The sequence below is a fragment of the Aequorivita sublithincola DSM 14238 genome, from assembly GCF_000265385.1.
Taxonomy (GTDB): domain Bacteria; phylum Bacteroidota; class Bacteroidia; order Flavobacteriales; family Flavobacteriaceae; genus Aequorivita; species Aequorivita sublithincola.
In genome coordinates, this window is sequence record NC_018013.1 from 2,005,147 (window position 1) to 2,120,489 (window position 115,343).

The window sequence follows — 115,343 nt, forward strand, 5'->3', positions numbered from 1 at the left end:
GCAGCGCTGACCAACAATGCGATTAACGATAAAACTCCTTATTTGCTAACTGCAAATCATTGTTTGGATAATAGTAATCCTGCACTTTGGTCGGTAAGGTTCAATTGGGTTAGCCCAACGCCAGTTTGCGCTACGGGTGGCGATAGTGGCAATTTGCAGACAAACTTTACAGTTAGTGGTGCAAAGCTAAGGGCAAATAGTAGTGTGAGTGATTTCGCGCTAGTTGAACTTTTAAACCCAATTCCCAACTCTTGGGATGTGGCTTTCGCAGGTTGGGATAATACAGATACCGATCCGCAGTATGAAGTGGGAATACACCACCCAAATGGCGATATAATGAAAATATGCCGCGATGATTCTGGCGCACAAAAGGTTGATGCTAACGGAACTCAAGTGTGGCTAATTGGCGGTGGAACTCACGGACCTGGCGAAGGTTGGGAAATTGGTACCACCGAAAGCGGTTCTTCAGGATCGCCTCTTTTTGATCAAAACGGAAGGCTTATTGGCCAATTATATGCCGGACAATCTGCTTGCACTGGTATAGAAAACAATGGCGATTACGATATTTACGGAAGGTTTGGCGTTTCTTGGGATGGTGAAAACACCCCAGAAACAAGTTTAAAAGAATGGTTGGATCCAACAGGCACGGGACATACTACTGTTGAAACAATTCAAAACTTATTGAATACACAGGAATTTGAATTTATAGGCGATCTTAAAATTTATCCTAATCCTGCAAGTACAATGATAACTGTTATGAACAACCGTTATCCACATTTATCGTATGTGTTTTCCAACGTAATGGGTCAACGGATTCGTTCGGGATCTTTGTCCAACACAATGAATACGATTGCTGTGGACAATCTTTCGGATGGGGTTTACCTGCTTTATCTTATGGATGAAGACAGCAAGGATTCTATTACGAAAAAGATAATTATTAAAAGATAAACCATAATTCTATATTATGTGTTAAGCCTCTATTCTGAAAAGAAAGGGGCTTTTTGCTTTAAATAGAGTAATTTTGCAAAATGGTTTCAGAAAAAAAGGACATACGCGCGCTTTCAAAAGAAGAACTTAGAAGTTTTTTTGTTAGCATTGGCGACAAAGCTTTCCGCGGAACGCAAGTTTATGAATGGTTATGGAGCAAAGGCAGTCATAGTTTTGATGAAATGACCAACCTTTCAAAAGAAACCCGTGAGCATCTAAATGAAAACTTCGTAATCAACCATATTAAGGTAGATCAAATTCAAAAAAGTAATGACGGTACTATTAAAAATGCTGTAAAACTGTTTGACGGTTTAATTGTTGAATCGGTTTTAATTCCTACTAAAAAGAGGACCACGGCTTGCGTTTCCTCACAAGTTGGTTGTAGTCTGGATTGTTCTTTCTGTGCAACTGCTCGCTTAAAAAGAATGCGAAACTTAAATCCAGATGAAATTTATGACCAAGTAGTAACCATAGATAAAGAAAGCCGTTTGTATCACGATAAACCCCTTTCAAACATTGTATTTATGGGAATGGGCGAACCATTAATGAACTACAAAAACGTGCTGGAATCCATCGAGAAAATAACGTCTGATGAAGGTTTGGGAATGTCTCCAAAACGTATTGTAGTTTCAACTTCTGGTGTTCCAAAGATGATAAAAAAGTTGGCTGATGATGAAGTAAAATTCAATCTTGCCGTTTCATTACATTCCGCCATTCAAGAAACGCGTGAGCAGATTATGCCATTCGCCAAAAATTTTACATTACCAGATTTACGTGAGTCGTTGGAGTATTGGTATGAAAAAACCAATCGAAAAATAACCTATGAATATATTGTTTGGAAAGACATAAATGATAAGTGGGAAGACATTGAAGCGCTCGTTACTTTCTGTAAATATGTGCCTTGCAAAGTAAATATTATTGAATACAATCCAATAGACGAGGGCCATTTTCAGCAAGCATCTTCAGAAATAATTGATGATTACATTGAAGCCTTAGAACACTACAGAATTCCAGTAACCGTGCGCCGAAGCAGAGGTAAAGACATTGATGCCGCCTGCGGACAGTTGGCAAATAAACAATAAAAAGAGCGGCCAAAAGCCGCTCTTTTCAATTCAATATAAAACGTAAATTAGTTCTTTACAATTTTAAAAGATTTGCTTGCTCCATTAATAGAAACTGTAGCAATGTAAACTCCAGATTGCAATCCAGAAAGATTTACAGTTTCGTTATCGCTAGATAGTTTTTGTGAAACTACTTGCTGACCTAACATATTGTAGATAGCAACTTTTTCAATTGAAGTGTTAGCAGAAAGACTTAATTGGTTGTTTGCAACAGAGTATTTGAAGCCTTTAAATTCGTTTGTTCCAACAGCTAAAACACCAGTAACCATTACATCATCAATAGAAAGGAAATCTTTATCTGTAACATCATGGTGTCTGAAAGCTAAATAAACAGTCTCTCCAGCCAAGCTTGAAAGATCTAATGAACGCTCATATTGAGTTCCTTCATCATTTGGATCATCATAAACTTCAGTAAAAGTAACAGTTGCAGATTCTAAATCAGCAAGATCGCTGCTTGTCGCAACGTATACACTATAATTTTCATTGTCCCATTCAGCCGCTGCAGCCTGAACTTTCCAAGTTAATTGAACGTCTCCATTAGCAGTTGTCAAATCAATTGCTGGAGAAACAATCCAGTTATCTGGAGTTAGTGGAAAAGATTGCCAAGATCTAGAAATTAAAGAAACTGGTGTAACTGGATTTCCATCTGTGTCAGTAACTTCAAATATGTCAGCCCAAGAGTTTCCATCACCATCTTCATCATAAAGGGTCCAATCTGAAACATCTTCATCATTGAAATCGTCTGAAAAGAAGGTTGTCTGTGCAGTCATAGCAAAGCCAGCAAATAATGCGGCCATTAATGTAATTTTTTTCATTGTAAATATTTATTAGGGGGTTAAAATAATTTTTTCAAAAATATAGGTTGCCTCAACGTTTACAGCCCTTTTGAAAGGTTTTAACATCTTTTAAAGCATTCTGATATTATTGCTCAAATAATGAATTTTCTCTATTTATATTAACAGTCTTTCTATGCAATTCAATTATTCTAAGCTCGTTTTTTAGCTTTGTTATATTCGGCGTAATTATTGGTTTTAATAAAATTTTGTTAAATCAATTTTCTTAACCTAAAGAACAATCTATTCTACGGCTTATGTGGAGTAAAACCGTCATCCATTTTAACTATCTTTGATCCTTTATGAAGATAGTTTCACGCATCAAACTTCCCATTGAAACCGAAATGGAGCTTTTTGAAAAAAAGTTCACTGCTTCCATGTCTTCAAAAGTGTCCCTCCTAAACCGAATCACCCATTATGTAGTAAACCGAAAAGGAAAGCAGATGCGGCCTATGTTCGTTTTTCTAATTGCGAAAATGACCGGAAATGGAGAGGTGAACGAACGTACTTATCGCGGAGCTTCCGTAATCGAACTTATACATACCGCAACTTTAGTGCACGACGATGTGGTGGACGATAGCAACCGTCGTCGTGGTTTCTTCTCCATAAATGCACTTTGGAAAAATAAGATCGCCGTTCTTGTTGGCGATTATTTACTTTCAAAAGGATTGCTACTTTCCATTGACAACGACGATTTTGATTTGCTAAAAATAATTTCCGTCGCCGTTCGCGAAATGAGCGAGGGTGAATTACTTCAAATTGAAAAAGCCCGAAAACTAGATATAACTGAAGAAGTTTATTTCGAAATAATCCGTCAAAAAACCGCAACTTTAATAGCTGCTTGTTGCGCAATGGGCGCCCGCTCCATAATGGCACCAGATGAAGAAGTAGAAAAAATGCGCAAGTTTGGTGAACTTATAGGTACAGCTTTTCAAATTAAAGATGATCTTTTCGATTACGGTAACGAACATATCGGTAAACCCACAGGTATAGATATTAAGGAGCAAAAAATGACGCTACCTTTAATATATGCCTTAAATAATGCTACTTCCGAAGAAAAAAAATGGCTTATCAATTCGGTTAAGAACCACAATAGGGACAAAAAACGCGTCAAGGAAGTCATTACTTTCGTAAAAGAAAACGGCGGTCTAGATTATGCCGTTGCAAAAATGAAGGAATTTCAACAAGAAGCCCTTCAACTTCTAGGAACCTATCCAGCTTCGCCCTACAAAGAATCGCTGGAGTTGATGGTTAATTATGTTATTGATAGAAAAAAGTAAATTCGTTAATTCGGGATTCGTTGATTTGGAGGTCGTTGCTTTAAAATTTTGACCTACAACTAAAAACCTGAAACAAGAAACAAGAAACTTTTTTCAAACCTCAGACAACTATTTTTAATAAACCTGCGTCTATTAAAATAGAAGCTTTTAACAGCGAAGCTTATTTTGAAAATTATACTCTTACATAAAAACTATTCTAAGTTGATTGCGAAAGCGTCCAAAGACGACCGTCGTGCGCAGCATCAATTATTCGAAATGTTTTCACCAAAAATGCTTGGTGTTTGTAGGCAGTATTTAAAGAATAATGATTTAGCTGAAGAAGTAATGCTTTCCGGTTTCCTAAAAATGTTTACGCATTTAAAAGACTTCAAAAATGAAGGCAGTTTTGAAGGTTGGATTCGCAGAATTATGGTGAATGAAAGTATTTCACAACTTCGGAAAGACAAAAAACTAAATTTTGTTTCAGAAAAAGAAATTGAAAATACAACGCAACATTCCACCTACATTGAAACCGAACTTGAAACAGCTGAAATTCAAAAAATGATAGACAGTCTGCCCGACGGTTACAAAACGGTTTTTGTGCTTTATGCGGTGGAAGGTTACAAACACAGCGAAATTGCAGAACTCTTGCAAATAAGTGAAAGCACTTCAAAAACACAACTTTTTAAAGCACGAAAAATGCTTCAAAATATGGTTAAACAACAAAACAATTTAAGTTATGGCACCTTATAAATTAGAAGATAACATTCGCGAAAAGCTGGAAGCGAGGGAGCTAAAACCTTCATCAGACGCTTGGGAAAAACTAGAAGCAAAATTGGACGCAGCAAAGCCAAAAAAGAAACCTGTGTTGTGGTATTATATGGCCGCAAGCTTTGTAGGCTTTTTAATTCTGGCCTCCATTTTCTTCAATAGAAATACTTCTGAAGTGAGCAATCAAATAGTAAATGAAACTGTTGAACAGCAAAATTCTGAAAAGCAACTTGAAGTAATTCCGAATAATTCTAAAGACGAAGAAATTGTTTCCCAAGAGAGCATTTCAGAAAAAGTTGAAACTATAAAACCTAAAGAAAAGGATAAGCTAAAGACAAATTCAAATACACTAAAACCACTTCCGCAGAAAAAATCTGAAGTAGATAAAAAGATTCAAAAATCTGAAATGGTTGCTAATGTTTCAGAAAATGAAAAGGAAAATGAAATTGAGAAAGAGAAATTAATTCTTTCAGAAGAAGAAAAACACTTCAATACAAAAGTGGAAGAAGTTGTGGCTTCCGTAAAAAAAATTCAGGAAAACAACACAGAAGTCACCACTGCCGAAGTAGAAGCCTTATTAAACAACGCTCGCCTCGACATGCAAACCCAACGAATCCTGAGCAGCACAAAAGTAGATGCCACAGCACTGCTTCAAGACGTAGAATGGGAGCTGGAAAAAAGTTTTAGAGACAAAGTCTTCGACGCTTTGGGCGAAGGTTTTATTAAAATCAGAACTGCTGTTATTGAAAGGAACGATTAGAAATATTCAATGTTCAGAATTCAAAGTTCCGAGTTCAGAGTTTAGAGTTTAAAACAATTTATTATTAGTACAAACATTCATCATCAATAATCAAAAATCGAACAATTATGAAATCATTAATTACACTATCCGCAGCCTTCACTATTTGGCTTTTAGTTACCAATTACAGCTATTCACAGGAACGCTATGATTGGACAAAAGCAGAAATTGAACAACTCAATTCATCAAAACAAAAATTAATTCAGGAGGAAAAAGATGCTTTAAAAGTAGAAGTTGAAAGCATAAACACTCGCCTCCAAAACAAAACAATCACGGAAACCGAAGCCGAAACACTAAAAAAAGCAGCAGCAGAAAAACACGCCAAAAACATCGAGAATAGAATTGCTATTGTGGATAATCAATTGGCTTTAATAAATAGGAATGGAATAGATTCTACCAAAATTAGGGGAACAAGCATTAGTCTCGGTATAGGCAATGAAGATGCCGATAATAATCGAATCTTTGGAATCCAGGTGAACCGTGGTTCCGAAAAGGAAGATATAAAGTATGACCGCAGAACTACCACGGGTTTTGTCTTTGCCTTCGGTCTAAATAATGCAATTACAGAGGGAGAATCTTTGCAGGACTCAGATTTCAAAGTTGCAGGCAGTCGCTTCGCAGAATTAGGTTGGACGTGGAAAACTAGAGTTTTTAAAAACACAAATTGGTTACGAGTTAAGTATGGTGTTTCTTTTCAGTTTAATGGATTGAAGCCCACTGACAATCGTTTTTATACAGATACAGGCGAACAAACCGAGCTTCAAACCTATCCACTAAAATTAGACAAATCAAAATTTAGAATGGACAATCTTGTTGTGCCAATTCAATTTGAAATCGGACCTTCACGAAAAACAGAGAAAGATGAGTCTATAAGATATTCCAACGACGATCATTTCAAATTAGGTCTAGGTGGATATGCAGGTATTAATCTCAGTACCCGTCAAAAACTGCGATTTAAAGAAAATGGCGAAACTCAAAATCAAAAAATAAAAGCAGACTACAATACCAACAATTTTATTTATGGACTAAGTGGTTATGTGGGTTGGGGAGCGACCTCACTCTATGTAAAATATGACCTAAATACCATTTTTAAAAACAACCCAGTGGATCAACAAAACATTTCATTGGGTCTAAGACTTGATTTGGAATAGCCAAAACGAATTCATGATTCGATTGTTTATTTAACCTGCACGGATTATTAAAATTAGTGCAGGTTTCTTTTTATATATTGCTATTTTTACCGCCAAGCTACGCCCAATTAATTTTAACATTTTTCAATTAACTTGATTTCCAGAATAACCATAGACAAAATTTTTGAAACCGCCAGAGTAGAGGAGGTTATCGGCGATTTTGTACAACTAAAAAAATCTGGAACCAACTACAAAGGCCTCAGCCCTTTTACTGACGAGCGTTCGCCAAGCTTTATGGTTAGTCCTGTGAAACAAATTTGGAAGGATTTCAGTAGTGGAAAAGGCGGGACCGTGGTTTCATTTTTAATGGAACACGAACATTTTACCTATCCCGAAGCCATTAAATTTCTAGCGAAAAAGTACGGAATTGAAATTGAAGAAACTGAACAGACTTCCGAAGATAAAGAACAAGCCAACGAACGTGAAAGCTTGTATTTGGTCAGCGAATTCGCAAAGGAATATTTTCATACCACATTATTAAAAACGGAAGAAGGCAAAGCCATCGGGCTATCCTACTTCAAAGAAAGGGGTTTTACAGATGAAACCATCAAAAAATTTGACCTTGGTTATTCGCCCGATTCTTGGGATGCTTTTACAAGTCACGCTATAAAAAAAGGCTATAAACTTGAATTCCTTGAGAAAACGGGTCTTTCAATTGTAAAAGAAGAAAAACAATTCGACCGTTTTAAGGGAAGAGTTATGTTCCCAATAGTAAGTATGAGCGGTCGCACGCTTGGTTTTGGAGGAAGAATTTTGACTTCAGATAAAAAAGCTGCGAAATATCTCAACTCTCCTGAAAGCGATATTTACCATAAAAGCAAAGTGCTTTACGGAATCTTTCACGCCAAACAAAGCATCGCCAAGGAAGATAATTGCTACTTGGTTGAAGGTTATACAGACGTTATTCAGTTTCATCAAACAGGAATACACAACGTCGTTTCTTCATCGGGAACGGCTTTAACTTCAGAACAGATTCGTCTTGTAAATAGGCTGACAAAAAACATAACCGTTCTTTTTGACGGTGATACAGCTGGTTTGCGAGCATCACTTCGCGGTATCGACCTGATTTTGGAACAGGGAATGAACGTAAAAATCTGCACTTTTCCCGAAGGAGAAGATCCAGACAGTTTTTCCCGTAAAAATTCGTTGGAAGAACTCACGCTTTATTTAGAAGAAAACGCCAAGGATTTCATCACTTTTAAAGCTTCGTTACTCGCTAAGGATGCAAAAAATGACCCGATAAAAAAGAGCGAGACCATTCACGATATGGTTAACAGCATCGCGAAGATTCCTGATGTTATAAAGCGCGAAGTATATATAAAGGAGTGTTCTCGAATTATGGATATTTCGGAACAAGTGCTTTTCAATACCCTTGCACAGGTTCTTCGGAAGGAGCAAAAAGACGCTTCAAAAAGAGCTGAAGTTCCGCAGGAAGCTTTTGAAGTTATTTCTTCAGAAAAAAAGATTGAAAAGGTTGATGTTCAGTTTCAGTTAGAACAAAAAATAATTCAGTTGTTGCTGCTTTATGGCGATGTTGAAGAAGATTTTGAGGAATTAATTATGGAAACGGACGAAAAAGGAGAAATCATTTTAAAGCCAGAAATACATAAATCGCGTGTTTTTGAAAAAATTTATCTCGATTTGCAGGAAGATGAAATTGAATTTATGAATCCCGAATTCAAAGATTTATATTTTGAAGTAGTTAACCGTTTCAACCAAAATCCAGAAGCAAAAGCAGAGACTTTCGTTACTGAATTGAATCCTGAAATGGCTTCTGCCGTTACCAATTTTTTGATGGAGGAAGAACGATATTCACTCAGTGATTGGGAGCGTAAGGAAATTTATGTGAAGAAAAAAGAACTAACCATTGCTCAAATGGTTAGCGAAACCATACTAAATCTGCGCCGTCACCTGGTTTCCCAAAAAATATCTGAACTTTCCGAAGTTATGAAGCAAGAAGATAATCCTGAAAAAGAGTCTGGATTACAGGAAATTGTGGATTACATTAGTCTTAAAAAGGTGCTTTCCAATAAATTGAATAGGGTGCTTTAAATTAATTAAACTGAAAAATCCGAGCTTGGTGAATCATTTCTGCCAAATTTGTAACATTCAATTTTTTCAACAGCCGTGTTTTATAAGTACTCACAGTTTTTTCGTTTATTTCTAAAAGTGTGGCTATGTCTTTGTTGCGCTTTCCGGTGGAAAGTAGGTTGAGTACTTCAATCTCCCTAGTTGATAGTTTTTTATATCGCTCTTGAATGCTGTTTTTGTTAACAGATTTATTTTTAAGTGTAGCCTCAATTTCTTTTGTTAAAAACACTTTTCCTAAAGCAATACATTTTATAGCTTCAAGAAAAACAGTTTCTGAAGCGGTTTTTGGAATATACCCAGACGCACCAGATTTTATGGAGCGAAGTGCGTAAATTTGTTCTGAGTGTGATGAAAAAATAACAATTTTTGTAAATGGAAATTCTTCACGCATATTACGAAGAGCCTGAAAGCCATTAATTTCAGGAATCTTAAGCTCCAAAATCAAAATGTCTGGGCGTTCTTTTCTTAAACATTTTGACAATTCTGAACCATGTGATACTCTTCCAACTATGGAATATTCATTTACACTATTCAGCAAAACTTCAGCTCCTTTTCTGATAATGGGATGATAATCTGCTATTACAATTTTTGTCATCTTTTTGAAATTATATATTCTTTTCAATTAAAAAATCACAGATTTTCGAAGGCTGTGCTTTTTAAACCAAGTAATATTAATACTACATTTTGAAAATATAAAATCTTAAAGAAAAGAATAATGAACCTTTCGTTGAATGGTTAAATTATTCGGCAACTAACAGGTTTACAGGATTTCATTAGGAATCTCACAAACTGGAATAGGGTTCATTTTGTGTTGATTGGCCTTATTTAACCGATTGAAAAGATTGAAAACCACTTGTTGTCTTCCGGAAAAGTCGGCGCTACTTTTATCATCCTCGACCATTTTCATAGCCCATTCCAGTTCGTCATAGCTTGCGCCAAGTTGGTCCTCGTCAGAACGATCATCCCCGAACAAGCCGTCCGTTGGTGCAGCCTTCATAATTGAAGCTGGAATGTTCAGTGCTTCGCCAATTTTGTAAACTTCACTTTTCATTAAATCTGCAATGGGGCTTAAATCTACACCGCCGTCACCATATTTTGTGTAAAAACCCACGCCAAAATCCTCAATTTTGTTACCCGTTCCCGCTACCAAATAACGATGTAGGCCTGCAAAATAGTAAATCGTCGTCATCCGCAATCTGGCGCGTGTGTTGGCCAGGGAAAGATCAAGGTTGGTGTCATTACTGGTTTGCGGTACTTCGGTTTTAAATTGTTCAAAGACCGAAGTTAGATTTACTTCTGTATTGCTTACGTTTGCAAATTTTTCCTTTAAAAACTGAATGTGCTCGCGTCCACGAGTCACTTGGTTAGGCGCTTGATGAATGGGCATTTCTACACAAAGTGTCCGCATTCCTGTTTTTGCACAAAGTGCAGAAGTTACTGCGGAATCGATTCCGCCGCTAATTCCTACCACAAAACCGTCCATTTTTGCGTTTACTGCGTAATTTTTCAACCAATTTACTATGTGATCTATAACTTTTTCGGTTTGCATGATTCTTCTATTTTTTTGTGACTTATTAGTTTAAATCCCAGCCTTAAAGAGAGCCTTTTGTTCTCACCTTTAGGAGATGGTGGTAAAAACTTTTAACTTTTAAACTCCTAAACTTTTAAACTCTTTCTACAATCAAGTACCTTTGCCGCGCAAAAGTTGTTAAAGATAAAATTAATAAAAAGGAATGGCGTTAACCAACTATAACATTTTTTCTACTATGAAGTATTGGGTATTGGTTATTTTGAGTGTTTTTCTTTTTTCTTGCAACAACGAAAGCAAAGTTGAGAAGGAGATTGAAAAAATTCCTATGGATGTTGAAATTATTCGTTTCGATAAAGAATTTGCACACGCTACGCTATCAGATCTTCCGAAGTTGAAAGCAGAATTTCCAGCATTCTTTCCAAAGCAGTACAACGACAGTATCTGGGTTGAAAAGTTGACGGATACGCTTCAAGATCAGCTTGAAGAAGAAGTGTTAAAACTATATTCAAAAGATGAAGTGTTGAATGAAGTGATCGTGCCGCTTTTTCAACATATAAAATATTATTTTCCAAATTTTGAGACTCCGCTTGTAATCGCGACAACTTCAGACGTAGATTATCGCAACAAAGTGATCTTGGCAGATAATATGCTAATTATTGGTTTGGACAACTATTTAGGAGCTGATCATCATTTTTATGAAGGGATAGATAAATATGTTTCCAAGGAAATGAAGGCGTCTCAAATAAGCCCAGACATTGCGGAAACCTATGCGCGACAATACATAAAGCCACCGACGAAAGCTTCGTTTTTGGGTCAAATTGTTTACTTCGGAAAGGAGCTTTATTTGAAAGATTTATGGCTTCCAAACATTTCTGATGCAGAAAAAATAGGTTATACGGAAGAAGAATATCAATGGGCCGAAGAAAATGAAGAATATATGTGGCGGTATTTTGTGGAGAAGGAATTGCTTTATAGTACAGACCCAAAACTTGGTGCCCGATTTATAAGTCCTGCGCCATTTTCAAAATTCTATCTTGAAATAGACAACGACTCTCCAGGAATGTTGGGGCGTTATTTAGGTTGGAAAATTGTGCGCGCCTATATGGAAAACAATGACACAGACGTTCAGCAATTGATGGTTGCTGATGCAGAAGAAATATTTAAAAATTCAAAATACAAACCAAAGAAATAATGGCAGTAAAACATACTTCACAAATAAACCTAACAGTTGCAATCGACGAAAATAAAATTCCAGAAAAAATTCACTGGACAGCTGAAGATGGAGGCGTTACAAACGAAGAATCCAAAGCAGTAATGCTTTCAGTTTGGGACAGCAAGAAAAAAGAATCACTAAGAATAGATCTTTGGACAAAAGATATGCCGGTTGACGAGATGAAAATTTTCTTTCACCAAACCTTAAGCGCAATGGCAGACACGTTTCAGCGTGCTACAAATGATGACAAAATGAGCGACACCATGAGGGATTTTTGTGAGTATTTTGCTGAAAAGTTAGAGTTGAAGCGGGATAAATAAAACTAGAATTCGGAAGCTTGAATTGAACTATTAAGTTTATTAATATATTTTAAAACTTCATCCCGTCCTGTAGATTCGCTAGCGGAAGTAACAAAGTATTGGGGCATTTCTTCCCAAGTCTCTAGCATTTTTTTGGTGTAGACTTCAATGTTTCTTTCCAAAGCTTTGGGTTTCTCCTTATCCGCTTTTGTGAAAATTATATTGAAGGGAATTCCACTTTCGCCCATCCATTCCATAAACTCTAAGTCGATTGGTTGAGGTTCGTGGCGGCAATCTACCAAAACAAAGGCGAGTACCATTTGCTCTCTTTTTTCAAAATAATTGGTGATAAATTTCTGAAAAACCTTTTTGCTGCTTTTTGAAACGCGAGCATAACCATACCCAGGTAAATCTACTAAATACCAGCTTTTATTGATAATGAAGTGATTGATAAGTTGTGTTTTTCCAGGTCTTCCTGAAGTTTTTGCCAAGCTTTTACGCAGCATCAACATATTGATGAGGGAAGATTTCCCCACGTTGCTTCGGCCAATGAATGCGTATTCCGGTAAACGGTCTTTTGGACATTTGGTAACATCACTGTTACTCATCAAAAATTCCGAGGATTTAATGTGCATTTTTTTAGTTATAAGTTATATCGAAGAATACCTTTTGACAAGTCCACCAATGCTTTTTATTGTCGGGAAAACTTTAAATTAAAATTTTCTCTTTTCCAACCAAGAATTAAGCAGTTTATTAAATTCATTTGGATGCTCCATCATTGCGGCGTGGCCACATTTGTCAATCCAAAAAAGTTCAGAATCTGGTAAGAGTTCATCAAACTCTACGGCAACTTCGGGAGGTGTAACATTGTCGTTTTTACCCCAGATTATACAGGTTGGCGTGTGCATTTTAGGAAGATCCTTCGCCATATTGTGCCTAATTGCGCTTTTGGCAATAGCAAGGGTTCGGATTAATTTGTTTCGGTCGTTTACGGTTTCATAAACATCATCCACAATTTCTTTTGTAGCAACAGCAGGATCGTAAAAAACGTTCTCAGCTTTTTGTTTAATGTATTCGTAATCACCACGTTTTGGATAGCTTTCGCCCATTGCACTTTCGTAAAGGCCTGAACTTCCTGTGATGATTAAAGCTTTCACTTTTTCAGGATACATTTTTGTGCAAAGTAAACCAATGTGTCCGCCCAATGAATTACCCAGTAAAATAACTTCGTCGTAACCCAAATGATCGATGAATTGCGAAACGTATTTTGCAAAATTCTTCACGTTCGTGCGTAGTAAGGTCATTTTATAAATTGGCAATTCAGGAATTAGAATTTTGTAGCCTATCGGCGGAAAGAAATTTGCAACTCCGTCAAAATTGCTCAATCCACCCATCAGTCCATGTAGGATTACGATTGGGGTGCCTTCACCTATTTCTAAATATGAAAACTTTCCTTCTTTCTTTAAGTTATGGGACATGCGTTGATTGGTGCAATTTAGAAAGACAAAAGTAAACAAAATTATTTCATACAGTCTATTTAAAATCAGGCTTTGTTTTTTCAATTTCAATTGTGGGTTATCTACAAAGTGGTAGAACTTATCAACAAAGTGGTAGAATGTGGTAAAAAGTGGTAAAAGTTATATATATTTGAATCAACAAAATTCAAACTGGAAATTTCCACAATGCTCAATCTAATAGGCACATACGAATGTAAAGCAGACGTAAAAGGACGCGTCATGGTGCCTGCGCCTTTAAAAAAGCAATTGGCTTCGGCGGCACCAGATGGATTTGTGATTAAGCGTGCGGTGTTTCAGCCATGTCTGGAAATGTACCCAATGAAGGAGTGGAATGACCTAATGCAGAAAATGGGCGAGCTGAATCGTTTCGACAGAAAGAACAATGATTTTATAAGAAGGTTTACGGCAGGTGTCAAAACCGTGGAGCTAGACGCTACAGGGCGTTTACTGATCCCGAAAGATCTGCTTTCTTTCGCAGGAATAAACAAGGAATTGGTAATTTCTTCAGCAATAAATATTGTTGAAATCTGGGATAAGGATAAATACGAACAAGCGATTGACGATGCTGCAAATGATTTTGCAGATTTGGCTGAAGAAGTAATGGGAAACAAGGGTAATGATGGAAACTGAATATCATAATCCAGTTTTGCTGAAGGAAACAGTTCAAGGACTAAACATAAAGCCAGATGGTGTTTATGTGGATGTAACTTTTGGCGGTGGCGGCCATTCCCGAGAAATATTGAAGCACTTAGGTCCAACCGGAAAACTAATTGCTTTTGACCAAGATACGGATGCGCTGGAAAACGCTATTGATGATGAGCGATTTCTACTAATCAATCAGAATTTCAGGCTTCTCAAAAAGTTTTTACGCTTTCATGGCTATAAAACGGTTGATGGCATTTTGGGTGATTTTGGAGTTTCATCGCATCAGTTTGATGTTGCAGAAAGAGGTTTCTCAACCCGTTTTGAGGCTGATTTAGATATGCGAATGAATCGTGATAGTAATTTTTCAGCATACACGGTTGTCAATAAATATGATGAAGTGCAATTGCGAGATGTTCTTTCAAATTATGGTGAATTGCGAAATGCAGCCGCAATGGCTCGCATCATTGTTGAAGCGCGTCAAGATGGTAAAATTAAAACCAGCGAACAACTTAAAAAAGTGCTTGGCAGGTTTCTTCCACCGCACAAGGAAAATAAAATTCTTGCACAGATTTATCAAGCAATCAGGATTGAAGTGAATCAGGAATTGGAAGCTTTAAAAGAATTTTTGCTTCAAACAAACGAAGTTTTGCAACCAGGCGGACGCATCTGTTTGATAAGCTATCACTCGTTAGAAGACCGATTGGTGAAAAGATACATAAGAAGTGGAATGTTTCAAGGCGAACCCGAAAAAGATGTTTTTGGAAGATTTGAAGTTCCATTTAAAGCAGTGGGAAAATTCATAATTCCTTCAAAAGGCGAAATAAAACAAAATAACCGCGCCCGAAGCGCCAAGCTTCGAATTGCGGAAAAATTATAAAATTCGGGATTCGGGATTCGGGATATGGGATTCGACAAACCGAAAATCATAAGCCAAAATCGAATCACGAGTAAACAAATCACGAATTAACGAATCAACGAATCACAAATTTTGAAAGAAGGTTTTTACAACATAATAAAAGGTAAATTTTTAGTAAGTGACGACGCGCTAAAAAACTGGCGCTTCATCATTTTTCTTTCTGTTTTGGCTTTGATAATGATTGGTAGTTCGCATACCGCCGATAAAAAGGTACATAAAATTTCAAAATTGAATGCACAGGTAAAAGAGTTAAAAAGTGAATATGTAGATGTGAGGATGCTGTTAATGCAGGCAAGGATGGAAAGCAAAATTATAGCCGCAATGGAAAGTCGTGGCTTGCAACCATCAGGCACACCGCCGAAACGGATAATGATTATTGATAAGAAAGAGTAAAGAAAAAAGAGCAAAAAAATAAGACCAACAACTGAACATTGAATACTGAAAAAATGGCTTTTGAAGAGAAAAACATACTAAACCGTTTGTACATAGTCGCCGGATTTATGTTCCTCTTCGCGCTTGCAATAAGCATAAAGTTGATGAATATTCAATTTGTGGATGGTGATATGTACCGCGAACTTGCAAAGGAAAACACTACTAAAAACTTCACAATTCCAGCCAATAGAGGTAACGTTTATGCTGACGACGGCAGTCTTTTGGCAACATCGGTTCCAAAATACGACATCCGTTTTGACGCGGTTACCGTAACTTCTGAAGATTTCAAAGAAAACTTAAAACCACTTTCAGAAGGTTTGAGCAAAATGTTTGGCAAGCCTGTTTCCTATTATCAAAATATGTTTAGAAAGGCGCGCGCTGATAAAAATCGGTATTTGTTTATCGTTAAGAATCTGGGCTATTCAGATTATATTAAGGTTAAAAATTTGCCGCTTTTTAGAAAAGGGCCTTACAAAGGAGGCATTATCGTAGAGCAACGTACCGTTCGCGAACATCCAATTGGGCAAATCGCGCAACGAACCGTTGGTGATGAGGCTTTTGACCGCCCTGGTTATTACGCGGTTGGTCTTGAAGGCGCTTTCAACGATTTATTGACTGGAAAGGAAGGTCATCGTCTAAAACAAAAAATTGCAAAAGGTCAATGGAAGCCGGTTTATGATGAAAATGAAGTAGAACCTCAAGATGGTTTCGATATCGTTTCAACCATAAACGTAAATATCCAAGACATTGCACACCACGCTTTGCTAAAACAACTAGAATATTACGAAGCCGAACACGGAAGCGTAATAGTGATGGAGGTTGCTACCGGCGAAATAAAAGCAGTTTCAAATCTTGGAAGAACTTCAGATGGAAAATACTACGAAAAACTAAATTACGCCATTGGCGAATCTCACGAACCTGGCTCTACCTTTAAGGTTATGGCTTTTATGGCTGCTTTGGAAGATAAGGTGATAGACACGAGTTCTGTAATTGAAACTGGGAATGGAAGAAAAATGTTTTACGGAAGACCTATTAATGATTCCCATCGCGGAGGTTTTGGAAAAATTTCAGCAGCCCGCGCTTTGGAAGTTTCTTCAAATATTGGTCTTGCAACTATCATTGATAATGGTTATTCTAAAAACCCAGATAAATTCATCAATCGTTTAAAAAGCTGGCATCTTAACGAAAAAACAGGCGTTGCCATTAAGGGTGAAGGAACACCGATGATTCCACAGCCAGGAGACAAAAAGTGGAGTAAAAACGCTCTTCCGTCCATGGCTTATGGTTACAATTTACGATTAACGCCTTTGCAAACGCTTACATTCTATAACGCTATAGCGAACAACGGTGTAATGGTTAAGCCTCGCTTTATAAAGGAAGTTCGGGCTTGGAACGAGAAAGTAACTACTTATGACACCAAAATTATCAATCCTAAAATTTGTTCTGATGAAACCTTGCGTGAAGTAAAGGAAATAATGAAAAACACCGTAAAACGTGGTACCGCCAAATCACTCTATTCTCCAGATTTTTCAATGGCGGGAAAAACAGGAACTGCGCAAACTGAATATTGGATGCCAGGTTGGAAGAATGATCGCCGTTATGTTTCATCCTTCGCGGGCTTCTTTCCTGCGGATAACCCAAAGTATTCTTGCATCGTGATTATTCACAAACCAAGTACAAAAAAAGGATTTTATGGAGTAGATGTTTCTGGGCCAGTTTTCAAAAGAGTTGCTCAAAAAATATTTACAGACTCTCAAGTTATAGACTCTGTGGAAGGTGTCGAAAAAACCGACCCAGCAATCCAAAAGGATTTTGAACAGTATTATACAAAGTTGCAACAATCTTCCAAAACCATTCCCAACGTAACTGGAATGGCAGGTATGGATGCTGTTTCAATATTGGAAAATCTTGGACTAAAAGTGCAAGTAGTGGGCAACGGGACAGTTTCAAACCAATCCATAAAATCTGGTGAAGCTCTTAAAAAAGGACAATTAATAACCTTGAATTTATCGTGATAGTTTTAAAGGACATATTGTATAAAGTTACCATCGAAAGCGTCGTTGGAAACACTTCTGTAGCTATTAGCAACCTAGAATTTGATTCAAGAAAGGTTTCTTTGAACGATGTTTTTATTGCAATAAAAGGAACACTTTCAGATGGACATCAATTCATCAAAAAAGCTGCGAATCAAGGTGCTTTAGCAATTATCTGCGAAACTTTGCCAGAAAATATTGTGAATGGAATCACCTACGTTCAAGTAGCCGATTCGCACAAAGCATTGGCAATTATGGCGGCCAATTATTACGATAATCCTTCCGAAGAATTAAAACTTGTTGGAGTTACCGGCACCAACGGAAAAACAACGGTTACTTCGTTATTATACCAACTTTTCAAAAAAGCTGGTTTAGCAGCTGGATTGCTTTCCACTGTGAAAATAATGGTCGGAGATATTGAATATAAAGCAACGCACACAACGCCAGATTCGTTGACCATCAACAAATATTTACGTGAAATGGTAGATGCTGGTGTGGAATACTGTTTTATGGAAGTGAGTTCCCACGGAATTCATCAAAAGCGTACTGAAGCTCTGAAGTTTTGCGGCGGCGTTTTCACCAACCTTTCGCACGATCATTTGGATTATCACAAAGACTTCGCTGAATATCGTGACGTGAAAAAATCTTTTTTTGACGAACTGCCGAAAACCGCTTTCGCATTGGTAAATGTAGATGACAAAAACGGCGTGGTGATGCTCCAAAATACAAAAGCCAACAAACAAACCTACGCTCTAAAAACTTACGCAGATTACAGAGCGCAGATTTTGGAAAGTCAATTTACAGGACAACTTCTTAAGATAAACAATCAGGAATTATGGGTGAGATTGATTGGTGGTTTTAATGCCTATAATTTATTAGCAATCTTCGGAACAGCGCAGCTTTTAGGATTAGAAGAACTTGAAATCCTCCAAATTATGAGCACTTTGGAAAGTGTGGACGGACGCTTTCAATATCTAATTTCAAAAAAGAAAATCACGGCAATTGTGGATTATGCCCACACACCAGATGCTTTAAAAAATGTTTTGGAAACCATAAACAGCATCCGTACTGGAAATGAAGAAGTGATTACCGTTGTTGGCTGTGGCGGCGATCGCGATGCGCAAAAACGTCCGGTAATGGGAAGTATTGCTGCTGCGTTAAGCACAAAAGTGGTTTTTACAAGTGATAATCCGCGCAGTGAAAATCCAGAGAAAATTATAGAACAGATTGAAGCAGGTGTTCCTGCCGAACATTATAAAAAAACAATTTCAATAACAAATAGAAAGGAAGCCATAAAAGCCGCTTGCCAAATGGCGAATGAAAACGACATTATTTTAATCGCGGGTAAAGGTCACGAAACCTATCAAGAAATAAACGGAGAGCGCTTCGATTTTGATGATTTTAAAACCGTAAACCAACTTTTAACAACCCTAAACAAATAGCCAATGCTTTATTACTTTTTTGAATATTTGGATAAAACGTATGATGTGCCGGGCGCAGGTTTGTTCAATTTCATTACGTTCCGAGCTATTTTGGCGGTTATACTTTCACTTTTTATTGCTTCAGTTTACGGTAAAAAAATAATTAATTACTTAAGAAGAAAACAAGTTGGTGAGTCTATTCGTGATCTTGGTTTAGAGGGTCAAAACGAAAAAGCTGGAACTCCAACAATGGGTGGAATTATCATTATTTTGGCAACGCTGATTCCTGTTTTGCTCTTTGCGAAACTGGAAAATATTTATGTAATTCTTTTAATAGTTACAACCCTGTGGATGGGAACTATCGGTTTTATTGACGATTACATCAAAAAATTTAAAAATGACAAGCAAGGTTTGCCGGGAAAGTTCAAAGTAATTGGACAAATAGGTTTGGGGCTCTTCGTTGGCGCAACCATGTATTTCCATCCAGATATTGTGGTTCAGCACAGCACAACCAGTCCAGGAATTGAAACTGAAATAATAGCTAAAGGCTCAGAAAATAAATTTTATGTGAAGGATAAAGCGATGCTTACCACCATCCCTTTCGTAAAAGAAAACGAATTTAATTATTCCGAATTGATAAGCTGGGCGGGTGAAAACTATAAAAGTTATGTCTGGTTAATTTTTATTCCAATCGTAATTATCATTATAACGGCAGTTTCAAATGGAGCAAATCTCACCGATGGAATTGATGGGCTCGCCGCAGGAACATCGGCTATAATCGGGCTCACACTCGCATTGTTCGCTTGGGTTTCGGGCAATGTCGTCTTTGCGGATTATCTCAACATAATGTACATCCCAAATACGGGCGAAATGACCATTTTCATAACTGCATTCGTGGGTGCCCTTATCGGATTTTTATGGTACAATACCTATCCGGCGCAAGTTTTTATGGGCGATACCGGTAGTTTAACTATTGGCGGAATTATCGCCGTAATCGCCATCGCGGTTCGTAAAGAATTATTAATTCCTATTCTCTGCGGAATTTTTTTAATGGAAAATCTTTCAGTGATTTTGCAGGTTGGATGGTTCAAATACACAAAGAAAAAGTTTGGTGAAGGAAGACGCATTTTCAGAATGGCACCACTTCATCATCACTATCAAATAAAAGGATTTCACGAAAGTAAGATTGTAACACGGTTTTGGATTGTGGGAATTTTTTTAGCAATTATTACAATCGTCACATTAAAAATACGGTAACACCGTAGAGACACAAAATTTTGTGTCTCCACCTTGAATTATAAATAGAATGAAAGAAAGATTGGTGATTTTAGGAGGAGGCGAAAGCGGAGTAGGAACAGCCATTTTAGCAAAAAAGAAAGGTTTTGAAGTATTCGTTTCAGACTTCGGAAAAATTAAAGAGAAGTACAAACAAGTTCTTATAAATAATGAAATTGAATGGGAAGATGAGGGTCATTCTGAAGAGAAAATCCTTTTCGCTGATGTAGTAATGAAAAGTCCAGGAATTCCTGATAAAGCGCCAATCGTTAAGAAATTACACGAAAAAGGAGTGAAGGTAATTTCTGAAATTGAGTTTGCTGCAAAATTCACAAAGGCAACAATTGTTGGAATTACCGGAAGCAACGGAAAAACCACAACTGCAAGTTTGACTTATGAATTGCTGAAGTACGGTGGCCTAAACGTGGCTTTGGGCGGAAACATCGGAAAGAGTTTCGCTGAACAAGTTTCAGAAGAGAAGTATGAAAATTTCGTACTCGAACTCAGTAGTTTTCAACTTGATGGAATTGAAACTTTTTCGCCACACATAGCAGTTTTGACCAATTTGAGCCCAGACCATTTGGATAGATATGATTATAAATATGAAAATTATATCGCTTCAAAATTTAGGATAACGATGAATCAAACGTCTCAGGACTATTTTATATATGACGCAGACGATGTAGAAATAATTAAATGGCTATCGCAAAACCCCATAAAAGCACAGCCGCTTCCTTTTTCAGTTAAAAAAGAATTGAATCAGGGAGCATTCAAAAGAAACAACGAAATAATAATAAAAATAAATAATAAAGAATTCAATATGCCAATCGCAACAATAGGAATACAAGGAGAACACAACGTAAAAAACGCCATGGCTGCTTCAACCATAGCAACATTATTAAGAATCCGAAAGCAGACAATTCGTGAGAGTTTGGAAGGTTTTCAGGGTGTTGAGCACAGACTTGAAAAGGTTTTGAAAATTCATAATGTGATGTACATCAATGACTCCAAAGCCACGAATGTGAATGCTACCTATTTCGCACTGGACAGTATGGAAAATCCAACAGTTTGGATTGTTGGCGGTGTAGATAAAGGAAATGATTACAGTGAATTATTGCCATTGGTAAACGAAAAAGTAAAAGCAATAATCTGCCTTGGCGTTGATAATCAAAAAATCATCAATGCCTTCGGAAACGTTGTTGAGACAATAATTGAAACAGATTCTATGGCAATGGCGGTGCAAGTTGCATACAAATTGGTTGAAAATAATAACACCGTTCTCCTTTCCCCAGCCTGCGCAAGTTTTGATTTATTTGAAAATTACGAAGACCGAGGAAGACAATTTAAAGAAGCAGTAAGAAACCTGTAGAGACGCACGGACGTGCGTCTGAGTGAATAAAGAAGATAGAGAAAAGAATAAAGAAACCAGAAACCAGAAACCAGAAACCAGAAATTTTTCAAGTGAAAAACATTTTTCATTACATACAAGGAGATAGAGCGATTTGGGGAGTAGTATTCCTTTTGGCGTTATTTTCGTTTATGCCGGTTTATAGCGCGAGCAGTAACCTTGCCTATTTGTATGGCGATGGAAGCACGCTGCCTTACTTATTTAGACATTTTGCGCATTTAGTTTTGGGTTTTGCCATTTTGTATGGCGTTCATAAAATACCGTATAATTATTTTAGAGGGCTTTCTATTATTGCGATTCCAGTAGTTATTTTGCTTTTGGTCATAACAATGGCCGAAGGAACAACCATTGAAGGCGCCAATGCCAGCCGTTGGATTCGTGTGCCTTTTGTAGGGGTTACGTTTCAAACTTCAACTTTGGCGGGTGTGGCTTTAATGACTTATGTAGCACGGTATTTATCACGAATAAAAGACAAAGCAGTTACTTTCAAAGAAACCTTGTTACCGCTTTGGGTTCCAGTGTTTATAGTGCTTGCATTAATTCTTCCAGCCAACTTTTCAACAACGGCTATCTTTTTTTTAATGATTGTTTTGTTGGTATTTATAGGTGGTTATCCGTTGCGATATTTAGGAATTATACTAGGAGCAGGATTGATTTTCCTAACCCTTTTTGTGATTTCAGCCAAAGCATTTCCAGGAGTTTTTCCGAACCGTGTGGATACTTGGATGAGTAGGGTTGAAAATTTTAGTGATGATAAAGATACCGAAGCAGACTATCAAATTGAAAAAGCAAAAATAGCCATTGCTTCTGGTGGTATCACAGGTGTTGGACCTGGAAAAAGCGTTCAGAAAAACTTTTTGCCGCAATCGTCTTCAGATTTTATTTACGCAATCATCGTTGAAGAATTTGGTCTTTTAGGCGGATTGTTTTTAATGGTTTTATATCTATTTCTGCTTTTCAGAATTGTGGTAGTTGCACACAAAGCCACTTCCGTTTTTGGGAAATTACTGGTCATAGGTGTGGGTCTTCCAATTGTGTTTAGAGCGATGATTAACATGGCGGTTGCGGTGGAATTATTCCCTGTAACAGGACAAAATTTACCATTAATAAGTAGTGGAGGAACCTCCATTTGGATGACGTGTTTGGCGTTGGGAATGGTTTTAAGCGTAAGCGCAAAAAGAGAAGTAATAGCAAAAGAAGAAACCGAAGAAAATCCATTGGACATATTAAGTGAAACCATATAACCGTAGAGACGCACTGACGTGCGTCTAACAGAACAAAGAACAAAGAACAAAAAGAAAAAATTGAAACCAAAATTCATCATATCAGGCGGCGGAACCGGGGGTCATATTTACCCGGCAGTAGCCATTGCAAACGAGTTAAAAACCCGTTTTCCTGATGCTGAATTTTTGTTCGTCGGTGCCAAGGATAGAATGGAGATGGAAAAGGTGCCACAAGCAGGTTACAAAATTATAGGACTATGGATTTCAGGTTTGCAAAGAAGTTTATCACTTCAAAACCTGGCTTTTCTGTTGAAATTAGTTTCTAGTTTACGGAAATCTCATAAAATTCTAAAAGAATTCAAACCAGACGTTGCAATTGGAACCGGAGGATATGCAAGTGCACCATTATTAAGAATGGCAGCGTTAAGAACTATTCCGTGTTTAATTCAAGAACAAAACAGTCACGCAGGCATCACCAACAAATGGTTAAGCAGCAAAGTTCAAAAAATTTGTGTGGCTTATGAGGGAATGCAACAATTTTTTCCTTTAGAAAAAATAAGGCTTACTGGAAACCCTGTTAGGCAGGATTTGCTAGATATTTCTTCAAAAAGAGAAGAAGCGATTTCTTTTTTCAATTTGAAAAAAGATAAAAAAACCTTACTGGTTCTAGGCGGAAGTCTCGGAGCAAGAAGAATTAACGAATTGATTGAAAAATCATTACCATTTTTTGAAAAGAACAACGTACAAGTTATTTGGCAATGCGGAAAATATTACGAAGAAACCTATAAAAACAAAGGGAGTGAAACAGTTCAAGTCCACACATTTTTAAATCGAATGGATTTGGCCTATGCAGCAGCAGATTTCATCATTTCACGAGCTGGCGCACTGTCGGTTTCGGAATTGTGTTTAGTAGGGAAACCAGTTGTTTTCATTCCATCGCCCAATGTTGCTGAAGACCATCAAACGAAAAACGCAAGATCCATTTCTGATAAAAATGCTGCATTGCTGATTAAAGAAAGTGAATTGGATTCAAATTTTGAAAGCGAATTTTCAGAATTAATTACTTCCGAAGAAAAACAAAAAGCACTTTCGAAAAATATAAAAAAACTGGCAAAACCAAATGCCACAAAAGATATAGTTGAAGAGATTGAAAAATTATTGAACAAAAGTTGAAGAGTTTATGAGTTTAAAAGTTTAAGTGCTATTTCGAAGCACTCGGCTTTTAAACTTTTAAACACCTTAGCATTTAAACTTAAAAATGAATAACCTAAATAACATACAAACTTACTATTTCGTCGGCATCGGCGGCATTGGGATGAGTGCGCTTGCACGGTATTTCAAAATGCAAGGGAAAGCTGTTTTTGGGTACGACAAAACTTCAACAGATTTAACCGAGGAACTGGTTGCTGAAGGAATCCCCGTGACTTTTACAGATGAAATTTCTGAAATTCAAAAGGAAGTGCGTTCCAAAGAAAACGTTTTAGTGGTTTACACGCCAGCTGTTCCGAAGGGCAACAAAATATTAAATCATTTCTTTTCCGAAGATTTTCACGTCGTAAAACGAGCCGAACTTCTAGGCGAAGTTTCAAAAAACACACTTTGTCTTGCCGTGGCTGGAACGCACGGAAAAACCACAACTTCAGCGATTTTAGGACATTTATTAGCAGAATGCAATATGCCTGTAACCGCGTTTTTAGGTGGAATTGCAGAGAATTACAATTCAAATTTTATTTACAAAGGCAGCGAGATAACTGTTGTTGAAGCAGATGAATTTGACCGTTCTTTTCTTCAACTTCGTCCAGACATTGCTTGTGTAACCTCAATGGATGCAGACCATTTGGACATTTATGGAGATGTTGCCGAAATAGAAAACGCGTTTAGAACCTTTGCGCAATTAGTCAAAAAAGAAGAAAATATATTCATCAAAAGGGATCTTCCTTTAGACGGAAAGACTGTTGCGATTGAAGAAACTGCCGATTATGAAGCACAAAACGTAAAAATTCAAGACAGTGCTTATGTTTTCGATTTAAAAACTCCAAGCCTAATTTTGGAGAACCTAACTTTTAATCTTCCAGGAAGACACAACCTTACAAATGCTATCATGGCTTTGGGCATGGCAATTACCGCAGGATCCCCAATAGATTGCTTGCCTAAAGCATTAGCATCTTTTAAGGGTGTGAAACGTCGCTTTTCATATAAAATTAAAACTGAAAACATGGTTTTAATAGATGATTACGCACATCATCCCACAGAAATTGACGCCCTTTTTCAAGCCGTTGATGAAATGTACCCAAACGATCATAAACAGATTGTTTTTCAGCCGCACCTTTTCAGTAGAACTAGAGATTTTGCTGAAGGTTTTGCAAAAAGCCTTTCGCAATTTGATGAAGTTATTTTGCTAGATATTTATCCAGCACGCGAAGAACCCATTGAAGGAATTACTTCAGAATGGCTTTTAAGTCAAGTAGAAGCCCTTCACAAAAGAGTGGTATTCAAATCTGCATTACCAGAAGTTTTGTTGAAGTCCAAATGTAGAGTAAAACTGTTGGTAGGCGCCGGAGACATTGGTGCCGAAGTAAATAAAATCACTCAAAAACTAAAAGATGAAGCGTAGTCTGGCAATTTTAAAATTTATAGTTCTTTTTGGGTTGATTGCGTTCCTTTTCAGCTTTACCAAAAAGCGCAATGACGCCAGAAAAATTAGCAAATTAGACGTTGAATTTGTAGATGAAAACAGCCCTTTTATCACCTACAATTCAGTTAATAAATTGTTGATACAAAATTATGGTAAGGTTGCGGACATAGGCAAAGAAACTTTAGTTTTGAAGAACATGGAGCAAAGACTGCGTGAAAACCCTATGGTTCGTGACGCTCAGGTGTATGTGTCCATAGATGGGGCGTTGGGTGCGAAAATTGAACAGCGCAAACCAATAGGAAGAGTGTCTGCTACGCCAGATTACTACCTGGACGCAGACGGAAAAAAGATGCCACTGTCTGATGTGTACTCCGCAAGAGTGCCCATAATTACGGGAACTTCAAAAAATAATTTTGATGAAGTTACGGACTTATTACTGAAAATAAATGATGATGAATTCATGAAGAGTAGCGTAGTAGGCTTAAACCGAAAGGCAGATGGAGATATTGAAATGGAACTTAGAAAAGTGAATTTTAAAGTGCTTTTTGGAAAGCCGTTAGACATTGAAAAAAAGTTTCAAAACTTTAAAGCATTTTATAAAAAAACAAAACAGGACAGTACGCTGTACGGTTACAATTTGGTGAATCTGAAATTTGAAAGTCAGGTAATTGCCACAAAAAAGTAAGGCATGGAAAACGATAATATTGCTGTAGGATTAGATATTGGAACAACCAAAATAGTTGCTATGATTGGTCGTAAAAACGATTATGGTAAAATGGAGGTTTTGGGAATCGGGAAAGCCAAAAGTCTTGGTGTGCACCGCGGTGTTGTTAACAATATTACCCAAACCATTCAGTCCATTCAGCAGGCTGTTCAGGATGCTGAAACTTCTTCAGGTTTGAAGATTAAAGAAGTGGTTGTAGGTATTGCCGGTCAGCATATACGTAGTCTTCAGCATAGCGATTACATTACTCGGCCTAATGGCGAAGATGTTATTAAAGAAGAAGATATAGACCGTCTTTGCAACCAAGTTCACAAATTGGTAATGCTTCCTGGCGAAGAAATACTGCACGTTTTACCACAAGATTTTAAAGTTGATGGCCAAGCCGAAGTAAAAGAACCCATCGGAATGTACGGCGCGCGTTTGGAAGCAAATTTCCACGTGGTTGTTGGACAGGTTTCCTCTATCAGAAACGTGGGAAGATGTATTAAAAGTGCTGGATTGGAACTTTCAGCAATCACTTTAGAGCCATTGGCTTCCGCAAAAGCAGTTTTGAGCCAAGAGGAAAAAGAAGCTGGAGTGGCCTTGATTGACATAGGAGGTGGAACGACTGATTTAGCAATTTTTAAAGACGGAATCATTCGCCATACAGCGGTAATTCCTTTCGGCGGAAATGTAATTACTGAGGACATAAAAGAAGGTTGCTCCATCATTGAAAAGCAGGCAGAATTGCTGAAAATTAAATTCGGCTCCGCTTGGCCAGGGGAAAATAAGGATAATGAAATAGTTTCAATTCCGGGTCTTCGAGGTAGAGAACCAAAGGAAATAAGTCTTAAAAACCTTTCAAAAATAATTCACGCTCGCGTTATCGAAATCATCGAGCAAGCGTATATGGAAATTAAAAATTACGGTCACGAAGATCAAAAAAAGAAACTAATTGCAGGAATTGTGCTTACCGGTGGTGGTGCACAACTTCAACACATTAAGCAATTGGTTGAATATATTACTGGAATGGATACGCGTATCGGTTATCCAAACGAGCATTTGGCTGGCGATAGCGATGCCGAAACCACGAGCCCAATGTACGCCACCGCCGTAGGTTTGGTATTGAACAGCTTAGAAAGCAAAGAAAAATCTTCTCTAATGAAGCGTTTCTCCCACGAAGAATCTTCATCTGAAAAAGTGAAGACATCAGAAACAGTTGAAAATGATACAGAAACAGATTCTGAAACTATAAAAGAATCAAAATCTGATAAAAAAGATAAAAAAGAAAAAGAATCAAAATCCTCAAAAAAGTTTTTTGATAAATGGGCGGAGAAATTCAAGGAATTCCTTGACAACGCCGAGTAAAAAAGTTTACAGTATTCAGTAGCAGTGTTCAGTAAAAAAATAAGAAAAATTGCAATAAAAAATAAAACTATGAGCAGCAAAAAAACAGAATTTGACAACATTTCCTTCGATCTGCCAAAGAACCAATCCAATGTGATTAAGGTGATAGGTGTAGGCGGCGGCGGAAGTAACGCCATTAACCATATGTTCAGTCAGGGCATAAAAGGAGTAGATTTTGTAATCTGCAACACAGATTCACAAGCTTTGGAAAACAGTCCGGTACCAAACAAAATTCAATTGGGAGTTTCCTTGACCGAAGGTTTGGGCGCTGGTGCAAATCCAAAAGTTGGCGAGCAATCTGCAGTGGAAAGTATGGAGGAAATTCGCAGTATGCTAACTACCAATACCAAAATGATTTTCATCACAGCCGGAATGGGCGGTGGTACGGGTACAGGTGCAGCGCCGATTATTGCAAAAATGGCAAAGGATATGGATATTCTAACTGTAGGGATTGTAACCATTCCATTTCAATTTGAAGGCAAGACCAGAAACGAACAAGCGCATATTGGGGTTGAAAAACTACGCCAAAATGTAGATTCGTTGGTGGTTATCAATAACAACAAATTACGTGAAGTTTATGGAAACCTTGGTTTTAAAGCAGGCTTTTCAAAAGCTGATGAAGTTTTGGCAACCGCTGCTCGTGGAATCGCTGAAGTAATTACACATCACTATACTCAAAACATTGACCTTCGCGATGCCAAAACGGTACTTGCCAATAGCGGAACTGCCATTATGGGAAGCTCCACGGCTTCTGGTGCCAACAGAGCGAAGGAAGCAATTGGAAGAGCCTTGGATTCCCCATTGCTAAACGATAACAAAATAAAAGGAGCCAAAAACGTATTGCTGCTAATCGTTTCAGGTTCTGATGAAATCACTATTGATGAAATAGGCGAAATCAGCGATCACATTCAAAATGAAGCTGGTCACAGCGCAAACATCATTATGGGTGTAGGTGAAGAAGAAAGTTTAGAAGGTTCTATTTCCATCACAGTAATTGCAACAGGTTTTAACTTTGAACAACAAAATGAAATAGTAAATACCGAAACAAAAAAGATAATCCACACGCTGGAAGATGAGCAAAAATCGGAACACAACCTAACGCCAAAATCAACAGGCACTTCCGTAAATCTTCCGCAAAAATCAATGCCAAGTCAGACACAGACAGAAGCCCCTGTGGTAAAACACACACTTTTTGATAATGAGGAAATTGAAGAAAAATTACCGTTTGAAGGATATATCAAAACTTCAGAATTGTTAAAAAACTTAGGTGTTTCTTTTGAAGAATTTGAAATTGAGGATATTGAAACCTATAATCAAGTTGAAGTAAATAAAATAAACGTTAACGAGTTTGTTATCATTGAAACGCCTAAAAAGCAAGATGAGGAAAAGAAAACAAGTATTGAAACTGCTTCCGAAGAAATGGAGGATCAGATACTAATGTTCGATATGCCTATAAATGTTTCACCTAAAAGAACGCTAGAGCAGGACAAGAAAGATGAAAGAGTCTATCTTGATTTAGAGGAAATAGAAGTTAAAGATCACGTGGAGATTATTCCTATAACAGAGGTTACAGGTGGAGGAATAAAGCGTTATAGTTTGGACGATTATCAAGAAGTTGAAGATCGTTTAAACAGTGCAAAACCTTCAAAAGCTGTAAACATGGATGATGAAGACGAAGAAATAATATTTGAGAAACGAACCGTTTCTGAACCAGATTCAAAAGAAGAAGACTCAAAAGATGAAGATCCGCTAAATTCCCCAATTGCTAAAATATTGAGCGATCGCACTGAGGAACGCAAACGGAAGATGAAGGAGTTCAATTATAAATTCAAAAACAGTCCGTCCCGCATAGACGAAATTGAAAAGCAGCCAGCTTACAAGCGTATGGGTATTGATTTGAACGAAACCAAAAACGAACCAAACATTTCAAGAACCTCTATAAATACGGAGGACGATGAGATTGAATTGCGCAAAAACAATTCATTTCTACACGATAATGTGGACTAAGTGATTTATCTATTCACTTAAAGCAGGGGCCTAAATTTCTTAATTGAGTTTAGGCCTTTTTCTTTAAATAGACGGTTCCTCAATAAATGTGTTTTCCAAGTTTCGCATTTCGGCTTAAATAAGTATCTTCGTGCACTATTAAAAAACAAAGAAATGAGCTTACAAGAAAAGGTAATGGAGGCGATGAAAGCCGCAATGAAAGCGAAAGACACGCAATCTTTAGAGGCTTTGCGTTCCATAAAATCTGCCATGCTTTTGGCACAAACCGAAACAGGTTCTAAGATGGATTTGTCTGAAGAAGATGAACTGAAATTACTTCAAAAACAAGTAAAACAACGAAAGGACAGTGCTGCAATTTACACAGATCAAAACCGTCCAGACCTTGCGGAACCAGAATTGCTTCAAGCAAAGGTTATAGAGCAGTTTTTGCCACAACAATTAAGTGAAGAAGAAGTAAGTAGGATTGTAGATCAAGTTATCTCTGAAACAGGAGCCTCATCAATGGCAGATATGGGAAAAGTAATGGGACTGGTAAGTGCTAAACTTGCTGGTAAAGCAGATGGAAAAACCATTTCTACAGCAGTAAAGACTAGGCTTTCGTAAATTTCAGTTATCAGTTATCAGTTATGGGTTAGTAGATAATTAGGTTGAATTGAACTACTAAAAATTATTTTTGAATATTGAATATTGAACATTGAATACTAAATACGGCCGCGTGGCGCAACTGAATAGCGCATCAGATTTCGGCTCTGAGGGTTGGGGGTTTGAATCCCTTCGCGGTCACTACTTAAAAGGTCTCGATTTTCGAGATCTTTTTTATTTTGTAATATGTATTACGTATACGTTTTAAAGAGCTTAAAAGATGGTCGACTTTATAAAGGAATGACTTTGAATTTAGATGAACGTATTATTCAACATAATTCAGGTAAAAATAAATCCACGAAAGGATTTATTCCTTGGTTCTTAATTTATTTTGAAGAATTTGAATTCAGGAAAGATGCTAGAGTTCGTGAAAAATATTTTAAGTCGGGTGTTGGTAGAGAGTATTTACATAGAAAGTTGAGAAGTTAGCTTTTGTCGCGTGGCGCAACTGAATAGCGCATCAGACCTGCCTGCCGGCAGGCAGGTTTCGGCTCTGAGGGTTGGGGGTTTGAATCCCTTCGCGGTCACTATTAAATGAAAAGGTGGAAAAAAGTTTTTCGAGCTTGCTCAAAAATTTTTTTCCGCCTTTTTTTCTGTCTTTTCGTAAGAAAGCACATTAAACAATCCCACCATTAAAAATGTGTTAATTAATACACCTTTAAGAGCCATCCCGCCCAACAATTTTTAATTTTAATAATTAAAATAAGTTAAACTAAATACATATATCATGTTCACTGTTGTTAACGGACTTCCTGAAGATATTTTAGGAATACTGATTTCCGGAAAAACCACAAAAGAAGATTATGATCAACTAAATCCACTATTGGAAAAGCACAAAATGGAACACGGAACCATTAAGTTTTATGTTGAAATTGACGAACTACAATATACGGCAAAAGCCATGTGGGAAGATTTTAAGGATGGTCTGCATTATTGGCGCGATATAAAATTCGTAGCCCTTGTTACAGATAAAGGTTGGTTAGAAAAAACAATGGAGGTATTTGGAGCTATAATTCCTGGAATGAAGGTAAAAGGCTTTGATCTGAACGAACGCCAAGAAGCCTTAAACTGGTTGAAAACCCAAAAGGAGTAACATTTATATATTATTTTTCAAACCCCAAACTGCCTAAAATGATGGTCCAAATGCTTATACTGCATCTGTCCCCATTGCTGTTTTGTGAAGTAACCAAACCCAGGATGTGCTTTCCATTCTTCACGATTTCTTTGACTCTCAAACTCATCTAATAATTCGTTTAGCTTCTGCTTTTCAGTATTAAAATCTCTTGGATCAGCTTCTTTCAAAAACTTTGCAGTTGGTAAATTTTTACGATAAGGAGTGTCGTTATAAAACATTTTTTTGAAGAATAACTTAGCTAGAAAGTTCGGTTTAAGTCCATAATCAACTTTTTCCAACATAATATTAAAAGGACCTTGGCAGTGGTGTAGCATTTGTCCAGCAGTCATTTTGCCCCATTGTTTTTCGGAGCTTTCGGAAAGGTTGTTCAATCTATTACGGGTATCAGATAAAGCTTCAGTGTCAAAAAGTGATTTCATCTTTAAAAGATTTGTGATTGAAGTCATAAATTTATTCAATATAATTTGAAATACAACCTACCAAAAGATTGTTTTCTAAAAGGTGTTGTAGATTGAACATTCATTATTACCTTTAAGGAAACAGAAATAACCTTGGAAGAAAACAATTCCTTTTCCATAAAAAACTGGAACGCAGACGACCGTCCGCGCGAAAAAATGTTGCTAAAAGGGCGAATTGCCCTTAGCGATGCAGAACTAATTGCCATACTAATTGGTTCTGGCAGCCGCAACGAAAGCGCCGTTTCGTTAAGTCAACGTATTTTGGCTGTCGCAAATAATAATTTGAGCGAACTTGGAAAACTATCCATTCCTGAATTAATGGAATTCAAAGGTATAGGTGAAGCAAAAGCAATAAGTATAGCCGCTGCGATGGAATTGGGTAGAAGAAGACGAACAGGCGAAGCTTTAGAACGAAAAAAAATTACCTCCAGCAACTCTGTTTTTGAATATGTGCAACCCATTATCGGCGAACTTCCACACGAAGAGTTTTGGATTCTTTATCTCAACAACTCAAACAAAATTATTAAAAGCGCCCAACTCAGTAAAGGAGGAATAACAGGAACTGTGGTAGATGTTCGACTTGCGTTTAAGGAAGCCTTACAACTTGGAGCCGTGGGAATTATTTTGGCGCACAACCACCCTTCAGGCACCTTGAAACCGAGCCAAGCAGACATTCAACTGACCAAAAAACTGAAAATCGCTGGCGACAGTTTAGACATAAAAGTGTTGGATCACCTTATAATTACTGAAAAAGCGTACTTTAGCTTTGCCGATGAAAATATGCTGTAACCCACTATGCTGTTAATCTACACCCAAAAACTTACTCCTCGAATTTCATACATTTTTAAGCATATTTGCCTGCGTGTATTAAGCATAGAAATTGAGTTCACTTCTGTTATAGAAGAATTTATAGCGCATGCCGGTCCAAAAATATCTTATGGCAAAAAGCCTTTAGGAAATGAACTTTTCTTCCAAAGTTATGGGCTTTTAGAACAACAAGGTTTTGAGTCTGTTGAAATAGCTGTAAAAAAATGGGGCAATACGTTTGGCTTTTTTTCCGTCTCCAATTTAAGCACTTTACCGTTTGATATTTTTTCGTCAAGTTTTTATATGATTTCGCGCTACGAAGAATATCTTCCGCACGTAAAAGATGAAATGGGGCGCTTTATGGCTTCAGAAAGTTTGGCATTTAAAGAAGGATTTATTCATCAACCCATTGTAGATATTTGGGTCTATTTATTCAAAGACAAGCTTTCGCAGACCTTTCCAGAGATAGAATTTCCGCAGAAAAAAATCACAATCCATCCCGTTATTGAAGCTGCGCAACCTTATGCCTACAAGCAAAAAGGTTTGTTCCGTTCGTCTGTAGGTTATGTGGATAGCGTTTTTCACGGAAAATTTCGAAATATAATTTCTCGAATTCAAGTAAATCTTGGGCTTAAACGCGATCCTTTAGATACTTTTAAATGGCTTGTTAACATAGCAAATCGGAGCAATTTCAAGCTTACTGTTTTCTTTCTTTTGGGCAATGCGCTGTCGTTTACTGAAAGTATGAACACACATAGGCAGAAGTTTAAAATGCTTATCAAGTTTGTTTCAGATTATAAAGATGTTGGGCTCATTTTTTCATATAATTCCTTAAACGATTATGAAATGTTGAAAAGCGAAAAGCGCAGAATGCAGGAAATTACCAATCGTTCGCTCGCAAGTTCTATGAATTCAGAGTTTCTGGTAAATCTGCCTGATATTTACCGCCATTTGGTAGAATTAGAAGTGAAGCGCGATTTTACAATGGTGTTTCGCAATACTGTAGGTTTCCGCGCTGGAACTTGCACGCCTTTTCTTTTTTACGATTTGGATTATGAAATAAAAACGCCGTTACTTATTCATCCTTCGGCTATGACTACATTGGCGTTTCAGAAAAAGTATGCTTCAGATATTGAAAAAACGGTAAATAATATTATAAAAGCGATTGCAGAAGTAAATGGTACTTTTACCATGATTTTCTCCAACAAAGATTTTTCTTCAGAAGAAAGCAACAAAGTCTGGCGTACTATTTTTTCAGAAAAACTACAGGAATATGCAGAATAATGAAATCACTGATATTTTTTTCGACCTAGATCATACGCTTTGGGATTTTGACAAAAATTCTGGTTTGGCATTTCAAAGGGTTTTTGAGAAATATAGTATAACATTACCACTAACCGATTTTTTAAGAGAATACGAGCCAATAAATTTAGTTTATTGGAAGAAATATAGAGAAGAACGCGTTTCTAAAGAAGAGCTTCGCAGAGGCAGACTGACCGAAACTTTTGATGTTTTCAAACTTAAATATCCCATTGAAACCATTGACGCACTTGCTGTTTGCTATATTGAAGAACTTCCCGTGGATAACCATCTTTTTGAGAATACTTTTGAAATTCTGGAATACCTTTCTAAAAAATATGCGCTTCATATAATAACCAATGGTTTTGAGGAAGTGCAACATCTAAAATTGAATAATAGCGGTATTAAAAAATATTTCAGCACAATAACTACCTCTGAAGAAGTTGGGCTTAAAAAACCACATCCTTCGGTTTTCCAGACCGCTATGAAGAAGGCTTCCGCAACGCCTCAAAAAAGCATAATGATTGGCGATAGTTTTGAAGCAGACATCGTTGGGGCAAAAAACGCAGGTATGCACACCTTGTTTTTTAATTATAGAAAGGAAGAAGTAGCACCATCTAATTTTTCGATAAACGAACTTTCTGAGATTAAAAATTACTTGTAGTAATATTCTGATTTAAAATGCGTTAATTACAGGTAAACTATCCCCATATATGAATAAATCCCTGGTCCTATCCATTTTCATGGTTTGTGCTTGCCTGTTTTTTACGGCATGTATAAAAGATACCGATTTTGACCAAGCCGAAGATATTGCACTAACGCCAGTGATTGAGTTGGATTTGATATACTTCAATTTACAGGCTAACCGTTTTTTCGACACAATAAATTCTGTTCCAATATTTACTGTTCGCGATACAACTTTAATAAAATTTTTAGACGATAGCACTTTACAAGAAAGCCTAAAACGGGCAGAATTTTTCTTCAAATTCACTAATAGCATACCACGAGATTTTCAAGTTAACTTTCAATTTTTAAGTGAATTGAATGATACAACCTATGTTGCAGGAACCTCTGTGGCGTCAGGAACAAAAGCCGCTCCCGTTATTACGGAGTTTACAGAAAACGTTGAGGGCGAAGCTATCTTGAGCCTTACGCAAGCACAGAAAGTTGTGGTTTCGGTAACCATTCCTTCTTCCAATGAAAACCTAGAAGGTATTCTGAATTTGAAATCCAAAACTACTTACTATTTGGAATACTAAGACAATGCAACATTTTTTAACAATCATAATCTTTCTTTTGGGAGTATTTGCTTTCGCTCAAAATAAGCAGATACTCTACGGATTTGATGACATTCCCCAATCATTAATGTTAAATCCTGGTAACAATGTGCTTCAGAAAAAGCATTATGGAATTCCGTTATTGTCACAAATACATTTTAATGGAGGCTCTTCGGGCGTATCGGTTTATGATATCTTCAAAGATGGAAATGATAACATTAATGACCGTATTACAAAAAAGATTTTTGAAATGAAGAATACCGATTTTTTCACGGCCACCCAGCAATTGGAGCTTATCAATTTTGGTTGGCGGGCTAAGAATGAAATTTATTTTTCAGCCGGGATTTATCAAGAATTCGATTTCATAACCTATTTCCCAAGAGATTTGGCAATCTTAACTTGGGAAGGAAACGGCGATTACTTAGACTACCAATTTGATTTAGGCGAAATAAGTACTACTGGCGATTTTATGACAGTTTATCACGTTGGTTTGAATAAAAAAATCAGTGAAAAACTTACGGTTGGCGTACGATTAAAATTTTACTCAAGCATGTTCAGTTTCCGAAGCGTGAACAATGCTGGTACCTTCGTGACCAGGTTAGGAGATGAAAATTCAGGAAATATATATGAGCATACCCTTGAAAATGCCGATGTTACTGTAGAAACCTCAGGTTATGCCTCCTTGCGGGATTTGGATGGAGCAGGACAAGTAACTAGTGAAATATTAGGACGTGCTTTTTTTGGAGGAAACCTTGGGGTAGGTGTGGACCTCGGTTTTACTTATAATATTAATGAAGTATGGAAACTATCTGCCAGCGCTTTAGATGTTGGTGCCATTTTTCATACAAAAGATGTGGAAAGTTATCGGGCTCATGGAAACTATACTTTAGACGGAATTAACCTGATTTTTCCAGCCATAGGAGATGGGGAATCAACCTTTCCATACTATGACGATCTTGAAGATGAACTGGAGCGCGAAATTCCGATAGATACAATTTATAACAGTTATACCCAGTTTCGGCCAGTAAAACTAAATATGGGATTAAGTTATGGTTTTGGTAGGTTTAATGCCTCTGGTGCCTGTGATTGTTTAAATATGGGAGGCGATAAACTTCATAAACAGAGCGTAGGTTTGCAGTTCTATTCCATAAAAAGACCAAAAAGGTGGCAAGCAGCGGGAACGCTTTTTTATCATAGAAGAATTACAGATTTCCTTTCAGCAAAAGCAACCTATACCGTGGATTCCTATTCTTATTCAAATGTTGGCTTAGGAATTTCGGCAGATTATGGCAAACTAAATTTTTACATTGCGGCGGATAACCTTATTAAATATAGCAATTTGGCCAAAGCAAAAAGTGTATCTTTACAGCTAGGATTTAACATCATAATTGACGAATAATGACACGATATTTACTACTTTCTTTAACGCTATTGCTTGCTACCACCGCTATTTCACAAAATACAAACTTAAGTGATTACAGCTATGTTGTAGTTCCTGAACAATTTGATTTTTTAAAAAGTAAAGACCAATTTCAAATGAATTCTATGACCCAATTCTATCTTGAAAAAAATGGGTTCAATGCTTATTTAGCAGAATCAGTGCCTAATGCCAACCGCTGCGATGGTCTGTTTGCAAATGTAGAAGAGATAAAAACGCTTTTTGGAACTAAACTTCAGGTTGTGTTGAAAGATTGCAATGATAAAGAAGTTTACAGAGGTGAAGAGGGGAAAAGTAAGTATAAAGAATATGATAAATCTTACCAAGACGCATTACGAAAGTCTTTCATGAGCTTTTCAGCTTTACGCGTAAAACAAAAGGATGTGAATATTTTAGTAGAAAGAACAGACAATACAATGTCTTCTTCTAAAACAAAACAAAATACGGCAACTGATGAACTTTCAAAACCAAAAGTTTCAAGAGTTTCTGGCATTTTATTGCCAGATGCAAAATTTTCAAACTATTCAAATTCGGGTAAAACCTTTCTACTTCGCAACACGGCTGAAGGTTATTCTTTATATGAAGAATCTGCAAGCGCGGCAGACGGACTTCTTTTGAAAGGAAAAATCATCGTGATGGATAACCTTGTTAAATATATGGATACTTCTGGAAATGTAGCTGATGCGGCTTTTGATCCTTCTGGAAATCTTGTTATTAAAGAAGGAAATGTTAAGACAGTTTACTTATCTGAAGATTAATACCTGTTATCTTCTATAAATACACCATCCTTTCGGGATGGCTTTTTTATTTATACGAAAGTCGATAGTAAACAAGATTTAATAATACTTCAAAAATCATATTTATCTTTCCAAAGCTGCGTTAGATAATTTTTCAACGAATTTTCCTTTGGGTTGTTTCCTGGTCTATAAAAAGTAGTTCCTTTTATTTCTTCGGGCAAAAATTCGTGCGGCACAAAGTTGCCTTCGTAGTTGTGAGCATATTCGTATTCCTTTCCGTATCCCAATTGCTTCATAAGCTTCGTTGGCGCGTTTCTTATGGACAAAGGAACCGACAAGTCGCCAGTTTGCCGAACAAGTTGTTGCGCTTCGCCAATGGCTTTATAAGAAGCGTTGCTTTTTGGTGAAGTAGCCAAATAAATAGCACATTGGCTCAAAATAATTCTGGCTTCCGGATATCCGATTGTATTGACAGCCTGAAAGGTGCTATTTGCGAGTAAAAGCGCATTAGGATTTGCCATTCCAATATCTTCCGAAGCGAGGATAACCATTCTTCTGGCAATGAATTTTATATCCTCGCCACCTTCAATCATGCGTGCCAACCAGTAAACAGCTGCGTTTGGATCACTACCACGCATGGACTTTATAAATGCTGAAATAATATCGTAATGTTGCTCGCCAGTTTTGTCATAAAGCACCGTATTTTTCTGGGCTTTTTGCATTACAAGTTCGTTGGTAATAGTAACCTTTTCACTTTTTTCTGAAAGGACTACTAGTTCCAAAATATTCAAAAGCCTTCGTGCATCACCGCCAGAAAGTCTTATTATTGCTTCGGTTTCATTTAAAGTTACCTTCTTCTTTGCTAAAATTTCGTCTTCTTTTAAAGCTCTTTTTAGCAATGCTTCCATATCCTCACGGCTGAAAGATTCTAGAACATACACCTGACAGCGAGACAATAAAGCGGGAATTACTTCAAAACTTGGATTTTCAGTTGTAGCGCCAATGAGCGTGATCCAGCCTTTTTCCACAGCACCCAAAAGCGAATCCTGTTGCGATTTGCTGAAACGGTGTATTTCATCAATAAATAGAATAGGGTTTTTGGTTGAAAACAGGTTGTCGCTTTTCTTTGCTTTTTCTATCACTTCCCTAACTGCAGCAACTCCGCTATCCACAGCACTTAAAATATAGAATGGTCTGCCGCTTTCATTCGCAATAATATTTGCAAGCGTTGTTTTACCCGTTCCCGGCGGTCCCCAAAAAATCATGGAAGGAATCATTCCTGTGCTTAACTGGGAGGTTAAGGAACCTTTTGGACCAACCAAATGTTGTTGGCTTAAATATCCTTCAAGAGTGTTTGGCCGGATTCGTTCTGCAAGAGGTGCGTTCATAGTCTTCAAAATTACAATTTTAATAAATCGGTTTCACTGACAATTTATCATAAATTTGATTTGGGATTGCTTTTTGTAATTAGTGAAATATGTCTAATCCAAACCAATTAAAATTTACACCTGATGTTTTTGGCTATCCATTGCTATTTGTGATGGTGCTTTGGATTGTGTTTTGGGTTGAAACCCGTTTTGGTTTCAATTTCAACTCGTATGGAGTTTATCCCAGAGAATTGAAAGGTTTACGCGGAATTTTATTTAGTCCTTTCATTCACGGAAGTTTGGAGCATCTTTTCAATAATTCAGTGCCATTATTTGTACTTTCTTCTGGCTTATTTTACTTCTACAGAAACATTCGCTGGAAGGTTTTAATCTTTGGTCTGTTATTGACAGGAATAGCAACTTGGTGCATTGGCAGATCATCCCTTCATATCGGAGCTAGTGGCGTGGTTTATATGTTGGCTGCTTTTTTATTTTTTAAGGGAATTTTTTCGAAACAGTTTCAGCTAACAGCTTTAGCATTAGTTGTTGCCTTTCTTTACGGTGGAATGCTTTGGTATGTATTTCCCGGAATCCCTGAAATATCTTGGGAAGGCCATCTTTCAGGATTTTTTGTTGGATTAATTTTCGCCTTTTTCTATAAAGAAAACCCTATTCAGAATAAGAAGTTTGATTGGGAACGCGAAGATTTCATCCCTGAAAACGATCCTTTTATAAAGCAATTTGACGAAGACGGAAATTTTATTGAGTTACCAAAAGTTTTACTAGAAGAAATTTCTGAAGAATCTTCAACAGAACAAATAGTTACGAATACTTCACAAAGAGTAAGGATTGTATATAGTTTTAAAAATGAGTCAGAAGAGAAACCTGAATAAGAACTATTTATTATCTGCGTTGACGCACTACTTCATAAAGAAAAGCGCCACAAGCCACAGAAACATTTAATGAATTAATTTCTCCAAGCAAGGGTAGGGAAGCACGCTCGTCCACCAATCCAAGTACGGATTTTGATATACCTTTTCCTTCTGAGCCCATGATCAAGGCCAACGGAGTTTTTAAATCTAAAGAATATATTTCTGAATTTGTTTTTTCGGTAGCTGCAACGGTTGTAATTCCAGAACCTTGCAAATAGAAGATTGCATCTTTAATATGTTCCACCTTACAAATTGGAATTTTGAAAATTGCTCCAGCAGAAGTTTTCACGGTGTCTCCAGAAACAGGAGCTCCACCAGTTTTTTGAATAATTACCGCATCTACGCCAGTACATTCAGCAGTTCTAAGAATTGCTCCAAAATTACGGACATCCGTTATTTGATCTAAAATTAGGAATAGAGGCGTTTTATCACCTTCGAGTGCTTTTTCAACAACACTTTCCAAACTATGAAATGCCACAGGCGAGGTTACCGCCACAATACCTTGATGGTTCCCACGGGTTAATCTATTGAGCTTTTCAAAAGGAACAATACTTACTGGAATATTTGCTCTTTCAAGGTCTTTAATTAGGCCTTCAATTTTGTCGCTATCTATTCCTTTCTGAACAAAGACTTTGTCAAAAACAACTTGTGATGATAAGGCTTCTTTGACAGGGTAAATTCCGAAAATGGTATTTGTTTTATCGCTCATTGTTATAGATAATATGTGATGTGGTTTATTATTGCGTTCAAAGATAAATAGATTTAACTTGGGTTCTGTTATAAAAAACAGAGATATAAAAAAACACCTCCTAAAAAGATAAGAGGTGTTTGATTTGTATTTAACGTGTTGTTAAATTAATCTAGTTAACTTTTAAGTCTAACTCTCACTGTAAATCTTCCTCCAGAAACAACGTTTCCTCCGCCTTCAATTGCAAGAGAGAAATATTCGCCTCTTGGATCTACAATAGATTTACCAAAACCAGTAACTGTGATTGATCCTAGTTGCTCGTTTGCAGGGATTGTCACAGTAGCATCAAAGCTAAAGTTTTCTGGATTAGTTGATACATATGGTGGATCTGCTACTTCTAAAATAGTAGGGATGACCACAACCTTAAATTCTCTATCTACATCAGCAATATCTGAAACAAACAAAACATTATTAAAGGTTCTCTCTCTCTCACCGCCAACAACAATATTATTAACGTTATTGTCAACAGGACTTGTGAATCCAACCACAGTTTTGCGTTCTGCGTTGAAGTCATCGTAAGTTTCGCAAGAAACCGCGAACAAAGCTAATGCTACGAACGTAATTATTATATTTATTTTTTTCATTTTGATAAAATTTTAGAATTATTAATACCCAGGGTTTTGTTGCAAATTTGGATTTAAATCTGTCGCAGTTTGAGGAATTGGCAATTGGAATTTTGGATTTCCTACTGGTAAATTCTGTGCATCAGATGGAGTTCCACTTCCGTCTTTTAAATCACCAAAGCTACCACGTTCCACTGGAAGGCTCCATCGTTTCAAATCAAAGAAACGTTGAGATTCGAAAGCAAATTCTAATCTTCTTTCAAGACGGATTGCATCACGAAGTGCATCGCCAGTTTCTCCACTTGGAGGAGTAGTATATCTTTTTGTTCTTATAGCATCTAAAGCAATGCGAGCAGGTCCTTCGTTTCCAAGGTTGTATTCTGCTTCAGCAATATTCATTTTTGCTTCTGCAGCGCGAAGAATTTTTATATCAACACGCCCTGGATTTTCTCCATCTTCTCTTGCAAACAATTTTTTGATTGCGTTAAACTGAAGTGCACCATTTCTAGCTTGTAAAGTGTAGGCATCTTTTCTGATGTCATCATCAGCGAAAAGCTGAAAAAACGGATAAGAAACCACGTATTCTGGTACTAAAGTTAGTGTGCCGAATTGACTCCATGTTACTCAAGGAGTGATGTCTAATCCAGGAGGATCTACATCAATCCAGAAAATTACTCCATCTTTGGATACATCTTCCCAAACACCTACAACAGTGTTTCTGGGAGCGATTGATGTAGTAACTTCGTTTGCAGCATCAATTGAATTTTGCCATTGACCCATATACAAGTAAGCACGTGATAAAAGAGTATTTACTGCGTCTTTATTAAAGCGACCTGCTGGAGCTGAAGCTGGAATGTCTACTAATGCTTCTTTAAGATCTGTTACAATCATATCGTAACTTTCAGCAACGGTTAATCTTGCAGGCTCAATAGTATAGTCTGCTTTAGTTACATAGGCAATACCTAGGCTACCATTTGCATCTGCAGATTGAGTTGGCATTTTAGCAAAAAATGAGGCGATATCCATGTGGCCTAAGGCTCTTAGCGCTTTTGCTTCTGCTACGACTTTAGCTTTGTTGCTTCCGTCAAAATCCGCACTTTTTTCTATCAAGGTATTTGCGCGAAAAATCATTCTATAAGCACTTTGATAAAGTCCGCTCAAAGGTTCGCTAGATGCAGAATATTGCCAGTTGTGCAATGTTCTTCTAGATCCTCTACCTTTTTGGGCAAAAGTAACGTTGTCTGCCAATACATCTGGGGCGTCAAGCATCCCACCTGCATCACTTCCACCGTATAGTGAACCGGTGAATAGTGTTGAATAGATACCTCTCGTCGCGTTTTCAAAATCGGAAACTGTAATATAAGCTTGATCTGTTGCAAGCTCATCGAAAGGTATTTGTTCCAGTTCACCCTCACAAGAAGTTAAACCTCCAATGATCAGTGTTAAGACTGCTATTTTATAAATTATTTTTTTCATTTTATAGGTTTTTTTTAGAATTAGAAACTTACATCCAAACCAAATTGGAATGACTTAACATTTGGATAACTGTAAAGAGTTGCTTCCCCAGGAGCTACTGCATCAGCAAATGAAATAGTCTCTCCAGAAGAAAGTCCTACTTCTGGATCTCCCCAAAATTTGGTAAACGTTAATAGGTTCTGCCCTTGTACATATAGTCTTAGGCTCTGTATTGGAGTTTTATCCAAAAATTCGCTAGGGAAATTGTATGAAAGAGTAACATTACGCATACGTACGTAATCTCCTTTTTCCAAGAATCTGTCTGAGTTTACAGCTTGATCTACTGAAGCGTAAATTGGACTTGGCATTACACCAGTATCGCCAGGTTGTTGCCAGTAATTGAATGCGGTAACAGCTTGATTATCATCAACTGCTTGCCCATCAGACTCAGCATTAGATCTAACGAAGTTGTTTATCCAGTTTCCTGTTTTGAAAACGAAATCAGCTCTCAAACCAAAGCCTTTATAGCTAAAGTTAGTAAAGAAACCTCCTTCTTTATCAGCGATGGTTGACTTTCCTTGAAATACTCGGTTCTCACCTTCTGGAAGATCTTCAGCAAAATAAGTGTTACCATCTGCACCTAAAAATAAAGATTTTCCAGTTGCAGCATCAACTCCAGCATAACGAACTAAATAGTGCTCATTAATTTTTCTACCTTCACTAAAGCGAATGTTATATGTGTTATCAGACGGAGTGAAATCTTCGTGATCTGGTAGTTCAATTACTTCAGTATCTAAGAAGATTATGTTTCCTCCAAGAGTCCAAGTAAAATCATTAGTACGAACTATATCACCTTGTAAGGATATTTCAAGACCTTTATTTTGGATTTCACCAATGTTTCCAGCAACACTTCCAGTTCCAGATTCATAAGCAGTAGGAACATTAAATAATAAGTCAGAAGTATTTCTAATGAAATAATCGGTAACACCTCTAAGACGTTTGTTGAAGAGGTTGAATTCTAAACCAACGTTAGCAGTAGTGGTAGTTTCCCACTTTAAGTTTGGACTTGCAATGTTTGAAGGAACTGAACTTGAACCACCTGGATAGAATCCGAATTCATTTGTTGCCTGAGGTGCATAACGACCAATTCCATTTCTGTTACCTACAGAACCGTAAGCTGCTCTAATTTTAAGATCATTTACAGCATCTACACCGAAAAAGTCCTCTTTAGCAACGTTCCATCCAATACTTCCACTATAGAAAGTACCGTATTGGAAATCAGCTCCAAAGTTAGAAGAACCATCACGACGTATAGATGCAGAAAGAAGATATTTTTCTTTATAATCATAATCTGCAAAAAGACCATAAGACACTAATGTCAATCTATTTCTGTTAGTGAATCCATCATTTAAATCTGCAGCACTAGTCTGTGTGCTCAACAAAGGAGAAGGGAAACCTGTGCTACGTACAAAAGTACGATAGAACTCATTAAGGTTGTATTCATATAGACCCAAAACATTCAGGTTATGATTGTTTGAGTTTAATGTATAGTTTAAACGGTTACTGATGGTAAGGTCTAATCTATCTTGTTGGTCATCAAACTTGTTACCAACGGGTGCGTTGTTCAAAATAATATCCAAAACACCTCCTGGCTTAGAATAACTTTCTCTCCTACGTAGTAAGTGGTTAACAGAAGTATTGAAACCATAGCTCCAGTTTTTCGATAATTTTACCAATGCATCTACACTAGCAAGTGTAACATTGTTAATGTCTGTAGATTTTTCAGTCTCAAGAGCTTTTCTTGTAGCGAAATCTCTGTGAGTTGGGTTGTAAGTAGGTTCTCCGTTGTTATCCAACAGTATTTCGCCGTCATCATCGTATAAAAACTCGTTTTCATACTCGTTGGTAACGTAAATAGGTTGAAACGGGTTTTGAGTGTTGTTTCTATCTCTTGGTTCATCACTTGTAGAACGTGAATACCCAACATTTACACCCATAGTCAACCATTCTTTAGCGTCAAAATTAACGTTCAAACGGGTTCCTAATCTTTCAAAACCATTGATTTTATCAATAATACCTGTGTTTTTATCGTGAGTTACAGAAAAGTAGTAATCTACTTTTTCACTACCTCCAGAAACAGAGACATTGTTGTTCTGAATTACACCTTCTTTAAGTATAAGGTCTGCCCAATCAGTTGTGCGAGCAAGTAATTTAGCGCGTTCTGGTGACCCAGGAGCTGTTTGTACCCCTGGTAATGAACCGGCTGCACCAACACCCAAAGCATACATTTCTGCTTCGTATTGCAATTTCTGCTCCGCGTTCATCAATGTAAAGTTTGGTTCTATTCTGGTTGTTGTTCCATAACGAGAGCTGTAACGGATTACAGCATCTTTGTTTCTGTTACCGTTTTTTGTTGTGATTACTACAACCCCGTTTGCTCCACGAGAACCGTATCTAGCGGTTGTTGGGGCATCTTTTAGGATTGTAATGTTTTCAATATCCTCGTTAGGAATACTTGCAAGATCTTGCTCTCTAATAGGAGCGCCATCCACAATGTATAATGGTGAAGATGCACCTGCAACAAGAGATCCAGTTCCACGAATACGAACAAAAGCTCCTTGTCCCGGCTTACCGTTTGCAGAAGTTACCTGTACACCAGCTGCCTTACCTTGAAGCATATTATCTATACTTGTAGTTGGCGCCATTTGTGACAGTTCCGAAGCGGAAATAGATACAACGGCAGATGTTTGCACCGTTTGGTTTCGTGTAGAATACCCAGTTACTACAACTTCTTCAAGTGCCGCAGCATCTGGTTGTAAAGTAACATTAATTGAATTTTGAGCTCCTACTTTTACTTCCTTGGTAACAAAACCTACATAACTAAAAGCAATTGCCTGACCCACATTTGCAGATATGGAATAATTTCCATCAAAATCTGTCTGTGTTCCAGAACTCGTGCCCTTGATTATTACGTTTGCACCAGGCAATGGCAGACCTGTATCGTCCGTCACTGTACCTGTAATAGTTTTTTGCTGCGCGAAGGTAAGCTGCACAACTAACGCTAATATAAGCGTTAAAATTCCACTAAACTTTGTTCTCATTTTTATAAATTATTTGAATTAGCCAACGGCAAAAATCATAATAAAAAGTTAATTACACAAGTATTTGCTCCCAATTTTTAAGTTTTATTTAGGATTCTTAAAGGGTTTGGACGTAATATTTTAAAATTTTGAGGAAACACTGATGTGTATCTTGGTATTTGAGAAACTGAAGTTTTGGTTTTCTGTGTTTCCATTAGCCACATTAAATTTGAATAATCCCGCTTTGGTATTGAGTCCAATGCCCACCCCGAAGCTATAGAGGTTTTGTTTTAGTTTAAGTGTTTCGTTTTCAAAATAGGCGAAGTCAATTATACTGTGTAGATAAACCCCTTCATTAAATTGGTATCTGTACTCGGTGTTAACTACGGAAAAAAACGAAGCATCAATGCTGTTCTCGTTAAAACCACGAATACTGTTTATGCCTCCAAATCGAAAAAGTTCATTCACCAAATAACTATCACTCACTAATATACTTGTGCTATTTTGCACGAATATTGAATTTTTAAAGTTCAAATTAAATATATTGCTTAATAAGCCTTCCAAGCGAACTTGGTTTTCCGTTATGGAATCATTCTTACGGGAGCCAACTCCGCCGTCCAATGATAAAATGGTTTTAATTGGAAAAAGTTTTTTGTTTTGTGTTTTAAGGTAAGTGCCGCCAGCGATTAAAAAGTTAGACTTGAAATCTTCAACAGGAGATCCAGCCACTGCGTTATCTAAGAGGTTGCTAGAATCGTAACCTTTATAGCCAAGATAAATTGTAGACTTTGGGTTTATTTGGTATGTTGCTCTTAGTTGTTGTTCTGTAGTGATAAAGGTACTGTCTCTCTTAAAAATTTTTAGCTCACCGCTTAAACCAATAGGGCTTTTAAACAAATATGGTAAAGTTGCTTTTACTCTAAAGTTTACTTGCTCTTTACCGTCAGATTTATAGTTCAGCAATAATTGCTCGCCAAAATTAAGGTTATTATTGAGTTCTAGATTTAGATAACCATTGAAAGTGAGTTTCTGTGTTTCTTCATCTGTTGCAAAACCGATTATTCCGTCAAATAGATTGTTGTTCTGTTTTTCTAGATAGAAATAGACGGTTGTTGAGTCTTTTCTGAAAAGTGCTTCTGGTGGTTTTATGGCTGAAACAAAACCTAAGCTATTTAGATTTTCATTTTGCTCCACTAATTTCTTTTGATTGAATACCTCACCTTTTTTTATACCGGCGTAATATTTAAGAAAAGATCTCGGGAATTTTTCATAACCTTTCACGGCTATGGAATCTACATTTCTAAAGTTTCCATTATCAACTAAAAGTGTTGCCGATAAATTATTGTTTTCGTCTTTTTCAAATTCACTTAGCCTTAAACGAGCAAATGCATTTCCTTTTTGGTTGCGAAGCGTTGTAAGTTTCCTTAGTGAATTTGGAATAGCTTCAAAAGGAAGAGTAAAGTAGGTGTCGGTAATTTCGGAAGCAACGCGTTGCAATTCTTTTTTGCTGAAATCTTCTTCTGAATAGAAAATGCTTATTTCATTGTATTTTTTTCCGAGGAAGAAATCTGCTATGTAGCTACTATCATTTTCTTTTTGCAGCTGAAGCAGTTCACTTTCAATAAAACCCATCCGTTGCATTTTTAAATAAAGCGTATCGGTTTCCTTTTTAAGTGAAAGGAGATCTTTGAAAGAAGTGTTCATTTGCAACGAGTCTTTCATCGCTTGCGAAACCGGTCTTTCTGCTTTGACGGAAAGGGTGAGTTCCTGCGCATTCATTCCAAAGAAAAAACAGGTATATATATTAAGGTATAGAGAAGTGTATAGATATTTTTTCAAAAAAGGAGTGTTATTAGCGTTGTAAATCTAACGTTTCATCTTGGTGTTTTATGTTCAAAGTAAAAAAATATTAAAAGTATGCTGAAAATTAATTCAGTATGGTTTGATTAATAGAAAAAAAATTCTACATTTGCATCCCCTAAAAATAGGGGTGTTTTATTTTTAAACAGTAATAATACATATTTTATATGCCAACAATTTCACAATTAGTACGTAAAGGAAGGACCAAAATAACCAAGAAGAGTAAATCGGTTGCTTTGGATTCGTGCCCACAACGTCGTGGTGTTTGTACGCGTGTATATACTACTACACCTAAGAAGCCTAACTCTGCAATGCGAAAAGTTGCAAGGGTAAGACTTACAAACGGTAAGGAAGTAAACGCATACATCCCAGGCGAAGGTCACAATCTCCAAGAGCACTCGATAGTATTGGTTAGAGGTGGAAGGGTAAAAGATTTGCCAGGAGTTAGGTATCACATTGTTCGTGGAGCGTTAGACACCGCAGGTGTTGCCGGCCGCACGCAACGTAGATCTAAGTACGGAGCAAAACGCCCTAAAAAGTAGAAACGCAATGCTTGCGTTTTAAGAAAAATGAAAACGGGTTAATCATTAATTGTACGCACAATTAATATTTAACCATTAACAAAACAACAAATGAGAAAAAGACAGGCCAAGAAAAGACCCCTTTTGCCAGATCCAAGGTTTAACGACCAGTTGGTTACACGTTTCGTAAACAACATGATGTGGGATGGAAAAAAGAGTGTGGCTTTCAAAGTTTTCTATGATGCTATTGACATTGTGGATGAAAAGAAACAAGACGACGAAAAAACTGCGTTGGAGCTTTGGAAAGAAGCACTTTCCAATGTTATGCCTCACGTAGAGGTTCGTAGCCGTAGAGTTGGTGGGGCAACCTTCCAAATACCTATGCAAATTCGTCCAGACCGTAAAATTGCAACCGCAATGAAATGGTTAATTAACTATTCAAGAAAAAGAAACGAGAAGTCCATGGCCGCAAAACTTGCAGGTGAGATTCTTGCTGCTGCCAAAGAAGAAGGCGCTGCTGTTAAGAAACGTATGGATACTCACAAAATGGCAGAAGCTAACAAAGCATTCTCACATTTCAGATTCTAAAAAATGGCACAAAGAGATTTAAAATACACAAGAAATATCGGGATTGCTGCGCATATTGATGCTGGTAAAACCACAACTACAGAGCGTATCCTTTTTTATACAGGGGTAAGCCATAAACTTGGAGAGGTTCACGATGGAGCCGCAACTATGGACTGGATGGAGCAAGAACAGGAGCGTGGTATTACCATTACTTCAGCGGCTACTACTTGTATATGGAAGTTTCCAATGGAAAATGCTGAGCCTACTCCAGAAACAAAAGATTATAACTTTAATATTATTGACACTCCTGGTCACGTGGATTTTACCGTTGAGGTAAATCGCTCACTTAGGATTCTTGATGGATTAGTGTTCTTGTTTAGTGCGGTAGATGGTGTAGAGCCACAGTCTGAAACTAACTGGAGACTTGCGGATAATTATAAAGTACCTCGTATTGGTTTCGTTAACAAAATGGACCGTTCAGGAGCTAACTTTTTAGCTGTTTGTCAACAAGTAAAAGATATGTTAGGTTCCAACGCGGTGCCAATCGTATTGAATATTGGTGATGAAGCAGACTTCAGAGGAATAGTAGATTTGGTGAAAAACCGAGCCATTATTTTTCACGATGAATCATTCGGTGCTACTTTTGATGTTGTGCCAATTCCTGAAGATTTGAAAGCTGAGGTTAAAGAATTGCGTGGCAAATTAATTGAAGAGGTTGCTGCTTACGATGAAAATCTGCTTGAAAAATATATGGAGGATGAAGATTCCATAACTGAAGATGAAATCCACGCTGCACTTCGTGCTGCCGTTATGGATATGTCTATAATTCCAATGGTATGTGGTTCTTCATTTAAAAATAAAGGTGTTCAGTTTCTTTTAGATGCTGTATGTCGTTACTTACCAGCTCCAACCGACAAAGAAGGTATTATAGGTATTAACCCTGATACTGATAAAGAAGAAATACGTAGACCAGATGTTAAGGAGCCTTTCGCGGCACTAGCATTTAAGATTGCAACAGATCCTTTTGTAGGTCGCTTGGCTTTCTTCCGCGTTTACTCTGGTCATTTGGATGCAGGTTCTTACATTTTGAACAACCGTTCAGGAAAAAAAGAACGAATTTCTCGTATCTACCAAATGCACGCTAACAAACAAAATGCTATCGATTTTATTGAAGCAGGAGATATTGGAGCAGCAGTTGGATTTAAGGATATTAAGACGGGTGACACCATGACTGATGAAAAACATCCTATTGTTTTGGAGAGTATGGACTTCCCAGATCCAGTTATTGGTATTGCTGTGGAGCCTAAAACAAAAGTTGATGTTGATAAATTAGGTATGGCTCTGTCAAAATTGGCAGAAGAAGACCCAACATTCCAAGTGCGTACAGACGAAGCTTCTGGGCAAACTATTATTTCAGGAATGGGAGAGCTTCACTTAGATGTTCTTATAGATCGTTTACGTCGTGAATTCAAAGTTGAAGTAAATCAAGGTCAGCCTCAGGTTGAATATAAAGAAGCAGTAACAAAAACTGCAGATCATAGAGAAGTTTACAAAAAGCAATCTGGTGGTCGTGGTAAATTTGCTGATATTGTATTTACTTTGGGTCCAGTAGATGAAGAAGATGCTAAAGAAGGTCTTGTATTTGTTAACGCTGTAAAAGGTGGTAACGTGCCAAAAGAATTTATTCCTTCAGTTGAAAAAGGTTTCAAACAAGCAATGATCAATGGTCCACTTGCAGGTTTTGAAGTTGATAGTATGAAGGTTACTTTAAAAGATGGATCTTTCCACCCTGTGGATTCTGATGCATTATCTTTTGAGCTGGCTGCAAAAATTGGTTTCAAAGAAGTTGCCAAAAAAGCAGGAGCTGTAATTATGGAGCCTATTATGAAAATAGAGGTAATTACTCCAGAAGAAAACATGGGTGATATTGTTGGTGACCTTAACCGTCGTCGTGGTACCATCACTAACATGGGTGACCGTGCAGGAGCAAAAGTAATAAAAGGTGAAGTGCCTCTTTCTGAAATGTTCGGTTATGTAACCACTTTAAGAACATTATCATCAGGCCGTGCAACTTCAACTATGGAATTTTCACACTACGCTCAAACACCTTCAAATATTTCTGAAGATGTAATAGCAAAAGCAAGAGGAACCGCTAACGAATAATAATTTCAGCAATGAGTCAAAAAATAAGAATTAAACTAAAATCTTACGATCACAATTTGGTGGATAAATCTGCTGAAAAAATCGTTAAGACCGTAAAGAGTACTGGAGCTGTAGTAACAGGACCAATTCCTTTACCAACACATAAAAAAATATTTACAGTATTACGTTCTCCACACGTGAACAAGAAAAGTAGAGAACAATTCCAATTAAGTTCATACAAAAGACTTTTGGATATCTACAGTTCTTCTTCAAAAACAATTGACGCTCTAATGAAATTGGAGTTGCCAAGTGGTGTAGAAGTAGAGATTAAAGTATAAATTCCCGCGAAGGCGGGAATCTCATCGAGCCATTGACTGGCCATCGAAGAGACCCCTGCCTTTGCAGGGGTGGAAATGTCCTCAACGATGGTTGTGGAAAAACGGAAAACAAAATAACATTCAGGGTTGAATTTATTTTGACCCTGTTTGTTTTTCAGTAGGTGCGCAATTTATCGCGTTCAATTAAGGAAGATTGTGATTTATCACATTTCAAATAAATAATATTAATAATCAATAAATAATTAAATATGTCTGGGTTAATTGGAAGAAAGATAGGGATGACCAGCATCTTTGACGAGAACGGAAAGAACATTCCGTGTACCGTTATAGAAGCAGGACCCTGTGTTGTCACCCAAGTCAGAACCATAGAGGTTGACGGGTACAATGCTCTTCAACTTGGTTTCGATGACAAGAAGACTGTAACTAAAGCTGCCGAAGGGCACGCCAAAAAAGCAGGAACCGTTGCAAAACGCAAAGTTGTTGAATTCAAGGGATTTGAAGAAAAATACAAATTAGGTGACACAATTACTGTGGAGCATTTTATCGAGGGAGAATTCGTGGATATCGCGGGTACTTCTAAAGGTAAAGGTTTCCAAGGGGTTGTTAAACGTCACGGTTTTGCTGGTGTTGGTCAAGCGACTCACGGTCAGCACAACCGTTTGCGTGCACCAGGTTCTATTGGAGCTGCATCATATCCTGCGAGAGTTTTCAAAGGAATGAGAATGGCGGGCCAAATGGGGAACGAAAGAGTAAAAGTTGAAAATTTAAAAGTTTTGAAAGTAGTTCCTGAAAAGAATCTACTTGTGGTAAAAGGAGCAGTTCCTGGCCATAAAAACGCTTATGTAATGATCGAGAAATAATGAAGGTAGCTGTATTAGACATAAACGGAAAAGACACAGGTCGGAAAGTTGAACTTTCTGCAGATGTGTTCGGAATAGAGCCTAACACTCACGCGGTTTATCTTGATGTGAAGCAATATCTTGCCAATCAAAGACAAGGAACTCACAAAGCTAAAGAACGTGCTGAGATCTCTGGTTCTACCAGAAAGATAAAGAAACAAAAAGGAACTGGTACTGCTCGTGCGGGTAGCATCAAGTCTGGTGTATTTAAAGGTGGTGGTAGAATGTTTGGACCTCGTCCACGTAGCTACTCTTTTAAATTGAACAAAAACCTAAAGCGTTTGGCACGTAAATCTGCCCTATCGATGAAGGCGAATGATAAAGCAATTTTTGTATTAGAAGACCTAAGTTTTGATGCTCCAAAAACCAAAAGTTTTACGGCAGTTTTAAACAGTTTAGGACTAAATGACAAAAAATCTTTATTTGTGTTGGGAGACTTAAATAATAATGTATATTTGTCCTCTCGCAATTTGAAAGGTACTGAAGTTATAACTAACTCACAATTAAGTACTTATAAAATTATGAATGCAAACAGTTTAGTGCTGTTTGAAGGTTCTTTGGAAGGAATTGAAACAAACTTAAGTAAATAGAAACAAGATGAACATCTTAATTAAACCTATAATTACGGAAAAAGCTACTAAAGATGCTGAAGACAAGAATGTTTTTGGCTTTGTAGTAAACCCAAAGGCGAATAAGGTAGAAATCAAGAAAGCGGTGGAAGCTGCTTACGGAGTTTCTGTTGAAAAAGTTCGCACAATGAATGTCCGCCCCAATAGGAAGACCCGTTTTACAAAAACAGGTGTCCAAACTGGTAAAACGAATGCTTACAAAAAAGCAATCGTACAGGTGGCGGAAGGTGATACAATAGATTTTTACAGTAACATCTAAGATAACTTAGATTTAATTAGACACAAATGTCAGTAAGAAAATTAAAACCAATCACCCCAGGTCAGCGTTTTAGAGTTGTAAATGGTTTCGACGCCATTACAACTGATAAGCCGGAAAAGTCTTTACTTGTTCCGAACAAACGATCTGGTGGTCGAAATAGTACAGGTAAGATGACCATGCGCTACATAGGTGGTGGTCACAAGAAAAAATATCGAATTATCGATTTTAAACGCGACAAAGCGGGAATTCCTGCAACTGTTGCTAGTATTCAATACGATCCAAACCGTACTGCATTTATTGCACTTTTAAACTATCAAGATGGTGAAAAGCGATATGTAATTGCACAAAACGGACTACAAGTTGGTCAAAACATCCTTTCTGGTGAGGCAGTAGCTCCCGAAATTGGAAATGCAATGGCTCTTTCAGCTATTCCATTAGGTACAATTATTTCTTGCATCGAACTTCGTCCAGGACAAGGTGCTATTATGGCTAGAAGTGCTGGTGCTTTCGCACAACTTATGGCTCGTGATGGAAAATTTGCTACCGTTAAACTTCCTTCAGGTGAAACCCGATTAATTTTGGTAAACTGTATGGCTACCATTGGTGCCGTTTCAAACAGTGACCACCAATTATTAGTATCTGGTAAAGCTGGTAGAAGCAGATGGTTAGGAAGAAGACCACGTACAAGACCAGTAGTGATGAACCCAGTAGATCACCCAATGGGTGGTGGTGAAGGTAAATCTTCAGGAGGTCACCCACGTTCTAGAAAAGGTATCCCTGCAAAAGGTTACAGAACCCGTACTAAAACGAAAGCAAGTAATAAATATATCTTAGAACGAAGAAAGAAATAAGTTATGGCAAGATCGTTAAAAAAAGGACCATTCGTTCATTATAAACTAGACAAGAAAGTTCAACAAAATGTTGATGATAACAAGAAGACCGTAATCAAAACTTGGTCACGTGCTTCTATGATTACACCAGATTTCGTTGGCCAAACCATCGCTGTTCACAACGGACGTCAATTCGTCCCTGTATATGTAACAGAAAACATGGTTGGGCATAAACTAGGAGAATTTTCACCTACAAGATCATTCCGTGGTCATTCAGGTGCTAAAAATAAAGGTAAAAAATAATAGGCCATGGGAGTTCGTAAAAGAGAAAGAGCAGAAGCAATCAAAGAAGCAAAGAAGACACAATACTTTGCCAAATTGAACAATTGCCCCACTTCACCAAGAAAAATGCGTTTAATGGCAGACTTGGTACGTGGTGAGAAAATAGACAAAGCACTTAATATTTTGAAGTTTAGTTCAAAAGAATCTTCACGCAAATTGGAGAAACTACTTTTGTCTGCCATCAATAACTGGCAACAAAAAAACGAAGACGCTTCAGTAGAAGATGCAGATCTTTTTGTTAAGGAAATCCGAGTGGATGGTGGAACAATGTTGAAAAGACTTCGTCCAGCACCGCAAGGCCGCGCACACAGAATTAGAAAGCGCTCCAACCACGTAACACTGGTATTGGCAGCTAACGATAACACACAAAGCAATTAATTAAATGGGACAGAAGACAAATCCAATCGGAAATCGCCTGGGTATCATTAGAGGTTGGGAATCCAACTGGTACGGAGGCAACGACTACGGCGATAAACTTGCCGAAGACGACAAGATCAGGAAATACATCCACGCTCGTTTAAGTAAAGCTAGTGTGAGTAGAGTAATTATTGAGCGTACGCTTAAGCTTGTAACCGTTACTATAACCACGGCCCGTCCCGGTATCATTATCGGAAAAGGTGGTCAGGAAGTAGACAAGCTAAAAGAAGAGCTTAAAAAAATTACAGATAAAGAGGTACAGATCAACATTCACGAGATTAAAAGACCTGAGCTTGATGCATTTTTGGTAGCTGCAAGTATTGCACGCCAAATTGAAAGTCGTATTTCATACCGTCGTGCTATTAAAATGGCAATCGCGGCAACAATGCGAATGAATGCTGAAGGTATTAAGGTGCAAATCTCAGGACGTTTGAATGGCGCTGAAATGGCACGTTCAGAATCTTACAAAGAAGGTCGTATCCCGTTATCAACTTTTAGAGCCGATATTGACTACGCTTTAGTTGAGGCACACACTACTTATGGTAGATTGGGTGTTAAAGTATGGATTATGAAAGGCGAAGTATATGGAAAGAGAGAACTTTCCCCACTTGTTGGTCTATCGACTGGCAAAAAGAGTGGTGGTAAAGGAGCTCCAGCAGGACGCGGTGGCAACAAAGCACGTCGCAGAAAGTAATTTTTTAAATAGAAGAAAATGTTACAACCTAAAAGAACAAAGTACCGTAAGCAAATGAAAGGTCGTATGAAAGGCGATGCCGGACGTGGCAACCAGCTAGCATACGGAACCTTCGGTATAAAATCGTTGGAATCAGAATTTCTTACAGCAAGACAAATAGAAGCTGCACGTATTGCCGCTACTCGTTTTATGAAGAGAGAAGGTTCTATCTGGATTATGATTTTTCCAGATAAGCCAATTACCAAAAAACCTCTTGAAGTACGTATGGGTAAAGGTAAAGGTGCTGTAGAATATTACGCAGCTGTAGTAAAACCAGGAAGAATGCTTTTCGAAGTATCTGGTGTTACCCTTGAAACAGCAAAAGAAGCTTTGCGTCTTGCAGCACAAAAGCTTCCAGTTAAAACCAAATTTGTAATGTCTAGGGATTTCCAAGCATAATTTTTTTGACAAATGAAACAATCAGAAATAAAAAAAGCATCAACGGCTGAACTTAATGAAGCGTTCGCTGAATCAAGAAAGGCTTATTCAGACCTTAAAATGGCTCACACCATTTCACCGTTGGAAAATCCAATTCAACTAAGATCCCACAGAAGGGTGATAGCAAGAATAGCGACGGAACTAACTAATAGAGAAGTGCAATAATTGTACAGCTGAAAGATGGAAGAAATTAAAAGAAACTTAAGAAAAGAACGTATAGGTGTAGTAACCAGCAACAAAATGGACAAGTCTATTGTAGTTGCAGAAGTGAAAAAAGTAAAACACCCTATGTACGGAAAGTTCGTGTTGAAAACGAAGAAATACGTAGCACACGACGAGACAAACAACTGCAACGAAGGCGATACAGTAAAGATCATGGAAACAAGACCTTTGAGTAAAACCAAATGTTGGAGATTAGTAGAAATAATTGAAAGAGCGAAGTAATTATGTTACAACAAGAATCAAGACTCAGAGTCGCAGATAATACCGGTGCTAAAGAAGTTCTTTGCATCCGTGTATTAGGCGGAACCAAAAGAAGATATGCTTCTATTGGAGACAAGATTGTAGTTTCTGTAAAAGAAGCAACGCCAAACGGAAACATTAAGAAAGGTGCTGTTTCTACAGCAGTCGTTGTACGTACTGCTAAGGAAATAAGAAGACCAGATGGTTCTTACATCCGTTTTGACGATAACGCTTGTGTACTTTTGAACCCACAGGGTGAAATGAGAGGAACACGTGTTTTCGGACCAGTAGCAAGAGAGCTTCGCGACAAGCAATTTATGAAAATAGTATCATTAGCACCAGAAGTGCTTTAATATGAAAACTAAGATGACAAAGCTTAAAATAAAATCAGGCGATACAGTAGTAGTTACTGCCGGAGACCACAAAGGTTCTGAAGGTAAAGTGATGAAAATACTCCTTGACAAAAACAAAGCAATCGTAGAAGGAGTAAATATGGTTTCTAAACATGAGAAGCCAAGTGCAAAAAACCCTCAAGGTGGAATTGCAAAAAAAGAAGCTCCTATCCATATTTCAAACCTTTCATTGGTTGATCCAAAATCTGGAAAAGCAACACGTGTAGGTTACAAAACTGAAAATGGTAAAAAAGTGCGATTTTCAAAACAATCGAATCAAGCAATATAGTTATGGCATATACACCAAGACTTAAAGAAGAGTACAAAAGCAGAGTGGTAAATTCACTTACTGACGAATTTGGTTACAAAAACGTTATGCAGGTACCAAAATTGGAGCGTATTGTTGTTTCCCGCGGTGTGGGTGCAGCAGTAGCAGACAAGAAACTTATAGACTATTCAGTTGATGAATTTTCTAAGATAACCGGGCAAAAAGCAATTTCAACAAACTCTAAAAAAGACGTTGCAAACTTCAAACTTCGTAAAGGCATGCCAATTGGTGTGAAAGTTACGTTGCGTGGAGAACGTATGTACGAATTTTTAGACAGATTAGTTACTTCAGCTTTGCCAAGGGTACGTGACTTTAACGGAATTAAAGCAACAGGTTTTGACGGAAGAGGAAATTACTCTTTAGGAATTACCGAACAAATTATCTTCCCAGAAATCGATATCGATAAAGTGAAGAAAATTGAAGGTATGAATATTACGTTCATCACTTCTGCTGCTACCGATAAAGAAGCGAAATCATTATTACAAGAATTGGGATTACCCTTTAAAAAGAACTAAGAGATGGCTAAAGAATCAATGAAAGCCCGCGAGGTTAAGAGACAAGCAACGGTATTGAAGTATGCTGCCAAACGTAAAGCTTTGAAAGAAGCTGGCGATTGGGAAGGTTTACAAAAACTACCAAAAAATGCCTCACCTGTACGTTTGCACAACCGTTGCAAATTAACAGGAAGACCTAGAGGATATATGAGAACTTTTGGTATTTCACGTGTAACTTTCCGTGAAATGGCAAATTCTGGGTTAATTCCTGGAGTGCGTAAAGCATCTTGGTAAGATAAATTAGGAACGCGATGCGTGGTTTACATTTGTAGGCGCGCGATTAATCGCGGGCCTAGCGAAAAAAGTATAAACTGGTTGTAGGTTTGGGATAATCCAAAAACCACTTCCGCAATTTTAAATAAATGAATACAGATCCAATTTCAGATTATCTAACGCGAGTTAGAAATGCTGCGAAAGCCGGACATCGCGTAGTAGAGATTCCAGCTTCAAACCTAAAAAAGGAGATTACAAAAATCCTTTTTGATCAAGGTTACATTTTAAGCTACAAATTTGATGACGAAAGTACCCCACAAGGTATCATCAAAATAGCTTTAAAATATGACAAGGTTTCTAAAGAATCCGTGATCAAGAAAATTCAAAGAATCAGTAAACCCGGTTTACGTAAATACGCAGGTTCAACAGAACTTCCTCGCGTGCTTAACGGTCTTGGTATTGCTATTGTTTCTACTTCTTCTGGAGTAATGACTGGCAAACAAGCTAAAGCACAAAATGTAGGTGGTGAAGTATTGTGTTACGTTTACTAAAAAATAGACAAAGAAATGTCAAGAATAGGTAAAAACCCGGTAGCAATCCCACAAGGAGTTACAGTTGATGTAAAAGACAACGTAATTACCGTAAAAGGAAAATTAGGCGAGTTATCTCAGGAGTTTGATTCTGATTTAACCGTGAAAGTAGAAGATGGCCAAGTATTGGTAGAACGTCCTTCAGATTCTAAAGACCATACTGCAAAGCACGGTCTTTATAGATCTTTAATCAATAATATGATTGAAGGCGTAAGCAACGGATGGACCAAATCTTTAGAATTGGTAGGTGTGGGTTACCGCGCTAGCAACCAAGGACAAAAATTAGATTTGGCTTTAGGATTTTCACACAACATCGTTTTGGAAATTGCTCCAGAAGTAAATGTGGAAACTATATCTGATAAAGGTAAAAACCCAATCGTAAAACTAACGTCACACGACAAACAATTAGTAGGACAAGTAGCAGCGAAAATTCGCGCTTTCCGCAGACCAGAACCTTACAAAGGAAAAGGTATTAAGTTTGTAGGTGAACAATTAAGAAGAAAAGCAGGTAAATCTGCATAACAAATAGAGTTATGGCATTATCAAAATACGAAAGAAGAGAGCGCTTGCGCATGCGAATCAGAAAAACGGTTGACGGAACTGAAAGTCGTCCTCGTTTGGCTGTTTTCCGCAGTAACAAAGAAATATACGCTCAGATTATTGACGATGTAAATGGTAAGACAATTACTGCTGCATCTTCAAGAGATAAAGACATTGACGCTTCAAAAGTAAATAAAGTTGAAGCTGCAAAATTAGTAGGAAAGGCAATCGCAGAAAAAGCTGTTAAAGCAGGTGTTGAAACCATCGCTTTTGACAGAGGCGGTTACCTATACCACGGAAGAGTAAAATCATTAGCTGAAGGTGCACGCGAAGGTGGCCTTAAATTCTAAGTAACATTATGTATCAAGATTATAAAAACGTAGAATTAGTAAAACCAGGAGGTCTTGAATTGAAAGATCGTTTGGTAGGTGTACAACGTGTAACCAAGGTGACCAAAGGTGGTCGTGCTTTCGGATTTTCAGCTATCGTAGTTGTTGGTGACGAAAAAGGTGTGGTAGGACAAGGTCTTGGGAAATCCAAGGACGTTGCAAGCGCAATAGCAAAAGCTATTGAAGATGCAAAGAAAAACTTGGTTCGTATTCCACTTAACAAAGTGACACTTCCACACGAACAAAAAGGTAAATATGGTGGAGCTCGTGTAAACCTTCTTCCAGCTGCCCCTGGTACTGGAGTTATTGCTGGTGGTGCTGTACGTGCCGTATTGGAAGCAGTAGGAGTTCACGATGTATTATCAAAATCTCAAGGATCTTCTAACCCACACAATGTGGTAAAAGCAACTTTTGATGCTCTTTTGCAAATGCGAAGTGCACAAACTGTAGCTGACCAAAGAGGAATTTCACTTGAAAAAGTATTCAAAGGATAAATATCAGAGCGATGGCAAAAATTAAAGTAACAAAGGTAAGAAGCGTTATAAAACGCCCGAAAAACCAAAAAAGAATCATGGAATCTTTGGGTCTTCACAAGATGAACCAAACGGTAGAGCATGATGATACGCCAAGCGTACTTGGTATGATCAATAAAGTTAATCACTTAGTTTCTGTTGAAACTAAATAAGTACACACAAAAAATGGATTTAAGTAACTTACAACCCGCCGCTGGATCGGTGAAAAATCAAGGCAAGCGAGTAGGTCGCGGACAAGGTTCTGGAAAAGGTGGCACTGCTACCCGTGGACATAAAGGAGCAAAATCACGTTCAGGTTATTCCAAGAAAATTGGATTTGAAGGTGGACAAATGCCCCTACAACGTCGTGTACCTAAGTTTGGATTTACAAACATCAACCGTAAGGAGTATAAAGGTATCAACATTGATACCCTACAACAATTGGTTGACGACAAGAAAATAAATGATGCCGTTGACTTTGTAACCTTATTTGGTTTAGGTCTTGCTGGAAAGAATGAAATGGTGAAGATTTTAGGAAGAGGAGAGTTAAAGGCAAAATTAAAAGTATCTGCACACAAGTTCACTGCCTCAGCAAAAGAAGCTATTGAAGCTGCTGGAGGTGAAGTAGTAACATTGTAACAAAAGATAAGGATGAAATTTATTGATACCTTAAAAAACGTTTGGAATATAGAAGAGTTGCGTAATCGCATCTTGCTTACTTTGGGAATGCTTTTGGTATACCGTTTTGGTGCACAAGTAGTATTGCCAGGTATTGATGCAGATATGCTAGCACAGTTTGCAGGTCAATTTAATGCCGGTGGTATTGGTGGATTGCTAAACGCATTTACTGGAGGGGCTTTTGCCAATGCTTCTGTTTTTGCATTGGGTATTATGCCATACATTTCTGCTTCTATTGTGGTTCAATTGATGCAGATTGCTGTTCCTTATCTTCAGAAATTACAGAAAGAAGGAGAAAGTGGTCGTAAAAAAATCAACCAGATTACCCGTTGGTTAACCATCGGTATCTGTTTGGTACAAGCGCCAAGTTATCTTGCAGGTCTTCCAGCAATGGGAGTGCCAGCAGAAGCTTTCATAATGGGACAAAGTTTTATGTTCTACTTCTCTTCAGTAATAATACTGGTAACTGGAACAATTTTTGCAATGTGGTTGGGTGAAAAGATTACCGATAAAGGTATTGGTAACGGTATTTCCATACTTATTATGGTTGGTATCATTGCACGTTTACCACAATCTTTTGCACAGGAATTTGTTTCAAGAGTAATGGAATCAAATGGAGGTTTGATTATGATTCTTATTGAATTGGTTATCTGGTTCGTAATTATATTACTATCAATTATGTTGGTAATGGCAGTGCGTAAGATACCTGTTCAATATGCAAGAAGAACAGCAAGCGGAGGCTATGAAAAGAATATTTTTGGAGCGCGTCAGTTCATTCCATTAAAGTTGAATGCTTCTGGAGTAATGCCAATCATCTTTGCGCAAGCAATTATGTTTGTACCTTCAGCGGTTGCAAGTCTTTCTGATAGCGATATGGCACAAGGTATTCAGGCTACATTTAGTGATATCTTTGGATTCTGGTACAATTTGGTTTTCGCTGTTTTGATTATCATATTTACCTACTTCTATACGGCCATCACGGTTCCAACCAATAAAATGGCGGACGACCTTAAACGTAGTGGTGGTTTTATTCCAGGTATCAAACCAGGATCACAAACTGCGGAGTATTTAGACAAAATTATGTCTCAAATAACACTTCCAGGTTCTGTCTTTTTAGCTTTGATTGCAATTTCTCCGGCCTTTGTGGTAAAGTTGATGGGAATCCAGCAAGGTTGGGCATTATTTTATGGTGGTACTTCACTTCTAATTATGGTAGGTGTGGCTATAGATACTATGCAGCAAATAAACTCATATTTATTGAACCGTCATTATGATGGATTGATGAAAAGCGGGAAAAACAGAAAAGCGGTAGCTTAAAAATAAGTTTACAGTCGCAGTTGAATGTATTAATAATAACAATAAAGAATAGACGATTTATTAAATGGCAAAACAAAGCGCAATAGAACAAGATGGTAGTATAGTGGAAGCACTATCAAACGCAATGTTCCGTGTGGAACTAGAAAACGGTCACGTTGTTACGGCACATATTTCTGGTAAAATGCGAATGCACTACATTAAATTGTTGCCAGGAGATAAAGTAAAGCTTGAAATGAGTCCTTACGACTTGACGAAAGCGAGAATAACATACAGATATTAATCCCGATAACTATCGGGACGAACCTCACGGTTCATTGAATAATAAATAATAAACAAGAACAGATGAAAGTTAGAGCATCCGTAAAGAAAAGAAGTGCCGACTGCAAGATTGTACGCAGAAAAGGCAGATTATATGTAATTAACAAAAAGAACCCAAAGTTCAAACAAAGACAAGGATAAGTTATGGCAAGAATCGCAGGTGTAGATATCCCGAAGCACAAAAGGGGTGTAATCGCGTTAACGTATATCTTCGGAATCGGTAAAAGCCGTGCCCAAGATATTCTGAAAAAAGCCGAGGTTAACGAAGACAAAAAAGTAAGTGAATGGAACGATGATGAAATCGGTGCTATTCGTGATGCTGTTGGATCTTTCAAAATCGAAGGTGAATTACGTAGTGAAGTTCAATTAAGTATTAAACGCTTAATGGATATTGGTTGTTACAGAGGTATTCGTCACAGATCGGGTCTTCCTTTAAGAGGACAACGTACTAAGAATAACTCTCGTACAAGAAAAGGAAAACGTAAAACTGTTGCTAACAAGAAAAAAGCAACTAAATAAAACCTAGAGTTATGGCAAAGACAACGTCTAAGACTACAAAAACAGTTAAAAAACGCAAGGTTAATGTTGAATCTGTTGGTGAAGCACATATTACTGCTTCCTTCAACAACATTATCGTATCGTTAACAAATAAAGGTGGAGATGTTATCTCTTGGTCCTCAGCCGGTAAAATGGGTTTCCGTGGATCAAAGAAAAATACTCCTTATGCAGCTCAATTAGCATCAGAAGATTGCGCAAAAGTTGCACACGACGCCGGATTACGCAAAGTAAAAGTTTACGTAAAAGGGCCAGGAAACGGTAGAGAATCTGCAATACGTTCCATCCACAATGCAGGAATTGAAGTAACAGAAATTATCGATGTTACTCCAATGCCGCACAACGGATGCCGTCCTCCAAAACGTCGTAGAGTATAATTTATATATCAATGTAGGCGCGCGATTAATCGCGCGCCTACTATCAATACAAACCAAAGGATTAACTTAAGACCTTAATTTGGTTTCATTAAAAACAAAAATCTAAGAAATGGCAAGATATACTGGTCCAAAAACAAAAATCGCTCGTAAGTTCGGGGAAGCAATCTTCGGAGATGATAAATCTTTCGAAAAAAGAAACTACCCTCCAGGGCAACACGGTAACGCACGTCGTCGTGGAAAAAAATCTGAATACGCAATCCAGTTAATGGAAAAGCAAAAAACAAAATACATGTATGGTATTTTGGAGCGTCAGTTCAGAAATATGTTTAAAAAAGCAACAGCAGCTCCAGGAATTACCGGTGCCGTATTGCTTCAATTGTGTGAGTCACGTTTAGATAACGTAGTGTACAGAATGGGAATTTCCCCAAGTCGCTCCGGTGCTAGACAATTGGTTTCTCACCGTCATATCACCGTTAATGGTGAAAAAGTAAACATTCCATCTTACCAGTTAAAAGCTGGAGATGTAGTGGGTGTTAGAGAGAAATCAAAATCTCTTAGCGCAATCAACGATTCATTAGCAAACGCAAACCATGTTTACGAGTGGATTACTTGGAACGGCGAGAAAAAGGAAGGAACATTTGTTTCTATTCCTGAGCGTATCCAAATTACAGAAAACATCAATGAGCAATTGATCGTTGAATTATATTCTAAATAATTAAAACACAGAAAGTCAATTATGGCAGTATTTAGTTTTCAGAAGCCTGATAAAGTTATAATGGTAAATTCTACCGATTTCGAAGGGAAATTTGAATTTCGTCCTTTGGAACCAGGTTACGGACTTACCGTTGGTAACGCATTAAGACGCGTATTACTTTCCTCTTTGGAAGGATTCGCCATTACTTCGGTTCGCATCGAAGGCGTGGATCACGAATTTTCTACCATCGCTGGAGTAGTAGAAGATGTTACCGAAATTATTTTGAACCTTAAACAAGTTCGTTTCAAAAGACAAATAGACGAGATAGATAATGAAACCGTTACTATTTCAATGTCTGGAAAAGATCAGTTAAAGGCAGGAGATTTCCAAAAATTCATTTCAGGTTTTCAAGTATTGAATCCAGAAATGGTTCTTTGCAACATGGACAAAAAAGTGAGCCTTAATTTCGAAATTACTATCGAAAAAGGTCGTGGTTATGTTCCTGCTGAAGAGAACAAAAAAGCGAATGCTCCTTTGGGAACCATCTTTACAGATTCTATCTACACACCAATAAAAAATGTGAAGTACAGCATTGAAAACTTCCGTGTAGAGCAAAAAACAGATTACGAAAAATTAGTTTTCGAAATCGTTACAGACGGATCTATTCATCCAAAAGATGCTTTAACTGAAGCTGCAAAAACATTGATTCACCACTTTATGTTGTTCAGCGATGAGCGCATTACTTTGGAGGCCGATGAGATTGCGCAAACTGAAACGTATGATGAAGAATCCCTTCATATGCGTCAGTTGCTTAAAACAAAATTAGTAGATATGGACCTTTCAGTTCGTGCGCTAAACTGTTTGAAAGCTGCAGAAGTTGATACATTGGGAGATCTTGTTTCTTTCAACAAAAATGACTTGATGAAGTTCCGTAACTTCGGTAAAAAATCGCTTACTGAGCTTGAAGAGCTTGTAAACGTGAAAGGCCTGAACTTCGGAATGGATCTTGCAAAATATAAATTAGATAAAGACTAGAGGATTTCGGATTTACGATTTCAGAATGCTGAAATCGTAAATCTAAAATCGTAAATCTAAAATAAATTTAACCCATCATAATTTGCTCTCCGAAGAACGGATCTTGTAGCAAGATGATGAAAACAAAAATGTCATGAGACACGGAAAAAAAATAAACCACTTAGGAAGAAAAACTGCCCACAGACATTCAATGTTGGCAAACATGGCTTGTTCACTTATTGAGCACAAACGTATTAACACAACTGTTGCAAAAGCAAAAGCGTTGAAACAATTTGTAGAGCCATTAGTAACAAAATCTAAGGAAGATACTACGCAAAACCGTCGGTTGTGTTTTGCTAAAATGCGTCAAAAAGATGCAGTTGCAGAACTTTTCAGAACTGTTGCGCCAAAAGTTGGTGATCGTCCAGGAGGATACACTCGTATTATTAAATTGGGTAATCGTCTAGGTGATAACGCAGATATGGCAATGATAGAGCTTGTAGATTTCAACGAAATTTATAACGCAGGAAAAGCTACCAAGAAGAAAACTACTCGTAGAAGTCGTCGTGGAAGCGCTGCCGGAACTGAAGCTGCTGCGCCTGCTGTGAAAGCCGCTCCAGCAAAAGCTGAAAAAGAAGCAAAGAAAGAAGAAGAATAAATGAATTTGATTCATTAATCAACAAAGGGATAAGCGTTTTCGTTTATCCCTTTTTTTTATACTATTTTTGCAAAGAATTTGGAAAAGCTGGATGCTCGAAGACGGATGCTTTTAACCTGAAACTTGAGACCAGAAACCAGAAACCCTTCAAAATAATGAAATACCAAACACGAAAAAAAGCACTTATTTTACTAGCAGACGGAACCATTTTCTACGGAAAAGCGGTTGCAAACAAAGAAGGTTCAGCCTTCGGCGAAGTTTGTTTCAACACTGGAATGACGGGTTATCAAGAGATTTTTACAGATCCTTCCTATTTCGGGCAGATTATGGTTGCCACCAATGCCCACATCGGGAATTACGGTACCAACAAAGAAGAAGTAGAATCTCAAGGAGTTAAAATTGCAGGTTTGGTGGTTCGTAATTTCAGTTATCATTATTCCCGTGATGCGGCAGATGATTCTTTAGAAGAATTTATAAATAGAAATAACCTACTCGCAATCAGCGATGTTGATACGCGCGCTTTGGTAAGCTACATTCGCGATAATGGCGCAATGAACGCTGTTATTTCAACAGAAGTTGATAATATTGAAGGGCTTAAAAAACAACTGGCAGCCGTTCCAGATATGAATGGTTTGGAACTCGCTTCAAAAGTTTCGACAAAAGAACCTTATTTCTTCGGAAATGAGAACGCGAAGTATAAAGTTTCAGCTTTGGATTTAGGTATAAAAATGAACATTCTCCGCAGACTTGCCGAACGTGATTGCTACATTAAAGTATTTCCATACAACGCATCTTTTTCAGATATGGAAGCTTTTAGCCCTGATGGATATTTTATTTCCAACGGTCCTGGCGATCCAGAACCTTTAACCAGCGCTATTGAAGTTGTAAAAACCATTTTAGAAAAAGAATTACCAATGTTTGGAATCTGTTTAGGGCACCAAATGCTGGCTTTGGCAAACGGAGTTTCAACTTATAAAATGCACAACGGCCACCGAGGAATTAACCATCCTGTGATGAACCTTATTACCGGTAAAGGTGAAATAACTTCACAAAATCACGGTTTTGCCATCAATAGAGAAGAAGCTGAAGCCAATCCTAATATTGAAATTACTCACGAACATCTAAACGATCATACCGCAGCAGGAATTCGTTTGAAAAACAAACCAGCGTTTTCAGTACAATACCATCCTGAAGCTAGTCCTGGGCCGCACGATGCTTCATATCTTTTTGATCAGTTTATTGAAAGTATAGAAAAACATAAATTACAAACGGTATAAATTTAAACCTGACAGGTTTCCAAAACCTGTCAGGTTTTTTTTAGATAATATATAATCACAATAAATACTAAACCAATGAGTATCATCATCGACATCAATGCCAGACAAATTTTTGACTCTAGAGGAAACCCAACAATAGAAGTTGACGTAATCACAGAAAACGGTTTTATGGGTCGTGCCGCAGTACCTTCTGGAGCTTCAACTGGCGAACACGAAGCCGTAGAACTTCGTGATGGCGGAAAAGCTTATATGGGCAAAGGCGTATTAAAAGCTGTTGAAAACGTAAACGGTAAAATTGCTGGTACACTTTTAGGTGTTTCAGTTTTTGAACAAGAACTGATAGACAAAACAATGATTGATTTGGATGGAACCAAAAACAAATCAAAACTTGGAGCGAACGCTATTCTTGGCGTTTCATTAGCCGCTGCAAAAGCTGCTGCCAATGAACTTGGGATGCCATTGTATCGTTACGTGGGCGGTGTGAGTGCGAAAACGCTACCAGTACCAATGATGAATATTATTAACGGAGGTTCACACAGTGATGCGCCAATCGCTTTTCAGGAATTTATGGTGATGCCCGTAAAAGCCAAAAACTTCGCACACGCAATGCAAATGGGTTCGGAGATTTTCCACAACCTTAAAAAAGTATTGCACGACCGTGGTTTAAGTACTGCCGTGGGTGATGAAGGTGGTTTTGCACCAACGTTGGACGGAACTGAAGATGCTTTGGAAACCATTGCAAAAGCGACTAAAAAAGCTGGTTATAAATTAGGGGACGATGTAATGATTGCCTTAGATTGTGCTGCTTCAGAATTTTATGTTAAGAAAAAGTACGATTACACCAAATTTGAAGGCGAAAAGGGAAAAATTAGAACATCGAAAGAACAGGGAGATTATTTGGCTGAGCTTTGCGAGAAATACCCCATAATTTCAGTAGAAGATGGTATGGACGAAAACGATTGGGAAGGTTGGAAATATCTCACCGAAAAAATAGGACATAAAGTACAATTAGTGGGTGATGATATTTTCGTGACCAATGTAGAAATTCTTTCTAGAGGTATTTCAGAAAAAATAGCCAATTCAATTCTTATAAAAGTGAATCAAATTGGAACATTGACTGAAACTATTGCAGCAGTAAATATGGCGCACAATGCTGGCTATACTTCAGTAATGAGTCATCGAAGTGGAGAAACCGAAGATAATACTATTGCCGATCTTGCAGTTGCTCTTAATTGCGGACAAATAAAAACCGGCTCTGCTTCAAGAAGTGATAGAATGGCGAAATACAATCAATTGCTCAGAATAGAAGAACAATTGGGCGAAGTTGCTTATTTTCCACAGCACAATGCTTTCAAAATATAGCTAATAATCAATAAGTTGAAAAACCTCGCCAATGGCGGGGTTTTTTTATATTTGGAAATTCGACGGTATAACTGATGATTTAAGGTTTTTTTAACCTAATATAACTGCGAATTGTTAAAAAAAATTGCTCAGAATTTTGTAAATTAGCATTTCCGAATAAATTAAAACACACAATATTTTATGGCAAAGATGGCGACCCTCGAGATAGATGGTAAAAAATACGAATTTCCCGTAGTGGAAGGAACTGAAAATGAATTAGGTATAGACATAAAAAGTCTGCGAAGCGACACCAACGGGGTTGTTACTTTAGATCCTGGATACAAAAACACGGGCGCCTGCGAAAGTGCTATAACGTTTTTGGATGGCGAAAAAGGAGTATTACGATACCGAGGTTATGCAATTGAGGAACTTGCAGAAAAGGCTCATTTCTTAGAGGTTTGTTACCTTCTTATTTTTGGCGAATTACCTACGAAAGTTGAGCTCGATAAATTTCACACAGATATTAAAGCACAATCTCACGTTGATGAGGATGTGAAAAGAATTTTAGATGGCTTTCCAAAAGCGGCGCACCCAATGGGTGTTTTGTCTTCACTGACTTCTGCTTTGGTGGCTTTCAACCCTTCGTCCGTAAATGTGGATAGCGAAGAAGATATGTATAAGGCCATTGTAAAAATTCTTGGGAAATTCCCAGTTTTAACGGCTTGGACTTATAGAAAGCGAATGGGACTTCCGCTAGATTACGGTGGAGATTCTTTAGGTTATGTAGACAACTTCCTTAAAATGATGTTTAAGAAACCTAGTGGAGAGTATACTACCAACCAAACTGTATTAGAAGCCTTAGATAAATTATTAATTCTTCACGCAGATCACGAGCAGAATTGTTCCACTTCAACAGTGCGTATTGTTGGATCTTCTCATGCAGGTTTGTTTATTTCTATTTCAGCTGGAATTGCAGCTTTATGGGGTCCTCTTCACGGAGGAGCTAATCAAGCGGTAATTGAAATGCTGGAAGCTATTAAAGAAGATGGTGGTGACACCAAAAAATTTATGGCAAAAGCGAAAGACAAAAATGATCCTTTCCGTTTGATGGGGTTTGGACATAGAGTTTATAAAAACTTTGACCCACGTGCAAAAATTATCAAAAAAGCAGCAGATGATCTTTTAGATAATTTAGGAATAGACGATGAAATTCTGGATATTGCAAAAGCGTTAGAAAAAGAAGCTTTGGAAGATCAATATTTTGTAGAAAGAAAACTATATCCAAACGTAGATTTCTACTCAGGAATTATTTACAGAGCGTTAGGAATTCCTGTTGAAATGTTCACTCCAATGTTCGCCCTCGGTCGTTTGCCGGGTTGGATTGCACAATGGAGAGAAATGCGTTTGAACAAGGAACCGATAGGTCGTCCACGTCAAATATACGTTGGGGAAACCCTTCGCGATTTTGTGCCAGTAGAAAAAAGATAAATACTTATTTTTATATAATTAAAAGCATTTCGGTATCGGAGTGCTTTTTTTATATTTGCTATTATGATAAAATTAAACATAAACGACGAAGTTTCGTGGTTAAGAGCCGTAGTACTTGGAAGAGCAGACAGTAATGGCCCAGTACCAAAACTTGAGGATGCCTACGATCCTAAATCTGCCGAGCATATAAAAGCTGGAACATATCCCAAAGATGAAGACATGGTTAAGGAAATGGCCGCAGTTGCTGCTGTTTTCAAAAAATACGACGTAAAGGTTTTTAGACCAGATTCTATAAAAGATTACAACCAAATTTTCTCGCGCGATATTGCTTTTGTAATTGAAGACAAATTTATAAAAGCCAATATACTCGACGATAGAAGTAAAGAAATAGATGCTATTCATTCAGTCATTGAAGAAATAGATCCGTCCAAAATTATTGAATTTCCTGAAGATGCACATATTGAAGGTGGTGATGTAATGCCGTGGGGAGATTATATTTTTGTAGGCACTTATTATGGAGAAGATTACTCTAGTTTTATAACTGCACGTACAAATATGAAAGGTGTTAATCATCTTCAAAAGCTCTTTCCACATAAAAAAGTGAAGCCATTCAGCTTGAGAAAAAGCAACACGGTTGCTGAAGATAATGCCCTGCATTTGGATTGTTGTTTTCAGCCTTTGGGGAAAGGAAAAGTAATCATTCACAAGGAAGGATTTTTAGTGAAAGAAGAATATGAATGGCTTATTGATTTCTTCGGAAAAGCCAATTGTTTTCATATTACAAAGCAGGAAATGTACAATATGAATAGTAATATATTTTCTATTTCTCCCGATGTTGTCATCTCAGAAAAAAACTTTACTCGCTTGAATACTTGGCTTCGTGAACAAGGTTTTATCGTGGAAGAAGTTCCTTACGCTGAAATCTCTAAACAAGAGGGTTTACTGCGCTGCACTACTATGCCTTTAGTGAGAGATTAGCTTAAAATTTTAGTTCTCAAGAGTCTATTTTTCAAATTTCAGGAAGTGTGCAATTTTTAAGCAATTGTAACTAATTGTTATTCCTATTAATAATTGTTACAAAGCCTTATTTAACACAAAAACCGCTACCACTTTCACAAAAAATTAGTAAACTTGGCGTAGCAAAATTTTAACACTTTGAAAAGATTTAACTCCCTAGCTTTTTTATTGCTGTTTTTAACAGCTTTTCCAACACTTACTGCACAACAGAAAGACATAACTCTTGAAGAAATTTGGAGCGGAGCTTTCCGAACCCAAGGTTTGGATGTTCTTCGTTCTTTAAACAATGGTAAGGAATACGCTGTTTTGAATTACGATAGACAAAACAAAGCTTCAACCGTTGATGTTTTCGACTATAAGAGCGGGGAAAAGGTTCGGACGCTTCTTAATAGTAAAGATTTAAAAGGAATAGATTTCGTTATTTCCTATGAATTCAATAAAGACGAAACGAAAATCCTTTTTTCAACTGAATTGAAGCAAATCTACCGTCGTTCTTCCCTTGGAACCTATTATGTTTATGATGTAAAAACTAAGGATTTTAGTCTAGTTTCAACTAATAAAATTCAAGAACCTACTTTCAGCAATGATGGTAGCAAGATTGCTTATGGTTTTGAAAACAATCTTTATATTAAAGATTTGACTTTAGATGAAACCAAAAAAATAACCACAGATGGCAAGAAGAACAGCATCATCAACGGTATTACAGATTGGGTTTATGAAGAAGAATTCGCCTTTGTTCGCGCTTTTGAATGGAGCAAAAACGGCGATAAACTTGCTTACATAAAATTTGACGAAACCGAAGTTCCAGAATACACTATGGATATATATGGTACTGATTTGTATCCTACTGCCGATACTTTTAAATATCCGAAAGCTGGCGAAAACAATTCCAAAGTTTCCTTGCAACTTTATGATTTAAGCAGCGGAAAAACTTCTGAAGTAGATCTTTCAAAATACAATCGTTACTACATTCCTAGATTGCTTTGGACGGAAGATAACAATCGGTTAAGTGTACAATTGACCAACCGTCATCAAAATGTGTTGGATTTGGTTTTTGTGGATGCCTCTAATAATACTTCAAAATTGATTCTAGAGGAAAAAGATGCTGCTTATGTAGATGTGACAGACAACTTAACTTTCCTTAATAACAACAGTTTCTTTTGGACCAGTGAAAAGGATGGTTGGAACCATATTTATCAGTACGACAAAAACGGAAAATTGTTAAACCAAGTTACCAAAGGTCCTTGGGAAGTTACCAATTATTACGGTTTCGATCAAAACACTGGAAGAGTTTATTATCAAAGTACAGAGAACGGAAACATAAATCGTGATGTATATTCCATTCTTCCTTCGGGAAAAAATAAAGTGAGATTATCTCAGAAAACTGGAACAAATGCTGCAGATTTCAGTGCGGACTACACATATTATATTGGTTCTTTTTCAGATGCCAATACGCCATATGTTTTTACGCTTAATGAAGCAAAAACAGGAAAGCAACTTCGTGAAATAAAAAATAACAACGATTTAAAGAATCGTTTATCTTCCTATAGAATTTCCCCCAAAGAGTTTTCAACCATAAATATAAATGGTGAAGACTTGAATATGTATATGATAAAGCCCTTGGATTTTGATGAAACAAAGCAATATCCACTGTTTATGTTTCAATATTCTGGGCCAGGATCGCAGCAAGTTGCGAATAGTTGGATAGGTTCGAATGATTACTGGCACCAAATGCTAGCAAACGATCAAGATATTATAATCGCTTGCGTGGACGGTCGTGGAACAGGGTATAAAGGAAGAGATTTCAAAAAAATGACTCAGAAAGAATTGGGTAAATATGAAGTGGAAGACCAAGTAGCAGTTGCAAAAAAACTAAGTGAGTTACCATACATTGATGCTTCAAGAACAGGAATTTGGGGTTGGAGCTATGGTGGTTTTATGTCTTCAAACGCATTGTTTCAAGCGCCTGATACTTTTGAGATGGCCATTGCCGTTGCTCCCGTTACAAGCTGGAGGTTTTATGACAGTGTTTATACCGAGCGTTATATGCAAACTCCGCAAGAAAATGCTTCGGGATATGATGAAAATTCACCGCTTTCGCACGTTAATGGATTAAAAGGAAAATTTCTATTGGTTCACGGCACTGCGGATGATAATGTACACGTACAAAACAGCATGCGCTTGATTGAAGCTTTAGTACAAGCTAATAAAAAGTTTGACTGGCGCATTTATCCTGATAAAAACCACAGTATTTATGGTGGAAATACACGTTTGCATCTTTATACTTTAATGACCGATTATATTAAAACGAACTTATAACAATCAACACTAACTAATTAATAATTAATAATTCAATCTTATGTCAGAATCACTTCAATATCAAAAACAAAAGGAATTATTCGGTCATCCGGTAGGTCTTTACATTCTGTTTTTTACCGAAATGTGGGAACGTTTTTCCTACTATGGAATGCGCGCCATTTTGGTGCTTTATTTGGTAGCTGAAGCATCTAGCGGTAACCCAGGTTTGGGTTGGACTAATGGTGATGCGCTTTCGCTTTATGGAACGTATACAATGTTAGTTTATGTAGCTTCCATTCCAGGAGGTTGGATTGCGGATAAATTTTTAGGACAAAAACAGTCTGTACTTGTTGGTGGAATATTACTTGTTGCAGGTCACGGAATTCTTTCTATTCAGGCAATGTGGGCATTTTACACAGGTCTTGGTCTCATCATTGCTGGTGTAGGAATGCTAAAGCCCAACATTTCAACAATGGTTGGAGGTCTTTACAAGGCTGGGGATATTAGAAGAGACAAAGGTTTCACCATATTTTATATTGGTATAAACGTTGGCGCTTTCCTTTCAAGTTTAATTGTAGGATATGTAGGTGAAGTTTACGGATGGCATTATGGTTTTGGACTTGCAGCAATAGGAATGCTTTTAGGTTTAATTCAATATTTGGCAGGACAAAAACATTTGAAATATGTAGGGAATAATACAAATAAATCAATGGATCCTGAAGAAAAAGCGGCAATGCAAAGACCACTTTCAAAAATTGAAAAAGATAGAATGATTGTATTGTTTATTTCTTTCATTCTGGTAATTGTATTCTGGGGAGCTTTTGAACAAGCAGGAGGTTTAATGAATATTTATGCTTCTGAAAAAACCAACAGAATGCTTATGGGTTGGGAAGTACCAGCTTCTTGGTTTCAATCTTTGAACGCCCTTTTCATTATTCTTTTAGGAACAAGTGTTGCAGCTTATTGGGCGCATAGAAAACTGAAAGGAAAGATTTCAACTTCTCTCTTTAAAATGTGTATAGGGTTGATAATTATGGGTGCCGGTTTCTTCTTTATGACAGGTGCTGCTGCACAGTTTAATAGTGAAGGCTCTTCTGCAATGTACTGGTTGGTTGCTGCTTACTTATTTCATACAGTTGGAGAATTATGTTTGTCGCCAGTTGCACTTTCCTATATTACCAAATTGGCACCGCTAAAATATGCTTCTCTTATGATGGGGGTTTATTTTGCAATGACTGGTTTTGGAAATAAAGTAGCTGGATTGCTTGGAGAATCTGCTTCAGATTTAGGAGAATATACAGTTTTTACAGGAATTGCAATTTTCTGTGTGGTCTTCGGATTATTGGTAATGTTAGTTAGAAAGAAATTGGAAAACCTAACCCACGGCGCAGAAGACAACGAACGTGAAATTGATGACGACAATGAGCCATATGAATTGGCAGATCCAGATTTCAACAAAGCCTAAATAACTTCAGAAATATTTTTAAACAAAACATAGACCAATGAATACCGATATAGAAAATCTGTTTAAAGACAAAGTTTTAGGACATCCCGCGGGACTTTTTATACTTTTCTTTACTGAAATGTGGGAGCGTTTTTCGTTCTACGGAATGCGAATTCTTTTAGTGCTATTTTTAACGGCGCCGCTGTTGAGTGACAATCCTGGTTGGGATTGGCCAAGAGAGCACGCACTAGCGCTAATTGGAACCTACGCTTCACTTTTATACTTAACTCCGATTATTGGTGGATGGATAGCAGATAAAATTACTGGCTATAGAATGGCGGTAGTAATTGGTTGTATAATTATGACTTTAGGCCACGCTTCTATGGCTGTGGAAACAACTGCTTCCTTTTATTTAGGACTTGCACTTTTAGTTATTGGAACAGGTTTCTTTAAGCCGAATATCACTTCTATTATTTCTGAAATGTATAAAGGCAAAGAGTCTAAAAAAGATGGTGCTTACACTATTTTCTATATGGGTGTTAACGCAGGTGCTTTCTTTGGAATGATGCTTTGCGGTTACTTAGCCGAAAATTATGGTTGGTCTTGGGGCTTTGGTCTTGCTGGTATTTTTATGTTCTTTGGAATGCTTCAATTTCTTTTGGCAGGTAAAATATTTGGTGACATTGGTGCAAAACCTACCAAAATACACGAAGTTGAAATACCACAAAATATAAATGAAAAAGCGCCAGAACTTCGTGAAGACGGAATAGAAGAAGCACCAATCAAGTTGAACCCTTTCACGATGTTTGACTATGTTTTAATTGTTCTATCATCTGTTGGAGGTTTATTGTATCTCTTCAACGACCCATTAGAGAAAATCTATGATACCTCGTTAGTTCCTTTTGAGATTGGCGGAATGAGCGGAACAAACATTGTGGTTCTCGCTGCATTAGCAATGTTCCTAATATTATTGATTACGCGTATTGCACGTTATTTACCAATTGTTCGAGATAGATTAATAGCTGTTTCAATCTTCGGATTATTCACTGTTTTCTTTTTTGCCTTTTTTGAACAATCATTAGGTTCCATGACGCTTTTTGCTCAGGATTATACCGATAGAAATCTAACTGGTGACTCCGCTATTATTTTCAAAGTTATAGATGCTTTACTAACTACGGTTCCTTTAATTATAATCTCGTATGTAATATTTTTGCTGGTTAAGAAAACGCATAACAGGATTGCACTCTCCAACGTTGCGCTTGTACTTGCTTTTATAGGTATTTGGGGGCTTGTTATTTTTAGATTAATGGATAAGTTTGCTCAAACGGAATTGGAAGTGGATGCCACTTGGTTTGGTATTCTAAACTCCTTCTTCATTATTACTTTGGCTCCTATATTCTCAAAATGGTGGGAAAGCAAATATAACCCAAGTGCAGCCGTAAAATATGGAATCGGACTAATTATGTTAGGCTTAGGCTTTGCAATACTTTCATATGGAGCGTCAGATATTCCTCCAGGCGCAATGACTGCGAAAGTGAGTATGATATTCCTAATTTTGGCGTATTTGCTTCACACAATGGGCGAGCTTTGCCTTTCTCCTTTAGGATTGTCTTATTTAAGTAAATTGGTGCCAGCACGTATGATTGGCTTTATGTTTGGAGTTTGGTATCTTGCCATTGCTGTAGGCCAAAAAGCTGCAAACACGATGGGCGGAATGATTGATAAGATTTCAGCAGAATATTCTATGGGAACTTTCTTTTTAATATTTACCTTAATACCAATTGCTGTAGGGATCGTTTCAATGTTGCTAAATCCTGTTTTGAAAAAATTAATGCACGGTATTCGTTAATATACAATACTTTATATAATAAAAGCGTTCCTTTTTGTGGAACGCTTTTTGTTTTGTTATTTTTGAACTTATAAAAAAAAAGAAATTCGATGAAAAATATTTTACTACTTGCTTTGCTTTTGGTTTTTGGTGTCGCTAATTCACAAGAAATTAAATGGATGACGATGAATGAAGCTATTGCAGCGCAAAAGAAAGAGCCTAAAAAGATTTTTATGGACGTGTACACCACTTGGTGCGGTCCCTGCAAAATGCTTGATAAAAATACTTTTTCAGACAAAAATGTTGCTGCCTATGTAAACAAACACTATTACGCCGTTAAGTTTGATGCTGAAGGAACGGAGGAAATAGATTATCAAGATTTTGTTTATACAAATCCTAATTACGATCCAGCGAGAAAAGGAAGAAACTCCCAACATCTGTTTGCTCACGCAATGAAAGTGACTGCCTATCCAACGGTTGTTTTCTTCAAAGATAATGGAGATATAATTCAGGCAGTTCCAGGCTACAGAACACCGCCACAACTGGAGCTTTTCCTAAAAATGATACAGTCTGATGATTATTTGAAAGTTACAACAGCAGAGGCTTGGGAAGAATATCAAAAAAACTTTAAACCTACATTTTAGAATAACTATTTAGGTTTCATATTCTGGTTATTCTATTGAGAAAGCTCCTTGTTTGGCGGTATAGCTAAACGGGAGCTTTTTTAATTTGCAGGATTGTTCCCAGCGTTTCACATAAGTAAAATAATTACTTCCATCCGCCACAATTTGCTTTGGTTTTAAGCTATCAATAAGTCGGTTGAGGTTTATTTTTGGGCTGTTTGTTAGCAAAAGTGTGTGAATATCATTTCGCTTCGGATAGATTCCCAAACTATCCAAGATCAATATATTCTTGTTGTTATATTGAAAAACTTGAGGCAGCTTTTCTTCGGAATAAGTAGTGATATTCGCAGCTTCCCTAAATGATTTTAAAGGATAAGTTTCGAAAATATTCTTAGATGAATCATTTTTAAAAACAATCAACTTCTTTCCGTTTTTATAACCAAGCAACGTCAGTTTGCTTTTCTGAAAAACAACAAGCTGGTTCCCCGAAGTTTTGAATTCATCATAAATAAAAATCGTTATAAGTATTGAAATTGCTAAAAGTGAAATGACGAATCTGTGATAATTCATTTTCTTCAGAAATAGCGCTAAGGCAATTATCAAAAGATAAACTCCAAGAACCTTCAAGGTAGAAAAGTGTATATTTTTGAATAGAAATTCATCCTGCACCGCGACCCAATGAATAAAACCGTTTAGCCATTCAATTAAAAGATTATAGCTGTTCGCAAGCCAATCGGGAAGATAATTAAAGGCTGCTAAAACCACGATTATAATTCCACCAAACATCAGTATTGTTAAACACGGAAGCACTACAATATTAGTCAACAAGAACAACCCCGGAAATTGATGAAAATAGTAAAGACTCAGCGGTAAAACCCCAATTTGAGCAGAAAGCGTAACTGCAACAATAGTCCAGGCTTTACGCACAATCCAGTATTTTGAATAGCCGATTTTGTAAAAAAGCGGTTGTAACCAAACAATAAAGAATACAGCCAAATAACTCAACTGAAACCCAACCTGAAACAGCCAGAATGGATTAATAATTAGCAAGGTTAAAAACGAAAGAAACAAAGTGTTTATGGAATTGGTTTCCCTATTAAATAGTTTTGCCACTGCAAAAAAGCTGAACATTGTTACCGCACGAGTAACCGATGGCGAAAGTCCTGAAAGCAGTGCAAATCCCCAAAGCAACAACACAATTGAAATCGCTTGGAAATATATTGCAAATTTCCAACGAGCAATTGGTTTAAAAAGTAGGGTAAGAATATAAAACAAGATACCCACGTGCAGACCAGAAACCGCTAATATATGTACTGCTCCAGCAGCTGCATACTCATTGTAAAGATCCTTGTCAATGTCTCGCTTTTCGCCTAAAACAAGAGCTTGGATTATGGCGCGTTCGTCTGTTTTCAGTTTTGATTTTTTTAATTTTTCAACTATCGCAGCGCGTAAGTTTTGAGCTGTTCCTTTTAAGGTTGGGTTTCCTAAACTAGTTTCTAATATTTCTTTCTCTGAAATTCGTAATTGGTCATAAACTCCCAGCGATTTTATATATGCTGAATAATCGAATTGGTAAGGATTTAGCGGTTTCGGAATTTCGGAAATAGATGCGTAAACCAACAAAATTTCATCTGCTGTAAATGATTTGGACAATGAATCTTTTGAAATAGAAAGCAATATTTTACCATTCGTAGGTATGCCATTCTTGGCGTTCACATTAGCAAAATATTTAAAATTGAATTTATCTGCCTTTAATGTTTGTGTGATTTTAAGTTGAAGTAATTCAGAAGTTTCATCTGTAATAAAGTGCGAGTAATGTTTCTCCTGGAACTGCGGCAATCGAATTTGATAACTAAAAAAACCAATCGTAAAAAAGCAGATATAGGTAATAATTCCGAAGTAAACAGTTTGGATTAATTGCTTTCTGGCCCAAAGCCAAAAACCAAAGACACCTACTAAAAGAGCAAACAGAAAATTTAATGAAAGAGTGGAAATCGGGAAGAAGTGTGCTGCAAGAATACCCAACACCAAGAAAACCGAAAACTTTACAAACGCGAAGTTTATGAATTTCATGCCACAATACTTTAAGGTTATACTTAAAATTTATTGGGGAGGATGAATGATTATAATTTCAGGGAGGTGGGGTTTTGCCTGCTGTCCCAGATTCTTAATATTTGTATGTTTTCAATACTAACTTCGTTAAAAATCATATAATCCTTAACGATTATAAGTCTTATCTTTTCAGTATCCGTAGCTTTTCCAATTTCGGGATATTTTGCAATTCCGGCCACAGACTCCTTAAATAATTCGAACAATTTCAAACTGTAGGTATTGGATTGGTTCTTTTTCTCCAATAAGCCAAGATTTCTTTGCGATCGTAGTTAGCGGTTTGAGACCAAATTATTCTTTTAGCCATTTTTCAATTTCGGCATTTGCTTCCTCATTTGTTAAAAATCGGCCATTTCTATAGTCTTCTCTTGCTTCTTCAATAGCCGTAATTTGTGCTTCATTGAGTACATAAATTTCTTCGTTTGCATAAACATCTAGATGACGCATTACGTTCTCAAGAATCTCAGTGTCTTCGGTAGTATTGATTTTGACAATCAATTTTTTTTCATTTCCGCAGTTTCCATATCACAAAGTTTATTCTAAGGTACAAAAAAGTTTTTTATATAACTCTTCGAACCTCTACAAAAGCTTTTTTCCAATAAGCCTCGTCGAGCGATGAAATTATGACTCCGGCACTGGTTGAAGAATGAATAAATTTTACTTCACCTCGTTTTGCTTCAACCACCAAACCTACGTGGGTAATTACGTTTTTGCGGCTCGTTTTAAAGAACACCAAATCGCCTTCCTCAATATCTTTAAAGGAAATAAGGATTCCCTGTTTCGCCATATCCCGAGAGATTCGCGGTAGCGTTATGTTTTCCTTTTGAAAAGCGGTATAAACCAATCCGGAGCAATCCATTCCCGCTTCAGTCGTGCCGCCAAACTTATATCTCGTGCCTTCAAATGTTTTGGCGTAATCAATTATTTCCCTTTTTATTTCTTTTGGACTTTCTTCTGCGTTTTCAATCTCTACTTCTTCTTCCCTTTTGTTGTTCGTGATTTTAGTGTTATTGCGGGAATTTACTTTCCGAACCGATTTGGGCTTCGATTCATTTTTATTAACGATAACCTCAGGAACTTTATCCGTGTTTTTTGTACTTCCACAGGAAACTAGAAATAATGTAAAAAAGGAAAGAAGCAGCAGTTTTTTCATCAATAGAGAATAGAAGATTAATCTTTAAAAGTAATAAAAATTAGTTACTTCGTCTTTATAGTGGAATAGATTAGTTTGGCCGTATTTTCACTTGCACCCTTGCCACCAAGCGCTTTTTCAAGATCGTAATAGTCTAAAAACATAGTAGCGCGCTTGTAGGGTTCCAAAATGTTGGTCAATTCTTCCTTCAACCTCTTTTTGTTGAAGTCTGTTTGAATAAGCTCTGTAACAACCGTTTTGTTAAGAATTAAGTTCACCAATGAAATATAGTCCAACTTAATAACACGCTTGGCAATTTCGTAGGAAACTCGACTACCTTTATAGCAAACCACTTGCGGTACTTTAAATAGCGCAGTTTCCAGCGTGGCTGTACCAGAGGTAACCAAGGCAGCTTCCGAAATACTTAAAAGGTCATACGTTTTGTTAGTTACAAAATGCACATTCTTTGTAGTCAGAAAAGTTTCATAAAAAGATTTTTCCTGACTCGGCGCGCCTGCAATTACAAATTGATATTCCTTAAAATCTTTCGCCACAGAAATCATTATTTCAAGCATCTTTTTTATCTCCTGCTTTCTGCTTCCAGGAAGCAATGCTATTACAGGACGTTCATCTAGACCGTTTTCTTTTTTGAAGGTTTTTGGATTTACCTGCTTTTGGCTGTAAATAGCGTCAATCAATGGATGACCTACAAAATGTACTGGGAAATTATGTTTTTCTTCGTAAAAATCCTTTTCAAAAGGAAGGATTACATACATCTCATCCACATCGCGTTTTATTTCTTTTATGCGACCTTCCTTCCAAGCCCAGATTTGAGGTGAAATATAATAGTGTGTTTTAAAGCCTTTTTGACGCGCCCATTTGGCAATGCGAAGGTTAAAACCTGGATAATCTATGAAAATGATAACATCAGGATTGAAACTTTCAATATCTTTTTTGCAAAATTTAATGTTTTTAAGAATGGTTCCGAGGTTCAGAAGTACTTCAGCAAAGCCCATAAAAGCTAACTCGCGGTAATGTTTTACTTCAACGCCACCAACTTCGCGCATCAAATCGCCACCCCAAAAGCGGAAGTCTGCTTCGGTATCTTCTTTTTTTAAGGCTTTCATTAAATTGGCTCCGTGCAAATCTCCAGATGCTTCGCCTGCTATGAGGTAGTATTTCATTTAATCGATTTAAAATTCAACCCTTCGACTGCGCTCAGGGTGACAATATAGCTTGTCTTTATTCTTTTATCTTTGCTCTTTTTTCTATTTAATTACATTCTGCAGCAATATATCAAAAAACTCCGTCAAAGTCATTCCAGCTTCCCGAGCTTGCTTTGGAATGATGCTTTCTTTGGAAAGACCAGGATTGGTGTTTATTTCCAAGAAATAAGGTTTTCCTTTTTCTATGATGAAATCACTACGGGTTACACCTTTCATATTTAACAATTTATAAATACGTTTGGCTTCATGCTGAAGTATTTCAGTTTCTTTTTCTGAAATACGAGCAGGAGTTATTTCTTGTGATTTTCCGAGATATTTTGCTTCGAAATCAAAGAACTCATTTTCTGAAACAATTTCGGTAGGTGGAAGCGCGATAATTTCGTTGCCGTTGTTGTAAACGCCAACTCCAACTTCGGTTCCAACTAAGGCTCTTTCTATTATTATTTCGGAATCTTCGGTAAATGCCTTTTCAATGGCTGGCATCATTTCGTTCATTTCGTGAACTTTACTTACACCAAAACTGGAGCCGGAACGATTCGGTTTAACAAAACAAGGGAGACCTGTGATTTTTATTATTTCGTCTAAATTAATCTCAGTGCCTTCATTAACGTAGTACGAATTTGCACAACGCACCCCAAAATTCTTCAAAACAGAAAGACAATCCCGCTTGTTGAAACTCAGTGCAGCTTGATAATAATCTGTACTTGTGTGGGGAATTTTCAGCAGTTCCCAATAGGCCTGAAGATAGCCATCTTCACCGGGTGTTCCGTGAATAGTGTTGAAAATTGCATCAGGACGAATGGTTTCCGTACCGTTATCAAAACTGAAATCAGCTTTGTTTATGGGGTGTTTCGTTCCGTTTTTGGCAACAAAACTCCAACCTTCCTCCAAAATATGGATTGGATATACTTCATATTTATTTTTGTCGAGAGCTTCACAAACCACTCCACCACTGTTTAGCGAAATTTGATACTCGCTGGAATAGCCGCCCATAGCCACCGCAATATGTTTTTTACCCATAACAAATGATTAAAATCTACGTTTACAAAAGTATTAAAAACTTGCAGTTGTCCGTTATCTGTTATCGGTTATCTGTAGACTTTGGATTTCAATTTCAATTTCTACCGAGGCTTCGGAATCAATTTCATCAAAAGATACTACCTTTGGGCTTTATATTTTTGTGCATTAACAAACAAACCTATGACTTTTTTCCAGTTCGTTTTTTCAAAAGCATTTTTAAGACAGTTGCTTTTGGCTATTGTTGCTTTACTCGTTTTAGCTTTTTTAACATTGTGGTGGTTGCGTTTTAGCACTAACCACAACGAAAAGATTGAAGTTCCGAACCTCGCCAAGATGTCTTTAGATAAAGTAGAGGAGAAGTTGGATGAAATGGAACTTCGTTATGAAATCCTAGATTCAGCAAACTACAATCCAGATTTCCCAAGATATTCCGTGATTGAGCAGATTCCGAAACCGGGTAAATTTGTAAAGGAAGACAGAAAATTATATTTAACCTTAAATCCATCCGGTTATCGAAAAATTGAAGTGCCTGATGTTTTAGGCCGTACACGAAGACAAGCCGAGCCAACGCTTTTGGCAATGGGTTTTAAAATTGGAAAAATAAGTCATAGACCCCATATTAGCGATAATGTTTTGGAAATGCGTTACAATGGCGAAAAGCTCGATCCAGGAACGCCGCTTCAAAAAACATCGGTTATAGACTTGATTGTTGGGGATGAATCGCAGAATAGAATTCAATCTGAAATTGATTCTTCCGAAGAAAACCAAGATGCGCCAATAGAAAACCAAGAAGAGAACGATGGCGAATTTTAAAGAAGGAGAAATTGAAGATACAGACGGAAATGATGAACTTTATGAACATTACCGTTTTAAGGCAGACAAAGGTCAGCGCGCGTTAAGGGTTGATAAATACCTGATGAATCTGATTGAAAAAGCTACTCGAAATAAAATTCAAAAGGCTGCTGTTGCTGGAAATATTCACGTAAACGACGTTCCCGTAAAATCAAACTACAAAGTAAAGGGTAATGATGTGGTGACTGTTCTTTTTGAGCATCCGCCATATGAGTTTCTTTTAGTGCCCGAAAACCTTCCGATTGATATTGTTTATGAAGACGATGCTGTGCTTGTGGTAAACAAAGCTGCAGGAATGGTTGTGCATCCCGGTCACGGTAATTACAGCGGAACGCTAATAAATGCTTTGACGTATCATTTTGAAAACCATCCAAATAATTCCAGTAATCGTCCCGGACTTGTTCATAGAATAGACAAAGACACCAGCGGATTATTAGTTGTTGCAAAAACTGAGGAAGCAATGACGCACCTCGCCAAACAGTTTTTTGACAAAAGTACCGAGCGCGAATATGTAGCTCTAGCTTGGGGAAATATGGAGGAAGATGAAGGCACGATTGAAGGCAACATTGGCCGCCACCCTAAAAATCGTTTGCAGAATACCGTTTACGAAAACGACGAAGAGGAAAAGGGAAAACACGCCGTTACCCATTACAAAGTTTTGGAACGTTTAAGCTACGTTACCTTGGTCTCTTGTAGATTGGAAACGGGCCGTACGCACCAAATCCGTGTGCATATGAAATATATAGGCCACACGCTCTTCAATGACGAACGTTATGGTGGCGAAAAAATACTTAAAGGAACAACTTTTACAAAGTATAAGCAGTTCGTAGATAATTGTTTTAAAGTATTGCCACGGCAAGCTTTACACGCCAGAACACTAGGTTTTGTGCATCCAGTAACCGAAAAATTTATGCGTTTTGAATGCCCCATTCCTGAAGATATGGAAGCTTGTTTGGACAAGTGGCGGAATTATTCGCAGCATGTTATTGAATAGAAATGACCAATTACGAAGCGCCAAATTCCAAAAAGTGGAAATAGAAAGATAAGATGAACTTAAATTCTGATCAATTTACAAATACCCGCTCCTTCACCTTCTAATAATTGTAAATCAAAAGTTCTAATTTTCTTTTAGGGAAAGGTGTCCCCCCGAACGAATTTCAATTTTGAGCAAATAGTATAATTCGGGAGACGAAAGGGGTCTTAGCAAATTTTAAATTAAGTACTCACCCCGAGCAGCCGAGATAGAGCTCCCTCTTTTTCATAGAGGGAGCAATTCCCAATCAAAAAACTGTATGTTCAAGCTTAACGCTACCTTCCAAATCCCGCCCAAAGATCTGCAAGCATTTCCCAAGGAACTTGTCCGCGTTTTTTGGTTTCGGAAGCAAAGTCTTTTAGCATTTTGTCCATTTGTGGCGTTCCTGCCATTCCCATAGCATTTCCTATGAGTTCAGCGACTTGTTTTCCAAGATCTGTTGGATTTCCGCTTGCCCACGATTTACCATATTCCACCCAATAATCTGCGGTTGCGTAATGTGGCGCTTCAACATCTTTACTTGTTTTTGGAACAGTGGTCTTTGTGGTTGTTTGTGGTTGCCAAACTTTTTCGCGATAGGTAATCAAAGTGTTCCCTTCGTCAAAATCTGCGAAGGATTGTTTTAGGGTTTTGTCTTCCCATCGCAATTCCATATAACCTTCAGATGGACGGTAAACAGAAGTGTAGATAGTTCCAAAACCATCGTTATATTGTCTGTTGAAAAGTGGTTTTTCTAAGAATTTATTCGCCAGTGCATCTGCTTCTATATTGCCAGACTTTAAAGCTTCCTGTAAAAACTTTTCGCGCTCTACCGTTTTTGAAAAAGCCGCGTGCTCTGGCCAATCTACAGTTCCTTGGTGGTTGGTTGAAATTTTTAAATCAGTAACTTTCGGTTTATGGTCTGGCGCCAATTGCAACATTTTGCTATTTCCGTCTTTATCCAGAAGCATAATATTGTATGCCATATGTGAAGGAATGCGTTGCAAAACTTCTGAAGCTTCTTCAATAGTACTACAAAATTCCAGGACATAACGAAGAATAAAAGGGATGCCGAAACCTTTTCCCACAACTTTTCTGCCTCCGAAAGTAAGCGATGCCACTAGTCCGTCTGAATTCATTCCATCTACCACGCCCCAAAGACAATCGCCAATTGCAATCACGTGTTTTCCGTTCCAGGCGCTGTTTAATAAGGTGCCTTCACAGAGATTGGGGTGATAATCGTAATTACGAACCAATTGCGGAGGGTTTTTAATCACCGCTTGCGAGCAGCCTGAAATATAAGCGGGCGGTTGGTAACCTGTAAGAAAGCGGTGGGCAATTATATCGTCGCCAGCAAGTTCGCAGAGCCTATTGTAGGTTGGAATAAATTTGGGCATATACTCCTTTAGTTGCTGCTGGGCTTCTTTAAGAGAAGGAGAATTTACAGCACCTTTTGAAACAAACCAAGCTTTATAAGCTGGCCAATGTTTATTGAAAAGTTGTTGCCATTTGTCTCCGGGAAGGTTTTCGGCGATAGAATTGAAATTTAATTGAAGCATTTTTTTTGTTGAAAGGTACTGGAAATAATAAGTTATGCTTGCCCGATTTCAAAAAGCTATTAACACATTTAAATTTTTCAACACTATATTTTCATCAATTGTTTGGTGCTAGAACCTTTATTATTGGTAACATTAACAAAGTAAACACCTTCTGACAAAACATTTAAGGATGTTTCATCTTTTCCCAAAGTGAAGGTTTTTAAAATCCTACCGCGGCTGTCCGATATTTGGACTGTTCCTTCATTTATTCCTGAAATAGTGAAAGCACCATTGGTTGGGTTTGGATGAATGGTGAATTTTTCTGAAGAAATATTTTCATGAATACCTATTAGTCCGCAGGCTTGTAGAATTTCTTGACGGGAGGCGCAGCCTGGGGCATTATCCGAAATTAGAGCTTCATTTGATGGATCGTCTAAATATTGACAGATGTTAGTATAGGCGCAAACAGATAATTGAGGACAAGCACCAATGCTCAAATAGTTTACAGTCGACATATTAACGTTAGAGAGTGCGGAAATATCATTAAGGTTATTAAGTCCCCCAAAAGACAAATAATTTACAGAGTCTAAGTTTTCCAATCCGTTCAAATTTGATAATAACGGAGAATTAACGATTCCAAAGGAATCAGCGGAGCTGGTAAAATTGCTTAAAGCTTCAATATTTAAAAGAGCAGTGTTTCCATTGATATAGGCATCTTCGACTGAAATAAGACTTTCCAATCCATTAAATGATTCTAATGAGGGGTTAAAATAAATTAACATCCCCTCTCCTCCTATGGTTGTCAAATTATTCAATCCTTCGAAATTGATTAAGTTAGGATTATGATTAATTTCAAGTCTTTGGCTTAATTCAGTTAAATTGTTAAGACCATTTAAATTAGTCAACAATTCATTATTGCTTATTTTTAGAAATCCAGCTTGCGGAGGGATACTACTGAGTCCGGATAAGCTTACTAAGAGTGGATTTTCTTCAATTATAATTGTTATTTCTGGAGTTGTTATAACTATATTATGAAGCCCTTGGATAGATGTTAAAGAAGCATTATTTACAACTCTAATGTCCCGAAGTACTTCTTGGAGATTCTCTAATGCATCTAGATCTTGTAAATTTGTATTGTCTACAATAAAAAGATTGCCAGAAGAGTTTCCATCCGTAATAGCAGTTAAATTGTTTAAACCATTGAGGTTAGTCAACGCTATGTTATCTATAATCTTTAAATTTTTTACTTTAGTAATTTGGGACAATCCATTTAGATTTGTAATATTCCCTGGTTGTGAATCATTAATATTGAGTGTGCCGGTAAGTTCTGTGCAACCGGGATGAGATGTGGCAAAGTTGTCTATTTCGTATTGATGACTAAATGAAATTGAACTACACTGTCCAAACAACAAGTTAGAAGCCGAAAAAATAAAAACCAGCAATCCCGAAAAAAGTATTTTTGAATTCATAAGAATATTGATAAGCCTCAAAAGTAGAAATTAAATCCAATTTCCAAAATTTGAGGCTTTTGTATTTAAAAAAATCTATGTTAACCGAAACGATTCAATCAATTCTTCACCCACTTCGCTGTGGAGGTATGTTTTCCGTCTGAAATTGTAACGAAATACAATCCACTATTCAAATGTTTTAGATTGAAAGTAGAAGTTGTCTCCAGATTTCTTTCTTCCGAAAAAACCATCTTTCCGTCTATGCTAAATATTTTCAGTTTTGCATTTTGCATTGCCGAAGAAATTTTAAAAGTCAATATTCCTTCCGAAGGATTTGGGAATATATTAATAGTTGGAACTGTATTAAATTCTGCAACTCCAATTGGTGGATCTAGTTTTACATATCCAGCGCGGGTGTTATCGCCTTTATAACCGTTTCGTTTTATGGAATCTGGATTGTAAGGTACGTTGAGGTTGTAAACATTTACAAATGTAGAATCAATGCCGGTTCCGAAGGTTTGGGTGTAGCTATTGGCGGTGAGGTCTAGCAAACCATCATTGTCCACATCGCCCAAAACTGCGCCGTTTAAAAAAGTGAAACCGTGAGGACGTAATGGGAAACCAGGAATTTCGCCACTGCCATCCAATGAAAAAGCGTGGATATAACCTTCGCCAGCAGCATCGGTTAGCACGCTTGGGAAAATAATATCCAACGTGCCATCATCATTAACATCTGCAATGGAAAGTACGCCTTCAGTACCACCATATTTTTCTATGGGAAAATTGGGCAAATTGTTACCAGCAGGGTCTAAGCCATAAATGGTTGGAAGCGGATCACCTGCTGTGCCGCTCGTATTTCTGTCGGACATAAAGATGTCAAAAACCCCATCGCCATCAAAATCCAAAACCGTTGCGGGGGAATATGTCCATCCGCCAAGGGTAATAGGCCAGCCGGCTTTATAGGTGCCGTCATGCTCCATAACGTAAAAGCCGGGAGCATCGCCGTGGTTGCTTCCTATTATTTCAAGATCGTCATCACCATCTAGGTCAGCGAGGATTGGGGATTGGTAGGAATATTTCACATTAGGATCAAAAACTGGGAAGTTTGGGAATACTTGACCTTGATTGTCAAAAATATACATCCCTGCGCTGGAAGCGGCAATAACCACATCTGCATTACCATCGTTGTCAACATCTGCAATGGAAGGGGTGAAGGCTGGTGTGGCAGCTACTTCTACTGGCCAGTTTGCATTGAGCGGCGTTCCGTCCATTTTTATTACGTGTACGAAACCCACAGCACCGCTCACGCGTTCTCCGGTAACAATATCTAACACGCCATCTCCATCAACATCTGCAACAGCTGGGGCGTTTATCATCCAGTGGTCGTCAAAATTTAATGGCCAACCAGGAAGATTGTTTCCTGATGGATCCAAAAGATATACACGGCCTGCGTTTGGAACTCCGCCAGTATTTAAAATAATTTCTAAGGTTCCGTCACTGTCTAGGTCTGCTACTGTTGGGGGAAGGAGGATGGTTCCGCTTACTGGTTTTTCCCATAGTACGGTTCCATCGCCTTTTAAAGCATATAAAATTTTATTGATTCCGTATAGAATTTCAGCTACACCATCGTTGTCAATATCGGCCAAGGTTACGCCGCGAGTGTTTTTGAATGTTGGATTGGCAGGTTGGCCATAGCGCCAAATTGTATCTAACGCTTGAGTTCGTTCTTGGTTGTAATAATTTTCAGGAAGTGTAACTGTTTCAACCGAAATAGTTCCATCCTCATTTAATGTTGCTTTTTTGCCTTGCTGCTGGGCGGTGGCAAGGGTGGCAATTCCGAGGAATAGAACCGATAGGAGGGTAGTTGTTTTTTTCATTAGTTCATTTTGTGAAGTTAGATTTTATAAAGTTATTGATAAATGTTGGGTTTTCAGCAGTTTTGCTTTGGTTGTCGGCGAAATTTGTTCAGATGCCGATGTATTTTTTTGAATGAATGTGGTGCAAATGGTGACGAATAGTTGAACGATTATAGAACTTGGCACTTGATGATGCGATGAACAACACTTTCTTTCTTGGCGGGGAATTTTTTTGAAGATGATTTTATTAAAATAAGATTTTTATTTTTTGGAGATATATTTAAATCTATATATTGTACCAATTAAACAAGAGTCTGGTGGCTTTTGTTTTGAGAACTAAATTTTTTGTATGAAATTTCGACTCCTCGCTAAGCTAATAATCTTCAATAGAATAAATAATGCGCAAACTATTACTTCTTGTCTTTTCTTTGGCTTTTCAATTAAACTTTATTTATGCACAATGCCCTACGGCTCCTTTAGCTTTGTCAACACAAAGTGAAGTTGATAATTTTTCAGTTAATTATCCTGGCTGTACAGATTTGCCGGTGTCCTTAAGTATAATAGGGAACAATATTACCAATCTGAACGGCTTGTCAAATATTCATTCTATTAGCGGTTCTTTGGAAATTCTTGCCTCTTCAACATTGACCAGTTTAAATGGTCTAGAAGGTTTAACATCAATAACGGGATATTTAAAGTTACGCAACTTATCTGCTATTAACGATATTTCGGCGCTAAACAATCTTACTTCTGTGGGCGGATATATTGAAATATCATCCAACAACAATTTAATTTCAATAGCTGGTTTAAACGTCATTACAGGTGCTTCGGGTAGTTTAAGATTACTTTCTAATCATCGTTTGGAAAATGTTAGTGGGTTGAACGGTGTAAATTCTCTTTCGAGTCTTGTGATTACGGACAATATTGCATTGGTAAACCTAATTGGATTCAATGGAGTATCAACTATTAATGGAGATTTTAATATTTCTAATAATTCTGTTTCTGTAATAAATGGTTTTAGCAATTTGGGGACTATAGGCGGGAGCTTAACAGTAAATGATAATGATTCTTTAACTTCTTTTGGCGATTTGGAAAAACTACAAAATGTGGAAGGAGATATTACCTTTAGCAATAACGAACTGTTAGTTTCTATTGCGGATTTTGATTTGCTTGAAACAGTAGGTGGAAGTATTGATATTGAAAAAAATGATGTTTTGACGCATTTACCCAATTGTCCGAATTTTTCGACCTTAACGGGTAATTTAAAGATATTTTTGAATAATTCTCTTCAAGATTTATCTGGTTTGGGGAGTTTAACTTCTGCTGCAAATGTTTCTGTTAATTACAATGAATCGATGATTACATTTGGATTAGAGAGTCTCACAACGGTAAATGGGTATATGCATATTCAAAAAAATAATGCGCTGGTTAATATCAATACTTTGGATAATTTGGTTAGTGTTTCTGGAAGTTTGATTGTAGGAAGAACTTCAGCTGCATATCCTGGCAATCCATCTTTAAATAATATTTCTTTAGCACAATTACAGACAGTGGGCGGAGATTTTATTATAAGTGATAATATTTCTTTAACACAATTGGATAAAATAAACTCGTTGGCGACAGTAGGAGGAAGGTTGTATATATTGGGAAATAACAATATAGAAAATATAACGGGTTTTAATGGCTTGGAAAACACAATAGACGGTATTGAAATTAATAATAATGATTCCTTAATTACCCTTGCTGGATTTGATTCATTGAATACAATAGACGGAAGATTGGTGATTGATGAAAATGAAACGCTTAACAGTATTACAGGTTTTCAAAATCTCAATACAATTAATGGGTTATTAAATATATATGATGATTATTTGCTTACAAGTTTAATTGGATTTAGCTCCCTTACGGAAATCACGGGAGATTTTTATTTAGGCGCAGGCTCACTTAATGATGGACTAACCAGTCTTCCTAATTTTAATGGACTAGAATCATTGGAAACCGTAGGGGGGTCATTACGAATATCTGGTTGTGAAATTATTACAAACCTTAATGGTTTTGATGGCCTTATGTATGTTGGTGGAGATTTGACTATTGGTGGAGTATTAAACTCACAAAATGCAAATCCGGCATTACAAAATTTAGTGGGTTTGGAATCTCTTGAAACAGTGAATGGCGAGCTATTTATTACCTCTAATGAGTCCTTGAACTCACTTGTTGGTATGAGCTCGCTTACAACAGTGAACAAATCTTTTTGGATTTTTGAAAACAACATCCTGCAAAATTTTACGGGAATGGAAAACCTTAGTTATATAGGAGGCGCATTGAAAGTTGATCAGATGGATGATATACTCAATTTTGTAGGTCTTGACAATTTGGTGGAAGTTGGAGCGCTTGTTGCACTTAATTCCCCATCAATAGCTAGTTTTCAGGGGCTAGAAAGTCTTGAGATTATTAATAATTACTCCACCCAAGTTAATGACTATGGATTTTTAAAAATAGAATCTTGTGATGGTTTATTTTCTCTTAATGGGCTAGAAAATTTAAATATTGTACACGGAATACGGTTTACAGGAAATGCTGTATTGCAAGATATTAATTCAATAGAAAATATTGACTCTAATATTCTTGAAAGAATAACTATGTTTAATAACCCCAATCTTTCCAATTGCAGCATAATAAGTTTTTGCAATTATCTTAATCTTCCCAATCCCGTTATCACTCTTTCAAATAATGGGCCCGGTTGTAATTCTGAGACTGAAATTTTCGATAATTGTTCGCCAAATAACAATATAATTAGAGGTATTGTTAGAGCAGACATTAATCAGGATGGCTGTGATCAGAATGATATGTTAGTTCCTAACATTCCTTTAATTACGACTAAAGATCAAAATAGTATTTTGAGATATTCAAATTTGAATGGTGAGTATTCTTTCTTTGTAGGTGAGGGCACTTATACAACAGTTGTAACGCCAAATGTTGGATATTTTACCAGTAATCCTATTAGTCAAGACTCAAACTTTATAGGATTTGGAAATGAGGATGTTGTAGATTTTTGTTTAGAGCCTTTGGGTAATTTTAATGATTTAACTGTTTCTATTGTACCTACAAATCAAGCTCGACCGGGGTTAGAAGCGCATTACAAACTGGTTTATGAAAATGTGGGAACCACCATACTTAGCGGTGCTGTAGAATTAAACTTTGTTGAAGGGCAAGTAGCTTTTTTAGAAGCGACACCTTCGGAAACTTCCGTAATTGGAAATACTATTTCTTGGGATTACAGCAACCTGAATCCTTTTGAAATTCGGACTATTGAAGTGATTTTTGATGTTGCCATGCCACCTATAGTAGTGGGGGATGATGTGATTCCCTACACCGTAACAATAAACCCGGTAAATGGTGATACTGCGCCAGATGATAATGTTTTTAATCTAAACCAAATAGTGGTAAACAGTTTTGATCCTAACGATAAGCAAGTATTAGAAGGCAATCAAGTGCTTATTGAGGATGCTGATGAATATCTGCATTATGTGGTGCGTTTTCAGAATACGGGTACCGCCAGCGCCATTAATGTTCATATTGAAGATGCTTTAGATGAAAAACTGGATTGGACAACTTTAAGGATTTTGGATGCAAGTCACTTGATGGAGACTGAGGTTGTAAATGGCATAATAGATTTTATTTTTGATGACATCAACTTACCCACAGTTACTTCGGATCCTGAAGGAAGCCACGGCTTTGTGGCTTTTAAAGTAAAACCAATGTCAACGGTTCAATTGAACGATGTGGTTGTTAACTCCGCAGATATATACTTTGACTTTAATGCGGCGATTGTGACGAATACTGTCTTTACGACTTTTGTTGATGAACTATCCGTTTCAGATTTTGAAACTTTAAAGATTATAGCTTACCCTAATCCTGCTAGTGATATACTGAATATTCAGGCAGAAGGTTCTATTTCTTCTATAGAAGTTATGAATTTGCTTGGGCAGCGATTGCTTATTTCCAAAGGAAACAGTAACCGTCAACAAATTGAAATTTCTGGGCTTAGTGCTGGTAATTATTTTGTGAAGGTTTTTGTTGGGGATATTAGTCGGGTTTTGAGGGTTGTAAAAAAATAATCCACCCTGTCCTTCGGGCACCCTTCCCTTTCAGGGTGAGGAGCTTTTCCTCATCATCACATATAATTCTCCAGTCTTAACAAAAAGTTAAAGTTCCAGTGTTTTTGCTCTTTTTAGAACGGGGGAAGCTAGAAGAAAGGTGAATCCGTCTATATTTACCGTTCTGTAATTTTTAAGCACTTTCTAGTGCTTATTATAGAATTGATATTAATAAAAACTCCCTTTAACTAATGAAAAAACTTATTCTTTCCCTTATTGTAGCTGCTTTTGTTTTGCCTGTTCAGGCCAATGAAGGTATGTGGTTTTTAATGCACATTGAGCGCTTAAACTACCGTGATATGCAAAAAATGGGCCTTCAACTTACGCCCGAAGAAATTTACAGTGTTAACCAATCCAGTCTTAAAGATGCCATTGTGCAGTTTAATCGCGGATGTACTGCGGAAATGATTTCAGACAGTGGTTTGGTTCTTACCAACCATCACTGTGGTTATGGACAGATTGCCGAGCTTTCTACTGCTGAAAATGATTACTTAACAAACGGATTTTGGGCTGCGAACAATTCCGAAGAACTAAAACCTAAAAGTTTATCGGTTCGTTTTTTCGTAAGAATGGATGACGTTTCAAAACGTATATTGGCTTTGGTGAATGATAATATGACCGAAGCAGATCGCGAAGCAACCATAAACAAAGAGATTGCGAAGATTGAAGCAGAAAACAACGAAGGTGGAAAGTTTACAGTTTCCGTGAAATCTTTTTTTCAGGGGAATGAATTCTACTACTTTGTTTACCAAGATTACAACGATGTTCGTTTGGTAGGAACGCCTCCTGCAAGCATTGGAAAATTTGGTGGCGATACAGACAACTGGGAATGGCCAAGACATACTGGCGATTTTTCGCTTTTTAGAGTGTATGCAGACAAGGACGGAAATCCTGCTGAATATTCTGAAAGTAATGTGCCTTTGAAACCAAAACAACACTTAACTACAAGTCTTAAAGGTTTTGAGGAAAATGATTTCGCAATGATTTTGGGCTATCCGGGAAGAACCAACCGATGGATGCCTGCTGGTGGAATTGCCCAAAACGTAGAATATGCTTATCCAGCGTGGGTTGAGGCTTCAAAAACGTCTATGGATGTGATGAAGACTTTTATGGACAAAGACCAACAAGTAAAACTTGACTATGCTTCAAGTTATGCAGGAATTGCAAACTATTGGAAAAACCGCCAAGGAATGATTGATGCATTGAAGCAACACAAAACTGCTGAAAGCAAACGTAAAGACGAAAAGGCTTTTCAGAAATGGGCTTCCAAAAAAGGCAATGAAAAGTATGCGGACGTAATTCCTGTAATCAATAATTATTATGCTAAGACGAATGAAATAAGCCGTCATAACAATTATTTGAGTCTTCTAATTCGCACTAGAATGGCAACCTTGCCATATCGTTTAGGAAATTCAATAGCCTATTATTTAGAGCAGAACGAAGCGAAACAAGCTGAGTTAAAACCTAAGCTGGATTCGGATATTAATGATTTATACGAAGGACTTTATGCGCCAGCTGAAAAAGCTATTCTGGCTGCCCAATTTAAACTTTACTCCACCAAAGCGGAAAATCCTGCACCTATGGTAGCCGCAGCTGCGGTTGAAAATAATAAAACCGATACTGGCTGGAATACCTATATGGATGCTGCTTTTAAGAACAGCATTTTTGAATCTAAAGAAAAGTTGGAGGCCTTTTTAGCAAATCCAGATGTTGAGGTGTTGAATAACGATCCATTGTTTCAACTTTCAAACGATTTGTTGACGCGTTACCGTTACAAATCTGATGAAGAAAAGCAGATGGCAGATAATTTTGAACACGCTTACAGATTGCTAGTTCAAGGTATGCGACTTCAAAATCCAGATGAAAAGTATTATCCAGATGCAAACAGTACGCTTCGTTTAACCTACGGAAAAGTGATTTCTTTACCAGCAGACAAACGCAATGATGCAACCAAAAATTATTACACAACGCTAAAAGGAACCGTTGCAAAATACCAGCCTGGCGATGCTGAATTTGACATGCCGAAACAACTAATTGATCTTTATGAGAAAAAAGATTTTGGACAGTATGCAGATAAGGATGGTTACCTTCCAGTAAATTTCTTGACCGATAATGACATTACTGGCGGAAACTCAGGTTCCCCAGTATTAAACGGAAAAGGAGAGTTGATTGGTTTGGCTTTTGATGGTAACATTGAAGCAATGGCGGGTGATGTTATTTTTGATGACCAATTGCAAAGAACTATCAATGTTGACATACGTTATGTATTATTTTTGATTGATAAATATGCAGGAGCGAGTCACATTATTGATGAGTTGACTTTGGCTAAATAATTTTACAGCTTTTTTAAAAGCTGTATTTTTAAGAAACCACATATCCAATAGTTTTGGGTATGTGGTTTTTTATTATTCTGACCCGTTGTGCATTTTGATCAGATTTTGACAAAATTACCCAAACCCTAAAGGGATTATCGTCAAAATCTTCATTTCTTCCTTTAGGATCGAGGCAAAAAATGAAGATTTTGTTCTTTTATGGGTAATAAGAGTCAAAATGCACAACGGGTTATTCTAATTTGGAAATACACACTTTGATATGTTCTTCTTGAAAATATTAATTATTAAATTTTTTATAAGAAGGAGGGTTGGATTATTTAAGAAAAGAGTTAATTTTTGGTGTTTATCTTAAAAAGGTTATATTTAAAAAAAATATTTTCCGATAACGAAAGTCTTGTAATAAGTATAATCTCCTCACATGAAGCATACTAAAGTGGCTGGAACCGCATTTGGCACCATTATTTTTATTCACGGTAATTCCTCTTCTTCAAAAATATTTAAAGAAACGCTTACTTATTCCGAAATAAAAAATACTAAAATAGCGGTAGATCTTCCTGGACATGGAACCAGTCGAAATGACTTTAAGGGAGAACCTGATTTTTCAGCAAAAAGCTATCAGCAACAATTAATTTCATTCATCGAGAAAATTGATGATGAAATCTTATTGGTTGGCAATAGTATGGGCGGCCATTTGGCTTTAGAGATAGCGCCAAAAATAAAACGTCTTAAGGGATTGGTAATTTTTGGAACGCCTCCCGTAAAAAAACCCATCAACTTTGAGGAAGCTTTTGTGGTGGTTCCAGCTTTGCAAACCTTCTTTACCGAAAACCCAACCGATGTAGAAATTGCAGAGGCAGCAAAACTGGCCGTACATAACGTTGCCCACGCGGAGCAAATTACGGTAGATTTTAAAAACACCCATCCCAAAGTGAGAAACGCGATTGCTTTTGATTTGATGAATGATAATCTGGTTGATGAAGCTGCATTATTTGTATCACTTAATATTAAAAAGTTTATTATTAGCGGCAATCAGGATCCAACTGTAAACCATAATTATCTAAAAAAACTATGTGAGCAATGCGGGGAATCTTGTACGTTTATTAGCATAGAAAATTGCGGACATTTTCCAAGTTTGGAACAGCCTACCGAATTTAATAAAGCGATTGCTAAGATTGCGAACCAAGTATTTTGAAGGAATGACGTCTCACACCCAACAGGAAAAAGTTTTTAAAATTCAGCATTTTGCTTATAAAATGCGGAATCTGTATACAGAAAATCCAGAACTTTTTAATGAAGTGGTTCAGTATATTCCGTATATAGTGCATACAAACCGCAAGGACAATCTCGACATCATTTACGCAAATGAAAAATTATTGCAAAAGGGCCCAGAACTTGAAAAGCTTGTTGAGTTAGGTGGAAGCTATCTTCCCGAAATTTCTTGCAACACGCTCTTAAAAAGTGCCGTGGAAAAAGCGAAAATTTTTGCAAAGATTAATGATGGCCATGCGGTTTGCAATTATATTCAATACCTGCAAGTAAACAAGGTGAAAAAATATGTGTATTCCAGTAAGTTATTGCTAGATGAGAACCTTTATTTCAACTTATCTGTATTTACGGAAGAAATGGGAATGATTGATAAAATGTTTAATTCGGTTTTTGGGGCGATTCATCAAAACCCTATAAAATGGCAACAATTTCAATCACTTACCAAAATGGAAAAAAAGTTAATAAAACTTTTTGCCGATGGACATAGCAATAATGAATTGGCAGAAATGCTTTTTATTTCGCCACATACCGTACAAACGCACCGCCGAAATATTTACAGTAAATTGAGCATAAGTAAAGCTGCTGAATTGATAAAAATTTCCTTAGTGCTGGAAATTCTTTAAAAATCCTTTTTAATACAACGAAATACCTACGCCAACAGTAGTTTGGTTGTGGTTATAATCAATTAAGCTTTCTCCATATCCTGTAAAAACTTGCGCGTGGATTTTTAAGTTTTTTATGAAACGGTAACTGTAATCCAGTCTTGCGCTTCCGTGACTTTTATCTCCATCACGAAGAGAGTGCCGCGTAACTAATTGAAAATCGTGTTTTCCGAAGGCATAGCTAAGATCTAATTCTGCCCGGCCCATAAAATCATTAATGTCTGGATTGTCGTCATTCTTTTCCGCTTCTGGTAGCCGTATCCACGGTTTCAGAACAATTTGCACATTATTCACTTCCCAACCAGCTTGAAAAATAATACGGTTCCAACTTCTACTCAGTGGGTTTGAACGACCATTGCTTTGATGGTTTAATCCGAAACCTGTAAAAACACCTTTAAAATTTCCAATATTATAAGGAGTGCCAAAAAGTAAAAAGGCTTCAGGTTGGTAATTAGTTTCCCGAAAAGGTCTGGAAAGTGTGTTGTTATAAATTTGCCAACGCGAACTTTGAGTATAGGCTCCCCAAACATCGCCACCCAACTTTTCACCTAGGATATTATGAAGGATTTTTGTTTTAAAACTTATTTGAAATGCTAACTCCACATTGTTGTATGGAATGGGTTCCTCAACAACATTGTTTTCATTGCTGCTTGCTGGAGAATGATTAACATTGGTAGTATAATTCGCAAACAATATATAGACAGGCTTATAAGGTAAAAGTCTAAATTCAACCTGTTTAGAACGTGAAGTGGAATCCAACTGCCAAGCTTCCGCCAGTGTTGGGTATTTCGTCACGCTTTGGGCAACCACATGTGAACAAAGCATTATAAAGCATGCGAAGAATAGAAATTGGGGATATTTCATCAAAAAATTTTAGGGTGCAAAGATATATTGGGGAATTCATTTTTAAGGATTTAACTCTTTTTTTTCAGAAACAATTAGTATTTGAAGTAAATCCGAATCCCTTAATTTGTTTATTTAGGATTATTAATCATGTAAATTTGCGCTCTAAATTTTACAATTGAACTATTTTAAAATACTGAGTTTAGCGGCTGTTTTGGTCTTCTTTGTTAGTTGTAAAAACGAATATAAGAAATACACAAAAAAGCCTGATTATATTACTAATGCAACTGGGAAACACAAGACATATTTTGATGCGTATGACGAAACCCTTAAGCAATGGGACGTAGATTATGAGGAGTTATACATCACCACTTCCCACGGAATAGCACACGTAATTGTGAGTGGTGGTAGAAATGCGCCTCCATTAGTTCTGCTTCACGGAATGAATGCTAGTTCCACCATGTGGTATCCAAATGCGAAAGCCTTGGCTAAGGACTACCGTATCTTTGCAATTGATTTACTCACAGAACCAGGAAAATCTTATAAAACCTCCGACTTCAATAATATTGAAGATATCACTTCGTGGTTTCAAGAAGTATTGTGGGCTTTAAAATTAGATTCGTTCCATTTATTAGGAGCTTCACGTGGCGGATGGTTGGCAATGGATATCGCTTTAAGACATCAAAATAATATAAAAAGCATTGTGTTGTTAAGCCCTGCGCAAACCTTTACTTGGATTCGGCCCAGCAGGAACTTACTAAAGAATATTATCAGTGCTTTCTCTTCTGAAGAAGAACAAATGAAAAGTAGTTTAGCGACGCTATCTAGCAATGCGGGTAATATTGACAAAAGTTATTTAAAGCAGTATAAGGTTGGCGTAAAGAATGATTCGCTTCCGAAGTTTATGATGCAGATGACTCCATTTTCGAAGAAAGATTTCCAAAGCTTAAAAATGCCAGTATTTCTATTGATTGGTGATAACGATATGATAAACAATGAAAAATCCATCCGATTGGCTAAAAATGAAATAGCGAAAGGAAAAGCTGAAATTGTTTATAATGCGGGTCATTTTTTATCTATAGATCAGGCAGACACTGTTAATAAGAAAGTTATAGACTTTTTGAAAAGTGTAGATAATGATGATTAAAGACAAAGTGGTTTTTAGCAAATTGTTTTTTATAAACGGAAGGGAACAAGATCAATCAACTGTAGGGTGTAGTCCTCGATCCGATAGTTGCGGGATGTGATAGAACAGAAAATGAAAGTTACTTTTAGGGCATAAAAGTTATATATAATTAGAAAAGTTAATAATGCAAGAAAAACCAGTGAAAGAAATGCGCCGAAATTGGGTGTTGTTCGCGCTTATGATTACAATGATGCTGGCTGCGATGGACAACACGATTGTTGCCACAGCAATTCCGCAGATAGTTGGCGATCTTGGTGGTTTCTCTCTTTTCAGTTGGTTGTTTTCAATTTATTTACTTATTCAAACCATTACCATTCCTGTTTATGGAAAATTGGCAGATATTTATGGACGAAAGCCAATTTTAATAATTGGAATAATTATCTTTTTGATAGGTTCCGCGGCTTGCGCGGGGGCTTGGAATATGCACTCTTTAATTTTCTTTAGAGGACTTCAAGCTGTTGGTGCAGGAGCTATTATGGCTACCGTAAACACTGTTGCTGGCGATATTTATACTATCAAGGAACGCGCAAAGATTCAAGGATGGCTATCAAGTGTTTGGGGTATTTCGGCGATTATGGGACCGGCTGTTGGAGGGGCTTTGGCAGATTACGCCTCTTGGCGGTGGATTTTTTTAATAAACATCCCTATTGGTCTTGGGGCAATAGCGTTGATTGTACTTTTTCTGCACGAAAACAAATCGCATAAAGGGCATAAAATTGATTGGGCAGGAGCCGTAGCCATGTTGGTTACGGGAACAGTTATCATGTTTGGTTTGCTTCAAGGAGGTCAATCGTGGCCGTGGTTTTCATTAAACACATTGGGAATTATTGCGCTTTCGGTGGTTTTAATTATGATAACTATTCGTATAGAACGCAAGTCTGCAGAACCAATTTTACCGCGATGGGTTTGGAAGAAGCGGGTTATTTTGGGCGCAAATCTGGCCACCATTGGAATGGGGATTATGACCATGGGACCGAATATGTTCTTACCTGTTTTTGCGCAATCGGTTACAGGAGTCGGCGCTATTGCGGCAGGTTTTATTTTGGCGAGTATGAGCATTACTTGGCCGCTTTCCTCTGCCTTATCAGGTAATTTATACCTTCGCATCGGGTTTCGGAATACAGCTATTTGTGGGATTATAATAGTAATAATTGGAGCAGCAAGTTTCTTATTTCTGCCATTTCCTGGACCTGTGTGGTATTTGGTCGCTGTACAGATGACTTTGGGAGCTGGGTTTGGATTAATTACCACTCCGTTGTTGGTCGGCATACAATCCACAGTGGAATGGGGACAAAGAGGAGTGGTTACAGGAACTAGTATGTTTTCTCGTTATTTTGGACAAAGTATTGGCGCAGCTGTTTTTGCGGCGGTTTTCAATTCGTCGCTTACGGATAGTATGGAGAATGCGCCTGCAAGGCTTCAGTCGGAACTTCCGAGTGTGAATAAAGTAGTTGAGGTTTTACAATCGCATAAGTCTGTTTCAGATGTTAGTTTATATTTACGGGAATCTTTTTTTGCTGCCACCCACAATGTTTATTTGGGGATGGTAATTGCTGGATTGGTAACGCTTGTTATTTTATTGCTTACTCCTGCAAAATTTCCCAGTATAGAAGAGGTTAGATAAAGAGGAAATCTGATGAATATGGTGCGTATTTTTTAATTAATGAAATTTCATTCAAATAAAAAAGGAGTCTTTTGAAAAAGGAATCAATTAAAGTGTCTTTTGGATGAAATAGTTTCTTACAGCTTCTCTATTTTTGCGATTCTTTAAAATAAACAAAACGTATGGCATCAGGATTTTTTGCAATATTGGACGACATAGCTGTACTGCTGGATGATGTAGCAATGATGAGCAAGGTTGCAGCAAAGAAAACGGCTGGAATTTTAGGAGATGATTTGGCTGTAAATGCTGAAAAGGCTTCGGGTTTTGCTTCTAAAAGAGAAATTCCTGTTCTTTGGGCCATTACGAAAGGTTCTTTTTTGAATAAGCTAATAATATTACCAATCGCTTTCTTATTAAGCGCTTTTTGGCCCACTGGCGTAATTATAATTTTAGTGCTGGGAGGTTTGTATTTAGCGTATGAAGGAGCCGAAAAAATATATGAATTCTTTTTCCCTCACGCACATTTCACAGAATCATTAGTAGCCGAAGGTCTCACTGAAACTGAAATATTGGCGATTGAAAAAGAACGCGTAAAAGCCGCAATTGTAACAGATTTTATTCTTTCCGTAGAAATTGTAATTATAGCGTTAGGAAGCGTTGTTGGCCAACCGCTCGTATCGCAAATAATAGTTGTAAGTATAATCGCAATCATTGCTACCGTTGGGGTTTATGGTATTGTAGCACTAATTGTAAGGATGGATGAAGCGGGTTACAAGCTTATAAAAAGCAGTAAAAAGGAAAAAAGTCTCAAAAGATCCTTTGGGCTTCTTCTAGTCAAAGCGTTACCAATTGTGATTAAGAGCTTGACCGTTATTGGTACAATCGCCTTGCTTTTAGTAGCCGGCGGAATTTTTGTGCATAATTTAGATTTCTTTCATAATCTTCTGCCTTCAATACCTTCTATTATTGTTGAATTTATCGTGGGATTGGTAGTTGGATTTCTTTGTCTGATTGTTGTTATGGGATTTAAAAAACTATTTCTTAGAAAGAAGGAATAAGATAGGCCATTGCAAATCTATTGTTCAGAAAATGAATTATGAATAAATACTCAAAAAATCTAAATATATAGTCTCAATTTCACGAAATTTGAAATCTCTTTAATTTTATCGTTGAAAAAAAGAATCATCGCCATATCGTTATTATTTTTATTATTTGCACCTCTTGCAACGATATACATTTATTTTCAATTTGAAAAATCTGCTATTAGGCGCGAAATAAAATGGAAGATGATTGCAGGAATGGATCAAGAGGAATTAGTACTTCTAAAATTTACCAAAGAAGAAACCGAAACAAAACTGCGTTGGGAACATTCCAAAGAGTTTGAGTATGAAGGCCAGATGTATGATGTTGTTTCTAAAGAAGTAAAAGGCGACTCCATATACTATCGCTGTTGGTGGGATTACGAAGAAACGAAGCTCAATAAAAAACTGGAAATACTGGTTGCAAATGCGTTAAACCAAGATGATACTAAACGTACAGCCCAATTAAGCCTTCAAAATTATTTATCTTCTTTTTTCTGCACAGATTTGTTTGATTGGCAAGCAACACCATTGCAAAATTTTGATATTAAAAATCCAGAAGTGATGTGCGTTAATGTGTTTAACGCTATTCGCTTATCTCCACCAAAGCCGCCGCCAAAGCTAAGTTAACAGTCAAGTAACAGATTAAATTATCGTTGCCATAACAAAAGGCAACGTGGACTATTGTGTTCTTAAGGGACACGTTAACTTAAAAATCAAACCATAAGATGAAAAATAAATTCATGCTTTGGTTGTTGTTGGCTTTTGTGGGAACTTCCTACGCCCAAACAATAACCATTAAAGAGCAACAAACCAATGAACCTGTAGAGTTGGCAACTATCAATTCAGGGACAAAATTGTTTGCGACTACAAACTCCAAAGGACAAGCGGACATTTCAGCATTTAAAGGTGTTGAAAAGATCGAAATCCGCAGTTTGGGTCACAAAACAGTAATAAAAAGCTATTCTGAATTGGAAGCAGATGGCTTTACAATTTCCCTTGAAAACGCCAATTTTAGTTTAGATGAAGTAGTAATTTCTGGCTCGCGCTGGAGACAGAGCAGCGATGATGTTCCTGCTAAAATCATCTCTATTACGGCTAAGGAAGTGGCGCTTCAAAATCCGCAGACCGCAGCAGATCTTTTAGGAATTTCGGGGAAGGTATTTATCCAAAAAAGCCAGCAAGGTGGTGGAAGCCCAATGATTCGTGGCTTTTCTACTAGTAGATTACTTTACTCGGTAGATGGAGTTCGTATGAATACGGCCATTTTCCGCTCCGGAAACCTTCAGAATGTAATCAGTCTCGATCCTTTCGCCATTGAGAATACCGAAGTAGTATTTGGTCCAGGTTCTGTTATTTACGGTAGTGATGCCATTGGGGGCGTTATGAGTTTTAGAACTTTAACACCACAATTCTCGCTAACAGATGATCCGTTGATAACTGGGAAAGCAAACTTCCGTTATTCCTCAGCAAACAACGAAAAAACTGGGCATATGGATGTAAATGTAGGCTTTAAGAAATGGAGTTTTTTAACTAGTATAAGCTCTTTTGATTATGACAATCTGCGTCAAGGAAGCCACGGCCCGGAGGATTATATTCGGGATTATCACGTGCAGCGTCAAGACAGTATGGATGTTGTAATTACTCAGGAAGATAGATTACTACAGATTCCAACTGCCTATTCGCAAATTAATATGATGCAGAAATTTAGATTTCAGCCAAACGAAAAATGGGACTTCCAATATGGGTTTCACTATTCTGAAACTTCAGATTATGGGCGTTATGACCGCCACCAACGTGTAAAAAACGGAACGGCGCGCTATGCAGAATGGAACTACGGCCCACAAATCTGGATGATGAACAACTTGAGCATTGGCTACAGTGAATCCAATTCACTTTTTGATCAAATGAATATCCGCTTAGCGCATCAATACTTTGAAGAAAGCCGAATGGATCGTTCTTTAAATAAATCTGATAGAAGTATTAATGACGAAGAAGTTCATGCGTATTCCATAAATACAGACTTTATAAAAGCAACTGGTGAACGAAATACTGTTTTCTACGGACTGGAATATGTTTTGGATGACGTGAAATCCGCCGGTAAAATAACTGATATTACTACAGGTATTACTGAAGCAGGCCCATCGCGATATCCGAACAGTACTTGGCAATCATTGGCGGCTTATGTAACGGATGAATTCAAGGTTAACGACCGTTTTACCGTTAGCGGTGGCGCCAGATATAATCAAATTTTGTTGGATTCTGAGTTTGATACAACGTTTTATCCTTTTCCTTTTACCGAAGCGAGTTTGAGCAACGGAGCATTAACAGGAAGTTTAGGAGGTGTTTATCGCCCAACCGATACTTGGGTTTTAAGTGCAAATTTAGGAACTGCTTTCCGTGCGCCTAACGTTGATGATGTGGGAAAAGTGTTTGATTCTGCGCCAGGACAAGTTGTGGTTCCTAATCCAGACCTAAAGCCTGAATACGCCTATAATGCAGATTTGGGAGCGGCCAAAGTTTTTGGAGACGTTGTAAAAATTGACGTAACCGGATATTACACGCAACTAAAGAATTCTTTGCTGCGTCGTGATTTTAAACTAAATGGTCAAGATAGTATTCTATACCAAGGCGAAATAAGCAAAGTGCAAGCAATACAAAATTCTGCGGAAGCGAATATTTATGGAGTGCAATTTGGCCTCGAAATAAAATTGTCTCGTGGTTTTGGGTTTAGTACAGATTTCAACTTTCAAAAAGGAAAAGAGGAACTTGAGAATGGAGAAAAAAGCCCAGTTCGCCATTCAGCACCATTTTTTGGTATTTCTCGCTTAAATTACAAGACCCAAAAGTTGAGTATGGAAGTTAATTTTGCCTTTCAAGGAAAACGTGATTTCGATGATATGCCCGATGGCGAAAAGTCTAAAAAAGAACTTTATGCTCTAGATGAAAACGGAAACATTTACTCACCTTCTTGGTACACGCTAAACTTCAAGGGGCTTTATAAAGTTAGTGATACTTTTGATGTAAGTGGTGGTATTGATAACCTAACAGATCAACGCTATAGACCGTATGCTTCTGGAGTTTCGGGTGCGGGAAGAAATTTTGTTATGGCATTAACCGCACATTTTTAGAAATGCAATTCTTTGATTGTTAATCTTTTGATAAATAGAATTTTAGAAGTGAGTTTTTATATACTTTTAAAAAGTAAATGTTTATAACTCCCCACATAATTTAAGAAACCCACATTCAAAAGATGCGGGTTTTTTTTAGAAAATAAAAAAAGGGCCGAGCAAATAATATGGCACGGCTCGAGCCCTTTTTCATCATCAAACCAACTATTCAAAAAACAAAATTATACACGCGACTTGCGTTTTTTCATCTTTTTTTCTTCCAGTTTTTTTAATATTTTTTCCTGCTTCAGTGCGTTTGCATCTTTTGAAGAAGCTCTTAAATTTCTTTTAGACATGATAGATTTCTTTAAAATTTAAAACTAACATCCTAGTTTCCTTTCAAAATAAACCGCTCAAGCGAGTATAAAACACCAAAAAAAGGCGTTTTAAGATAGATGTGATTTTAAAAAAGGAAACTATTATGGCACACTCGCGGGTGCGCCTTAATTCGGGAAGATGATCTTCAATTTAAAGAATGAAACCAAAGATTTCCGCAACTCGATTGGGATACAAATGCTCTTGCTAAATAAATAAAAATCAAGCATATCGGACGTTTTTTGATTTCTGAACAAACATATCCAATTATAACTTGAAAAGCAAATATAAAGACCTCAAAAACCCCTTGATTAGTTTAATGAATCAATTCGTGCCAATCCACTTCTTTTTAATAGTTTTGCAGCCTTAAAAATTTGATATGATTTCAATAGATAATCTGGCAGTAGAATTTAGTGGCGATACACTTTTTAGTGATGTTAACTTCGTAGTAAACGAAAATGACAAAATTGCCCTAATGGGGAAAAACGGCGCAGGAAAAAGTACGATGATGAAAATTATCGCTGGTGAACAAACCCCAACTCGCGGTAATGTACGTGCGCCCAAAGACGCCGTGATTGCTTACTTGCCGCAACATTTGTTGACAGATGATACCGCAACAGTTTTTGAAGAAGCTTCCAAAGCCTTCAAGCAGATTTTTGAAATGCGGGACGAAATGGATCGCCTAAACAAAGAGCTGGAAACCCGCACCGATTATGAAAGTGATGCATATATGAACATCATCACCAAAGTTGCAGAGGTTGGTGAAAAATATTACGCTCTAGAAGAAATAAACTATGAAGCCGAAGTAGAAAAGGCCTTGCGCGGTCTAGGTTTTAAAAGAAGCGATTTGCACCGCCAAACTTCAGAATTTAGTGGCGGATGGCGTATGCGGATTGAATTGGCAAAATTATTACTTCAAAAACCAGATTTGATTTTGCTCGATGAACCTACAAACCACGTAGATATTGAATCCGTGATTTGGTTGGAAGATTTCTTGCTGAATAAAGCTAAAGCAGTAATCGTTATTTCGCATGACAGAACTTTTATAGACAATATTACAAACCGAACCATTGAGGTAACAATGGGGCGCATTTACGATTACAAAGCTAATTACAGCCACTATTTGCAGCTACGAGCTGATAGACGATCGCACCAAATAAAAGCTTATGAAGAGCAGCAAAAATTCATAGCCGAAACCCAACAGTTTATTGATCGTTTTAAAGGAACCTATTCCAAAACCAATCAAGTGAATTCCCGCGAGAAGATGCTTGAAAAGCTTCAGATTATTGAAATTGATGAAATAGATACTTCAGCATTAGCATTGCGTTTTCCTCCAGCACAACGCAGTGGCGATTATCCTGTGGTTGCGGAAGGACTTACCAAAAAGTATGGTGACCTCGTGGTTTTCAATGATGCAAACATGAGTATTTCCCGTGGTCAAAAAGTAAGTTTTGTGGGAAGAAATGGCGAAGGAAAATCTACAATGATTAAAGCCATTATGGGCGAAATAGATTTTGAAGGAACTTGCGCTTTGGGCCACAATGCTAAAGTGGGTTATTTTGCCCAAAACCAAGCCGCACTTTTAGACAAAGAACTTACCGTTTTCCAAACTGTAGATGAGGTTGCAAAAGGCGATATCCGGACGCAGATAAAAAATGTTTTAGGCCGTTTCATGTTTAGCGGAGATGCTATTGATAAAAAAGTAGGTTTGCTTTCTGGAGGTGAAAAAACACGTTTGGCAATGGTAAAATTATTGCTGGAACCCGTAAACGTATTAATTCTCGATGAACCAACGAACCACTTAGATTTAAAATCGAAAGATGTTTTGAAAGAAGCACTTCTTCAGTTTGATGGTACGTTGATTTTAGTTTCCCACGATAGAGATTTCTTACAAGGTCTTTCAGAAAAAGTTTTTGAATTCAAGGATAAGCGTGTGATTGAGCATTTTGAAAGCATCGACGATTTCCTACTTCGCAATAGAATTGAGAATTTGAAGGAGATTGATTTGAAAGCTTAAATTCAAGTTTATGAATTTATGTTTTTAACGGTTGCTTATGAGAGGTTTCCGCTGTATTCTCGTAATTTTGAATTACTAAAAAAACAAAACAATCTTTATAAATATCATGAAAAAATTAAGCATTTTATTTATCGTCCTTTCACTTCTTCTTGTAGGATGTATTTCCAACACCGATAAATCTACAGGTCCAGAACCTAGCCCAGCAGATCCAGAAGTTGTTGCTCAAATGGAGCAAGATGCCTTAAAACCAATAAACGACAGTTTGCCAATTATCGGTTTGTTAATGTACAACGGTGTTTTAACAACCGAAGTTACTGCGACGGCAGACGTTTTTACAAAACATACCGAAGCAGGAAAACAGCTTTTCAACGTAATCACAATTGCTGAAACCGCTGATCCGATCATAAGCGAAGAAGGTCTAAAAATTACACCAGATTATACTTTTGAAAACTGCCCAAAACTCGATGTTCTTTTTGTGCCAAGCGCTTATGATATGTACACCCAAGTTCACAATCCAAAAATTGTAGATTTCATAAAAGAGCAAAACAAAAACACAAAATATACAGTAAGCAATTGCGCCGGTGCACAACTTATCGGTGCAAGTGGAATTGCTGATGGCAAAAAGATCGTGACTTGGATCGGCGGTGGCGAACAGCTTCAAAAAGACTATCCAAACTTAAAAGTTCAAGATGATAAAGTTGTGAGATATATGGAAGATGGAAAGTTTATTTCATCTAACGGAAATCTTATCAGCTACGTTTCTGCATTAAACTTGTTGAAAAAAATGGCAGGGCAGGAACAGGTTGATTTTGTTGAATCTTACCTTTATATGAAAGAATTGCAGAACTGGAAACAGTGAAAAAGTCGCAATACACAGTCGCAGTAGCCAATAATCAGTAGACTCGCGATTTATCGAGTGCAATCGGATAAACTGCGCACACGGATAAATATTCCTTTGCGACCTCTGCGTCAAACCTTTATGCTCTCTGTGGTTAAATGGAGGAACAATGACTTTTCGGCATAGAACTTGTTAAATTTCATTCGTTAAAAAAGAAAGAATTATGAAAACTCCAAGCTTTATATTCGCTGCAATTTTTGGTTTAGCACTCGGAACTGTTTCGGCACAAAAGAAAAATTTAAAAGAAAAACCTGCACTTGAAAATGAAAACAGCAATGCTATTGAAAGCCTACTAAATTCTCAGACTTTTGAGTTTATTGCTACTACTGCATATGCTATCAGTGAAACCCCTAAAAGTATAGCAGGAAGTGGATATTCCGTAACTTTTTCTCCAGAAAAAATTGTTAGCAATCTTCCATATTATGGAAGAGCTTATAGCGGAATGACGATGGGACGTGATAAAGGAATGCGCTTTAAAGGAAAACCTGAAGATTTTACAGTTGATAAGAAAAACGAATACCTTGTAAATACGACTGTTTATGGCGAAAACGATACTTATGAAATATCCTTGTCAGTAAACACCTCTGGTTATGCCACTCTTTCCATAAGTAGTAATGACCGCGGAACAATAACGTATCAGGGGGAGGTTAAGTATTTTTCGGAATAACTTTCAATTTCAATAAAAAATGAATAGCGGCTTAAGGTTTTTACCAAAGCCGCTATTTTTTACTGGGTTATTGAAGGATTTTGCTAATCGTTATCAACTCTTATAAAAACTCCATCTAGAGTGAATTCTAATTCGGTGTCATTATTTAATTCCACTTGTTGGAATTCGTCTTCAAATTCCCAATCCGTGATATAATTGTTAGGATAGTTTTGCGCTACATAATCTAAGATAGATTGAGGAATAACTGAATCTGGCAGTTGGTATTCTCCATCAATTTCAATTATTGCAAAGGCTTGGTTAAAGGTTAATTCAAAATTTCCGGTTAAAAATAGTTCATAGGAAATTACATTGTTTTCTGTTTCCTTGATTGCTCTCAAAATAGAATTACCGCCAAAATGCGTTGTGATATATGTTTTAATCTCAGTAGGTATTTCACCTTCAGTAAGTATTACTTCAGTTTCATCATCATCGTCATTATCGGTATCTACTCTTATAAAAACACCATCTAAAGTAAATTCAAGTTCTAGGTCATTATTCAATTCTACTTCTTGATAGTTTGTTTCCAATTCCCAATCGGTAATAAAATTGTTTGGATAGTTTTGTGCAACATAATCTAATATAGGTTGCGGAATAACTGAATTAGGAAGTTGTGAGTCGTCGTCAATATCTGTAATCTCAAAGTTGTTGTTAAATTCCAGAATAATACGTTCACTTAAAAACACATCGTAGCTTATTTCTTTATTATCTGTTTCTTTCACTACGCGGTCTATCGTGTTTGAAGCAAAATTTGTTGATACGTAATTTTTTATCTCCGCCGGAATTTCGGCCTCAGATAAATTAACCGTTGTATCATTATCATCGTCTTTACTGCAAGACGCAAATGTTAGTGAAAGTACGCAAAGTACTAATGCAAGATTTTTCATAATTTAAGATTTTATTTGTTTTGGATTAACTGTCCGTCTGCAGAAAAGTGAAGATGTCTTTCATCATTTCCTTTTTCAATTTCAACCCAAAAGCTTTCCGTTTTATTTTCGGTAAATTTTTTGGCATCGTCAATGGAATAATCGACAAACTGTGTTTTAATTGTTTCTTTTATAGCCTGTGGAATATCACTTTCAGAAATTTCTTCGGAATATTTAATCATCTTTCCGGATTGATCAAACCAAGCTTCGTAATCGTTAAACCAACCAATTTCAAATTCTACGTTATACTGTTCGCCATGGCGTTCCCATTCCACATCGCTAGCTTTTGGAAAGTCCTTTTTAAAAGTGTTTAGTACAACTGATGGAACTTGGCTTTCTGCCATATCCTGTGCGAAAAGTGAGGCAGTTCCCAAAAGTACTGCCACTAAAAATGTTACTGTTTTCATCTGTTTTTTTTTAAATTATAAAACAAATGTAGCAGCCAATTCTGGAAGGAATTTGGAATCTATTTCTGCGGAAGAATATTTTTGAAATTTACCGTAAAACAGTGACTGTTATCTTTAAAGTGATACATGATGGGCAATTCATAGAAATCGCAAATAGCTTTACATACTGCCAATCCCAATCCGGTACTTTGGGTTTTGGTCGCGTTTTTTTGAAAACGGGTAAAAATATTTTCTTGCAGAAGTGACGCGTTATTTCCTGAATTGCAGATCGAAAATTCGTGTTTCGTATATGATATATTAATTTTACCGCTTTCAATATTGTGAAAAACAGCGTTCTTTATTAAATTTGAAATAAGTATTGACGCCAAAGAAGTATCCATTATTACTTGCAGACTTTCTTCTTCTTCAATAGCGATTTTTATCTGTTTATATTCTGCAAAATCTTCAAAATTGGCCCAGCTCTCTTTACCCAATTCATTAATAGAAATAAGGGATTGACCCAGAAACTGCTTGTTTTCAATCTTCGCCAACAGTAGTTAGGATTTGTTTAGTTGCGTTAAACGTTCAACCATATTTATTACTTCGGCTATGGTGTTTGCATCTGCATCCTTTAAGTTTTCAGACTCCAGCAAAAGTTCCAGTTTATTGGCAATTATAGCCAACGGAGTTTGCAGTTCGTGCGAAGCATTTTCAGTAAACTGCTTTTGCGATTTATAGGCCTCGCGAGAGTGACTTATAAGCGCATTGGAGGCTTTTTGCAGTTCAACAAATTCAGCTGTTTTTGTGGGAATGTTTATGCTTGTTTCCTCTTTATCTACTCTATAATTTTTCAACCTATTCAAAATATCATAAAAGGGGTTCCACACTTTACGTAGAATTACGTTATTTATAATAATTGTGCTTCCCACCAAGATGAGGAAAAGCCAAACAACGCTCCAAAAAGAGTCTTCAATTAGATCGTCCTCCTCAACCAAAGAAGAGATTACCTTAAGCCTATAATAATTGTTTTGATACTGAAATGCAGAATGCAAAATACGCACCGGCTCTAAATCGTCTTCATTGGCGCGATACATTAAAGTATCTTTATAAACATCTCGTTGGGACAGTGCTTCTTTTTTAGAAATAGGGTGTATTTCAAAATTATTACCTCCAAATTGTCTTTGAAGAAGTAAGGTAGAATCTGTCCGCACTTTTTGGATAAGCAGCAACTTGTTGTTTTGCAGCCCATCATCAATACTATCCCGAATTTCATCTTTTAGGTTGAAATAGAAGATAACCGCCCAAATTCCAATTATAAAAAGAAAGGCCAGAGAAAGATAGATAAGGGAGCGGTTTAAAAGTTTCATTGTTCAATCAATTTATAACCTACACCATAAACGGACTCAATGCTCACGTCTGTCGAGGATTCCTGTAATTTTTTTCTCAAATTTTTTATTTGATAATAGATAAAATCGAAATTATCTGCTTGGTCTATCTGATCGCCCCAAACGTATTCTGCCAGAGCTGTTTTTGTAATAAGACGGTTTTTATTGAGTAGGAAATAGTTTAGTATATCAAACTCCTTTCTGTTAAGATGGATGGGCTGTTGGTTTACAAAAAGTGTTCGCTCGTCAATATCAAAAATTAGGTTTCCTATTTCAATGGTGTTTTTTCCATTCAAGCTTTTTCTGCGCAGTACAGCCTTAATGCGTGCGTTTAATTCGGCGATGTGAAAAGGCTTGGTTAAATAATCATCGGCACCCAGTTCCAATCCTTTAAGTTTATCATCTAAAGAGTCTTTGGCAGAAATGATTATAACATTTTCAGATTTGCCAATTGCTTTTAATTCTGAAAGGATTTCTAAACCGTTACCATTAGGAAGCATAACGTCTAGCAAGATACAATCGTAATCGTAAATTGCAATTTTTTCCACTGCATCGCTGAAATTTTCCGCAGTTTCCACTACATAAAATTCTTTTAGAAGCGATGCAACAAGCGTATCACGCAGCTCTTTTTCGTCTTCAATTAACAAAATTTTCATCGCTTAAAAGTAGAAATTAACATGGGAAAGATTTGGGAATTTTTGGTTTTTTAAAAAGATTGCACATATTTTTGGGATTAGTTACTGTATTAATAAATAACTTATAGTAACCTCTAAACTTTCAAACAAACTTAAAAATGAGTCTATTCAATAAAATATTAGGAAACGCAAGTGAGGTTTCTTCGGAAAAATTAAACGAGAAATACGGTCGGCTATTGATTAGTGGGGAAGAAGTGGAACTTGGTTTCAAACTTTTTCGCGATGTGTTTATGTTTACAAACAAACGCTTAATTTTAATTGACGTACAAGGAATAACGGGAAGTAAAGCCGAGTACAAATGTTTGCCTTACAAGCACATTTCGAGATTTTCGTTGGAAACCGCCGGTACTTTTGATTTAGATGCAGAGTTAAAAATCTGGATTTCCAGTGAAGACTTACCCACGGTGAGCAAAAAATTCAATAAAAGCATAGATATTTACGAAGTGCAGAAATATTTGGCTGCGAAGGTTTTGTAGTTGCAGGATTCAGTCTCAGTCTCAGTTTTCAGTAGCGTCGACTAAATCTATTTGGGTGTCAACCTTTAAACTTATAAACCCTTTTACGGCGGGCAGGCTTCTAAACTTTTAAACTATTCAACTTTTAAACTTTTTTTTCAAAGCACCAATTCCCCAAAAAGCCTTTCCAAAGTAGCTTCAAGATCATCGCTAAATCCATTATGTGGGCGTGAAGTTTGAAGGGAAGAACTGCGTTGCGCCGTAAGCCATCGGAATCTGTCGGGAATTTCCCATGATGCCACAGGACCACCATCTTTGGAACCCGAACAAATTTTTTCAAAAGCCTTTAAATTGTTTTCTAGCTCATCAACTTCCAATTCGCAGGAAAAAAGGTTTAGTTTATCGGTGTCAATGCGGTATTTACAATTCAGATATTTGGCGTCTTTGCTGAAAATAATTATTCCAACATTTAGGAATTCCTCACGTTCAACACGCGGAACCAAACGTATTACCGCATATTCATACAAGTGTTTTCCGGGCATCCTGAATTTGTTTTACAAAGTTGTTTGAATTGTTTCTTCTAAGCACTAAAAATTGAAAATACACTTCCCTGATTTCTGCTACATTCATTTCTGAACCTTCCCATTGCAACCAATCGGTTGGAATAAGATTGGTTATTTCGCTTAATTTTTCGTCTGAAAGTAGCGCGACCATTTCACTGTTTATTTCTTCAACAAAAGCCGCTTGTGGTAACAGAACGTGGTCTTTACTATATGGAAACGGACTTACTGCCGCTTTTTTCCAATCGCCCCAAGAATGGTGAAAATAGAACGTGGCTCCGTGATCTATTAACCACAGTTCTTTATGCCAAATAAGCATATTGGTGTTTTTTACTGTTCGGTCTATATTTGTTATAAATGCGTCTAGCCAAATAATTTTTGAAGCTAATCTTTCTTCTACTTGTGTAACAATTGGGTCGAAGGTAAGAGCTCCCGAAAGAAAATGTAACGCCAAGTTTAAACCCTGGCTACCTTTTAATAAATCCTGAATTTCTTCATCACCTTCACTACGACCAAAGGCTTCGTCTAAGTTTGCAAAAACTAGTTCGGGTACCTTTAATCCTAAAATACGTGCAATTTCGCCGCCTAATAATTCGGCAATCAAAGCTTTAACACCGTGACCAGCACCTCGAAATTTTAAAACGTATTTAAAATCGTCGTTCGCTTCAGCCAATGCTGGTAATGAGCCGCCTTCTCGGAGTGGAGTTATGTAACGCGTAACGTTTACGGTGCGAAGTTCTATTTTGCTATTTGTCATTGTATACAAAATTAGAGTTATTTGTGAATATGGAGCTCAAATTTTAAACTGATATTTTTTTGTTGACTTTAAAAAATTGATTGTGGTTATTTTAAAAAATTTAAATTTGTATTTTTCGGAAATGCAATTATAAACTGAAAGTTATTGGATCTAACCATTGAAAACATTCTGCTTATTGGCTCGCTCTTACTTTTTATAAGTATTATAGCGGGTAAAACTTCATATAAATTTGGCGTTCCCACCTTAGTGCTTTTCTTGGGGATTGGAATGCTTGCTGGTGAAGATGGTATTGGCGGAATTAGCTTCGACGATCCTCAAATTGCGCAATTAATAGGTATAATATCATTAAATTTTATTCTTTTTTCTGGTGGGCTCGATACAGATTGGAAAGCGGTAAAACCTATAATGAAAGAAGGTCTCGCACTTTCTACCCTTGGCGTTTTATTAACGGCTGTGGGTTTGGGAACTTTTGTTTATTACGTTACCGACTTTACCATTTATGAAAGTTTGCTCCTTGGCAGTATAGTATCATCTACAGATGCTGCTGCAGTATTTTCCATATTACGTTCAAAAAACCTTGCGCTCCGTGCCAATTTACGTCCCACGTTAGAGATGGAAAGCGGTAGTAATGACCCAATGGCTTATGTGCTAACCATTGCTTTTTTAGGGTTAGTAATTAATCAAGACAAAGGCTTAGCATCCATGATTCCGTTATTTTTTCAGCAAATGATTCTCGGTACCATTGCCGGTTTTGGTTTTGGGAAATTAAGCAAGATTATCATCAACAGAATTAAATTAGATTTTGAAGGTTTATACCCAGTGCTTGTAATAGCTTTAATGTTTATTACCTTTTCCGTGACCGATTTTGTGGGAGGGAATGGTTTTCTTGCTATCTACATTTGTGCGCTCTATCTAGGAAATCAATACTTGATACACAAAAAAACCATACTTAAAATGTATGATGGTTTGGCTTGGTTGATGCAGATTGTACTTTTCTTAACCTTGGGGCTTTTGGTTTTTCCTTCGCAGATTGTTCCTGTGATTGGCATCGGACTAATTATATCCTTGTTTTTAATATTGGTGGCACGTCCTGCGGCTGTTTTTATTAGTCTTATTCCCTTTAAAATGAAATTGCGCAGACGATTTTATATTTCGTGGGTTGGTTTACGAGGAGCAGTGCCTATTGTATTTGCAACATATCCATTGTTAGCAGGTATT

Annotated in this window: 118 protein-coding genes and 2 tRNA genes (2 of these 120 only partly in view); 90 read left to right on the forward strand and 30 right to left on the reverse strand. The window is 37.2% G+C overall.

Going from position 1 to position 115,343, the window contains the following annotated elements:
• Together AEQSU_RS09195 and rlmN are read left to right on the forward strand one after the other, a co-directional pair.
• A protein-coding gene (locus tag AEQSU_RS09195) for a T9SS type A sorting domain-containing protein (RefSeq protein WP_014782588.1) crosses the window boundary here: on the forward strand, positions 1-948 show its 3' portion. Its footprint begins 711 nt before the window's first position; the window shows 948 of its 1,659 coding nt (coding positions 712-1,659); its start codon lies beyond the left edge, outside the window; the stop codon is at positions 946-948.
• An 80-nt stretch (positions 949-1,028) separates the two neighbouring features.
• A complete protein-coding gene (rlmN, locus tag AEQSU_RS09200; protein ID WP_014782589.1) occupies positions 1,029-2,069 on the forward strand; it encodes a dual-specificity RNA methyltransferase RlmN in 1,041 nt (346 codons plus the stop codon).
• Between the two features lie 47 nt (positions 2,070-2,116).
• On the opposite strand, the gene AEQSU_RS09205 is transcribed toward rlmN, so the two are convergent.
• Positions 2,117-2,923, reverse strand: coding sequence for a T9SS-dependent choice-of-anchor J family protein (locus AEQSU_RS09205; protein WP_014782590.1), 807 nt, complete (start codon positions 2,921-2,923; stop codon positions 2,117-2,119).
• 320 nt (positions 2,924-3,243) lie between these two features.
• On the opposite strand from AEQSU_RS09205, the gene AEQSU_RS09210 reads away from it, so the two are divergent.
• From AEQSU_RS09210 to dnaG, 5 genes are all read left to right on the forward strand, one after another.
• A complete protein-coding gene (locus AEQSU_RS09210) occupies positions 3,244-4,221 on the forward strand; it encodes a polyprenyl synthetase family protein (RefSeq protein WP_014782591.1) in 978 nt (325 codons plus the stop codon).
• Positions 4,222-4,386: 165 nt separating this feature from the next.
• A complete protein-coding gene (locus AEQSU_RS09215) occupies positions 4,387-4,953 on the forward strand; it encodes an RNA polymerase sigma factor (RefSeq protein ID WP_014782592.1) in 567 nt (188 codons plus the stop codon).
• Positions 4,940-5,731: a hypothetical protein gene (locus AEQSU_RS09220; RefSeq protein ID WP_014782593.1), complete on the forward strand. Its 792-nt coding sequence runs from the start codon at positions 4,940-4,942 to the stop codon at positions 5,729-5,731. Before AEQSU_RS09215 ends, AEQSU_RS09220 begins: the two co-directional genes overlap by 14 nt.
• A gap of 107 nt (positions 5,732-5,838) precedes the next feature.
• Complete coding sequence (locus AEQSU_RS09225) at positions 5,839-6,921, forward strand: hypothetical protein (RefSeq protein ID WP_014782594.1); 1,083 nt, start codon at positions 5,839-5,841, stop codon at positions 6,919-6,921.
• A 132-nt stretch (positions 6,922-7,053) separates the two neighbouring features.
• Complete coding sequence (gene dnaG / locus AEQSU_RS09230) at positions 7,054-9,012, forward strand: DNA primase (protein WP_014782595.1); 1,959 nt, start codon at positions 7,054-7,056, stop codon at positions 9,010-9,012.
• A 1-nt stretch (position 9,013) separates the two neighbouring features.
• Here dnaG and AEQSU_RS09235 read toward each other — a convergent pair whose 3' ends face one another.
• Positions 9,014-9,646, reverse strand: a complete 633-nt coding sequence (locus AEQSU_RS09235; protein WP_014782596.1) for a response regulator — start codon at positions 9,644-9,646, stop codon at positions 9,014-9,016.
• A gap of 165 nt (positions 9,647-9,811) precedes the next feature.
• On the reverse strand, positions 9,812-10,600 hold the full coding sequence (gene nadE, locus AEQSU_RS09240; protein ID WP_014782597.1) for an NAD(+) synthase: 789 nt from the start codon (positions 10,598-10,600) through the stop codon (positions 9,812-9,814).
• A 217-nt stretch (positions 10,601-10,817) separates the two neighbouring features.
• Here nadE and gldB point away from each other — a divergent pair, with 217 nt between their 5' ends.
• The gene (gldB, locus tag AEQSU_RS09245) at positions 10,818-11,774 is read left to right on the forward strand and encodes a gliding motility lipoprotein GldB (protein WP_157429268.1); all 957 of its coding nucleotides are present in this window, start codon (positions 10,818-10,820) and stop codon (positions 11,772-11,774) included.
• Positions 11,774-12,115 carry a gliding motility protein GldC gene (gene gldC / locus AEQSU_RS09250; RefSeq protein ID WP_014782599.1) on the forward strand — a complete coding sequence of 114 codons (342 nt, stop codon included), beginning with the start codon at positions 11,774-11,776 and terminating at the stop codon, positions 12,113-12,115. The genes gldB and gldC overlap by 1 nt, the downstream gene beginning before the upstream one ends.
• A 2-nt stretch (positions 12,116-12,117) precedes the next feature.
• Here gldC and yihA read toward each other — a convergent pair whose 3' ends face one another.
• Complete coding sequence (gene yihA, locus AEQSU_RS09255) at positions 12,118-12,729, reverse strand: ribosome biogenesis GTP-binding protein YihA/YsxC (protein WP_014782600.1); 612 nt, start codon at positions 12,727-12,729, stop codon at positions 12,118-12,120.
• Between the two features lie 78 nt (positions 12,730-12,807).
• Positions 12,808-13,572 carry an alpha/beta fold hydrolase gene (locus tag AEQSU_RS09260; protein WP_014782601.1) on the reverse strand — a complete coding sequence of 255 codons (765 nt, stop codon included), beginning with the start codon at positions 13,570-13,572 and terminating at the stop codon, positions 12,808-12,810.
• 204 nt (positions 13,573-13,776) lie between these two features.
• Here AEQSU_RS09260 and mraZ point away from each other — a divergent pair, with 204 nt between their 5' ends.
• The 18 genes from mraZ to AEQSU_RS09345 all read left to right on the forward strand — a co-directional run bounded on the left by mraZ (position 13,777) and on the right by AEQSU_RS09345 (position 31,451).
• Entirely contained in the window at positions 13,777-14,241 is a 465-nt protein-coding gene (mraZ, locus tag AEQSU_RS09265; protein WP_014782602.1) for a division/cell wall cluster transcriptional repressor MraZ, read from the forward strand.
• A complete protein-coding gene (gene rsmH, locus AEQSU_RS09270) occupies positions 14,228-15,133 on the forward strand; it encodes a 16S rRNA (cytosine(1402)-N(4))-methyltransferase RsmH (protein WP_014782603.1) in 906 nt (301 codons plus the stop codon). The genes mraZ and rsmH overlap by 14 nt, the downstream gene beginning before the upstream one ends.
• Positions 15,134-15,244: 111 nt before the next feature.
• Positions 15,245-15,565 carry an FtsL-like putative cell division protein gene (locus tag AEQSU_RS09275; protein ID WP_014782604.1) on the forward strand — a complete coding sequence of 107 codons (321 nt, stop codon included), beginning with the start codon at positions 15,245-15,247 and terminating at the stop codon, positions 15,563-15,565.
• Positions 15,566-15,618: 53 nt separating this feature from the next.
• Positions 15,619-17,619 (forward strand): penicillin-binding protein, encoded by a 2,001-nt coding sequence (locus AEQSU_RS09280; protein ID WP_014782605.1) that lies wholly within the window; start codon positions 15,619-15,621, stop codon positions 17,617-17,619.
• A complete protein-coding gene (locus tag AEQSU_RS09285) occupies positions 17,616-19,079 on the forward strand; it encodes a UDP-N-acetylmuramoyl-L-alanyl-D-glutamate--2,6-diaminopimelate ligase (protein ID WP_014782606.1) in 1,464 nt (487 codons plus the stop codon). The genes AEQSU_RS09280 and AEQSU_RS09285 overlap by 4 nt, the downstream gene beginning before the upstream one ends.
• 3 nt (positions 19,080-19,082) lie before the next feature.
• On the forward strand, positions 19,083-20,315 hold the full coding sequence (gene mraY / locus AEQSU_RS09290; RefSeq protein ID WP_014782607.1) for a phospho-N-acetylmuramoyl-pentapeptide-transferase: 1,233 nt from the start codon (positions 19,083-19,085) through the stop codon (positions 20,313-20,315).
• 49 nt (positions 20,316-20,364) lie between these two features.
• Positions 20,365-21,702: a UDP-N-acetylmuramoyl-L-alanine--D-glutamate ligase gene (murD, locus tag AEQSU_RS09295; protein WP_014782608.1), complete on the forward strand. Its 1,338-nt coding sequence runs from the start codon at positions 20,365-20,367 to the stop codon at positions 21,700-21,702.
• Between the two features lie 92 nt (positions 21,703-21,794).
• On the forward strand, positions 21,795-22,985 hold the full coding sequence (locus AEQSU_RS09300) for an FtsW/RodA/SpoVE family cell cycle protein (protein ID WP_014782609.1): 1,191 nt from the start codon (positions 21,795-21,797) through the stop codon (positions 22,983-22,985).
• A 60-nt stretch (positions 22,986-23,045) separates the two neighbouring features.
• Positions 23,046-24,137, forward strand: coding sequence for an undecaprenyldiphospho-muramoylpentapeptide beta-N-acetylglucosaminyltransferase (gene murG / locus AEQSU_RS09305; protein WP_014782610.1), 1,092 nt, complete (start codon positions 23,046-23,048; stop codon positions 24,135-24,137).
• An 85-nt stretch (positions 24,138-24,222) separates the two neighbouring features.
• Positions 24,223-25,578, forward strand: a complete 1,356-nt coding sequence (murC, locus tag AEQSU_RS09310) for a UDP-N-acetylmuramate--L-alanine ligase (RefSeq protein WP_014782611.1) — start codon at positions 24,223-24,225, stop codon at positions 25,576-25,578.
• Complete coding sequence (locus AEQSU_RS09315; RefSeq protein WP_014782612.1) at positions 25,568-26,284, forward strand: cell division protein FtsQ/DivIB; 717 nt, start codon at positions 25,568-25,570, stop codon at positions 26,282-26,284. The genes murC and AEQSU_RS09315 overlap by 11 nt, the downstream gene beginning before the upstream one ends.
• Before the next feature lie 3 nt (positions 26,285-26,287).
• Positions 26,288-27,670 carry a cell division protein FtsA gene (gene ftsA, locus AEQSU_RS09320; protein WP_014782613.1) on the forward strand — a complete coding sequence of 461 codons (1,383 nt, stop codon included), beginning with the start codon at positions 26,288-26,290 and terminating at the stop codon, positions 27,668-27,670.
• Positions 27,671-27,739: 69 nt separating this feature from the next.
• Positions 27,740-29,716 (forward strand): cell division protein FtsZ, encoded by a 1,977-nt coding sequence (ftsZ, locus tag AEQSU_RS09325; RefSeq protein WP_014782614.1) that lies wholly within the window; start codon positions 27,740-27,742, stop codon positions 29,714-29,716.
• A 153-nt stretch (positions 29,717-29,869) separates the two neighbouring features.
• Positions 29,870-30,319 (forward strand): GatB/YqeY domain-containing protein, encoded by a 450-nt coding sequence (locus AEQSU_RS09330; RefSeq protein WP_014782615.1) that lies wholly within the window; start codon positions 29,870-29,872, stop codon positions 30,317-30,319.
• A 106-nt stretch (positions 30,320-30,425) separates the two neighbouring features.
• Positions 30,426-30,499 (forward strand) — tRNA-Arg (locus tag AEQSU_RS09335).
• A 45-nt stretch (positions 30,500-30,544) separates the two neighbouring features.
• Complete coding sequence (locus tag AEQSU_RS09340; protein ID WP_014782616.1) at positions 30,545-30,787, forward strand: GIY-YIG nuclease family protein; 243 nt, start codon at positions 30,545-30,547, stop codon at positions 30,785-30,787.
• Positions 30,788-30,792: 5 nt separating this feature from the next.
• Positions 30,793-30,885 (forward strand) — tRNA-OTHER (locus AEQSU_RS16620).
• Positions 30,886-31,085: 200 nt separating this feature from the next.
• Positions 31,086-31,451 (forward strand): SpoIIAA family protein, encoded by a 366-nt coding sequence (locus AEQSU_RS09345; RefSeq protein ID WP_014782618.1) that lies wholly within the window; start codon positions 31,086-31,088, stop codon positions 31,449-31,451.
• Positions 31,452-31,468: 17 nt separating this feature from the next.
• Here AEQSU_RS09345 and AEQSU_RS09350 read toward each other — a convergent pair whose 3' ends face one another.
• Entirely contained in the window at positions 31,469-31,912 is a 444-nt protein-coding gene (locus AEQSU_RS09350) for a DUF1569 domain-containing protein (protein WP_042492425.1), read from the reverse strand.
• Positions 31,913-32,044: 132 nt separating this feature from the next.
• Between AEQSU_RS09350 and radC the strand changes: the two genes are divergently transcribed.
• Genes radC through AEQSU_RS16200 form a run of 6 tightly spaced genes read left to right on the forward strand, consistent with a single transcriptional unit; the run spans position 32,045 to position 37,530 of the window.
• Positions 32,045-32,740 (forward strand): RadC family protein, encoded by a 696-nt coding sequence (gene radC, locus AEQSU_RS09355; protein ID WP_014782620.1) that lies wholly within the window; start codon positions 32,045-32,047, stop codon positions 32,738-32,740.
• Between the two features lie 6 nt (positions 32,741-32,746).
• Positions 32,747-34,042, forward strand: a complete 1,296-nt coding sequence (locus tag AEQSU_RS09360; protein ID WP_014782621.1) for a DUF7033 domain-containing protein — start codon at positions 32,747-32,749, stop codon at positions 34,040-34,042.
• Complete coding sequence (locus AEQSU_RS09365) at positions 34,032-34,721, forward strand: YjjG family noncanonical pyrimidine nucleotidase (RefSeq protein ID WP_014782622.1); 690 nt, start codon at positions 34,032-34,034, stop codon at positions 34,719-34,721. Before AEQSU_RS09360 ends, AEQSU_RS09365 begins: the two co-directional genes overlap by 11 nt.
• A 49-nt stretch (positions 34,722-34,770) precedes the next feature.
• Positions 34,771-35,316, forward strand: a complete 546-nt coding sequence (locus tag AEQSU_RS09370) for a hypothetical protein (RefSeq protein WP_014782623.1) — start codon at positions 34,771-34,773, stop codon at positions 35,314-35,316.
• 4 nt (positions 35,317-35,320) lie between these two features.
• The gene (locus tag AEQSU_RS09375; RefSeq protein ID WP_014782624.1) at positions 35,321-36,733 is read left to right on the forward strand and encodes a DUF5723 family protein; all 1,413 of its coding nucleotides are present in this window, start codon (positions 35,321-35,323) and stop codon (positions 36,731-36,733) included.
• Positions 36,733-37,530, forward strand: coding sequence for a hypothetical protein (locus tag AEQSU_RS16200; RefSeq protein ID WP_014782625.1), 798 nt, complete (start codon positions 36,733-36,735; stop codon positions 37,528-37,530). Before AEQSU_RS09375 ends, AEQSU_RS16200 begins: the two co-directional genes overlap by 1 nt.
• Before the next feature lie 89 nt (positions 37,531-37,619).
• Here AEQSU_RS16200 and AEQSU_RS09385 read toward each other — a convergent pair whose 3' ends face one another.
• Entirely contained in the window at positions 37,620-38,897 is a 1,278-nt protein-coding gene (locus AEQSU_RS09385; protein ID WP_014782626.1) for a replication-associated recombination protein A, read from the reverse strand.
• Between the two features lie 89 nt (positions 38,898-38,986).
• On the opposite strand from AEQSU_RS09385, the gene AEQSU_RS09390 reads away from it, so the two are divergent.
• On the forward strand, positions 38,987-39,769 hold the full coding sequence (locus AEQSU_RS09390; protein WP_014782627.1) for a rhomboid family intramembrane serine protease: 783 nt from the start codon (positions 38,987-38,989) through the stop codon (positions 39,767-39,769).
• A gap of 10 nt (positions 39,770-39,779) precedes the next feature.
• Here the strand turns inward: AEQSU_RS09390 and rlmB are convergent, their stop codons facing one another.
• The 6 genes from rlmB to AEQSU_RS09415 form a co-directional block, all read right to left on the reverse strand.
• Entirely contained in the window at positions 39,780-40,517 is a 738-nt protein-coding gene (rlmB, locus tag AEQSU_RS09395; RefSeq protein ID WP_014782628.1) for a 23S rRNA (guanosine(2251)-2'-O)-methyltransferase RlmB, read from the reverse strand.
• A 155-nt stretch (positions 40,518-40,672) separates the two neighbouring features.
• Positions 40,673-41,140: a hypothetical protein gene (locus tag AEQSU_RS09400; RefSeq protein WP_014782629.1), complete on the reverse strand. Its 468-nt coding sequence runs from the start codon at positions 41,138-41,140 to the stop codon at positions 40,673-40,675.
• 21 nt (positions 41,141-41,161) lie between these two features.
• Positions 41,162-41,698, reverse strand: a complete 537-nt coding sequence (locus AEQSU_RS16895; RefSeq protein ID WP_245529068.1) for a RagB/SusD family nutrient uptake outer membrane protein — start codon at positions 41,696-41,698, stop codon at positions 41,162-41,164.
• Positions 41,699-41,743: 45 nt separating this feature from the next.
• The gene (locus tag AEQSU_RS16900) at positions 41,744-42,595 is read right to left on the reverse strand and encodes a RagB/SusD family nutrient uptake outer membrane protein (protein ID WP_245529069.1); all 852 of its coding nucleotides are present in this window, start codon (positions 42,593-42,595) and stop codon (positions 41,744-41,746) included.
• A 20-nt stretch (positions 42,596-42,615) separates the two neighbouring features.
• Complete coding sequence (locus AEQSU_RS09410) at positions 42,616-45,675, reverse strand: SusC/RagA family TonB-linked outer membrane protein (protein WP_014782630.1); 3,060 nt, start codon at positions 45,673-45,675, stop codon at positions 42,616-42,618.
• 120 nt (positions 45,676-45,795) lie between these two features.
• Positions 45,796-47,493: an autotransporter assembly complex protein TamA gene (locus AEQSU_RS09415; protein WP_157429269.1), complete on the reverse strand. Its 1,698-nt coding sequence runs from the start codon at positions 47,491-47,493 to the stop codon at positions 45,796-45,798.
• A 188-nt stretch (positions 47,494-47,681) separates the two neighbouring features.
• Between AEQSU_RS09415 and rpsL the strand changes: the two genes are divergently transcribed.
• From rpsL to AEQSU_RS09610, 40 genes are all read left to right on the forward strand, one after another.
• Positions 47,682-48,056, forward strand: a complete 375-nt coding sequence (gene rpsL, locus AEQSU_RS09420) for a 30S ribosomal protein S12 (protein ID WP_014782632.1) — start codon at positions 47,682-47,684, stop codon at positions 48,054-48,056.
• A 90-nt stretch (positions 48,057-48,146) separates the two neighbouring features.
• Positions 48,147-48,623, forward strand: a complete 477-nt coding sequence (rpsG, locus tag AEQSU_RS09425; protein WP_014782633.1) for a 30S ribosomal protein S7 — start codon at positions 48,147-48,149, stop codon at positions 48,621-48,623.
• Positions 48,624-48,626: 3 nt separating this feature from the next.
• Positions 48,627-50,765 carry an elongation factor G gene (fusA, locus tag AEQSU_RS09430; protein ID WP_014782634.1) on the forward strand — a complete coding sequence of 713 codons (2,139 nt, stop codon included), beginning with the start codon at positions 48,627-48,629 and terminating at the stop codon, positions 50,763-50,765.
• A gap of 11 nt (positions 50,766-50,776) precedes the next feature.
• Positions 50,777-51,082 carry a 30S ribosomal protein S10 gene (gene rpsJ / locus AEQSU_RS09435; protein WP_010181931.1) on the forward strand — a complete coding sequence of 102 codons (306 nt, stop codon included), beginning with the start codon at positions 50,777-50,779 and terminating at the stop codon, positions 51,080-51,082.
• Between the two features lie 248 nt (positions 51,083-51,330).
• A complete protein-coding gene (gene rplC / locus AEQSU_RS09440) occupies positions 51,331-51,942 on the forward strand; it encodes a 50S ribosomal protein L3 (protein WP_014782635.1) in 612 nt (203 codons plus the stop codon).
• The gene (gene rplD, locus AEQSU_RS09445) at positions 51,942-52,571 is read left to right on the forward strand and encodes a 50S ribosomal protein L4 (protein ID WP_014782636.1); all 630 of its coding nucleotides are present in this window, start codon (positions 51,942-51,944) and stop codon (positions 52,569-52,571) included. The genes rplC and rplD overlap by 1 nt, the downstream gene beginning before the upstream one ends.
• Before the next feature lie 7 nt (positions 52,572-52,578).
• Positions 52,579-52,869, forward strand: coding sequence for a 50S ribosomal protein L23 (gene rplW / locus AEQSU_RS09450; RefSeq protein WP_014782637.1), 291 nt, complete (start codon positions 52,579-52,581; stop codon positions 52,867-52,869).
• Between the two features lie 26 nt (positions 52,870-52,895).
• The gene (gene rplB, locus AEQSU_RS09455) at positions 52,896-53,720 is read left to right on the forward strand and encodes a 50S ribosomal protein L2 (protein WP_014782638.1); all 825 of its coding nucleotides are present in this window, start codon (positions 52,896-52,898) and stop codon (positions 53,718-53,720) included.
• A gap of 3 nt (positions 53,721-53,723) precedes the next feature.
• Positions 53,724-54,002, forward strand: a complete 279-nt coding sequence (gene rpsS / locus AEQSU_RS09460; RefSeq protein WP_014782639.1) for a 30S ribosomal protein S19 — start codon at positions 53,724-53,726, stop codon at positions 54,000-54,002.
• 6 nt (positions 54,003-54,008) lie between these two features.
• Positions 54,009-54,419: a 50S ribosomal protein L22 gene (gene rplV, locus AEQSU_RS09465; protein ID WP_014782640.1), complete on the forward strand. Its 411-nt coding sequence runs from the start codon at positions 54,009-54,011 to the stop codon at positions 54,417-54,419.
• 4 nt (positions 54,420-54,423) lie between these two features.
• Positions 54,424-55,152, forward strand: coding sequence for a 30S ribosomal protein S3 (rpsC, locus tag AEQSU_RS09470; RefSeq protein ID WP_014782641.1), 729 nt, complete (start codon positions 54,424-54,426; stop codon positions 55,150-55,152).
• 18 nt (positions 55,153-55,170) lie between these two features.
• Complete coding sequence (rplP, locus tag AEQSU_RS09475; RefSeq protein ID WP_014782642.1) at positions 55,171-55,590, forward strand: 50S ribosomal protein L16; 420 nt, start codon at positions 55,171-55,173, stop codon at positions 55,588-55,590.
• Positions 55,591-55,602: 12 nt separating this feature from the next.
• Positions 55,603-55,794: a 50S ribosomal protein L29 gene (gene rpmC, locus AEQSU_RS09480; protein ID WP_014782643.1), complete on the forward strand. Its 192-nt coding sequence runs from the start codon at positions 55,603-55,605 to the stop codon at positions 55,792-55,794.
• Between the two features lie 15 nt (positions 55,795-55,809).
• Positions 55,810-56,073: a 30S ribosomal protein S17 gene (rpsQ, locus tag AEQSU_RS09485; RefSeq protein WP_014782644.1), complete on the forward strand. Its 264-nt coding sequence runs from the start codon at positions 55,810-55,812 to the stop codon at positions 56,071-56,073.
• A 2-nt stretch (positions 56,074-56,075) separates the two neighbouring features.
• Positions 56,076-56,444 carry a 50S ribosomal protein L14 gene (gene rplN / locus AEQSU_RS09490; RefSeq protein WP_014782645.1) on the forward strand — a complete coding sequence of 123 codons (369 nt, stop codon included), beginning with the start codon at positions 56,076-56,078 and terminating at the stop codon, positions 56,442-56,444.
• Between the two features lie 13 nt (positions 56,445-56,457).
• A complete protein-coding gene (rplX, locus tag AEQSU_RS09495; protein ID WP_014782646.1) occupies positions 56,458-56,772 on the forward strand; it encodes a 50S ribosomal protein L24 in 315 nt (104 codons plus the stop codon).
• 2 nt (positions 56,773-56,774) lie between these two features.
• On the forward strand, positions 56,775-57,326 hold the full coding sequence (rplE, locus tag AEQSU_RS09500; RefSeq protein ID WP_014782647.1) for a 50S ribosomal protein L5: 552 nt from the start codon (positions 56,775-56,777) through the stop codon (positions 57,324-57,326).
• A gap of 3 nt (positions 57,327-57,329) precedes the next feature.
• Positions 57,330-57,599, forward strand: coding sequence for a 30S ribosomal protein S14 (gene rpsN / locus AEQSU_RS09505; protein WP_014782648.1), 270 nt, complete (start codon positions 57,330-57,332; stop codon positions 57,597-57,599).
• A 128-nt stretch (positions 57,600-57,727) separates the two neighbouring features.
• Entirely contained in the window at positions 57,728-58,129 is a 402-nt protein-coding gene (gene rpsH, locus AEQSU_RS09510; protein ID WP_014782649.1) for a 30S ribosomal protein S8, read from the forward strand.
• A gap of 15 nt (positions 58,130-58,144) precedes the next feature.
• Positions 58,145-58,690 carry a 50S ribosomal protein L6 gene (gene rplF, locus AEQSU_RS09515; protein ID WP_014782650.1) on the forward strand — a complete coding sequence of 182 codons (546 nt, stop codon included), beginning with the start codon at positions 58,145-58,147 and terminating at the stop codon, positions 58,688-58,690.
• Positions 58,691-58,701: 11 nt separating this feature from the next.
• Positions 58,702-59,058 (forward strand): 50S ribosomal protein L18, encoded by a 357-nt coding sequence (gene rplR / locus AEQSU_RS09520; RefSeq protein WP_014782651.1) that lies wholly within the window; start codon positions 58,702-58,704, stop codon positions 59,056-59,058.
• Positions 59,059-59,066: 8 nt separating this feature from the next.
• A complete protein-coding gene (gene rpsE / locus AEQSU_RS09525; protein WP_014782652.1) occupies positions 59,067-59,591 on the forward strand; it encodes a 30S ribosomal protein S5 in 525 nt (174 codons plus the stop codon).
• Positions 59,592-59,602: 11 nt separating this feature from the next.
• Positions 59,603-59,782 carry a 50S ribosomal protein L30 gene (gene rpmD, locus AEQSU_RS09530; protein WP_014782653.1) on the forward strand — a complete coding sequence of 60 codons (180 nt, stop codon included), beginning with the start codon at positions 59,603-59,605 and terminating at the stop codon, positions 59,780-59,782.
• Between the two features lie 13 nt (positions 59,783-59,795).
• Entirely contained in the window at positions 59,796-60,248 is a 453-nt protein-coding gene (gene rplO, locus AEQSU_RS09535) for a 50S ribosomal protein L15 (protein ID WP_014782654.1), read from the forward strand.
• 12 nt (positions 60,249-60,260) lie between these two features.
• Entirely contained in the window at positions 60,261-61,604 is a 1,344-nt protein-coding gene (gene secY, locus AEQSU_RS09540) for a preprotein translocase subunit SecY (protein ID WP_014782655.1), read from the forward strand.
• 64 nt (positions 61,605-61,668) lie between these two features.
• Positions 61,669-61,884 (forward strand): translation initiation factor IF-1, encoded by a 216-nt coding sequence (gene infA / locus AEQSU_RS09545; RefSeq protein ID WP_014782656.1) that lies wholly within the window; start codon positions 61,669-61,671, stop codon positions 61,882-61,884.
• A gap of 62 nt (positions 61,885-61,946) precedes the next feature.
• Entirely contained in the window at positions 61,947-62,063 is a 117-nt protein-coding gene (ykgO, locus tag AEQSU_RS16370) for a type B 50S ribosomal protein L36 (protein WP_009779203.1), read from the forward strand.
• A 3-nt stretch (positions 62,064-62,066) separates the two neighbouring features.
• Positions 62,067-62,441 carry a 30S ribosomal protein S13 gene (rpsM, locus tag AEQSU_RS09550; protein ID WP_014782657.1) on the forward strand — a complete coding sequence of 125 codons (375 nt, stop codon included), beginning with the start codon at positions 62,067-62,069 and terminating at the stop codon, positions 62,439-62,441.
• An 11-nt stretch (positions 62,442-62,452) separates the two neighbouring features.
• Positions 62,453-62,854 (forward strand): 30S ribosomal protein S11, encoded by a 402-nt coding sequence (gene rpsK, locus AEQSU_RS09555; RefSeq protein WP_014782658.1) that lies wholly within the window; start codon positions 62,453-62,455, stop codon positions 62,852-62,854.
• A gap of 109 nt (positions 62,855-62,963) precedes the next feature.
• Positions 62,964-63,569, forward strand: coding sequence for a 30S ribosomal protein S4 (gene rpsD / locus AEQSU_RS09560; protein WP_014782659.1), 606 nt, complete (start codon positions 62,964-62,966; stop codon positions 63,567-63,569).
• Positions 63,570-63,590: 21 nt separating this feature from the next.
• Positions 63,591-64,583: a DNA-directed RNA polymerase subunit alpha gene (locus tag AEQSU_RS09565; protein WP_014782660.1), complete on the forward strand. Its 993-nt coding sequence runs from the start codon at positions 63,591-63,593 to the stop codon at positions 64,581-64,583.
• A 133-nt stretch (positions 64,584-64,716) separates the two neighbouring features.
• Positions 64,717-65,220 (forward strand): 50S ribosomal protein L17, encoded by a 504-nt coding sequence (gene rplQ / locus AEQSU_RS09570; RefSeq protein ID WP_014782661.1) that lies wholly within the window; start codon positions 64,717-64,719, stop codon positions 65,218-65,220.
• A gap of 155 nt (positions 65,221-65,375) precedes the next feature.
• The gene (gene carA / locus AEQSU_RS09575; RefSeq protein WP_014782662.1) at positions 65,376-66,497 is read left to right on the forward strand and encodes a glutamine-hydrolyzing carbamoyl-phosphate synthase small subunit; all 1,122 of its coding nucleotides are present in this window, start codon (positions 65,376-65,378) and stop codon (positions 66,495-66,497) included.
• 75 nt (positions 66,498-66,572) lie between these two features.
• On the forward strand, positions 66,573-67,859 hold the full coding sequence (eno, locus tag AEQSU_RS09580; RefSeq protein ID WP_014782663.1) for a phosphopyruvate hydratase: 1,287 nt from the start codon (positions 66,573-66,575) through the stop codon (positions 67,857-67,859).
• A 180-nt stretch (positions 67,860-68,039) separates the two neighbouring features.
• Positions 68,040-69,326 (forward strand): citrate synthase, encoded by a 1,287-nt coding sequence (locus AEQSU_RS09585; RefSeq protein ID WP_014782664.1) that lies wholly within the window; start codon positions 68,040-68,042, stop codon positions 69,324-69,326.
• A gap of 63 nt (positions 69,327-69,389) precedes the next feature.
• A complete protein-coding gene (locus AEQSU_RS09590; protein WP_014782665.1) occupies positions 69,390-70,304 on the forward strand; it encodes a dimethylarginine dimethylaminohydrolase family protein in 915 nt (304 codons plus the stop codon).
• Positions 70,305-70,481: 177 nt separating this feature from the next.
• Positions 70,482-72,662 carry a S9 family peptidase gene (locus AEQSU_RS09595; protein ID WP_014782666.1) on the forward strand — a complete coding sequence of 727 codons (2,181 nt, stop codon included), beginning with the start codon at positions 70,482-70,484 and terminating at the stop codon, positions 72,660-72,662.
• Positions 72,663-72,702: 40 nt separating this feature from the next.
• Positions 72,703-74,106, forward strand: coding sequence for a peptide MFS transporter (locus tag AEQSU_RS09600; RefSeq protein ID WP_014782667.1), 1,404 nt, complete (start codon positions 72,703-72,705; stop codon positions 74,104-74,106).
• 37 nt (positions 74,107-74,143) lie between these two features.
• Positions 74,144-75,934 carry a peptide MFS transporter gene (locus tag AEQSU_RS09605; RefSeq protein WP_014782668.1) on the forward strand — a complete coding sequence of 597 codons (1,791 nt, stop codon included), beginning with the start codon at positions 74,144-74,146 and terminating at the stop codon, positions 75,932-75,934.
• Between the two features lie 89 nt (positions 75,935-76,023).
• Positions 76,024-76,557 carry a thioredoxin family protein gene (locus tag AEQSU_RS09610; RefSeq protein ID WP_014782669.1) on the forward strand — a complete coding sequence of 178 codons (534 nt, stop codon included), beginning with the start codon at positions 76,024-76,026 and terminating at the stop codon, positions 76,555-76,557.
• Between the two features lie 27 nt (positions 76,558-76,584).
• Here the strand turns inward: AEQSU_RS09610 and AEQSU_RS09615 are convergent, their stop codons facing one another.
• The 6 genes from AEQSU_RS09615 to AEQSU_RS09640 form a co-directional block, all read right to left on the reverse strand.
• Entirely contained in the window at positions 76,585-78,609 is a 2,025-nt protein-coding gene (locus AEQSU_RS09615; RefSeq protein WP_014782670.1) for a ComEC/Rec2 family competence protein, read from the reverse strand.
• A 50-nt stretch (positions 78,610-78,659) separates the two neighbouring features.
• A complete protein-coding gene (locus AEQSU_RS09620) occupies positions 78,660-78,890 on the reverse strand; it encodes a type II toxin-antitoxin system RelE/ParE family toxin (protein ID WP_157429270.1) in 231 nt (76 codons plus the stop codon).
• A 46-nt stretch (positions 78,891-78,936) separates the two neighbouring features.
• A complete protein-coding gene (locus AEQSU_RS09625; RefSeq protein ID WP_014782671.1) occupies positions 78,937-79,143 on the reverse strand; it encodes a hypothetical protein in 207 nt (68 codons plus the stop codon).
• 61 nt (positions 79,144-79,204) lie between these two features.
• The gene (locus AEQSU_RS09630) at positions 79,205-79,798 is read right to left on the reverse strand and encodes a C40 family peptidase (protein WP_014782672.1); all 594 of its coding nucleotides are present in this window, start codon (positions 79,796-79,798) and stop codon (positions 79,205-79,207) included.
• Positions 79,799-79,842: 44 nt separating this feature from the next.
• Positions 79,843-80,961: a lipid-A-disaccharide synthase gene (gene lpxB / locus AEQSU_RS09635; protein WP_014782673.1), complete on the reverse strand. Its 1,119-nt coding sequence runs from the start codon at positions 80,959-80,961 to the stop codon at positions 79,843-79,845.
• Between the two features lie 84 nt (positions 80,962-81,045).
• Positions 81,046-82,023 carry a D-alanine--D-alanine ligase gene (locus tag AEQSU_RS09640; protein WP_014782674.1) on the reverse strand — a complete coding sequence of 326 codons (978 nt, stop codon included), beginning with the start codon at positions 82,021-82,023 and terminating at the stop codon, positions 81,046-81,048.
• Positions 82,024-82,203: 180 nt separating this feature from the next.
• Here AEQSU_RS09640 and AEQSU_RS09645 point away from each other — a divergent pair, with 180 nt between their 5' ends.
• Both AEQSU_RS09645 and AEQSU_RS09650 read left to right on the forward strand, forming a co-directional pair.
• Positions 82,204-82,836 (forward strand): PASTA domain-containing protein, encoded by a 633-nt coding sequence (locus AEQSU_RS09645; protein WP_014782675.1) that lies wholly within the window; start codon positions 82,204-82,206, stop codon positions 82,834-82,836.
• The gene (locus tag AEQSU_RS09650) at positions 82,823-83,869 is read left to right on the forward strand and encodes an RluA family pseudouridine synthase (RefSeq protein ID WP_014782676.1); all 1,047 of its coding nucleotides are present in this window, start codon (positions 82,823-82,825) and stop codon (positions 83,867-83,869) included. The genes AEQSU_RS09645 and AEQSU_RS09650 overlap by 14 nt, the downstream gene beginning before the upstream one ends.
• A 314-nt stretch (positions 83,870-84,183) precedes the next feature.
• Here AEQSU_RS09650 and AEQSU_RS09655 read toward each other — a convergent pair whose 3' ends face one another.
• The 3 genes from AEQSU_RS09655 to AEQSU_RS09665 form a co-directional block, all read right to left on the reverse strand.
• Positions 84,184-85,446 (reverse strand): C45 family autoproteolytic acyltransferase/hydrolase, encoded by a 1,263-nt coding sequence (locus AEQSU_RS09655; RefSeq protein WP_014782677.1) that lies wholly within the window; start codon positions 85,444-85,446, stop codon positions 84,184-84,186.
• 83 nt (positions 85,447-85,529) lie between these two features.
• On the reverse strand, positions 85,530-86,894 hold the full coding sequence (locus tag AEQSU_RS09660; RefSeq protein WP_014782678.1) for a T9SS type A sorting domain-containing protein: 1,365 nt from the start codon (positions 86,892-86,894) through the stop codon (positions 85,530-85,532).
• A gap of 98 nt (positions 86,895-86,992) precedes the next feature.
• Entirely contained in the window at positions 86,993-88,750 is a 1,758-nt protein-coding gene (locus AEQSU_RS09665; RefSeq protein ID WP_014782679.1) for a T9SS type A sorting domain-containing protein, read from the reverse strand.
• Between the two features lie 377 nt (positions 88,751-89,127).
• Here AEQSU_RS09665 and AEQSU_RS09670 point away from each other — a divergent pair, with 377 nt between their 5' ends.
• The 4 genes from AEQSU_RS09670 to AEQSU_RS16830 all read left to right on the forward strand — a co-directional run bounded on the left by AEQSU_RS09670 (position 89,128) and on the right by AEQSU_RS16830 (position 97,108).
• A complete protein-coding gene (locus AEQSU_RS09670) occupies positions 89,128-92,847 on the forward strand; it encodes a T9SS type A sorting domain-containing protein (RefSeq protein WP_014782680.1) in 3,720 nt (1,239 codons plus the stop codon).
• Positions 92,848-93,077: 230 nt separating this feature from the next.
• Entirely contained in the window at positions 93,078-95,219 is a 2,142-nt protein-coding gene (locus tag AEQSU_RS09675; protein WP_014782681.1) for a S46 family peptidase, read from the forward strand.
• A gap of 418 nt (positions 95,220-95,637) precedes the next feature.
• A complete protein-coding gene (locus AEQSU_RS09680) occupies positions 95,638-96,411 on the forward strand; it encodes an alpha/beta fold hydrolase (protein WP_014782682.1) in 774 nt (257 codons plus the stop codon).
• A gap of 4 nt (positions 96,412-96,415) precedes the next feature.
• Complete coding sequence (locus AEQSU_RS16830; protein ID WP_157429271.1) at positions 96,416-97,108, forward strand: response regulator transcription factor; 693 nt, start codon at positions 96,416-96,418, stop codon at positions 97,106-97,108.
• Positions 97,109-97,117: 9 nt separating this feature from the next.
• On the opposite strand, the gene AEQSU_RS09690 is transcribed toward AEQSU_RS16830, so the two are convergent.
• A complete protein-coding gene (locus tag AEQSU_RS09690) occupies positions 97,118-98,011 on the reverse strand; it encodes a phospholipase A (RefSeq protein ID WP_014782684.1) in 894 nt (297 codons plus the stop codon).
• A 157-nt stretch (positions 98,012-98,168) separates the two neighbouring features.
• Between AEQSU_RS09690 and AEQSU_RS09695 the strand changes: the two genes are divergently transcribed.
• From AEQSU_RS09695 to AEQSU_RS09730, 8 genes are all read left to right on the forward strand, one after another.
• The gene (locus tag AEQSU_RS09695) at positions 98,169-99,137 is read left to right on the forward strand and encodes an alpha/beta fold hydrolase (protein ID WP_014782685.1); all 969 of its coding nucleotides are present in this window, start codon (positions 98,169-98,171) and stop codon (positions 99,135-99,137) included.
• Between the two features lie 163 nt (positions 99,138-99,300).
• Positions 99,301-100,800 carry an MFS transporter gene (locus tag AEQSU_RS09700; protein WP_014782686.1) on the forward strand — a complete coding sequence of 500 codons (1,500 nt, stop codon included), beginning with the start codon at positions 99,301-99,303 and terminating at the stop codon, positions 100,798-100,800.
• Between the two features lie 161 nt (positions 100,801-100,961).
• Positions 100,962-101,837, forward strand: a complete 876-nt coding sequence (locus AEQSU_RS09705; protein WP_014782687.1) for a DUF808 family protein — start codon at positions 100,962-100,964, stop codon at positions 101,835-101,837.
• 111 nt (positions 101,838-101,948) lie between these two features.
• Positions 101,949-102,488 carry a hypothetical protein gene (locus tag AEQSU_RS09710; RefSeq protein WP_014782688.1) on the forward strand — a complete coding sequence of 180 codons (540 nt, stop codon included), beginning with the start codon at positions 101,949-101,951 and terminating at the stop codon, positions 102,486-102,488.
• Positions 102,489-102,586: 98 nt separating this feature from the next.
• Positions 102,587-104,989 (forward strand): TonB-dependent receptor, encoded by a 2,403-nt coding sequence (locus AEQSU_RS09715; protein WP_042491868.1) that lies wholly within the window; start codon positions 102,587-102,589, stop codon positions 104,987-104,989.
• A 733-nt stretch (positions 104,990-105,722) separates the two neighbouring features.
• Positions 105,723-107,360, forward strand: coding sequence for an ABC-F family ATP-binding cassette domain-containing protein (locus AEQSU_RS09720; protein ID WP_014782691.1), 1,638 nt, complete (start codon positions 105,723-105,725; stop codon positions 107,358-107,360).
• Between the two features lie 106 nt (positions 107,361-107,466).
• Entirely contained in the window at positions 107,467-108,219 is a 753-nt protein-coding gene (locus tag AEQSU_RS09725) for a DJ-1/PfpI family protein (RefSeq protein WP_014782692.1), read from the forward strand.
• A 202-nt stretch (positions 108,220-108,421) separates the two neighbouring features.
• Entirely contained in the window at positions 108,422-108,925 is a 504-nt protein-coding gene (locus AEQSU_RS09730; protein ID WP_014782693.1) for a DUF4251 domain-containing protein, read from the forward strand.
• 83 nt (positions 108,926-109,008) lie between these two features.
• Here the strand turns inward: AEQSU_RS09730 and AEQSU_RS09735 are convergent, their stop codons facing one another.
• Genes AEQSU_RS09735 through AEQSU_RS09750 form a run of 5 tightly spaced genes read right to left on the reverse strand, consistent with a single transcriptional unit; the run spans position 109,009 to position 112,314 of the window.
• Complete coding sequence (locus tag AEQSU_RS09735; RefSeq protein ID WP_014782694.1) at positions 109,009-109,848, reverse strand: PepSY-like domain-containing protein; 840 nt, start codon at positions 109,846-109,848, stop codon at positions 109,009-109,011.
• Between the two features lie 11 nt (positions 109,849-109,859).
• Entirely contained in the window at positions 109,860-110,294 is a 435-nt protein-coding gene (locus tag AEQSU_RS09740) for a PepSY-like domain-containing protein (protein WP_014782695.1), read from the reverse strand.
• A gap of 59 nt (positions 110,295-110,353) precedes the next feature.
• Positions 110,354-110,824 (reverse strand): sensor histidine kinase, encoded by a 471-nt coding sequence (locus AEQSU_RS16835; protein ID WP_211206514.1) that lies wholly within the window; start codon positions 110,822-110,824, stop codon positions 110,354-110,356.
• Positions 110,825-110,830: 6 nt separating this feature from the next.
• Positions 110,831-111,640 (reverse strand): histidine kinase dimerization/phospho-acceptor domain-containing protein, encoded by an 810-nt coding sequence (locus AEQSU_RS16840; RefSeq protein WP_211206515.1) that lies wholly within the window; start codon positions 111,638-111,640, stop codon positions 110,831-110,833.
• Positions 111,637-112,314 carry a response regulator transcription factor gene (locus AEQSU_RS09750; RefSeq protein ID WP_014782696.1) on the reverse strand — a complete coding sequence of 226 codons (678 nt, stop codon included), beginning with the start codon at positions 112,312-112,314 and terminating at the stop codon, positions 111,637-111,639. The genes AEQSU_RS16840 and AEQSU_RS09750 overlap by 4 nt, the downstream gene beginning before the upstream one ends.
• 137 nt (positions 112,315-112,451) lie before the next feature.
• Here AEQSU_RS09750 and AEQSU_RS09755 point away from each other — a divergent pair, with 137 nt between their 5' ends.
• Positions 112,452-112,829 (forward strand): PH domain-containing protein, encoded by a 378-nt coding sequence (locus AEQSU_RS09755; RefSeq protein ID WP_014782697.1) that lies wholly within the window; start codon positions 112,452-112,454, stop codon positions 112,827-112,829.
• Between the two features lie 137 nt (positions 112,830-112,966).
• Here AEQSU_RS09755 and AEQSU_RS09760 read toward each other — a convergent pair whose 3' ends face one another.
• Positions 112,967-113,350 (reverse strand): DUF3037 domain-containing protein, encoded by a 384-nt coding sequence (locus AEQSU_RS09760; protein WP_014782698.1) that lies wholly within the window; start codon positions 113,348-113,350, stop codon positions 112,967-112,969.
• Complete coding sequence (locus AEQSU_RS09765) at positions 113,328-114,125, reverse strand: HipA family kinase (RefSeq protein WP_014782699.1); 798 nt, start codon at positions 114,123-114,125, stop codon at positions 113,328-113,330. Before AEQSU_RS09765 ends, AEQSU_RS09760 begins: the two co-directional genes overlap by 23 nt.
• 144 nt (positions 114,126-114,269) lie before the next feature.
• Here AEQSU_RS09765 and AEQSU_RS09770 point away from each other — a divergent pair, with 144 nt between their 5' ends.
• Positions 114,270-115,343: the 5' portion of a potassium/proton antiporter gene (locus tag AEQSU_RS09770; protein ID WP_014782700.1), read on the forward strand. 405 nt of this gene lie beyond the right edge of the window; 1,074 of the gene's 1,479 nt are visible here — the first part of the coding sequence; it begins with the start codon at positions 114,270-114,272; its stop codon lies off the right edge, out of view.

Coding starts and splice junctions, on each gene's coding strand:
- rlmN (WP_014782589.1), top strand. CDS start 1,029: ATGGTTTCAGAAAAAAAGGACATACGCGCGCTTTCAAAAGAAGAACTT.
- AEQSU_RS09205 (WP_014782590.1), bottom strand. CDS start 2,923: ATGAAAAAAATTACATTAATGGCCGCATTATTTGCTGGCTTTGCTATG.
- AEQSU_RS09210 (WP_014782591.1), top strand. CDS start 3,244: ATGAAGATAGTTTCACGCATCAAACTTCCCATTGAAACCGAAATGGAG.
- AEQSU_RS09220 (WP_014782593.1), top strand. CDS start 4,940: ATGGCACCTTATAAATTAGAAGATAACATTCGCGAAAAGCTGGAAGCG.
- AEQSU_RS09225 (WP_014782594.1), top strand. CDS start 5,839: ATGAAATCATTAATTACACTATCCGCAGCCTTCACTATTTGGCTTTTA.
- AEQSU_RS09235 (WP_014782596.1), bottom strand. CDS start 9,646: ATGACAAAAATTGTAATAGCAGATTATCATCCCATTATCAGAAAAGGA.
- nadE (WP_014782597.1), bottom strand. CDS start 10,600: ATGCAAACCGAAAAAGTTATAGATCACATAGTAAATTGGTTGAAAAAT.
- gldB (WP_157429268.1), top strand. CDS start 10,818: ATGAAGTATTGGGTATTGGTTATTTTGAGTGTTTTTCTTTTTTCTTGC.
- gldC (WP_014782599.1), top strand. CDS start 11,774: ATGGCAGTAAAACATACTTCACAAATAAACCTAACAGTTGCAATCGAC.
- yihA (WP_014782600.1), bottom strand. CDS start 12,729: ATGCACATTAAATCCTCGGAATTTTTGATGAGTAACAGTGATGTTACC.
- AEQSU_RS09260 (WP_014782601.1), bottom strand. CDS start 13,572: ATGTCCCATAACTTAAAGAAAGAAGGAAAGTTTTCATATTTAGAAATA.
- mraZ (WP_014782602.1), top strand. CDS start 13,777: ATGCTCAATCTAATAGGCACATACGAATGTAAAGCAGACGTAAAAGGA.
- rsmH (WP_014782603.1), top strand. CDS start 14,228: ATGATGGAAACTGAATATCATAATCCAGTTTTGCTGAAGGAAACAGTT.
- AEQSU_RS09280 (WP_014782605.1), top strand. CDS start 15,619: ATGGCTTTTGAAGAGAAAAACATACTAAACCGTTTGTACATAGTCGCC.
- mraY (WP_014782607.1), top strand. CDS start 19,083: ATGCTTTATTACTTTTTTGAATATTTGGATAAAACGTATGATGTGCCG.
- murD (WP_014782608.1), top strand. CDS start 20,365: ATGAAAGAAAGATTGGTGATTTTAGGAGGAGGCGAAAGCGGAGTAGGA.
- murC (WP_014782611.1), top strand. CDS start 24,223: ATGAATAACCTAAATAACATACAAACTTACTATTTCGTCGGCATCGGC.
- AEQSU_RS09315 (WP_014782612.1), top strand. CDS start 25,568: ATGAAGCGTAGTCTGGCAATTTTAAAATTTATAGTTCTTTTTGGGTTG.
- ftsA (WP_014782613.1), top strand. CDS start 26,288: ATGGAAAACGATAATATTGCTGTAGGATTAGATATTGGAACAACCAAA.
- ftsZ (WP_014782614.1), top strand. CDS start 27,740: ATGAGCAGCAAAAAAACAGAATTTGACAACATTTCCTTCGATCTGCCA.
- AEQSU_RS09330 (WP_014782615.1), top strand. CDS start 29,870: ATGAGCTTACAAGAAAAGGTAATGGAGGCGATGAAAGCCGCAATGAAA.
- AEQSU_RS09340 (WP_014782616.1), top strand. CDS start 30,545: ATGTATTACGTATACGTTTTAAAGAGCTTAAAAGATGGTCGACTTTAT.
- AEQSU_RS09345 (WP_014782618.1), top strand. CDS start 31,086: ATGTTCACTGTTGTTAACGGACTTCCTGAAGATATTTTAGGAATACTG.
- AEQSU_RS09350 (WP_042492425.1), bottom strand. CDS start 31,912: ATGAAATCACTTTTTGACACTGAAGCTTTATCTGATACCCGTAATAGA.
- AEQSU_RS09360 (WP_014782621.1), top strand. CDS start 32,747: ATGCTGTTAATCTACACCCAAAAACTTACTCCTCGAATTTCATACATT.
- AEQSU_RS09365 (WP_014782622.1), top strand. CDS start 34,032: ATGCAGAATAATGAAATCACTGATATTTTTTTCGACCTAGATCATACG.
- AEQSU_RS09370 (WP_014782623.1), top strand. CDS start 34,771: ATGAATAAATCCCTGGTCCTATCCATTTTCATGGTTTGTGCTTGCCTG.
- AEQSU_RS09375 (WP_014782624.1), top strand. CDS start 35,321: ATGCAACATTTTTTAACAATCATAATCTTTCTTTTGGGAGTATTTGCT.
- AEQSU_RS16200 (WP_014782625.1), top strand. CDS start 36,733: ATGACACGATATTTACTACTTTCTTTAACGCTATTGCTTGCTACCACC.
- AEQSU_RS09385 (WP_014782626.1), bottom strand. CDS start 38,897: ATGAACGCACCTCTTGCAGAACGAATCCGGCCAAACACTCTTGAAGGA.
- AEQSU_RS09390 (WP_014782627.1), top strand. CDS start 38,987: ATGTCTAATCCAAACCAATTAAAATTTACACCTGATGTTTTTGGCTAT.
- rlmB (WP_014782628.1), bottom strand. CDS start 40,517: ATGAGCGATAAAACAAATACCATTTTCGGAATTTACCCTGTCAAAGAA.
- AEQSU_RS09400 (WP_014782629.1), bottom strand. CDS start 41,140: ATGAAAAAAATAAATATAATAATTACGTTCGTAGCATTAGCTTTGTTC.
- AEQSU_RS16900 (WP_245529069.1), bottom strand. CDS start 42,595: ATGAAAAAAATAATTTATAAAATAGCAGTCTTAACACTGATCATTGGA.
- AEQSU_RS09410 (WP_014782630.1), bottom strand. CDS start 45,675: ATGAGAACAAAGTTTAGTGGAATTTTAACGCTTATATTAGCGTTAGTT.
- rpsL (WP_014782632.1), top strand. CDS start 47,682: ATGCCAACAATTTCACAATTAGTACGTAAAGGAAGGACCAAAATAACC.
- rpsG (WP_014782633.1), top strand. CDS start 48,147: ATGAGAAAAAGACAGGCCAAGAAAAGACCCCTTTTGCCAGATCCAAGG.
- fusA (WP_014782634.1), top strand. CDS start 48,627: ATGGCACAAAGAGATTTAAAATACACAAGAAATATCGGGATTGCTGCG.
- rpsJ (WP_010181931.1), top strand. CDS start 50,777: ATGAGTCAAAAAATAAGAATTAAACTAAAATCTTACGATCACAATTTG.
- rplC (WP_014782635.1), top strand. CDS start 51,331: ATGTCTGGGTTAATTGGAAGAAAGATAGGGATGACCAGCATCTTTGAC.
- rplD (WP_014782636.1), top strand. CDS start 51,942: ATGAAGGTAGCTGTATTAGACATAAACGGAAAAGACACAGGTCGGAAA.
- rplW (WP_014782637.1), top strand. CDS start 52,579: ATGAACATCTTAATTAAACCTATAATTACGGAAAAAGCTACTAAAGAT.
- rplB (WP_014782638.1), top strand. CDS start 52,896: ATGTCAGTAAGAAAATTAAAACCAATCACCCCAGGTCAGCGTTTTAGA.
- rpsS (WP_014782639.1), top strand. CDS start 53,724: ATGGCAAGATCGTTAAAAAAAGGACCATTCGTTCATTATAAACTAGAC.
- rplV (WP_014782640.1), top strand. CDS start 54,009: ATGGGAGTTCGTAAAAGAGAAAGAGCAGAAGCAATCAAAGAAGCAAAG.
- rpsC (WP_014782641.1), top strand. CDS start 54,424: ATGGGACAGAAGACAAATCCAATCGGAAATCGCCTGGGTATCATTAGA.
- rplP (WP_014782642.1), top strand. CDS start 55,171: ATGTTACAACCTAAAAGAACAAAGTACCGTAAGCAAATGAAAGGTCGT.
- rpmC (WP_014782643.1), top strand. CDS start 55,603: ATGAAACAATCAGAAATAAAAAAAGCATCAACGGCTGAACTTAATGAA.
- rpsQ (WP_014782644.1), top strand. CDS start 55,810: ATGGAAGAAATTAAAAGAAACTTAAGAAAAGAACGTATAGGTGTAGTA.
- rplN (WP_014782645.1), top strand. CDS start 56,076: ATGTTACAACAAGAATCAAGACTCAGAGTCGCAGATAATACCGGTGCT.
- rplX (WP_014782646.1), top strand. CDS start 56,458: ATGACAAAGCTTAAAATAAAATCAGGCGATACAGTAGTAGTTACTGCC.
- rplE (WP_014782647.1), top strand. CDS start 56,775: ATGGCATATACACCAAGACTTAAAGAAGAGTACAAAAGCAGAGTGGTA.
- rpsN (WP_014782648.1), top strand. CDS start 57,330: ATGGCTAAAGAATCAATGAAAGCCCGCGAGGTTAAGAGACAAGCAACG.
- rpsH (WP_014782649.1), top strand. CDS start 57,728: ATGAATACAGATCCAATTTCAGATTATCTAACGCGAGTTAGAAATGCT.
- rplF (WP_014782650.1), top strand. CDS start 58,145: ATGTCAAGAATAGGTAAAAACCCGGTAGCAATCCCACAAGGAGTTACA.
- rplR (WP_014782651.1), top strand. CDS start 58,702: ATGGCATTATCAAAATACGAAAGAAGAGAGCGCTTGCGCATGCGAATC.
- rpsE (WP_014782652.1), top strand. CDS start 59,067: ATGTATCAAGATTATAAAAACGTAGAATTAGTAAAACCAGGAGGTCTT.
- rpmD (WP_014782653.1), top strand. CDS start 59,603: ATGGCAAAAATTAAAGTAACAAAGGTAAGAAGCGTTATAAAACGCCCG.
- rplO (WP_014782654.1), top strand. CDS start 59,796: ATGGATTTAAGTAACTTACAACCCGCCGCTGGATCGGTGAAAAATCAA.
- secY (WP_014782655.1), top strand. CDS start 60,261: ATGAAATTTATTGATACCTTAAAAAACGTTTGGAATATAGAAGAGTTG.
- infA (WP_014782656.1), top strand. CDS start 61,669: ATGGCAAAACAAAGCGCAATAGAACAAGATGGTAGTATAGTGGAAGCA.
- ykgO (WP_009779203.1), top strand. CDS start 61,947: ATGAAAGTTAGAGCATCCGTAAAGAAAAGAAGTGCCGACTGCAAGATT.
- rpsM (WP_014782657.1), top strand. CDS start 62,067: ATGGCAAGAATCGCAGGTGTAGATATCCCGAAGCACAAAAGGGGTGTA.
- rpsK (WP_014782658.1), top strand. CDS start 62,453: ATGGCAAAGACAACGTCTAAGACTACAAAAACAGTTAAAAAACGCAAG.
- rpsD (WP_014782659.1), top strand. CDS start 62,964: ATGGCAAGATATACTGGTCCAAAAACAAAAATCGCTCGTAAGTTCGGG.
- AEQSU_RS09565 (WP_014782660.1), top strand. CDS start 63,591: ATGGCAGTATTTAGTTTTCAGAAGCCTGATAAAGTTATAATGGTAAAT.
- rplQ (WP_014782661.1), top strand. CDS start 64,717: ATGAGACACGGAAAAAAAATAAACCACTTAGGAAGAAAAACTGCCCAC.
- carA (WP_014782662.1), top strand. CDS start 65,376: ATGAAATACCAAACACGAAAAAAAGCACTTATTTTACTAGCAGACGGA.
- eno (WP_014782663.1), top strand. CDS start 66,573: ATGAGTATCATCATCGACATCAATGCCAGACAAATTTTTGACTCTAGA.
- AEQSU_RS09585 (WP_014782664.1), top strand. CDS start 68,040: ATGGCAAAGATGGCGACCCTCGAGATAGATGGTAAAAAATACGAATTT.
- AEQSU_RS09590 (WP_014782665.1), top strand. CDS start 69,390: ATGATAAAATTAAACATAAACGACGAAGTTTCGTGGTTAAGAGCCGTA.
- AEQSU_RS09600 (WP_014782667.1), top strand. CDS start 72,703: ATGTCAGAATCACTTCAATATCAAAAACAAAAGGAATTATTCGGTCAT.
- AEQSU_RS09605 (WP_014782668.1), top strand. CDS start 74,144: ATGAATACCGATATAGAAAATCTGTTTAAAGACAAAGTTTTAGGACAT.
- AEQSU_RS09610 (WP_014782669.1), top strand. CDS start 76,024: ATGAAAAATATTTTACTACTTGCTTTGCTTTTGGTTTTTGGTGTCGCT.
- AEQSU_RS09615 (WP_014782670.1), bottom strand. CDS start 78,609: ATGAAATTCATAAACTTCGCGTTTGTAAAGTTTTCGGTTTTCTTGGTG.
- AEQSU_RS09630 (WP_014782672.1), bottom strand. CDS start 79,798: ATGAAAAAACTGCTGCTTCTTTCCTTTTTTACATTATTTCTAGTTTCC.
- lpxB (WP_014782673.1), bottom strand. CDS start 80,961: ATGAAATACTACCTCATAGCAGGCGAAGCATCTGGAGATTTGCACGGA.
- AEQSU_RS09640 (WP_014782674.1), bottom strand. CDS start 82,023: ATGGGTAAAAAACATATTGCGGTGGCTATGGGCGGCTATTCCAGCGAG.
- AEQSU_RS09645 (WP_014782675.1), top strand. CDS start 82,204: ATGACTTTTTTCCAGTTCGTTTTTTCAAAAGCATTTTTAAGACAGTTG.
- AEQSU_RS09650 (WP_014782676.1), top strand. CDS start 82,823: ATGGCGAATTTTAAAGAAGGAGAAATTGAAGATACAGACGGAAATGAT.
- AEQSU_RS09655 (WP_014782677.1), bottom strand. CDS start 85,446: ATGCTTCAATTAAATTTCAATTCTATCGCCGAAAACCTTCCCGGAGAC.
- AEQSU_RS09660 (WP_014782678.1), bottom strand. CDS start 86,894: ATGAATTCAAAAATACTTTTTTCGGGATTGCTGGTTTTTATTTTTTCG.
- AEQSU_RS09665 (WP_014782679.1), bottom strand. CDS start 88,750: ATGAAAAAAACAACTACCCTCCTATCGGTTCTATTCCTCGGAATTGCC.
- AEQSU_RS09670 (WP_014782680.1), top strand. CDS start 89,128: ATGCGCAAACTATTACTTCTTGTCTTTTCTTTGGCTTTTCAATTAAAC.
- AEQSU_RS09675 (WP_014782681.1), top strand. CDS start 93,078: ATGAAAAAACTTATTCTTTCCCTTATTGTAGCTGCTTTTGTTTTGCCT.
- AEQSU_RS09680 (WP_014782682.1), top strand. CDS start 95,638: ATGAAGCATACTAAAGTGGCTGGAACCGCATTTGGCACCATTATTTTT.
- AEQSU_RS16830 (WP_157429271.1), top strand. CDS start 96,416: ATGACGTCTCACACCCAACAGGAAAAAGTTTTTAAAATTCAGCATTTT.
- AEQSU_RS09690 (WP_014782684.1), bottom strand. CDS start 98,011: ATGAAATATCCCCAATTTCTATTCTTCGCATGCTTTATAATGCTTTGT.
- AEQSU_RS09700 (WP_014782686.1), top strand. CDS start 99,301: ATGCAAGAAAAACCAGTGAAAGAAATGCGCCGAAATTGGGTGTTGTTC.
- AEQSU_RS09705 (WP_014782687.1), top strand. CDS start 100,962: ATGGCATCAGGATTTTTTGCAATATTGGACGACATAGCTGTACTGCTG.
- AEQSU_RS09715 (WP_042491868.1), top strand. CDS start 102,587: ATGAAAAATAAATTCATGCTTTGGTTGTTGTTGGCTTTTGTGGGAACT.
- AEQSU_RS09720 (WP_014782691.1), top strand. CDS start 105,723: ATGATTTCAATAGATAATCTGGCAGTAGAATTTAGTGGCGATACACTT.
- AEQSU_RS09725 (WP_014782692.1), top strand. CDS start 107,467: ATGAAAAAATTAAGCATTTTATTTATCGTCCTTTCACTTCTTCTTGTA.
- AEQSU_RS09730 (WP_014782693.1), top strand. CDS start 108,422: ATGAAAACTCCAAGCTTTATATTCGCTGCAATTTTTGGTTTAGCACTC.
- AEQSU_RS09735 (WP_014782694.1), bottom strand. CDS start 109,848: ATGAAAAATCTTGCATTAGTACTTTGCGTACTTTCACTAACATTTGCG.
- AEQSU_RS09740 (WP_014782695.1), bottom strand. CDS start 110,294: ATGAAAACAGTAACATTTTTAGTGGCAGTACTTTTGGGAACTGCCTCA.
- AEQSU_RS16840 (WP_211206515.1), bottom strand. CDS start 111,640: ATGAAACTTTTAAACCGCTCCCTTATCTATCTTTCTCTGGCCTTTCTT.
- AEQSU_RS09750 (WP_014782696.1), bottom strand. CDS start 112,314: ATGAAAATTTTGTTAATTGAAGACGAAAAAGAGCTGCGTGATACGCTT.
- AEQSU_RS09755 (WP_014782697.1), top strand. CDS start 112,452: ATGAGTCTATTCAATAAAATATTAGGAAACGCAAGTGAGGTTTCTTCG.
- AEQSU_RS09760 (WP_014782698.1), bottom strand. CDS start 113,350: ATGCCCGGAAAACACTTGTATGAATATGCGGTAATACGTTTGGTTCCG.
- AEQSU_RS09765 (WP_014782699.1), bottom strand. CDS start 114,125: ATGACAAATAGCAAAATAGAACTTCGCACCGTAAACGTTACGCGTTAC.